Source organism: Nonomuraea sp. NPDC049624, assembly GCF_040675255.1.
In the GTDB taxonomy this organism is placed as follows: Bacteria; Actinomycetota; Actinomycetes; order Streptosporangiales; family Streptosporangiaceae; genus Nonomuraea.
Map to the genome: position 1 here is coordinate 51,524 of NZ_JBFAOR010000011.1, position 112,868 is coordinate 164,391.

The 112,868-nt window shown below is 71.7% G+C and carries 107 protein-coding genes, 1 tRNA gene and 1 pseudogene (1 of these 109 cut by a window edge); 65 read left to right on the plus strand and 44 right to left on the minus strand.

Annotation, left to right across the window (positions count from 1 at the left end; all coding sequences use genetic code 11):
* The 3 genes from AB0J76_RS38455 to AB0J76_RS38465 all read right to left on the minus strand — a co-directional run bounded on the left by AB0J76_RS38455 (nucleotide 1) and on the right by AB0J76_RS38465 (nucleotide 2,918).
* Entirely contained in the window at nucleotides 1–927 is a 927-nt protein-coding gene (locus AB0J76_RS38455) for a sulfite exporter TauE/SafE family protein (protein ID WP_352323576.1), read from the minus strand.
* A complete protein-coding gene (gene cysC, locus AB0J76_RS38460; protein WP_352323575.1) occupies nucleotides 915–2,129 on the minus strand; it encodes an adenylyl-sulfate kinase in 1,215 nt (404 codons plus the stop codon). Before cysC ends, AB0J76_RS38455 begins: the two co-directional genes overlap by 13 nt.
* A 69-nt stretch (nucleotides 2,130–2,198) precedes the next feature.
* Nucleotides 2,199–2,918 carry a methyltransferase domain-containing protein gene (locus AB0J76_RS38465; protein WP_352323574.1) on the minus strand — a complete coding sequence of 240 codons (720 nt, stop codon included), beginning with the start codon at nucleotides 2,916–2,918 and terminating at the stop codon, nucleotides 2,199–2,201.
* A gap of 62 nt (nucleotides 2,919–2,980) precedes the next feature.
* On the opposite strand from AB0J76_RS38465, the gene AB0J76_RS38470 reads away from it, so the two are divergent.
* The 20 genes from AB0J76_RS38470 to AB0J76_RS38565 all read left to right on the plus strand — a co-directional run bounded on the left by AB0J76_RS38470 (nucleotide 2,981) and on the right by AB0J76_RS38565 (nucleotide 22,399).
* Nucleotides 2,981–3,352, plus strand: a complete 372-nt coding sequence (locus AB0J76_RS38470) for a signal peptidase I (protein WP_352323573.1) — start codon at nucleotides 2,981–2,983, stop codon at nucleotides 3,350–3,352.
* Nucleotides 3,353–3,427: 75 nt separating this feature from the next.
* Nucleotides 3,428–6,928, plus strand: coding sequence for a transcription-repair coupling factor (gene mfd / locus AB0J76_RS38475; protein ID WP_352323572.1), 3,501 nt, complete (start codon nucleotides 3,428–3,430; stop codon nucleotides 6,926–6,928).
* Nucleotides 6,925–7,545, plus strand: a complete 621-nt coding sequence (locus tag AB0J76_RS38480) for a SurA N-terminal domain-containing protein (RefSeq protein ID WP_352323577.1) — start codon at nucleotides 6,925–6,927, stop codon at nucleotides 7,543–7,545. Before mfd ends, AB0J76_RS38480 begins: the two co-directional genes overlap by 4 nt.
* Before the next feature lie 4 nt (nucleotides 7,546–7,549).
* Nucleotides 7,550–8,482 carry a MazG family protein gene (locus AB0J76_RS38485; protein ID WP_352323571.1) on the plus strand — a complete coding sequence of 311 codons (933 nt, stop codon included), beginning with the start codon at nucleotides 7,550–7,552 and terminating at the stop codon, nucleotides 8,480–8,482.
* 75 nt (nucleotides 8,483–8,557) lie between these two features.
* Nucleotides 8,558–10,564 carry a protein kinase gene (locus AB0J76_RS38490; protein WP_352323570.1) on the plus strand — a complete coding sequence of 669 codons (2,007 nt, stop codon included), beginning with the start codon at nucleotides 8,558–8,560 and terminating at the stop codon, nucleotides 10,562–10,564.
* Between the two features lie 178 nt (nucleotides 10,565–10,742).
* Nucleotides 10,743–12,020, plus strand: a complete 1,278-nt coding sequence (gene eno, locus AB0J76_RS38495; RefSeq protein WP_352323569.1) for a phosphopyruvate hydratase — start codon at nucleotides 10,743–10,745, stop codon at nucleotides 12,018–12,020.
* A 71-nt stretch (nucleotides 12,021–12,091) separates the two neighbouring features.
* Entirely contained in the window at nucleotides 12,092–12,502 is a 411-nt protein-coding gene (locus AB0J76_RS38500; RefSeq protein WP_352323568.1) for a septum formation initiator family protein, read from the plus strand.
* Nucleotides 12,492–12,980, plus strand: coding sequence for a DUF501 domain-containing protein (locus tag AB0J76_RS38505; RefSeq protein WP_352323567.1), 489 nt, complete (start codon nucleotides 12,492–12,494; stop codon nucleotides 12,978–12,980). Before AB0J76_RS38500 ends, AB0J76_RS38505 begins: the two co-directional genes overlap by 11 nt.
* Nucleotides 12,971–13,918, plus strand: coding sequence for a Ppx/GppA phosphatase family protein (locus AB0J76_RS38510; protein WP_352323566.1), 948 nt, complete (start codon nucleotides 12,971–12,973; stop codon nucleotides 13,916–13,918). The genes AB0J76_RS38505 and AB0J76_RS38510 overlap by 10 nt, the downstream gene beginning before the upstream one ends.
* Nucleotides 13,919–14,106: 188 nt before the next feature.
* Nucleotides 14,107–15,564, plus strand: coding sequence for a hypothetical protein (locus AB0J76_RS38515; RefSeq protein WP_352323565.1), 1,458 nt, complete (start codon nucleotides 14,107–14,109; stop codon nucleotides 15,562–15,564).
* A gap of 88 nt (nucleotides 15,565–15,652) precedes the next feature.
* Entirely contained in the window at nucleotides 15,653–15,979 is a 327-nt protein-coding gene (locus AB0J76_RS38520) for a PadR family transcriptional regulator (RefSeq protein ID WP_352323564.1), read from the plus strand.
* Nucleotides 15,976–16,920, plus strand: coding sequence for a hypothetical protein (locus tag AB0J76_RS38525; RefSeq protein WP_352323563.1), 945 nt, complete (start codon nucleotides 15,976–15,978; stop codon nucleotides 16,918–16,920). Before AB0J76_RS38520 ends, AB0J76_RS38525 begins: the two co-directional genes overlap by 4 nt.
* Before the next feature lie 18 nt (nucleotides 16,921–16,938).
* A complete protein-coding gene (locus tag AB0J76_RS38530) occupies nucleotides 16,939–17,733 on the plus strand; it encodes a uracil-DNA glycosylase (protein ID WP_352323562.1) in 795 nt (264 codons plus the stop codon).
* A gap of 95 nt (nucleotides 17,734–17,828) precedes the next feature.
* Complete coding sequence (locus tag AB0J76_RS38535; protein ID WP_352323561.1) at nucleotides 17,829–19,145, plus strand: NAD(P)/FAD-dependent oxidoreductase; 1,317 nt, start codon at nucleotides 17,829–17,831, stop codon at nucleotides 19,143–19,145.
* Nucleotides 19,146–19,225: 80 nt separating this feature from the next.
* Nucleotides 19,226–19,738 (plus strand): ACT domain-containing protein, encoded by a 513-nt coding sequence (locus AB0J76_RS38540; protein ID WP_352323560.1) that lies wholly within the window; start codon nucleotides 19,226–19,228, stop codon nucleotides 19,736–19,738.
* Nucleotides 19,735–20,259, plus strand: a complete 525-nt coding sequence (locus AB0J76_RS38545; RefSeq protein ID WP_352323559.1) for a peptide deformylase — start codon at nucleotides 19,735–19,737, stop codon at nucleotides 20,257–20,259. The genes AB0J76_RS38540 and AB0J76_RS38545 overlap by 4 nt, the downstream gene beginning before the upstream one ends.
* Nucleotides 20,260–20,308: 49 nt before the next feature.
* A tRNA-Leu gene (locus tag AB0J76_RS38550) sits at nucleotides 20,309–20,381 on the plus strand.
* 369 nt (nucleotides 20,382–20,750) lie between these two features.
* Nucleotides 20,751–21,542, plus strand: a complete 792-nt coding sequence (locus AB0J76_RS38555) for a Bax inhibitor-1/YccA family protein (protein WP_352323557.1) — start codon at nucleotides 20,751–20,753, stop codon at nucleotides 21,540–21,542.
* A 159-nt stretch (nucleotides 21,543–21,701) separates the two neighbouring features.
* The gene (locus AB0J76_RS38560) at nucleotides 21,702–21,935 is read left to right on the plus strand and encodes a DUF4287 domain-containing protein (RefSeq protein ID WP_352323556.1); all 234 of its coding nucleotides are present in this window, start codon (nucleotides 21,702–21,704) and stop codon (nucleotides 21,933–21,935) included.
* A gap of 56 nt (nucleotides 21,936–21,991) precedes the next feature.
* Nucleotides 21,992–22,399 carry a PPOX class F420-dependent oxidoreductase gene (locus AB0J76_RS38565; RefSeq protein ID WP_352323555.1) on the plus strand — a complete coding sequence of 136 codons (408 nt, stop codon included), beginning with the start codon at nucleotides 21,992–21,994 and terminating at the stop codon, nucleotides 22,397–22,399.
* A gap of 63 nt (nucleotides 22,400–22,462) precedes the next feature.
* Here the strand turns inward: AB0J76_RS38565 and AB0J76_RS38570 are convergent, their stop codons facing one another.
* The 3 genes from AB0J76_RS38570 to AB0J76_RS38580 form a co-directional block, all read right to left on the minus strand.
* Nucleotides 22,463–23,680: an acetyl-CoA C-acetyltransferase gene (locus AB0J76_RS38570; RefSeq protein WP_352323554.1), complete on the minus strand. Its 1,218-nt coding sequence runs from the start codon at nucleotides 23,678–23,680 to the stop codon at nucleotides 22,463–22,465.
* A gap of 74 nt (nucleotides 23,681–23,754) precedes the next feature.
* On the minus strand, nucleotides 23,755–25,083 hold the full coding sequence (locus tag AB0J76_RS38575) for a PQQ-binding-like beta-propeller repeat protein (protein WP_352323553.1): 1,329 nt from the start codon (nucleotides 25,081–25,083) through the stop codon (nucleotides 23,755–23,757).
* A gap of 147 nt (nucleotides 25,084–25,230) precedes the next feature.
* Nucleotides 25,231–26,214: an SGNH/GDSL hydrolase family protein gene (locus AB0J76_RS38580; protein WP_352323552.1), complete on the minus strand. Its 984-nt coding sequence runs from the start codon at nucleotides 26,212–26,214 to the stop codon at nucleotides 25,231–25,233.
* Nucleotides 26,215–26,340: 126 nt separating this feature from the next.
* On the opposite strand from AB0J76_RS38580, the gene AB0J76_RS38585 reads away from it, so the two are divergent.
* Nucleotides 26,341–27,711: a cystathionine beta-synthase gene (locus AB0J76_RS38585; protein WP_352323551.1), complete on the plus strand. Its 1,371-nt coding sequence runs from the start codon at nucleotides 26,341–26,343 to the stop codon at nucleotides 27,709–27,711.
* Here the strand turns inward: AB0J76_RS38585 and AB0J76_RS38590 are convergent, their stop codons facing one another.
* Nucleotides 27,712–28,560, minus strand: a complete 849-nt coding sequence (locus AB0J76_RS38590) for an NAD(P)-binding domain-containing protein (RefSeq protein WP_352323550.1) — start codon at nucleotides 28,558–28,560, stop codon at nucleotides 27,712–27,714. It lies immediately after the preceding gene.
* Between the two features lie 72 nt (nucleotides 28,561–28,632).
* Between AB0J76_RS38590 and AB0J76_RS38595 the strand changes: the two genes are divergently transcribed.
* A complete protein-coding gene (locus tag AB0J76_RS38595) occupies nucleotides 28,633–31,824 on the plus strand; it encodes a BTAD domain-containing putative transcriptional regulator (protein ID WP_364392527.1) in 3,192 nt (1,063 codons plus the stop codon).
* Nucleotides 31,825–32,109: 285 nt separating this feature from the next.
* Here the strand turns inward: AB0J76_RS38595 and AB0J76_RS38600 are convergent.
* A pseudogene (locus tag AB0J76_RS38600) lies at nucleotides 32,110–32,772 on the minus strand (histidine kinase dimerization/phosphoacceptor domain-containing protein); the annotation flags it as partial.
* A gap of 192 nt (nucleotides 32,773–32,964) precedes the next feature.
* Here AB0J76_RS38600 and AB0J76_RS38605 point away from each other — a divergent pair.
* A complete protein-coding gene (locus AB0J76_RS38605; protein WP_364392530.1) occupies nucleotides 32,965–33,174 on the plus strand; it encodes a hypothetical protein in 210 nt (69 codons plus the stop codon).
* A gap of 133 nt (nucleotides 33,175–33,307) precedes the next feature.
* Nucleotides 33,308–34,447: a cystathionine gamma-synthase gene (locus AB0J76_RS38610; protein WP_352331437.1), complete on the plus strand. Its 1,140-nt coding sequence runs from the start codon at nucleotides 33,308–33,310 to the stop codon at nucleotides 34,445–34,447.
* On the opposite strand, the gene AB0J76_RS38615 is transcribed toward AB0J76_RS38610, so the two are convergent.
* Together AB0J76_RS38615 and AB0J76_RS38620 are read right to left on the minus strand one after the other, a co-directional pair.
* Nucleotides 34,444–34,875, minus strand: coding sequence for a DUF2269 family protein (locus tag AB0J76_RS38615; protein WP_364392534.1), 432 nt, complete (start codon nucleotides 34,873–34,875; stop codon nucleotides 34,444–34,446). The two genes, AB0J76_RS38610 and AB0J76_RS38615, sit on opposite strands and share 4 nt — an antisense overlap.
* 10 nt (nucleotides 34,876–34,885) lie before the next feature.
* A complete protein-coding gene (locus AB0J76_RS38620) occupies nucleotides 34,886–35,011 on the minus strand; it encodes a hypothetical protein (protein ID WP_352326121.1) in 126 nt (41 codons plus the stop codon).
* Between the two features lie 139 nt (nucleotides 35,012–35,150).
* Between AB0J76_RS38620 and AB0J76_RS38625 the strand changes: the two genes are divergently transcribed.
* The 3 genes from AB0J76_RS38625 to AB0J76_RS38635 all read left to right on the plus strand — a co-directional run bounded on the left by AB0J76_RS38625 (nucleotide 35,151) and on the right by AB0J76_RS38635 (nucleotide 37,485).
* The gene (locus AB0J76_RS38625) at nucleotides 35,151–35,573 is read left to right on the plus strand and encodes a DUF6292 family protein (RefSeq protein ID WP_352326122.1); all 423 of its coding nucleotides are present in this window, start codon (nucleotides 35,151–35,153) and stop codon (nucleotides 35,571–35,573) included.
* Between the two features lie 264 nt (nucleotides 35,574–35,837).
* Complete coding sequence (locus AB0J76_RS38630; RefSeq protein ID WP_352326123.1) at nucleotides 35,838–37,070, plus strand: helix-turn-helix transcriptional regulator; 1,233 nt, start codon at nucleotides 35,838–35,840, stop codon at nucleotides 37,068–37,070.
* A gap of 190 nt (nucleotides 37,071–37,260) precedes the next feature.
* Nucleotides 37,261–37,485 (plus strand): hypothetical protein, encoded by a 225-nt coding sequence (locus tag AB0J76_RS38635; protein WP_352326124.1) that lies wholly within the window; start codon nucleotides 37,261–37,263, stop codon nucleotides 37,483–37,485.
* Between the two features lie 48 nt (nucleotides 37,486–37,533).
* Here the strand turns inward: AB0J76_RS38635 and AB0J76_RS38640 are convergent, their stop codons facing one another.
* The 3 genes from AB0J76_RS38640 to AB0J76_RS38650 form a co-directional block, all read right to left on the minus strand.
* On the minus strand, nucleotides 37,534–39,501 hold the full coding sequence (locus AB0J76_RS38640) for a hypothetical protein (protein WP_352326133.1): 1,968 nt from the start codon (nucleotides 39,499–39,501) through the stop codon (nucleotides 37,534–37,536).
* A 37-nt stretch (nucleotides 39,502–39,538) separates the two neighbouring features.
* Nucleotides 39,539–40,297, minus strand: a complete 759-nt coding sequence (locus AB0J76_RS38645; RefSeq protein WP_352326126.1) for a hypothetical protein — start codon at nucleotides 40,295–40,297, stop codon at nucleotides 39,539–39,541.
* Between the two features lie 62 nt (nucleotides 40,298–40,359).
* Entirely contained in the window at nucleotides 40,360–41,751 is a 1,392-nt protein-coding gene (locus AB0J76_RS38650) for a sigma 54-interacting transcriptional regulator (protein ID WP_352326127.1), read from the minus strand.
* 172 nt (nucleotides 41,752–41,923) lie between these two features.
* Between AB0J76_RS38650 and AB0J76_RS38655 the strand changes: the two genes are divergently transcribed.
* Nucleotides 41,924–43,105 (plus strand): FIST N-terminal domain-containing protein, encoded by a 1,182-nt coding sequence (locus tag AB0J76_RS38655; protein WP_352326134.1) that lies wholly within the window; start codon nucleotides 41,924–41,926, stop codon nucleotides 43,103–43,105.
* Nucleotides 43,102–44,151: an ROK family protein gene (locus AB0J76_RS38660; protein ID WP_352326128.1), complete on the plus strand. Its 1,050-nt coding sequence runs from the start codon at nucleotides 43,102–43,104 to the stop codon at nucleotides 44,149–44,151. Before AB0J76_RS38655 ends, AB0J76_RS38660 begins: the two co-directional genes overlap by 4 nt.
* A 164-nt stretch (nucleotides 44,152–44,315) precedes the next feature.
* Here the strand turns inward: AB0J76_RS38660 and AB0J76_RS38665 are convergent, their stop codons facing one another.
* The 4 genes from AB0J76_RS38665 to hppD all read right to left on the minus strand — a co-directional run bounded on the left by AB0J76_RS38665 (nucleotide 44,316) and on the right by hppD (nucleotide 48,281).
* Nucleotides 44,316–44,963, minus strand: coding sequence for a hypothetical protein (locus AB0J76_RS38665; RefSeq protein WP_352326129.1), 648 nt, complete (start codon nucleotides 44,961–44,963; stop codon nucleotides 44,316–44,318).
* A complete protein-coding gene (locus tag AB0J76_RS38670; protein WP_352326131.1) occupies nucleotides 44,960–45,505 on the minus strand; it encodes an RNA polymerase sigma factor in 546 nt (181 codons plus the stop codon). The genes AB0J76_RS38665 and AB0J76_RS38670 overlap by 4 nt, the downstream gene beginning before the upstream one ends.
* Nucleotides 45,506–45,578: 73 nt before the next feature.
* Entirely contained in the window at nucleotides 45,579–46,985 is a 1,407-nt protein-coding gene (locus tag AB0J76_RS38675) for a M1 family metallopeptidase (RefSeq protein ID WP_352326132.1), read from the minus strand.
* Between the two features lie 186 nt (nucleotides 46,986–47,171).
* Nucleotides 47,172–48,281 carry a 4-hydroxyphenylpyruvate dioxygenase gene (gene hppD, locus AB0J76_RS38680; RefSeq protein WP_352323249.1) on the minus strand — a complete coding sequence of 370 codons (1,110 nt, stop codon included), beginning with the start codon at nucleotides 48,279–48,281 and terminating at the stop codon, nucleotides 47,172–47,174.
* A 103-nt stretch (nucleotides 48,282–48,384) separates the two neighbouring features.
* On the opposite strand from hppD, the gene AB0J76_RS38685 reads away from it, so the two are divergent.
* Both AB0J76_RS38685 and AB0J76_RS38690 read left to right on the plus strand, forming a co-directional pair.
* The gene (locus AB0J76_RS38685) at nucleotides 48,385–48,864 is read left to right on the plus strand and encodes an Lrp/AsnC family transcriptional regulator (RefSeq protein ID WP_352323250.1); all 480 of its coding nucleotides are present in this window, start codon (nucleotides 48,385–48,387) and stop codon (nucleotides 48,862–48,864) included.
* Nucleotides 48,865–49,081: 217 nt separating this feature from the next.
* Nucleotides 49,082–51,160, plus strand: coding sequence for a transglycosylase domain-containing protein (locus tag AB0J76_RS38690; protein ID WP_352323251.1), 2,079 nt, complete (start codon nucleotides 49,082–49,084; stop codon nucleotides 51,158–51,160).
* Here AB0J76_RS38690 and AB0J76_RS38695 read toward each other — a convergent pair.
* On the minus strand, nucleotides 51,146–53,110 hold the full coding sequence (locus AB0J76_RS38695; RefSeq protein WP_352323252.1) for a thioredoxin domain-containing protein: 1,965 nt from the start codon (nucleotides 53,108–53,110) through the stop codon (nucleotides 51,146–51,148). The two genes, AB0J76_RS38690 and AB0J76_RS38695, sit on opposite strands and share 15 nt — an antisense overlap.
* 95 nt (nucleotides 53,111–53,205) lie before the next feature.
* Here AB0J76_RS38695 and AB0J76_RS38700 point away from each other — a divergent pair, with 95 nt between their 5' ends.
* Entirely contained in the window at nucleotides 53,206–54,357 is a 1,152-nt protein-coding gene (locus tag AB0J76_RS38700; protein ID WP_352323253.1) for a hypothetical protein, read from the plus strand.
* Here AB0J76_RS38700 and AB0J76_RS38705 read toward each other — a convergent pair.
* The 3 genes from AB0J76_RS38705 to mca are packed head-to-tail and all read right to left on the minus strand — an operon-like array spanning nucleotide 54,343 to nucleotide 55,717.
* A complete protein-coding gene (locus AB0J76_RS38705; protein WP_352323254.1) occupies nucleotides 54,343–54,636 on the minus strand; it encodes a GNAT family N-acetyltransferase in 294 nt (97 codons plus the stop codon). The two genes, AB0J76_RS38700 and AB0J76_RS38705, sit on opposite strands and share 15 nt — an antisense overlap.
* On the minus strand, nucleotides 54,637–54,798 hold the full coding sequence (locus AB0J76_RS38710; protein ID WP_352323255.1) for a hypothetical protein: 162 nt from the start codon (nucleotides 54,796–54,798) through the stop codon (nucleotides 54,637–54,639).
* 34 nt (nucleotides 54,799–54,832) lie between these two features.
* Complete coding sequence (gene mca, locus AB0J76_RS38715) at nucleotides 54,833–55,717, minus strand: mycothiol conjugate amidase Mca (protein ID WP_352323256.1); 885 nt, start codon at nucleotides 55,715–55,717, stop codon at nucleotides 54,833–54,835.
* Nucleotides 55,718–55,864: 147 nt separating this feature from the next.
* On the opposite strand from mca, the gene AB0J76_RS38720 reads away from it, so the two are divergent.
* The 13 genes from AB0J76_RS38720 (at nucleotide 55,865) to AB0J76_RS38780 (ending at nucleotide 67,774) form a co-directional block, all read left to right on the plus strand.
* Nucleotides 55,865–56,287, plus strand: a complete 423-nt coding sequence (locus AB0J76_RS38720) for a DUF4307 domain-containing protein (protein WP_352323257.1) — start codon at nucleotides 55,865–55,867, stop codon at nucleotides 56,285–56,287.
* Nucleotides 56,288–56,395: 108 nt separating this feature from the next.
* On the plus strand, nucleotides 56,396–56,896 hold the full coding sequence (gene greA, locus AB0J76_RS38725) for a transcription elongation factor GreA (protein WP_352323258.1): 501 nt from the start codon (nucleotides 56,396–56,398) through the stop codon (nucleotides 56,894–56,896).
* A gap of 140 nt (nucleotides 56,897–57,036) precedes the next feature.
* Nucleotides 57,037–58,146: a C40 family peptidase gene (locus AB0J76_RS38730; RefSeq protein ID WP_352323259.1), complete on the plus strand. Its 1,110-nt coding sequence runs from the start codon at nucleotides 57,037–57,039 to the stop codon at nucleotides 58,144–58,146.
* A 66-nt stretch (nucleotides 58,147–58,212) separates the two neighbouring features.
* On the plus strand, nucleotides 58,213–58,734 hold the full coding sequence (locus AB0J76_RS38735; RefSeq protein WP_352323260.1) for a hypothetical protein: 522 nt from the start codon (nucleotides 58,213–58,215) through the stop codon (nucleotides 58,732–58,734).
* A 248-nt stretch (nucleotides 58,735–58,982) separates the two neighbouring features.
* Nucleotides 58,983–60,776 (plus strand): phosphoenolpyruvate carboxykinase (GTP), encoded by a 1,794-nt coding sequence (locus AB0J76_RS38740; RefSeq protein ID WP_352323261.1) that lies wholly within the window; start codon nucleotides 58,983–58,985, stop codon nucleotides 60,774–60,776.
* Between the two features lie 130 nt (nucleotides 60,777–60,906).
* Complete coding sequence (locus tag AB0J76_RS38745) at nucleotides 60,907–61,812, plus strand: TIGR04222 domain-containing membrane protein (protein WP_352323262.1); 906 nt, start codon at nucleotides 60,907–60,909, stop codon at nucleotides 61,810–61,812.
* Between the two features lies 1 nt (nucleotide 61,813).
* Nucleotides 61,814–62,695, plus strand: coding sequence for a DUF692 domain-containing protein (locus AB0J76_RS38750; protein ID WP_352323263.1), 882 nt, complete (start codon nucleotides 61,814–61,816; stop codon nucleotides 62,693–62,695).
* Nucleotides 62,688–63,086 carry a hypothetical protein gene (locus tag AB0J76_RS38755; protein ID WP_352323264.1) on the plus strand — a complete coding sequence of 133 codons (399 nt, stop codon included), beginning with the start codon at nucleotides 62,688–62,690 and terminating at the stop codon, nucleotides 63,084–63,086. The genes AB0J76_RS38750 and AB0J76_RS38755 overlap by 8 nt, the downstream gene beginning before the upstream one ends.
* A 36-nt stretch (nucleotides 63,087–63,122) precedes the next feature.
* Nucleotides 63,123–64,001: a hypothetical protein gene (locus tag AB0J76_RS38760; RefSeq protein ID WP_352323265.1), complete on the plus strand. Its 879-nt coding sequence runs from the start codon at nucleotides 63,123–63,125 to the stop codon at nucleotides 63,999–64,001.
* A 27-nt stretch (nucleotides 64,002–64,028) separates the two neighbouring features.
* Nucleotides 64,029–64,856, plus strand: coding sequence for an amidohydrolase family protein (locus AB0J76_RS38765; RefSeq protein WP_352323266.1), 828 nt, complete (start codon nucleotides 64,029–64,031; stop codon nucleotides 64,854–64,856).
* A gap of 25 nt (nucleotides 64,857–64,881) precedes the next feature.
* Nucleotides 64,882–65,430: a hypothetical protein gene (locus tag AB0J76_RS38770; protein ID WP_352323267.1), complete on the plus strand. Its 549-nt coding sequence runs from the start codon at nucleotides 64,882–64,884 to the stop codon at nucleotides 65,428–65,430.
* A gap of 55 nt (nucleotides 65,431–65,485) precedes the next feature.
* Entirely contained in the window at nucleotides 65,486–66,247 is a 762-nt protein-coding gene (locus tag AB0J76_RS38775; protein WP_352323268.1) for an isoprenyl transferase, read from the plus strand.
* 207 nt (nucleotides 66,248–66,454) lie between these two features.
* Complete coding sequence (locus AB0J76_RS38780; RefSeq protein WP_352323269.1) at nucleotides 66,455–67,774, plus strand: PhoH family protein; 1,320 nt, start codon at nucleotides 66,455–66,457, stop codon at nucleotides 67,772–67,774.
* Between the two features lie 12 nt (nucleotides 67,775–67,786).
* Here AB0J76_RS38780 and AB0J76_RS38785 read toward each other — a convergent pair whose 3' ends face one another.
* From AB0J76_RS38785 to AB0J76_RS38795, 3 genes are read right to left on the minus strand one after another with little or no spacing between them, the layout of a single operon-like run.
* The gene (locus AB0J76_RS38785; RefSeq protein ID WP_352323270.1) at nucleotides 67,787–68,302 is read right to left on the minus strand and encodes a hypothetical protein; all 516 of its coding nucleotides are present in this window, start codon (nucleotides 68,300–68,302) and stop codon (nucleotides 67,787–67,789) included.
* Between the two features lie 8 nt (nucleotides 68,303–68,310).
* Nucleotides 68,311–69,726, minus strand: coding sequence for a HAMP domain-containing sensor histidine kinase (locus AB0J76_RS38790; protein WP_352323271.1), 1,416 nt, complete (start codon nucleotides 69,724–69,726; stop codon nucleotides 68,311–68,313).
* On the minus strand, nucleotides 69,723–70,397 hold the full coding sequence (locus tag AB0J76_RS38795) for a response regulator transcription factor (protein WP_125636689.1): 675 nt from the start codon (nucleotides 70,395–70,397) through the stop codon (nucleotides 69,723–69,725). The genes AB0J76_RS38790 and AB0J76_RS38795 overlap by 4 nt, the downstream gene beginning before the upstream one ends.
* 378 nt (nucleotides 70,398–70,775) lie before the next feature.
* Here AB0J76_RS38795 and AB0J76_RS38800 point away from each other — a divergent pair, with 378 nt between their 5' ends.
* Both AB0J76_RS38800 and AB0J76_RS38805 read left to right on the plus strand, forming a co-directional pair.
* Nucleotides 70,776–71,378 (plus strand): lytic transglycosylase domain-containing protein, encoded by a 603-nt coding sequence (locus AB0J76_RS38800; RefSeq protein ID WP_352323279.1) that lies wholly within the window; start codon nucleotides 70,776–70,778, stop codon nucleotides 71,376–71,378.
* A gap of 72 nt (nucleotides 71,379–71,450) precedes the next feature.
* Nucleotides 71,451–73,451: a glycosyltransferase family 2 protein gene (locus AB0J76_RS38805; protein WP_352323272.1), complete on the plus strand. Its 2,001-nt coding sequence runs from the start codon at nucleotides 71,451–71,453 to the stop codon at nucleotides 73,449–73,451.
* Here the strand turns inward: AB0J76_RS38805 and AB0J76_RS38810 are convergent.
* The 9 genes from AB0J76_RS38810 to AB0J76_RS38850 all read right to left on the minus strand — a co-directional run bounded on the left by AB0J76_RS38810 (nucleotide 73,441) and on the right by AB0J76_RS38850 (nucleotide 84,652).
* On the minus strand, nucleotides 73,441–74,592 hold the full coding sequence (locus AB0J76_RS38810; protein ID WP_352323273.1) for a tannase/feruloyl esterase family alpha/beta hydrolase: 1,152 nt from the start codon (nucleotides 74,590–74,592) through the stop codon (nucleotides 73,441–73,443). The two genes, AB0J76_RS38805 and AB0J76_RS38810, sit on opposite strands and share 11 nt — an antisense overlap.
* On the minus strand, nucleotides 74,592–75,593 hold the full coding sequence (locus AB0J76_RS38815; protein WP_352323274.1) for an alpha/beta hydrolase: 1,002 nt from the start codon (nucleotides 75,591–75,593) through the stop codon (nucleotides 74,592–74,594). Before AB0J76_RS38815 ends, AB0J76_RS38810 begins: the two co-directional genes overlap by 1 nt.
* A complete protein-coding gene (locus AB0J76_RS38820) occupies nucleotides 75,590–76,864 on the minus strand; it encodes an MFS transporter (RefSeq protein ID WP_352323275.1) in 1,275 nt (424 codons plus the stop codon). Before AB0J76_RS38820 ends, AB0J76_RS38815 begins: the two co-directional genes overlap by 4 nt.
* Nucleotides 76,865–76,895: 31 nt before the next feature.
* The gene (locus tag AB0J76_RS38825; protein WP_352323276.1) at nucleotides 76,896–78,866 is read right to left on the minus strand and encodes a helix-turn-helix domain-containing protein; all 1,971 of its coding nucleotides are present in this window, start codon (nucleotides 78,864–78,866) and stop codon (nucleotides 76,896–76,898) included.
* Nucleotides 78,866–79,618: a 3-hydroxybutyrate dehydrogenase gene (locus AB0J76_RS38830; RefSeq protein WP_352323277.1), complete on the minus strand. Its 753-nt coding sequence runs from the start codon at nucleotides 79,616–79,618 to the stop codon at nucleotides 78,866–78,868. Before AB0J76_RS38830 ends, AB0J76_RS38825 begins: the two co-directional genes overlap by 1 nt.
* Before the next feature lie 75 nt (nucleotides 79,619–79,693).
* On the minus strand, nucleotides 79,694–81,091 hold the full coding sequence (locus AB0J76_RS38835) for a class II fumarate hydratase (protein ID WP_352323278.1): 1,398 nt from the start codon (nucleotides 81,089–81,091) through the stop codon (nucleotides 79,694–79,696).
* A gap of 87 nt (nucleotides 81,092–81,178) precedes the next feature.
* Nucleotides 81,179–82,828: a protein kinase gene (locus tag AB0J76_RS38840; RefSeq protein ID WP_364392557.1), complete on the minus strand. Its 1,650-nt coding sequence runs from the start codon at nucleotides 82,826–82,828 to the stop codon at nucleotides 81,179–81,181.
* Between the two features lie 35 nt (nucleotides 82,829–82,863).
* Complete coding sequence (locus tag AB0J76_RS38845; protein WP_352330692.1) at nucleotides 82,864–83,973, minus strand: serine/threonine-protein kinase; 1,110 nt, start codon at nucleotides 83,971–83,973, stop codon at nucleotides 82,864–82,866.
* Between the two features lie 70 nt (nucleotides 83,974–84,043).
* The gene (locus tag AB0J76_RS38850; RefSeq protein WP_352330694.1) at nucleotides 84,044–84,652 is read right to left on the minus strand and encodes a superoxide dismutase; all 609 of its coding nucleotides are present in this window, start codon (nucleotides 84,650–84,652) and stop codon (nucleotides 84,044–84,046) included.
* Nucleotides 84,653–84,992: 340 nt separating this feature from the next.
* On the opposite strand from AB0J76_RS38850, the gene AB0J76_RS38855 reads away from it, so the two are divergent.
* Both AB0J76_RS38855 and AB0J76_RS38860 read left to right on the plus strand, forming a co-directional pair.
* A complete protein-coding gene (locus AB0J76_RS38855; protein WP_364392561.1) occupies nucleotides 84,993–85,664 on the plus strand; it encodes a CHAP domain-containing protein in 672 nt (223 codons plus the stop codon).
* 463 nt (nucleotides 85,665–86,127) lie between these two features.
* Nucleotides 86,128–86,316: a DUF5999 family protein gene (locus AB0J76_RS38860; protein ID WP_352327892.1), complete on the plus strand. Its 189-nt coding sequence runs from the start codon at nucleotides 86,128–86,130 to the stop codon at nucleotides 86,314–86,316.
* A 97-nt stretch (nucleotides 86,317–86,413) separates the two neighbouring features.
* Here the strand turns inward: AB0J76_RS38860 and AB0J76_RS38865 are convergent, their stop codons facing one another.
* Nucleotides 86,414–88,063, minus strand: coding sequence for a fumarate hydratase (locus AB0J76_RS38865; protein WP_352327890.1), 1,650 nt, complete (start codon nucleotides 88,061–88,063; stop codon nucleotides 86,414–86,416).
* 31 nt (nucleotides 88,064–88,094) lie between these two features.
* Complete coding sequence (locus AB0J76_RS38870; protein ID WP_364392565.1) at nucleotides 88,095–88,961, minus strand: DMT family transporter; 867 nt, start codon at nucleotides 88,959–88,961, stop codon at nucleotides 88,095–88,097.
* A 68-nt stretch (nucleotides 88,962–89,029) separates the two neighbouring features.
* Between AB0J76_RS38870 and AB0J76_RS38875 the strand changes: the two genes are divergently transcribed.
* Complete coding sequence (locus tag AB0J76_RS38875; protein WP_352325438.1) at nucleotides 89,030–90,406, plus strand: PLP-dependent aminotransferase family protein; 1,377 nt, start codon at nucleotides 89,030–89,032, stop codon at nucleotides 90,404–90,406.
* A gap of 25 nt (nucleotides 90,407–90,431) precedes the next feature.
* Nucleotides 90,432–91,370, plus strand: coding sequence for a Gfo/Idh/MocA family oxidoreductase (locus tag AB0J76_RS38880; RefSeq protein WP_352325439.1), 939 nt, complete (start codon nucleotides 90,432–90,434; stop codon nucleotides 91,368–91,370).
* A gap of 13 nt (nucleotides 91,371–91,383) precedes the next feature.
* Here AB0J76_RS38880 and AB0J76_RS38885 read toward each other — a convergent pair whose 3' ends face one another.
* Complete coding sequence (locus AB0J76_RS38885; RefSeq protein WP_352325440.1) at nucleotides 91,384–92,547, minus strand: MFS transporter; 1,164 nt, start codon at nucleotides 92,545–92,547, stop codon at nucleotides 91,384–91,386.
* A 105-nt stretch (nucleotides 92,548–92,652) separates the two neighbouring features.
* Between AB0J76_RS38885 and AB0J76_RS38890 the strand changes: the two genes are divergently transcribed.
* Complete coding sequence (locus AB0J76_RS38890; RefSeq protein ID WP_352325441.1) at nucleotides 92,653–93,267, plus strand: TetR/AcrR family transcriptional regulator; 615 nt, start codon at nucleotides 92,653–92,655, stop codon at nucleotides 93,265–93,267.
* Here the strand turns inward: AB0J76_RS38890 and AB0J76_RS38895 are convergent.
* Nucleotides 93,242–93,904: a DUF998 domain-containing protein gene (locus tag AB0J76_RS38895; RefSeq protein WP_352325442.1), complete on the minus strand. Its 663-nt coding sequence runs from the start codon at nucleotides 93,902–93,904 to the stop codon at nucleotides 93,242–93,244. The genes AB0J76_RS38890 and AB0J76_RS38895 overlap by 26 nt on opposite strands.
* Before the next feature lie 214 nt (nucleotides 93,905–94,118).
* Between AB0J76_RS38895 and AB0J76_RS38900 the strand changes: the two genes are divergently transcribed.
* Complete coding sequence (locus tag AB0J76_RS38900; RefSeq protein ID WP_352325443.1) at nucleotides 94,119–94,769, plus strand: DUF1707 domain-containing protein; 651 nt, start codon at nucleotides 94,119–94,121, stop codon at nucleotides 94,767–94,769.
* 6 nt (nucleotides 94,770–94,775) lie between these two features.
* On the opposite strand, the gene glpX is transcribed toward AB0J76_RS38900, so the two are convergent.
* Nucleotides 94,776–95,810, minus strand: coding sequence for a class II fructose-bisphosphatase (gene glpX / locus AB0J76_RS38905; protein WP_352325444.1), 1,035 nt, complete (start codon nucleotides 95,808–95,810; stop codon nucleotides 94,776–94,778).
* Nucleotides 95,811–96,058: 248 nt separating this feature from the next.
* Between glpX and AB0J76_RS38910 the strand changes: the two genes are divergently transcribed.
* The 3 genes from AB0J76_RS38910 to AB0J76_RS38920 are packed head-to-tail and all read left to right on the plus strand — an operon-like array spanning nucleotide 96,059 to nucleotide 97,473.
* Entirely contained in the window at nucleotides 96,059–96,667 is a 609-nt protein-coding gene (locus tag AB0J76_RS38910) for a TetR/AcrR family transcriptional regulator (protein WP_352325445.1), read from the plus strand.
* Nucleotides 96,668–96,678: 11 nt separating this feature from the next.
* Nucleotides 96,679–97,209, plus strand: coding sequence for a DUF4245 domain-containing protein (locus AB0J76_RS38915; RefSeq protein ID WP_352325446.1), 531 nt, complete (start codon nucleotides 96,679–96,681; stop codon nucleotides 97,207–97,209).
* Between the two features lie 36 nt (nucleotides 97,210–97,245).
* A complete protein-coding gene (locus AB0J76_RS38920) occupies nucleotides 97,246–97,473 on the plus strand; it encodes an exodeoxyribonuclease VII small subunit (protein WP_352325447.1) in 228 nt (75 codons plus the stop codon).
* Between the two features lie 4 nt (nucleotides 97,474–97,477).
* Here AB0J76_RS38920 and AB0J76_RS38925 read toward each other — a convergent pair whose 3' ends face one another.
* Entirely contained in the window at nucleotides 97,478–97,891 is a 414-nt protein-coding gene (locus AB0J76_RS38925; protein WP_352325449.1) for a nitroreductase family deazaflavin-dependent oxidoreductase, read from the minus strand.
* Nucleotides 97,892–97,973: 82 nt separating this feature from the next.
* Here AB0J76_RS38925 and AB0J76_RS38930 point away from each other — a divergent pair, with 82 nt between their 5' ends.
* On the plus strand, nucleotides 97,974–98,579 hold the full coding sequence (locus tag AB0J76_RS38930) for a helix-turn-helix domain-containing protein (protein WP_352325450.1): 606 nt from the start codon (nucleotides 97,974–97,976) through the stop codon (nucleotides 98,577–98,579).
* Here AB0J76_RS38930 and xseA read toward each other — a convergent pair.
* Nucleotides 98,576–99,778, minus strand: coding sequence for an exodeoxyribonuclease VII large subunit (gene xseA / locus AB0J76_RS38935; protein ID WP_352325451.1), 1,203 nt, complete (start codon nucleotides 99,776–99,778; stop codon nucleotides 98,576–98,578). The genes AB0J76_RS38930 and xseA overlap by 4 nt on opposite strands.
* A gap of 26 nt (nucleotides 99,779–99,804) precedes the next feature.
* The gene (locus tag AB0J76_RS38940; protein WP_352325452.1) at nucleotides 99,805–100,917 is read right to left on the minus strand and encodes a hypothetical protein; all 1,113 of its coding nucleotides are present in this window, start codon (nucleotides 100,915–100,917) and stop codon (nucleotides 99,805–99,807) included.
* Between the two features lie 100 nt (nucleotides 100,918–101,017).
* On the opposite strand from AB0J76_RS38940, the gene AB0J76_RS38945 reads away from it, so the two are divergent.
* Nucleotides 101,018–101,983: a 4-hydroxy-3-methylbut-2-enyl diphosphate reductase gene (locus tag AB0J76_RS38945; RefSeq protein ID WP_352325453.1), complete on the plus strand. Its 966-nt coding sequence runs from the start codon at nucleotides 101,018–101,020 to the stop codon at nucleotides 101,981–101,983.
* On the opposite strand, the gene AB0J76_RS38950 is transcribed toward AB0J76_RS38945, so the two are convergent.
* Both AB0J76_RS38950 and AB0J76_RS38955 read right to left on the minus strand, forming a co-directional pair.
* The gene (locus AB0J76_RS38950) at nucleotides 101,980–102,489 is read right to left on the minus strand and encodes a DUF6542 domain-containing protein (RefSeq protein ID WP_352325454.1); all 510 of its coding nucleotides are present in this window, start codon (nucleotides 102,487–102,489) and stop codon (nucleotides 101,980–101,982) included. The two genes, AB0J76_RS38945 and AB0J76_RS38950, sit on opposite strands and share 4 nt — an antisense overlap.
* Nucleotides 102,490–102,503: 14 nt before the next feature.
* The gene (locus AB0J76_RS38955; protein WP_352325462.1) at nucleotides 102,504–103,769 is read right to left on the minus strand and encodes a DNA recombination protein RmuC; all 1,266 of its coding nucleotides are present in this window, start codon (nucleotides 103,767–103,769) and stop codon (nucleotides 102,504–102,506) included.
* An 86-nt stretch (nucleotides 103,770–103,855) separates the two neighbouring features.
* On the opposite strand from AB0J76_RS38955, the gene AB0J76_RS38960 reads away from it, so the two are divergent.
* Both AB0J76_RS38960 and ychF read left to right on the plus strand, forming a co-directional pair.
* Nucleotides 103,856–104,581 carry a hypothetical protein gene (locus AB0J76_RS38960; RefSeq protein WP_352325455.1) on the plus strand — a complete coding sequence of 242 codons (726 nt, stop codon included), beginning with the start codon at nucleotides 103,856–103,858 and terminating at the stop codon, nucleotides 104,579–104,581.
* Between the two features lie 11 nt (nucleotides 104,582–104,592).
* Nucleotides 104,593–105,669 (plus strand): redox-regulated ATPase YchF, encoded by a 1,077-nt coding sequence (ychF, locus tag AB0J76_RS38965; protein WP_352325457.1) that lies wholly within the window; start codon nucleotides 104,593–104,595, stop codon nucleotides 105,667–105,669.
* Between the two features lie 14 nt (nucleotides 105,670–105,683).
* Here ychF and AB0J76_RS38970 read toward each other — a convergent pair whose 3' ends face one another.
* Nucleotides 105,684–105,980 (minus strand): hypothetical protein, encoded by a 297-nt coding sequence (locus AB0J76_RS38970; RefSeq protein ID WP_352325458.1) that lies wholly within the window; start codon nucleotides 105,978–105,980, stop codon nucleotides 105,684–105,686.
* 197 nt (nucleotides 105,981–106,177) lie between these two features.
* Between AB0J76_RS38970 and AB0J76_RS38975 the strand changes: the two genes are divergently transcribed.
* From AB0J76_RS38975 to AB0J76_RS38995, 5 genes are all read left to right on the plus strand, one after another.
* Entirely contained in the window at nucleotides 106,178–106,477 is a 300-nt protein-coding gene (locus AB0J76_RS38975) for a hypothetical protein (RefSeq protein WP_352325459.1), read from the plus strand.
* 623 nt (nucleotides 106,478–107,100) lie between these two features.
* The gene (locus tag AB0J76_RS38980; RefSeq protein WP_352325460.1) at nucleotides 107,101–107,853 is read left to right on the plus strand and encodes a conjugal transfer protein; all 753 of its coding nucleotides are present in this window, start codon (nucleotides 107,101–107,103) and stop codon (nucleotides 107,851–107,853) included.
* A gap of 81 nt (nucleotides 107,854–107,934) precedes the next feature.
* Complete coding sequence (locus AB0J76_RS38985; protein ID WP_352325464.1) at nucleotides 107,935–108,180, plus strand: hypothetical protein; 246 nt, start codon at nucleotides 107,935–107,937, stop codon at nucleotides 108,178–108,180.
* Between the two features lie 55 nt (nucleotides 108,181–108,235).
* Nucleotides 108,236–111,148, plus strand: a complete 2,913-nt coding sequence (locus tag AB0J76_RS38990) for a TcpE family conjugal transfer membrane protein (protein ID WP_364392581.1) — start codon at nucleotides 108,236–108,238, stop codon at nucleotides 111,146–111,148.
* Between the two features lie 47 nt (nucleotides 111,149–111,195).
* Nucleotides 111,196–112,868, plus strand: the 5' portion of a protein-coding gene (locus tag AB0J76_RS38995) for an ATP-binding protein (protein ID WP_352327917.1). The gene runs 805 nt beyond the window's last position; 1,673 of the gene's 2,478 nt are visible here — the first part of the coding sequence; it begins with the start codon at nucleotides 111,196–111,198; the stop codon falls past the right edge of the window.

Sequence of the window (112,868 nt, forward strand, 5' to 3'; positions counted from 1 at the left end):
TCACTGCGTGAGGCGGCTCGGTCGCCTTACGCCGCCGCCTTCCCCCGCTCTGGTCGCTGCGCTCCCGCCGCTCCTCCAGGCGACGGCACTCCCTCGCACCCTCCAGCCGACGACGGTGACGGCCGAGGCGAGGGCGAGGAGGGCGACGGTGAGGGTGTTGTTCACGTCCAGGAGCTTGAGCGCCGAGGCGAGCAGGACGATCGCCAGCAGGGCCCTGATCAGCCCGCCCGGGGCGCGTGAGGAGATCCGCGCGCCGAGGTAGACGCCGGGGATCGAGCCGACCAGCAGCGAGAGCGTGAGCTCCAGCTTGAAGTCGCCGAACATCAGGTGGCCGAGCGCGGCCGACGCGACCAGGGGCACGGCCTGCACCAGGTCGGTGCCGACGAGCTGGTTGGCCTTGAGCGCCGGATAGAGCACGAGCAGGGCCACGATGATCAGCGACCCCGATCCCACGGAGGAGACGCCGACCACGAGCCCGCCTACCGTACCGACCAGTAGGGTCGGAATTGGGCGCACGACGATCTCGTGGGCGCTCGACGAGCCGCCCCGCGCGCCGAGCCAGCCCTTGACCGCCATGCCGACGACGGCCAGCAGCAGCGCCACGCCCAGCGCGTACTTGACCGCGTCCGTCACGGCGAACGCGCGGGCCAGGAACACCCCGCAGAACGCGGCCGGCACCGACCCGGCGCACAACCAGCCGACCAGCCGCAGATTCACCGTGCCCCGCCGCAGGTGGACGACGCTGCCGACCGGTTTCATGACCGCCGAGGCGACCAGGTCGCTGGAGACCGCGGCCAGCGGCGGGACGTTGAAGAACAACATCATCATCGGGGTCATCAGGGCCCCGCCGCCCATGCCGGTCAGGCCGACCACGACGGCGACGACGAAGGACCCGGCGACCAGTGCGAAGTCGATCAACGTACCCATCCTCCGGACTGCAGCGCCCCCAGGACCTGGGAGACGGCCGCCTCGATCGAGATGTGCGTGGTGTCGATCACCAGGTCGGCGTCGTCCGGCTCCTCGTAGGGGTCGGAGACGCCGGTGAACTCGGGGATCAGGCCGGCGCGGGCCTTGGCGTACAGGCCCTTGCGGTCGCGCCGCTCGCACTCGGCCAGCGGCGTGGCGACGTGCACGAGCAGGAAGTCGGCCCCGACGGACTCGACCGTCTCGCGCACCTCCTCGCGGGTGGCGGCGTAGGGGGCGATGGGGGCGCAGATCGCCAGGCCGCCGTGGCGGGCCGCCTCGGCCGCGACGAAGCCGATGCGCCGGATGTTCAGGTCGCGGTCGGCCTTGGAGAAGGTCAGGCCCTTGGACAGCAGGTGGCGCACGACGTCGCCGTCGAGGTAGGTGACGGTGCGGGTGCCGAGCTCCAGCAGGGCGTCGCGCAGGCCGCGGGCGATGGTGGACTTGCCCGAGCCGGACAGGCCGGTGAAGAAGACGACCAGGCCGCGGCGATGGGGCGGGCCGGGGAGCGTGACCGGCTCGGGGCCCGCGTAGTGCTCGGTGGCGCCGTAGGCGGTGGCGACGTGCTCGCGCAGTTCGAGGTCGATCTCCGGCTCCGCGCGCGGCGCCAGCGGGACCGGGACGACGAGGGTGCCCTCCGGCAGGTGCGCCTTGGCGCGCAGCGCGGCGCGGACGACGCCGGGGCCCGCCTCGCCGTACGAGAGGGGGAGCAGCACGATCACCGCGTCGAGCTCCTTCGCGGTGGCGGTGATCTCGGTGAGGTCGTCGAGCGGCCCGCGCATCGTGACGGCCAGCGCGGGCCGGCCGCCCAGCTCGGCCCTGACCTCCGCGGGCGTGCGGCGCAGCCGGGCGAACGGGCCGTGCTCGGGCGCGCCGAGCGCCTTGAGCGGCCCCGAGGTCAGGCCGTCGGCCTCGCGCGCGGTCACGGTGAGCACGGCCAGCGGCAGGCCCTCGGGGTCGAGCAGCCGCACCTCGTCGCCGGGCGAGACCTCGGCGGGCAGGTGGAGGGTGACCGGCGCGGGCCAGGGGGTGCCGTCGGCGAGCGTGCCGCGCTCCTGCACGGCGTGCAGGTCGTCGTGGCCGAGGAAGCCGATCAGTGGCTCGAACGCCCCGGACAGCAGCAGCTCAAGGTCGGCCAGCTCGTGCGCGTCCGGGGTCCACTCCACGGTTCCGACATCCCAACTATTCCGATTGAATTGGTAGGAAAGGAGTCTATCGCTCGGACCGCCCTGTCGCTAGAGCAGCCGGGCGAAGTGATGCTGGGGCTTCCTGATCACCATCGTGATCTCGTCGTGGGACGCCGGGTAACGCCCGCCGCTCAGCCGGTCGACCAGCGCGACGGCGGCGGAGCCGAGCCGGCCGGCGCGGGCCGGGCCGCTGACCCGGCGCTCGTCGTCGGTGATCATCAGGCCGCGGCTGAGACAGAAGGCGTGCATGCCGTCGCTGGAGGCCAGCGGCTCGTAGACGACGGGCAGCGGGCCCGGCGTGCCGGGGGTGACCAGCGTGCGCCACAACGCCCGGCGCAGCCACGACGGCGTGAGGCGGTCGAGCAGCCCGTAGGCCGACTTCCTGTCGCGCATGCGCAGCAGCACCAGGCCGCCCGGGCGCAGCGACTGGAGCAGGCGGTCGAACACCAGCTCGGCGTGCTGGACGCGTTCGAGCAGGAACGACAGGTGGATCACGTCGTAGGCGCGGTGCTGGAGCGGCACGCAGCGCAGGTCGCCGAGCGACCAGGCCACCAGGTCGGCGCGCTCCTCCACGACGTCCCTGATGACCGGGTGGTCCACGTCGGCGCCCGTGGCCCTGGCCTCCAGCGGCTCCACGTCGAGCGGCTCGTCGTGGGCGCACCCCGCGACGAGTATGTCGAGCCGCCGGCTGAACCGCCCGGCCCAGTGCTCGCGGATCCGTTGACCGAAGAGGTCGCCTCGCTGGGCGACTGATCGCACCTCAGACATGTCACCTACAGTAATCAATCGAGCCGTCTCGGTTAGGCACTTCCCTGCTAGCGTCCTGCCCCGTGGACGGGCAGGTTTACGTGGGGAACGCCAATATCGACGCGGCCGGCGACCGGGGCTGGCTGCTCGGTCACTTCAAACCCTTCGGCGACCCAAGACACAGTGAGGAAGTCGAGATCAAGTGGGGCGTGCACCCGGCGGGCGACGAGCGCGCGCAGTGGGTGAGGGGCGAGGAGCGCACCGCCCTGCTCGTCCTGATCAGCGGCCGGTTCCGGGTGGAGCTGCCGGGGCGCGGCGTGCTGCTGACCGAGCCCGGCGACTACGTGGTCTGGGGCAAGGGCGTCGACCACTCGTGGGTCGCCGAGGCGGAGTCGGTGGTGCTCACCGTACGCTGGCCGTCGGTCCCCGGTTACCGGGTGCCGCACCCCGAGTAGGCTGGGTGGAGACCCCCGCGACCTGACCCGGCCGGGGGTAGTTGTGTTGCCGTCGTGGGGCTGTGGGCGTATCTGATGAGTCTTTCCGGATTGCTTGACGTTGTGGCCCTGGGGGCCGGGGCCGACCCGAAGCTGACCGCCGCGCTCGAAGAGGGCGGCGACGTCTCACTGATCGCGCCGTCGGCGTTGCGGCCGTTCGGCGTGGCCGCGCTGGCCGCGCACGACCAGCGCACCGTGCTGGCCGTCACCGCCACCGGCCGGGAGGCCGAGGACCTGGCGGCGGCGTTGACGAGCCTTCTCGAGCCGAGCTCGGTCGCGGTGTTCCCGGCCTGGGAGACGCTGCCGCACGAGCGGCTCTCGCCGCGCAGCGACACCGTGGGCCAGCGCCTGGCCGTGCTGCGCAGGCTGGCGCACCCGGTCAAGGGCGACACCGCCGCCGGGCCGCTCGGCGTGGTGGTCGCCCCGGTCAGGGCGCTGCTCCAGCCGATCGTCAAGGGGCTCGGCGACCTGGAGCCGATCAGGCTGCGGGCGGGCGACGACGCCGACCTCGACGAGGTGGTCGAGCGCCTGGTCACCAACGGCTACCACCGGGTCGACATGGTGGAGAAGCGCGGCGAGGTGGCCGTGCGCGGCGGGCTGCTCGACGTGTTCCCGCCCACCGAGGAGCATCCGCTGCGGCTGGAGTTCTGGGGCGACACGGTCGAGGAGATCCGCTGGTTCAAGGTGGCCGACCAGCGCTCGCTGGAGGCGGCCGAGGACGGCCTGTTCGCGCCGCCGTGCCGCGAGCTGCTGCTGACCGGCGAGGTCCGGGCGCGGGCGCGGGAGCTGGCGCAGGAGCATCCGGCGCTCGCCGAGGTGCTCGACCAGCTCGCCGACGGCATTCCGGTCGAGGGCATGGAGGCGTTCGCGCCGGTGCTGGCGGGGGAGATGGACCTGCTGCTCGACCACCTGCCGGTCAGGTCGGCGGTGTTCGTGTGCGACCCCGAGCGCATCAGGGGCCGGGCCGAAGAGCTCGTACGCACCTCGCAGGAGTTCCTGGAGGCGTCCTGGATCAATGCGGCGGCCGGCGGCGAGGCCCCGATCGACCTGGGCGCGGCGGCCTTCCGCACGCTGGAGGAGATCCGCGACCACGCCGGCGCGCTGGGCCAGCCGTGGTGGACGATGGCGCCGTTCGGCAACGGCGTCGAGCTCGACGCCCAGGACTCCGAGGCCTACCGGGGCGACACCGCCAAGGCGCTGGCCGACATCAAGGGCTGGCTGGCCGAGGACAAGGCGGTCGTGCTGCTCAGCGAGGGCCACGGGCCGGCCGAGCGCATGGTCGAGCTGCTCAAGGGCGTCGACGTGCCCGCGCGGTTGCAGAGTTTCCTGGACAAGGCGCCCGAGCCCAAGGTCGTGCACGTCTCGACCGGCCTGATCGAGCACGGGTTCATCACCCCGCGCCTGGCCGTGCTCACCCACCTCGACCTGGTGGGCCAGAAGGCGTCCACCAAGGACATGCGCCGGCTGCCCTCGCGCCGCCGCAACATGGTCGACCCGCTCCAGCTCAAGGTCGGCGACCACGTCGTGCACGAGCAGCACGGCGTCGGCCGCTACGTCGAGATGGTCCAGCGCACGGTCCAGGGCGCGACCCGCGAGTACCTGGTCATCGAGTACGCCAAGGGCGACCGCCTCTACGTGCCCACCGACCAGCTCGACGAGGTCACCCGCTACGTCGGCGGCGAGGCGCCCACGCTCAACCGCATGGGCGGCGCCGACTGGGCCAAGGCCAAGTCCAGGGCCAAGAAGGCGGTCAAGGAGATCGCCGGCGAGCTGATCAGGCTCTACTCGGCCCGCATGGCCTCGCCGGGCCACGCCTTCGGCGCCGACACGCCGTGGCAGCGTGAGATGGAGGACGCCTTCCCCTACGCCGAGACCGGCGACCAGCTCGAAGCCATCGACGAGGTCAAGCGCGACATGGAACGCGGCGTCCCGATGGACCGGCTGATCTGCGGCGACGTCGGCTACGGCAAGACCGAGATCGCGGTGCGGGCGGCGTTCAAGGCCGTCCAGGACGGCAAGCAGGTGGCCGTGCTGGTGCCGACCACGCTGCTGGTGCAGCAGCACATGTCCACCTTCGCCGAGCGGTTCTCCAGCTTCCCCATCGCGATCAGGCCGATCTCGCGCTTCCAGACCGACGGCGAGGTCAAGGGCACGATGGAGGGGCTGCGGTCGGGCGCGGTCGACGTCGTCATCGGCACCCACCGGCTGCTCAGCCCGGAGGTCAGGTTCAAGGACCTCGGGCTGATCATCATCGACGAGGAGCAGCGGTTCGGCGTCGAGCACAAGGAGGCCATGAAGCACCTGCGCACGCAGGTCGACGTGCTGGCCATGTCGGCCACGCCGATCCCGCGCACGCTGGAGATGGGCCTGACCGGCATCCGCGAGATGTCCACAATCCTGACGCCGCCGGAGGAGCGGCACCCGATCCTCACGTTCGTGGGGCCGTACGAGGAGAAGCAGATCGCGGCGGCGATCCGGCGCGAGCTGATGCGCGACGGCCAGATCTTCTTCGTGCACAACCGGGTGGCCTCGATCAACCGGGTGGCGGCGCGGCTGCGCGAGCTGGTCCCCGAGGCGCGCATCGCGGTCGCCCACGGCCAGATGAACGAGCACCAGCTCGAGAAGATCATGGTCGGCTTCTGGGAACGCGAGTACGACCTGCTCGTCTCCACCACGATCGTCGAGTCCGGCCTCGACGTGCCCAACGCCAACACGCTCATCGTCGACCGGGCCGATAACTACGGCCTGTCCCAGCTCCACCAGCTCAGGGGCCGGGTCGGGCGAGGCAGGGAACGCGGTTACGCGTACTTCCTCTACCCGCCGGAGAAGCCGCTGACGGAGACCGCGCACGAGCGCCTGGCCACCATCTCCCAGCACACCGAGATGGGCGCGGGCATGTACGTCGCGATGAAGGACCTGGAGATCCGCGGCGCGGGCAACGTGCTCGGCGCCGAGCAGTCGGGCTTCATCGCGGGCGTCGGCTTCGACCTCTACGTGCGCCTGATGGCCGAGGCCGTGCAGGAGCAGAAGGCCAAGCTGTCCGGGGCCGAGGTCCAGCAGGAGCAGCAGGACGTCAAGGTCGAGCTGCCCATCAACGCCCACATCCCGCACGACTACGTCACCTCCGAGCGGCTGCGGCTGGAGGCGTACAAGCGCATCGCGGCCATCACCGCGCCGATCCACATCGACGAGGTCCGCGACGAGCTCACCGACCGCTACGGCAAGCCGCCGGTGGAGGTGGAGAACCTGCTGGAGGTGGCCCGCTTCCGGATCAAGGCGCGCTCGGCCGGGCTCACCGACGTCACGCTGCAGGGGCAGAACATCAAGTTCGGCCCGGCCCGGCTGCGGGAGTCGCAGCAGGTCAGGCTCGACCGGCTGTACAAGAAGGCGGTCTACAAGCAGGCGGCCGAGACGTTGCTCGTGCCGGTGCCCAAGACCAAGCCGCTGGGCGGGCAGCCGTTGCGCGACCTGGATCTGCTCAAATGGTGCGGCGACCTGGTCGAGGCGATGTTTCTTGAGCCCGCGCGGGTAAGCTGAGCGCGGTTTTTGTTCGGAAAGGGACGCATGTGAAGTCGATTCGAGTGGCTGTGGCCGCCGGTGCGGTCGGACTCGCCGCGCTGACCGCCTGCTCTTCGCCCATGGAGGCCGGAGCAGCGGCCGTGGTCGGGAGCGAGCGCATCTCGGCCCGCGACCTGACCAGGAACGTTCAGGAGTACGAGGCCGCCCTCAAGCGCGCCAACGTCTCGGCCGAGCAGCTCGGGGTGCCCGTCACCCAGTTCGTGCTCTACCGGATGGCGAACGAGAGCGCGTTCAGGCAGCTCGCGGCCAAGCACAACGTGCAGGTCAGCGAGAGCGAGGTGGACAACGCGCTCAAGGACCCGGGCCAGTACCAGTCGCCCGAGATCAACCTGATCGCCAGGGGCGTCAGCCCGGCCGACGCGCGGGGCTACCTGCGCGCGGAGCTGGGCGCGGTCAAGGTGCGCAACCAGCTCGGCGGCGCCCAGGACCAGGCCGCGCAGGAGAAGTTCGTCAAGGAGCTGACGAGCATCAAGCCGGTCTACAGTCCCCGTTACGGCCAGTTCAGCCAGCAGGGCTTCGTCGATCCGGGCCGGTTCGGCAAGTCCTCCCAGCAGGCGCAGCCGCAGCAGGGCTAGCCCGATGCCGCTGATCGTCGTCACCACCTCGCCCCGGGTCGCGCCGGGCCTGCTGAGCGACCAGGCCTGGCAGGCGCTGCGCTCGGGGCCCGTGCTGACCGGCTCGGCCGGCCACCCGCAGCTTCCCTATCTGGCCGCCGCCGGGATCGAGGCGGAGGTCGTCGTGCCCGACGCGGTCGCGCTGTCCAGGCGGGCGGTGCGCGAGCGGGTGGTCTGGCTCGCCGGTGACGACGAGGACTTCATGCGCGCGATCGGGCGCGCGGCCATCGCGCTCGACGAGCCGCCGCTCATCGAGGTCGTGCCCGGTTCGTACGACCTGCCCGGCTCGCGGGTGCTCGACCTGGTCGCGGTGATGGACCGGCTGCGCACCGAATGCCCGTGGGACCGCAAGCAGACGCACGAGTCGCTGGTGCCGTACCTGCTGGAGGAGTCGTACGAGGTCCTGGAGACGATCGAGCAGGGCGACTACCCGGCGCTCCGCGAGGAGCTCGGCGACCTGCTGCTCCAGGTGGTCTTCCACGCCCGCGTGGCCGAGACGTTCGACATGGACGACGTCGCCGCGGGGATCGTCGAGAAGCTCGTCCGGCGGCACCCGCACGTGTTCGGATCGGTGCGGGCCGAGAGCGCGGACGAGGTCAACGACAACTGGGAGGCGATCAAGGCGGCCGAGCGGGCGGCCAAGGGCGGCGAGTCGTCGGTGCTCGACGGCGTCCCCCTGGGCCAGCCCGCGCTCGCGCTGGCCGCCCAGCTGCTGCGCAGGGCCGAACGGGCCGGTGCGCCCGAGGCCCTGGCGGCCGCGATCGGCCAGGGGGTGGCGCGCGAGCTGTTCGACCTCGTACGCCGGGCGCAGGAGGCCGGGCTGGACCCCGAGGCCGAGCTGCGCGCCGCGGCCCGTGCCTACCGCGACCGCGTACGCGCGTGGGAGTCCAACGCCTGACCGTCTCGGTTGTCGGGAGAAGTCACCAAATGCCAGGATCCTCGGGGGCTTGAACCGGCGAGCCGAGGGGGACTGGTGGTGGAGCTGAGACCGCTGCGCTCGGGGGAGCCGCGGGAGGTGGCGGGCTACCGCCTGCTCGGCCGGCTGGGCGACGGCGGCCAGGGGTCGGTGTTCCTCGGCCGCGACGCGCGCGGCGGCCACGCGGCCGTCAAGGTGCTGCATCCGCGCCTGCTGGGCGACGAGCGGGCCACCCGCCGGTTCCTGCGGGAGAGCACGACCGCCGCCAAGGTGGCCGGCGCGCGCACGGCCCGGATCTACGGCAGCGGGCTGGCCGAGGGGCGGCCGTACATCGTCAGCGAGTTCATCGACGGGCCGTCCCTGCACGACCTGGTCCTGGACGGCGGCCCGCTGACCGGCGGCGAGCTGGACCGGCTGGCGGCCGGCACGATCACGGCCCTGACCGCCATCCACGGCGCGGGCATCGTGCACCGCGACTTCAAGCCGAGCAACGTGCTGATGGGCCAGGACGGCCCCCGCGTGATCGACTTCGGCATCGCCAAGGACGTGGACGTCTCCACCACGGCGAGCAGCGTCGTCGGCACGCCGGGGTACATGTCGCCGGAGCAGATCGCGGGGGAGGGCGCGACGGCCGCCTCCGACGTCTTCAGCTGGGCGGCCACCCTCGGGTTCGCCGCCACGGGGGAGCCGCTGTTCGGCAGGGACTCGATCCCGGCCGTGATGAACCGGATCCTGCACGCCGAGCCGGACCTGCGGGAGGTGCCCGAGCCGCTGCGCGCGGTGCTGGCGGCGTGCCTGGCCAAGGAGCCGGGGGCGCGGCCGTCGGCCGAGGAGGTGCTGGCGCGGCTGCTGGGCCGCACGGCGCCGCGCGGGCCCGTCAGCGGGCCCGTCAGCGGGCCTGCCAGCGGGCACGGTCCCGGGCGCGTCCGCGGGCCCGTCCGCGAGCAGGTCCGTGGGCAAGCCCGTGGGCACGGTCGCAGGCGGGCGCGACCCGGCGCTGGTGAGGTGCGGGCGGAGCGGTTCGGCGCGGGTGAGGTGCGGGCGGAGCGGTTCGGCGCGGGTCGGGTGACGCGGCGGGGGTGGGCCGCCGCCGGGGTCGGCGTGCTGGTCGCCGTGGGGGTGGTGGCCGGGGTGTTGTGGCGCAACGCCGGTCTGCCCTCCGGCGGGCAGGACGGCGGGCCGGCGGAGGCGTTCGGCGTCGAGCTCGGCCCCCGGTTCGGGCCCGCGTCGGGAGCCCAGGTCGCGGCGATGGCCATCGGGCACCACAAGGGCGCGCCCGTCGTCGTCTACGCCGAGCGGGCGGGCAACTCGATCGAGGTGTGGGACCCGCGTACCGGCGAGCCGCTCGACCGGCTCGCGAACGCCGGCCCCACGCCGGTGCGCTCGCTGCTGCTGGTCCCGGTGGGCGGCCGGCAGACCGCGGTCTGGACGGGCACGGACGGGGCCGTGCGGCGCTGGCGCATCGGCGACGCCCGCCCTGGCACGTGGCACGCGGTGTGCCCGTCGGAGGCCCGCCTGGCGCCCGGCCAGTGGCGCAAGCAGCCCGCGGTGATGATCGGCTGCCGTGACGGCCGGGTCGTGACGCTCGACCTGGCCGCCAACCGCGTCGTCGCCCGCGCCAGGCCGGCCACCGGCCCGGTCACCGCCCTGGCCTGGGACGAGGCCAGCGGCAAGGCCCTCGTCGGCACCGGCCGGGGCCTGGTGCACGCGGCCGGCGGGCTGCTCGGCGAGGGCAAGGGCGAGGTGCGTTCGGTCGCCGCGTTCGGCGACGGCCGCGCCGCCGTCACCACGGGCCGCTCGACCGCCGTGTACGACCTGGCCAGCGGCGCCTACGTGCGCGGCTTCACCACGGGCGCGGCGGGCGCCGGCGTCACGGCCGCGGGCGGCCGCCGGATGATCGCCGGCGGCGGCGACGGGGTCACCGTGTGGAACGCCGACCGCGGCGAGCGGCTGGGCGGCCTCGTGCCGGGCAGGAAGGTCACCGCCCTGGCGGTGGGCGACGGCCTGCTGGTCGCCGCGACAGGCGGCCGCCTCCAGGCCTGGAGCCTGTCCCCGACCGGCTGACCCCCGACGGGCCCGAAGCCTGTCCCCGACCGGCTGACCCCCGACGGGCCCGAAGCCTGTCCCCGACCGACTGGCCATGACGGGCCCGATGTCCGGCAGTCGGACCGTGCCGTATCGGTGGCCCTGGGTACCGATAGGCTCTGATGGCATATTGCCTTTCGATTTAGGAGCGCAACCCGTGGCTACCATCGAGGTCGTTTACGCTCGCGAGATCCTCGACTCCCGGGGCAACCCCACGGTCGAGGTCGAGGTCGTGCTCGACGACGGCAGCAGCGGCCGCGCCGCCGTGCCGAGCGGGGCGTCCACCGGCCAGTTCGAGGCGGTCGAGCTGCGTGACGGCGGCAAGCGCTATGGCGGCAAGGGCGTGGAGAAGGCCGTGCTGGCGGTGACCGACGAGATCTTCGAGGAGATCAACGGGATCGAGGCCGAGGACCAGCGCATCATCGACCAGATCATGATCGACCTCGACCGCACGCCGAACAAGGCCAAGCTGGGCGCCAACGCCATCCTGGGCGTCTCGCTCGCCGTCGCCAAGGCCGCGGCCGACAGCGCCGACCTGCCCCTGTTCCGCTACGTCGGCGGCCCCAACGCCCACGTGCTGCCCGTGCCGATGATGAACATCCTCAACGGCGGCGCGCACGCCGACACCAACGTCGACATCCAGGAGTTCATGATCGCGCCGATCGGGGCGGAGACGTTCCGCGAGGCCGTGCGCATGGGCACCGAGGTCTACCACGCGCTCAAGGGCGTGCTGAAGGAGAAGGGCTACGCGACGGGCCTGGGCGACGAGGGCGGCTTCGCCCCCAACCTGCCCTCCAACCGCGACGCCCTCGACCTGATCCTGGTCGCGATCGAGCGGGCCGGCTACGTGCCGGGCGAAGACGTGGCGCTGGCCCTCGACGTGGCCGCCTCCGAGTTCCACAAGGACGGCGTCTACACGATCGACGGCAAGGGCGTCTCGGCGCGGGAGCTCATCGCCTTCTACGAAGACCTGGTCGCCAACTACCCGCTCGTCTCCATCGAGGACCCCCTCGACGAGGAGGACTGGGAGGGCTGGAAGGCCATCACCGAGGCCCTCGGCGACAAGGTGCAGCTCGTCGGCGACGACCTGTTCGTCACCAACCCCGAGCGGCTGGAGCGCGGCATCAACGAGGGCACCGCCAACGCCCTGCTGGTCAAGGTCAACCAGATCGGCACGCTGTCGGAGACCCTCGACGCCGTCGACCTGGCCCACCGCAACGGCTACCGGTGCATGATGAGCCACCGTTCCGGCGAGACCGAGGACACGACGATCGCCGACCTGGCGGTGGCGGTCAACTGCGGCCAGATCAAGACCGGCGCCCCGGCGCGGTCCGACCGCGTGGCCAAGTACAACCAGTTGCTGCGCATCGAGGAGCTTCTCGACGATGCCGCCCGCTACGCGGGTCGCGCGGCTTTTCCGCGGTTCCGGCGCTAGTTTCGACTGACGGTCCGCGGCCTGGGAAGGTCTGACGGCCGCGGGCCGTACGTCGAAGGGGGTGTGCAGCATTGGCGAAGAGGCCGCAGCTGACCGGGCGGGCCGCCATCCTCGCGGTCGTGGTGTGCGCGATCGCGATGAGCCTGGCCTACCCTGTGCGCGAGTACATCAGCCTGCGCCGCAGCATCGCCGAGCTGCAGGCGGAGAAGGCCAGGGTCGAGGCCGAGCGGCAGACGCTGCTGGCCCGCGACCGGCAGAGCGACGATCCCAACTGGATCAAGCGCACCGCCAAGGAGCGGCTGCACTTCTGCGGCCCCGGCGAGAAGTGCTATGTGGTGATGGAGCCCGAGCAGGGCAAGGAGCAGACGGCCGTGAAGCAGCCCGTCGAGGTGCCGCCGTGGTACCAGACGCTGTGGGAGTCGGTGGAGGCCGCCGACAAGGGCACGGGCCGCAGAGCGGTGGAGAGCAGCAGTGGAAAGTGACGACGTCGAGGCGGTCCAGCGGCAGCTCGGCCGGCCGCCCAGAGGGCTGCGCGGGGTGGCCCACCGCTGCCCGTGCGGCAATCCCGACGTGGTGGAGACCGCGCCGCGGCTGCCCGACGGGTCGCCGTTCCCGACCCTGTACTACCTGACCTGCCCCAAGGCCGCCTCGGCCATCGGCACGCTCGAAGGCTCCGGCCTGATGCGCGAGATGCAGGCCAGGCTGGCGAGCGACCCCGACCTGGCGGCCGCCTACCAGGCCGCGCACGACGACTACGTCGCCAGGCGCGACAAGGCGGCCCACGACGAGGGCATGGAGCCGCTGCCCCGCGACATGCAGAGCACCGGCGGCATGCCGCTGCGGGTGAAGTGCCTGCACGCCCTGGTGGCGCACGAGCTGGCGGTGCCGGGGAGCAACCCGTTCGGCAGGGAGGCGCTCGACGCGCTCCCCGACTGGTGGAGTGACGGACCATGCGTGTAGCCGCCATCGACTGCGGCACCAACTCGGTGCGCCTGCTCATCGCCGACGTCCGCGACGACACGCTGCACGACGTCGAGCGGCGGATGGAGATCGTCCGGCTGGGGCAGGGGGTCGACCGCACCGGCATGCTGGCGCCCGACGCGCTGGAGCGCACGTTCAAGGCGATGCGTTCCTACCGGGAGCTGATCGACCGGCACGGCGCGGTCGCGACCAGGGTGGTCGCCACGAGCGCCACCCGCGACGCGGGCAACCGGCAGGAGTTCGCCGACGGCGTGCGCGAGATCTTCGGCGTGACGCCCGAGGTCGTGACGGGGGCGGAGGAGGCCGAGCTGTCGTTCACGGGGGCGACCAGGGGCCTGCTGCGCATCTCGCCGGAGACCGAGCTGCCGCAGGGCCCGCTGCCGCCCTACCTGGTGGTGGACATCGGCGGCGGCTCCACGGAGTTCGTGGTCGGCTCCGAGCACGCCGAGGCCGCGCTGTCGGTGGACATCGGCTGCGTACGGCTGACCGAACGCCACCTGAGGGACGCCGGCGACCCGCCCTCGGCCCCCGCGCTGGAGGCGGTCGTCGCCGACATCGAGGCGGCCCTCGACCGGGTCGAGGAGGCGGTGCCCGTCGAGCGGGCGCACACGCTGGTCGGCCTGGCGGGCTCGGTGACCACGATCGCGGGCATCGCGCTCGACCTGCCGGCCTACGACTCCGAGCGCATCCACCACTCCAGGATCACCGCCGAGGAGGTGCACGAGGTGACGCGGCGGCTGCTGGCGATGACCCATGGTGATCGCGCGCAGGTCCCGGTGATGCATCCTGGGCGTGTTGACGTGATTGGTGCCGGTGCGCTAATTCTTGACCGGATCGTGCGTCGTTTTGCGTTTTCCCAGGTCGTCGTCAGCGAACACGACATCTTGGACGGAATCGCCTGGTCCCTCGCCGGCTGAGATAGCCAAATCCGGACATTTCCGATCTATGACCCGTGTTGAGCGTGCAATCACTATTGTGATTAGGTAAAGGCGCAAAACGGGGGCTTTGCCATATTGCTGTGCACGGAAGGTGTCGGCGTGGCGACCGTTCCCGAGCGCGTCTTTTCCCTCACGGAATGGAGCACTCTCACATGATGTCTGTTGGGTTGGCACGTAAGGCGGCGGCGTTCGGCGCCTCCGCCGCCGTGCTGGCCGCCATGGCAGCGGGCCTGGTAGCCAGCCCCGCTCAGGCGGCGACCTCGGCCGCGGCCGGCAAGGCCGGCACGGCCACCGCGGCCAAGTCCTCCAAGTCCGGCAAGGTCTCGGTCACCACGCCGAAGGTCTCGTCGAAGGACTACCAGGGTTCCTGTCCGGTCAACCTCCGCTTCTCGTCCAGGATCTCGGTCCCGGTCAAGGGCAAGACCGAGCTCGCCTACCGTTGGCTCCACGGTGACGGGTCCAAGGGCAAGGTTCAGGTGGTCAAGCTCAAGGGCCACGGCACCAAGACGGTCACCGTCAAGGAGTCGGTGACCTTCAAGGGTGAGGTCAAGGGCTGGGAGGCCGTCCAGGTCCTCGGTCCGAAGAAGGCCACGTCCAAGAAGGGCTACTTCTCGGTCAGCTGTGCCGACCAGGGTGGCAAGAATGACGGAAACGACTTTTCGGGCGTCCGTACGGACAAGGACGTGTCGGTCTCGGCTCGCGCCTGGGCCAACCCGTCGTCCTACGAGGGCGTCTGCACCCCGGGTGACAAGATCGACTTCACCGGTCTGATCAGCGTCAACCACCCGACGTGGGTCCGTTACCGCTGGATCCTGAACGGCGAGGTCGCCGACCACGGCAAGGTCAAGGTCTGGAACAAGCGTAAGGTCGGCTTCGGCATCTCCCCGCGTCACAGCCAGCGTGGCTGGGCGCAGCTCGAGATCGTCGGCCCCGACGACGCCCTGTCCAACCGCGCCTACTACAAGGTGTGGTGCAAGGACTCGACCCCCGCTCCCGCTGTCAAGGTGTCGGCCACCAACCTGGTGACGGCCACCAACCACAACGGTTGCAAGGTCGGCGCGCGCGCCACGGTCAGCGCGACCGGCGCCGCGCGCGTCCAGTACACCTGGGCGGTCAACGGCGAGTCGGTGTCCAAGGGCGAGACCTTCTTCGCCGGCAGCGGCTCCAAGACCGTCGAGCTCTCCGAGCAGGCGCTGATCGGCAACGCCGCCAAGGGTGGCAAGATCACCCTGACGGTCACCGGCCGCAACAACAGTGACTCGATCACGCAGTCGTACGCGGCGTGCGAGGCTCCCAAGCCCACCGCGTCCGTGTCGTCCGTGTCGGTCACCAACACCCGCACCGACATGTGCAAGGACAACCGTGGTCCCGGCGTGGACTTCTCGGCCACCCTGCACAGCACCGGCCCGACCACCGTCAAGTACTACTGGGTGGTCAACGGCGTCAAGGACGTCAACGTCCTTGAGCGTCAGGTCAACGGCGACCTCGCCGTGACCTGGGGCGTCGGTGGCACGCAGAACAGCAAGGAGACGAAGGGCACCATCGAGCTCGTCGTCGTCAGCCCGAACGCCGCCTCCTCGGGCGTCGCCAACTACTCGGCGACCTGCCCCAAGACCGACGCCTAAGCTGACCATGTGACCGGGCGGCACCCTCACGGGAGCCGCCCGGTTCTCTTGTTGCCACTACTGTGCTTTGCACAGTACTCTGCTTCGCGTGGATAGCAGCCAGTTGCTCAAGGGCGTGCTCGACCTGGCCGTCCTGGCCGTGCTCGCCGAGCGCGACGGCTACGGCTACGACGTCGTGCGCCGGCTCAGGGAGGCGGGCCTGGAAGAGGTGGGCGACGCCTCCGTGTACGGCACGCTGCGCCGCCTGTTCAAGGCCGGCGCGCTCAACTCCTACGTCGTCGCCTCCGACGAGGGCCCCCACCGCAAGTACTACGGGCTCAACGAGGTCGGCCGCACCCTGTACGCCACCTCCGCCAAGCGGTGGGCGTCGTTCGCGGCCACCATGGATTCCCTGCTCAAGGAGGGCCACGCATGACCACGCCGGAACAGTACGCGCAGGCCGTCCGCGACGCCCTGGCCGGTCACCCCGACCGCGAGGAGCTGATCGAGGACCTCGACGACCATCTGGCCGAGATCGCGGCCGAGTCCGACCTGCCGCTGGAGGATCGGCTCGGGCCGCCCGCCGCGTACGCGGATGAGCTGGTGGCCGCCTACGGGGGGCGTCCCCAGAGCCGCCGGAGTCGCCGTCCGCGGCCGCGCGCGTGGGCGGCGCGGGCGCATGCCGGGCTGCTGCGGCACAGGCCGTACCGGAGCTTCGTGGCCTTCCTGCCCGAGCTGCGGCCCGGCTGGTGGGTGCTGCGCGGCTACCTGCTGGCCATGCTGCTGCTGGCGATCACGGCGGGCGGCGGCGTCGTCCCGGGGAACCTTGCGGAGTGGGCGCTCGTGGCGGTGGCCGTGTGGATCTCGGTGTGGTTCGGCCGGGCCCGCGGCGGGCGCTTCGCCGCGCTGCTGGCCACGGGCGTCAACGTGCTGGCGGCGCTGGCGCTGCTGGCCGGCATGGCGGCGGTCTCCGACCGCGACGACCAGCCGGTCGCGATGGCGGCGCCGGCCGACGTGATGCTGGTCGGCGGCGGCCTCGACGTCTACAACATCAAGCCGTACGCCAAGGACGGCAGCCCGCTGACCGACGTCTACCTCTACGACCAGGACGGCAAACCGATCACGGTCAGCCCCGAGGAGCACGGGTACATGGTCGACCGGTCCTGCGGCGAGCCGGTGCTCAACCGCTACCCGCTGCCGCTGGTCCAGCAGCAGGAGATGATGGCCGACGACGGCATGCCCACGGCCGCGCCCGCCGCGTGCCCGACGGCCTCCACGGCGCCCCTCGCCCCTTCGGCGACGCCCGCGCCGGCCGCCACCGCCACCCCCACTGCCGCCCCCACCGCCGCCACGCCCGTGCCCGAGAGGACGAGGTGATCGGGCACCATCGGTGTCATGAGCTTCGTACCACCCGGCACCGGCTGGCCCGGCGACCCCGCCACCCCTGACACCCCGGTGGCCCATGACCCCGCGGACGTGCGCCGCCTCGCCTCCGCCAGCGGCACCCTCGCGGAGCTCACGGCCGCGCAGTCCGTCTGCCGTGCCTGCCCGCGTCTGGTGGAGTGGCGCGAGGAGGTGGCGCGCGTGCGGCGGCGCGCGTTCGCGGACGAGACGTACTGGGGCCGTCCCGTCCCCGGGTGGGGGGCCGAGCGGCCGAAGGTGCTGCTGGTCGGCCTGGCGCCGGCGGCCCACGGGGGCAACAGGACGGGCCGCATCTTCACCGGCGACCGCAGCGGCGACTGGCTGTTCGCCTCGCTCCACCGCTGCGGCCTGGCGGCCAAGGAGACCAGCACGTACGCCGGCGACGGCCAGGAGCTCATCGACACCAGGGTGGTGGCGTCGGTGCGCTGCGCGCCTCCGGCCAACAAGCCCACGCCGGAGGAGAAGGCCGCCTGTTTCCCGTGGATGGCGCGCGAGGTGGCGATGGTGGCGCAGAGCGTACGGGCGGTGGTGGCGCTCGGCGGGTTCGCCTGGCAGGCCATGTGGCCCGCGCTCAGGGACGCCGGCTACGACCTGCCGCGCACCCGCCCCCGGTTCGGCCACGGCGTCGAGGTCGAGGTCCGGCACGGCGCCGCCCCCGTCACGTTGATCGGCTGCTACCACCCCAGCCAGCAGAACACCTTCACCGGCCGCGTCACCGCCCAGATGCTGGACGACGTCTTCCTCCGGGCCAGGTCACTGGCGGTGTGACGCGTCCCACCATCCCCGGGTTGGACTCTCCGGAAGTGCCCGACGTAAGCTTGTGAATGCTTTCACAAGCATTCCACGAGGGATGGGGCCTCAGGATGAACAAGCACATCTTGATCGTCGGCGGCGGGTACGTCGGCCTGTACACCGCGCTCAGACTGCAGCGCAAGCTCCACCGCGAGCTGCGCGGCGGCGAGGCGCGCATCACGATCATCGACCCCCAGTCCTACATGACCTACCAGCCGTTCCTGCCGGAGGCGGCGGCGGGCAACCTGTCGCCCAGGCACATGGTGGCCCCGCTGCGCCGGATCCTGCCCAAGGTGCGCATCCTCAACGGCACGGTCACCAAGGTCGACCACGCCGAGCGCGTCGTCACCTTCCAGCCCGCCGAGGGCGAGCCGCGCCAGGTGGCCTACGACGTGATCGTGATGGCCGCCGGGTCGATCTCGCGCACGCTGCCGATCCCCGGGCTGACCGACATCGGCATCGGGTTCAAGACCGTCGGCGAGGCCATCGCGCTGCGCAACCGCGTGCTGCACCTGCTCGACGTGGCCGAGTCGACCGTCGATCCCGAGGTGCGGCGCAGGGCGCTGACGTTCGTCGTGGTCGGGGCCGGCTTCGCGGGCGTGGAGGCGCTGGCCGAGCTGGAGGACATGGCCAAGGACTCCACCCGCTACTACCGCAACATCACCCCGGCCGACCTGCGCTGGGTGCTCGTGGAGGCGACGAACCGGGTGCTGCCCGAGGTCGGCCCCGAGATGGGCAAGTGGACGCTGGAGCAGCTGCGCGAACGCGGCATCGAGGTCAAGCTGGGCACCAGGCTGGAGTCGTGCGAGGGCGGCCACGTCGTGCTCAGCGACGGCACCAAGTTCGACGCCGAGACCCTGGTGTGGACGGCGGGCGTCAAGCCGAGCCCGGTCGTCAACGACAGCGACCTGCCCCTGGACGAGCGGGGCCGCATCAAGACCACCGCCGCCCTGACCGTCGCCGGCACCCGCGACGCCTTCGCCGCCGGCGACGCGGCCGGGGTGCCCGACGTGACGAACCCGGGCCAGTACTGCGCCCCCAACGCCCAGCACGCCGTGCGCCAGGCCAAGGTGCTGGCCGACAACATCGTCCGGCACCTGCGCGGCGAGCAACTGGTCAATTACCGCCACAAGTATGTCGGATCGGTCGCCGGATTGGGCCTGCATCAGGGCGTCGCCAATGTCTACGGCGTGAAGCTGCGCGGTTTCCCTGCGTGGTTCATGCACCGCACCTACCATCTGTCGCGGGTGCCGACGCTGAACCGCAAGGTCCGTGTCGTCGTCGACTGGACCCTGGCCCTGTTCTTCAAGCGAGAGACCATCTCGCTGGGTGAGATGGAGCATCCGCGCGACGGATTCAGGGCCGCGGTGGCGACGACCCGCCGCTAGCCCAGGTACGGCAGCGCCCCGGCGAGCATCGCCGGGGCGTTTTCGGCACCCCTGGACGAAATGCGGAAGGGGTACCACGGGTGGGGCTCTCAGCGGTGACCGTGCTCGGCGTGGACCGGCCCGGCGTGATCGCCGCCGTCACCGGTTCGCTGGCCGACTGCGGCGCGAACATCCAGGACTCGACCATGACGCTGCTCGGCGGGTACGTGGCGATGATGCTCCTGGTCTCCGGCGATCTCGACCCCGCCGAGCTGACCAAGCGGCTCAGCGCGCCCGAGCTGGTGGTCTCCGCCTCGGCGATCGAGGCGCGGCGGCACTTCTGCGACGACGGCGGCGGCCTCGGCTACGTCCTGACCGTGCACGGCCCCGACCGGCCCGGCATCATCTCGGCCGTCAGCGCCGTGCTGGCCGCCGACGGCGGCAACATCACCGGCATGAGCACCCGGCTCACCGGCCGACTGTACGTGCTCATCGCCGACGTCGAGCTGCCCGAGGACGTCGACGTCGCCGCCCTCATGCGCCGGCTGGCGGCGGTCGGGGCCGGGCTCGACTCGGAGATCACCTTCCGTCCCGTCGAGCCGGACCTGCTGTGACGGGCGCCAGAGGCACCCCGCGCCAGGTGCTCGGCGCGCCGCACCCGGCGCTGTCGGCCAAGGCGGAGCCGGTCGATCCGGCGGCCCCCGAGACCGTGCGGGCCGCGGCCGACCTCCTCGCCACCCTGCGCAGCGAGAAGGCCATGACGGGGCTGGCCGCCCCGCAGATCGGCCTGAGGTGGCGGCTGATCGCCTTCAACGCCTGGGCCCACCCCCGGGCCCGGTCGTGGGCCGGGGAGCTCGTCCTGGTCAACCCTCGGCTCACGAGCGCCTCCCACTGGGACGGCGGGCGCGAGGGGTGCGCGTCCATCGCCGGGCTCACGGCGGACGTACGCCGGGCGACGCGTATCACCGTACATGGGCATTTGCCAGGCACAGGGGAGCCGGTCGTCATCGAGGCGGACGCCTTCGAAGCCCGCTGCATTCAGCACCAACTGGACCATCTGGACGGTCTACTCTTCTTGGACAGAGTGCCAGGGGCGCTATCACTTCACCGCAGACTTCACACTTGTGACGCCTGATGCGAAGTTGTGCTCCTCGGAAGCATGGTCCGTTTCGTATGATTGCGGCGCCCCCGTAGCCCAATGGCAGAGGCAAACCCCTTAAAAGGGTTGTAGTGCGGGTTCGAATCCCGCCGGGGGCACCTTTCTTAAGTGTCCCCGACCTGGGGTTTTCTCCGAGTGAAGCGTCTTGTCGCATCCGGTGGTTCACTACTGCTGTCAACCCGTCACACAATGCTTCCAGTCGTTTGCCGGGAAGACCCGGTGTGGTGAGGCATCGGGAAGATTCCGTTTTCATCACGAAACCCAACAGAACCCGGTTTCCATTGGTTGCGACGCAGTTACTCGCCGCCCGGCCGCCGGCCCCCCGGACGGCCCTCCCGGCCACGGGAACTCGTGCGAGGTCACGTTCGTTGTCCTCGCTGCCGAAGTCCCCCGACGAACTTCGATCTGAGCGTGAGTTGACCTAGGTGCCGCCAGGCCCCGTAGGCTCGGCGCCACAGGAGGCAGCGATGGAGAGCAAGAACCCCGTATTCGGCAGGGTGCGCCAGCAGCGCGCGGGATGGGCCGGCCCGGCCCCCTCACCCGACACCCTGCGGAACATGTACGACGCCCCGTCGTACGCACCCCCGGCCCCGCCCGCCTACCGGGCGATGACCCTCGACGACGTCGTCGTCCGGGGTTTCCTCACCCTCGGAGCGCTCGTCGTGGCCGCCGCCGCGACGTGGGTGCTCGACGTCCCCCCGATGGTGGCCGTCGGCGCCGCCGTCGTGGCCCTGATCCTCGGCCTGATCGCCTCGTTCACCCAGAGCACCAACCCGGCGCTCATCCTGGGCTACGCGGTGTTCGAGGGCGTCTTCCTCGGCAAGATCAGCCAGCTGTTCGAGGGCGCCATCAGCGGCATCGTCTTCCAGGCGGTGCTCGGCACGGCCTTCGCCTTCGGCGCGGTGCTGACGGTCTACTCGCTGCGGGTCGTCCGCGTCACACCCAAGCTGGTCAAGTACGGCATGGCGGCCGCCATCGCGGTGGTCGGGCTGGTGCTGGTCAACCTGCTGGTCGGCATCTTCAACGGCGTCGGGCTCGGCCTGCGCACCGACAGCCCGCTCGGCTACGTCTTCAGCATCGTCATGATCCTGATCGGCTGCTTCTTCCTGCTCCTCGACTTCGACTCGATCGAGCAGGGCGTGCGCCAGGGCGTCCCGGAGAAGTTCGCCTGGCAGTGCGCGTTCGGCCTCATGCTGAGCCTGGTGTGGATCTACCTTGAGGTGCTCCGCCTCATCAGCTATTTCACCGGCGACGACTGATCGTTCATCTCCTGGGGGCCTCGCCGTAACCGGCGGGGCCCTCTCTTTGTGCGACCGGAAATCTACCTGCCGTCACACAATGATGCCTGGCCGGGGGGTTGCCATTCGCAGCGCGGTGTTGCAGTGTCGAGCAAAGGACCTTAATCCGCGGAGGTGCCCATGTCCTTGAACCACTCACCGGAGACGCAGACGAAGCTCATCGCAAGGGTCCCCACGATAACGGGACGCGAACTCCCCGAGTGGTTCCAAGCCATCGACAACGGCCCATCCTTCCTGAGGTGCGACGAGCGGGCCAACTGGCTCGCCGACGAGCACGGGCTGACCCACGGCTACGCCGCCGCGATCGTGCTGGAGCACGAGCGGCACCGCCGTACCCGAATGGGCTTGATGTAGAGCCCTTCCCCATCCCCGCGCCCGTGCTCCGAGCACGGGCGCGTCATCATGAAGACATGGATCTGGACAAGGCGCTCGGCTTCATCGAGACCCACCACCACGCAGTCCTGCTCACCAGCCGTCGCGGAGGGCACCCGCAGATGTCGCCGGTGCTGGCGGGCGTGGCGGACGGGCACATCGTCATCAGCACCCGCGAGACGGCGATGAAGGTGCACAACATCCGCCGCGATCCCCGCGTCTCGCTCTGCGTGCTCGCCGACGGCTTCTTCGGCGAGTGGCTCCAGGTCGACGGCACGGCCGAGGTCGTCTCCCTGCCGGAGGCGATGGACCAGCTCGTCGCCTACTACCGTGACATCTCCGGCGAACACCCCGACTGGGACGACTACCGCGCGGCCATGGTCAGGGAGCGGCGCGTCATCGTCCGCGTGACGCCGCTCCAGGCCGGCCCCGACCGTCAGGGCTGACCTCCGGGACGCGAACGGCCCCGCGCGGCCGGGAAGGCCGGGCGCGGGGCCGCAGAGCACGATCTAGGACAGGCGCTCCAGCACCATCGCCATGCCCTGGCCGCCGCCGACGCACATCGTCTCGAGGCCGAGGCTCTTGTCGTGGTGGCGCAGGCTGTTGATCAGCGTCGAGGTGATGCGCGCCCCGGTCATGCCGAACGGGTGCCCGACGGCGATGGCGCCACCGTTGACGTTGAGCCGGTCGAGCTCGATCCCGAGGTCCTGGTACGACGGGATCACCTGCGCCGCGAACGCCTCGTTGATCTCCACGAGGTCGATGTCCTCGATCGCCATCCCGGCCCGCGACAGCGCCTGCTTGGACGCCTCCACCGGCCCGAGGCCCATGATCTCGGGCGAGAGCCCGCTGACGCCGGTGCTGACGATCCGGGCCAGCGGCGTGATGCCCAGCTCGGCCGCCTTGACGTCGCTCATGATGACCAGGGCCGCCGCGCCGTCGTTGAGCGGGCAGCAGTTGCCCGCGGTGACCGTGCCGTCGGGGCGGAAGACCGGCTTGAGCCCGGCCACCCCCTCGTACGTGGTGCCGGCCCGGGGGCCGTCGTCCTTGCTGACCACGGTGCCGTCGGGGAGCGTGACGGGGGTGATGTCCTTCTGCCAGAACCCGTCGGCCAGCGCCTTCTCGGCCAGGTTCTGGGAGCGCACGCCGAACTCGTCCTGCTCGCGGCGGCTGACGCCCTTGAGCTGGGCCAGGTTCTCGGCGGTCTGCCCCATGGCGATGTAGATGTCGGGGACGGCGCCGTCCTGGCGGGGGTCGTGCCAGGTGTGGCCGCCCTCGGCCGCCTTCTTGGTGCGGGCCGTCGCGTCGAGGAAGAGCGGGTTGTGGGTGTCGGGCAGCGAGTCGGAGTTGCCCTTGGCGAAGCGCGAGACGGTCTCCACACCGGCCGAGACGAACACGTCGCCCTCACCCGCCTTGATCGCGTGGAAGGCCATCCGCGTCGTCTGCAGCGACGAGGAGCAGTAGCGCGTGACGGTCGTGCCCGGCACGGTGTCGAGCCCGAGCAGCACCGCCACCACCCGGGCCATGTTGAAGCCCTGCTCACCGCCCGGCAGGCCACAGCCGAGCATGATGTCGTCGATCGTGTTCGGGTCGAGCTGGGGCACCTTGGCCAGCGCCGCCTGGATCATCTGTACGGTCAGATCGTCGGGACGGATGTCCTTGAGCGACCCCTTGAAGGCTCGTCCGATCGGGGAACGCGCGGTTGCGACGATGACTGCCTCGGGCATGGCCCCTCCTTGTGTCCGGCGCTGATATTAGAACTATATTCCAGTCCTCCTCGCAAGCGCCCCGGGGCCCCGCGTCAGCCGTACATGCCGGGGGCGGTGGCGGTGTGGTCGTTGACGGCGTGCACGGCGCCCTTCTCGTCGCGCCACAGGCGCCAGCCGTCCTGGCTGCCGGTGAACCAGGGCGGCGGGGCGTTCATGGGGGAGACGCGGGTACCGGTGCCGAGGTCGTACTCGCAGACGGCGGCCGTGGAGTAGAAGCCGGGGGCCTGGCCGCGCAGCGGCAGCGGCTTGGGGTCGGTGACGCAGAAGGACCAGCCCCGCTCCTCGCCCACCGGCGCGGGCTTGCCCGAGACCAGGTCGAAGGCGCTGCCCTTGGCGTCGTGCTTGAGGAAGCCCAGTTTGTCCATGCGGTCGGGGAAGGCCAGCCACCAGCCCGAGCCGGGGACGTCGGAGGCGGTGATCTGGCCGACCACCCGGCCGGTCTCGGAGTCGAGCCTGGCGAAACCGCCGTAGGCGCCCTGGCGGTCGACCGGACGGACCACGGGCGCGTAGCCGGGGCTGCCGCTGGGATAGACGCGCACGACGGAAGGACGCATCCAGTTGACCGTGCCGTCGCTGATCCTGATGGAGAACAGCCCGAAGGTGGAGACCTTCTTCGTCTGGGGGTTGGTGTAGGGGGCGACGTAGCCGACCAGGTTGTCGCCGGTCGAGCCGAACGCCCACCCGCCCGACAGGTCGATGCCGGGCCCGAGCGCCTGCTCGATCGGCTGCTGCCACTGCAGCTTGCCGGTCTTGACGTCGTAGGACTCGATCATGGGGTTGGCGGCCATCCGCAGCAGCAGGACCCGGGCCGGGTCGGACCACTCGACCTCGGAGATGCCGGGCAGCCGCCACATCACCCGGCCGGTCGCCGGGTCGAGCACGACCATCCGGGCGTGGGTGAGGGCGGTGTGCTCCGACACGCACAGATAGGGGCCGCAGCGCTGCGGCCCGAACGTGGAGTGCATGGGCCTGGCCCACTTCTGCGCCCCGGAGCGGGCGTCGCGGGCGATGAGGGTGGCGTTCCAGCGGCCCTTCTTCGCCGGGTCGAGGGCCACGACCACCCCCTGGCCCTTGGCGGTCTCCACGATCGCGGGGGCGGAGACGCCCATGCCGGGCAGCCGGCCCGCCATAGTGGCCGGGTAGGCCCACAGGCGCCGGCCGTCTTCGAGGCCGAGCGCCACGGTCTCCAGCGTGCCGTCGGGCTTCATGGACGTGGTGGTGACCACACCGGCCGCGGACACGATCCGGCTGACCGCGTTGACCTGGGTGTTCTGCCAGGAGGGGAAGTTCGCCGTGGCGGCGTCGCTGCCGGAGCAGGCGGTCAGGGCGAGGGTCCCCGCGAGGGCCAGGGAAGGTTTCATGAGGGGCCGGAGCACAGGCAATTCACTCCAAAAGAGGACGAGGAGTGACGGCTAAGGCTCGGAGGGTGACCGGGTCAGGCGTCGCGAAGCCCCCCGGCGCGCACGATCACGCGTCGGTGGGATCGTCGAGCCGCCCGCCGGGCGCGCTCACGCGTCGGTAGGCGTCTCGCCGAGCCGCCGGCGGAACAGCGTGGCCCACTTGCCGTGGAGCCCCGTCGCCCGCCCGTCGACCCGGGTCGCGGTGACCTCGGTGCCGGGCTCCTCCGCGGCCGTTGCCGCCGCAAGGTAGATCGGTTGCAGTCCTTCGCCCCGCGCGGGCCGCGGCTCAGGCCACAGCCCCAACGCAGCGCACACCGACGGTAGCACCGCGTAAGCGGCCTGCGCGTAACCTCGGTCAGATGGATGGAAACGATCCGGTCCGAACATTTCTGTCGGATTTGTATCGAATTCCGGCCCCAGGACGTCGGCGAACGCCACCGTGCGGCCGCCCGCGTCGACCACGGCGACGGTCTGGGCCGCCGCGAGCTGACGGCTCCACCGCCGGGTCACCCAGCGCAGCGGCTGGGCGATGGGCCGTACCGTGCCGAGGTCGGGGCAGGTGCCGACGACCACCTCGACGCCCGCCTCGCGCAGCCGCCGCACCGCCTTGGCCAGGTGGCGCACCGCCACGGCCGGCGGCGTCTGGGTGATGATGTCGTTGGCCCCCACGAAGATGACCGCCACGTCCGGGCGCATGGCGAGGGCGGCGTCCACCTGCTCGGGCAGCTCGGCGGACGGGGCGCCCGACTTGCCCGCCACCAGCAGGTGCACCGGCCGCTCGGCCACCGCCGCCACGCCGTTGGCCAGCAGGACGGCGGGGGTGTGGCTGGGGTCGGTCATGCCCAGGCCCACCGAAGTGGAATCGCCGAGCATGGCCATCTTGAGGGGTTTGCCGCGGAAATCGCCGTAGACGCCGTCGGAGGGCGGTCCGTCCAGACCGTGGGGGCGGCCGATGGCCTTGCGCGCGAGCAGCCCCTCGGCGATCAGCAGGCCGTACGCCGTGGCTCCCAGAGCCGTGAGCCCGCCACCTCCGAGCGCCGCCGCCATCGCGATCCGCCTGGCCGCGCGTGCCATGCCTGCTGCCCAGACCACGTAGTGTCCTCCCGGTCGAACTCGGCGGTAGCGTTTGCTTGAAAACTAGCCGAGGGCCTGCCACCCCCACTGGATCTCGGCCTCGGGCAAGCTGATCAAGCTTCGGCAAAGAAGGTGAACACCTCGGTGCGCGTTTACGATTCCCTGGTCGATCTCATGGGGAACACTCCGCTCGTCCGCCTGCACAAGGTCACGGCGGGGATCTCCGCCCAGGTGCTGGCCAAGGTCGAATATTTCAATCCGGGCGGCTCGGTCAAGGACCGCATCGCGCTGCGCATGATCGAGGCCGCCGAGGCCTCCGGCGCGCTGCGGCCGGGCGGCGTCATCGTCGAGCCGACGTCCGGCAACACCGGGGTGGGCCTGGCCATCGTGGCCCAGCAGAAGGGCTACCGGTGCCTGTTCGTGGTGCCCGACAAGGTGGCCCAGGACAAGATCGCGGTGCTGCGCGCGTACGGGGCCGAGGTCGTGGTCTGCCCGACCGCCGTCTCGCCCGACCACCCGGAGTCCTACTACTCGGTCTCCGACCGGCTGGCCCGCGAGATCCCCAACGCCTGGAAGCCCGACCAGTACTCCAACGTCAACAACCCCGACTCCCACTACCACTCCACCGGTCCCGAGCTGTGGGAGCAGACCGACGGCCGCATCACGCACTTCGTGGCGGGCATCGGCACCGGCGGCACGATCAGCGGCACCGGCCGCTACCTCAGGGAGGTCTCCGACGGCCGGGTGAAGATCATCGGGGCCGACCCCGAGGGCTCGGTGTACTCCGGCGGCTCCGGCCGTCCCTACCTTGTGGAGGGCGTGGGCGAGGACATCTGGCCGGCCACGTACGACACCGGGATCTGCGACGAGATCATCGCGGTGTCCGACAAGGACTCCTTCAACATGACCCGCCGCCTGGCCCGCGAGGAGGGGCTGCTGGTCGGCGGCTCGTGCGGCATGGCCGTGGTGGCGGCGCTGCAGGTGGCGGCCAAGGCGGGGCCCGACGACGTGGTGGTCGTGCTGCTGCCCGACGGCGGCCGCGGCTACCTGTCGAAGATCTTCAACGACGACTGGATGGCCGACTACGGCTTCCTGACCACCAGCTCGGACGAGGGCCTGGTCGGCGACGTGCTGGCGCGCAAGGGGCCGGGCCTGCCGGAGTTCGTGCACGCCCATCCGCACGAGTCGGTCGGCACGGCCATCTCGATCATGCGCGAGTACTCGGTGTCCCAGCTTCCGGTCATGAAGGAGGAGCCGCCGGTCATGGCGGCCGAGGTGGTCGGCTCCATCGTCGAGCGCGACCTGCTGGAGGCGCTCTACCACGGCAGGCTCGCCTCCGACGACCCGATCTCCGACCACATGTCGGCGCCGCTACCCACGATCGGCAGCGGCGAACCCGTCGCGCGCGCGGTCGAGGCGCTGGAGAAGGCCGACGCGGCCGTCGTCCTGGAGGACGGCAAGCCCGCCGGGCTGCTCACCCGGCAGGACCTGCTCGCCTTCCTCGCCAACCACTGATCAGGGTTTCCTTATCGATTCGATCACGGTGCCGAGGCCCTCGTGCCCGCGTCCCTCGGCGTCGGCGCGCTCGAACAGCTCCTTCAGCGCGTTCGGCACCGTGGTCTCCACGCCGGCCTCGGCCAGCGCGTGCACGACGTGGCCGAGGCCCACGGCCTGCATGTGCAGCGAGTTCAGCTCGCCGGGGTAGCTGCCGGCGGCGAACTCCTCGGCCAGGGTCTTCGCGAACCCCATCACGCCGTCGCCGCCGAGCTGGGTGAAGGTCTCCCGCACGTACGGCAGGAACTCCAGCGGGGAGACCCCGGCCGTGCTCAGCATCGCCATGGCGTGCATCTGGCTGGTCAGGCTCGACCAGAAGATCAGCAGCAGCGACTGGTAGTACATCATCGCCAGGCCCTCGTCCGCGCCGACGTGGACGACGTCGCCGAGGGCCCCGAGCGTGGCCGTGTGCCGGTCGAGCACGTCCTTGGGGCCGCTGTAGAAGGAGTACGCGCCCGGCTGCCCGATGCCCGGGGGCGGGACCATGATCCCGGCGGTGATGAGCGTGCCGCCGCGTCCGGCCACCCAGCGGGCCGCCGCGCGCAGTTCCTCGGGGGTGCCCGAGCTGAGGTTGACCAGCACCTTCCCGTCGAGCCCCGCCTCGCCGAGGCTGTCGTACATCGCCTGGTAGCCGATCTGGCTGAACACCAGCAGGTCGCCGTCCGCGGCCGAGGCCGCGCGCCGGGCTCCCCGGGCGACCAGCGGTTCTGCCTTGCTCGCCGTACGGTTCCACACGGCCACGTCGAAACCCGCGCCGAGGAACGTCTCGGCCATCTTCGACCCCATCGGGCCGAGTCCTGCAACTGTCACCTGAGTCATGACAGGGAGCCTGCGGCACCGCGCTACGGAAATCCTTCTGACCGGCTACGGGTTAGTCTCTGCATGGTGCGATTCGGGGTGCTCGGCCCGCTGGCCGTCCGGACGGACGGCGGCGAGGAGATCCACGTCGCCGAGCCCAAGGTCCGCGCGCTCCTCGCCGCCCTGCTGGCGGCCGGCGGCGGCCCGGTCTCCGCCGACCGGCTGATCGACGACCTGTGGGGCGACCGGCCCACCCGCAACCCGCTCGGCACCCTCCAGGCCCGCGTCTCCCAGCTCCGCCGCGCGCTCGGCGACCCCGCCATGGTCCTCCACGGCCCGGCCGGCTACCGGCTGGCCGCCCACGACTGCGACGCCGTCCGGTTCCGCGCGCTCGTGGCCCGCCGCGGCGCCGCCCCGCGTGAGCGCGCCCGCGAGCTGGAGCAGGCGCTCGCCCTGTGGCGGGGGGCGGCCTACGCCGACTTCGCCGACGAGGGCTTCGCCCGTTCCGAGATCACCCTGCTGACCGAGCTGCGCCTGTCGGCCCTGGAGGAGCAGGCCGAGGTGCGCCTCGCGCTCGGCCACGACGTCGACCTCGCCGGCCTGGTCGCCCGGCACCCCCTGCGCGAACGGCTGCGCGCCTCCCACATGAAGGCCCTGTACCGGGGCGGCCGGCAGAGCGAGGCGCTGGCCGCCTACGAGGAGCTGCGCGTCAGGCTGGCCGAGGAACTGGGGCTCGACCCCTCGCCCGAACTGGCCGCGCTGCACCGGGCCATCCTGCGCCACGACCCCTCGCTGGCCGCCCCGCCGCCCGCCGCCGACCCCGCACCGGCCGTCAACCTGCCCGCGCCGCTCACCCCGCTGGTCGGCCGGGACGCCGACCTCGCCGAGGTCGCCGCCCTGCTGGCGGACTCGCGGCTGGTCACCCTGACCGGGCCGGGCGGCGTGGGCAAGACCCGCCTCGCCCTCGCCGCCGCCCGCCGCCTGGCCTTCCCCGAGGGGCCCGCGGAGCCGGGGCAGGTTCGGTTCGCCGACGGGGTGTGGCTGGTGGAGCTGGCCGGGGCCGGCGACGCGGACGTGGCCGAGGCGGTGGCGGCGGTGCTTGGCGTGCGCGACGACGACTCCGTGCCGCTGGCGTCCAGGCTGGCCGGGGTGCTGGCGGACAGGAGCGCGCTGCTGGTCCTGGACAACTGCGAGCACCTGGTCGAGCAGGTCGCCGGGCTCGTCTCGGCGCTGCTGCGGGCCGCGCCCGGCCTGCGCGTGCTGGCCACCAGCCAGGAGCCGCTGGGCGTGTCCGGCGAACGGGTCCGGGTCGTCCACCCGCTGGCCGAGGCCGACGCCGTACGGCTCTTCGCGGCCCGCGCGGACGTCGAGCCCGGCCCCACCGTGGCCGTCATCTGCCGGCGGCTCGACGGCATCCCGCTGGCCCTGGAGCTGGCGGCGACGCGGGTGCGCGCACTCGGCGTACAGGAGCTGGCCGCCCGCCTGGACGACCGGTTCAGGCTGCTCAGCGCCGGGATGCGGGACGCCCCGGCCCGGCAGCGCACGCTGCGGGCCACCATCGACTGGAGCTGGGAGCTGCTGTCGGACGAGGAACGCGCGGTGCTGCGGCGGCTGGCCGCGCACGCCGACGGCTGCACCCTGGAGGCCGCCGAGGCGGTCTGCGCCGAGCCCGGCGTGGACGTGCTCGACGTGCTGGCCAGGCTCGTGGACCGGTCGCTGGTCGCCGTGGCGCCCGGCCCCCTCGGACCCCGCTACCGGCTGCTGGAGTCGGTGACCGCCTACTGCCTCGAACGGCTGCGCGAGGCCGGTGAGCACGACCTGCTGCGGGAGCGGCACGCCCGCTACTACACCGACCTGGCCGCCCGCGCCGAGCTGCGCGGCCCGCGCCAGCACGAATGGCTGGACCGGCTGGACGCCGAGAGCGCCAACCTGCGGCTGGCCCTGTCAGGGCCGGAGCCGCTGCGCCTGGCCAACGCGCTCGCCTGGTACTGGATACTGCGCGGCAGGCTGCGCGAGGCCCGCCGGTCGATCGAGGCGGCGCTGGCGGCGGGCGGCGAGGACGGCGCCGCCGCCCTGGCCTCGGTGTGGCTGGCCGGCATCGGGCTGCTGCTCGGCGAGCCCACCCCGCCGGTACGCCGGGCCGCGCTCGACCCTGCGGGGGCCGCGCTGGCCGACTGGTTCCTCAGCTTCGTGCGCTGGGCGTACGGCGACCACGCGGCGCACCGGGACGCGGTGGGCCGGGCGCTGGCGGCGTACGAGGAGCTGGGGGACCGGTGGGGGGTGGCGGCGGCGCTGTGCCTGCGGGCCAAGCTCGCGGTGGGCCGCGGCGACCTCGCGGCGATGGAACGCGACGGCGAGCGCGGCCTGGCCCTCTTCCGCGAGCTGGGGGACGAATGGGGGCAGGTCGAGGCCATGGACGTGCTCGACCGGCTGGCCGAGATCCGCGGCGACTACGAGCGGGCGGCCCGGCTGCGGCAGGAGGCGCTGCGGCTGGCCGAGGGGCTGGGGTTCGACGTGTCGTTCAAGCTGGCCGCGCTCGGCCGGCTCGCGCTGCTCACGGGCGACTACGAGCGGTCCGACGACTACCACGGGCGGGCCAGGCGGCTGGCGGTGGCGCAGTCGTACCGGTCGGCGGAGGAGAACGCGCTGCTCGGCCTGGCCATGAGCGCCCGCAGGCAGGGGCGGTACGAGGAGGCGGAGTCGTACCTGCTGTCCGCGCTCGACTGGCTGCGGCAGGTGCGCGGGACGCCAGGGACGGCGTTCGTCATGGCCGAGTGGGGGTTCGTGGCCGAGCAGCGCGGCGACGCCGAGACGGCGCTGGCGCGCCAGCGCGAGGGCTACGCGAACGCCCGCGCGACGGGCGACCCGCGGGCCGTCGCGCTGGCCCTGGAGGGGCTTGCGGGCGCGTTGTCGATCGCGGGCCCCGGGCGCCTGGCGGAGGCGGCGCGGAAGCTGGGACGGGCCGCGGCGCTCCGGCGGTCCGTCGGCGCGCCCCTTCCCGCCGGCGAACGCCATGACGTGGACCGGATCACCGCCCGCCTGCGCGCCGCCCTGGGCGAGCCGGAGTTCGCCGGGTCCTTCGCGGCGGGAGAGCGGGACCCCGGTGAAGGCCCGGCCGGACAGCCGGCTGGGTCAGGGGAGCGGGAACTCGGCGATCACTTCCCAGGGGCCCTCGGGGGACGGGCCCGCGTAGAGCCTGCCGCCCAGCGCCTCCACCCGCTCGGCCATGCCGACCAGCCCGAACCCGCCGCCCAGCCGGGACACCCGCGGGTCTGAGGCGACCGAGCCGAAGTTCCGCACCCGCAGCACGACCACCCGCTCGTACCGCCGCAGATCGGCCTCCACCCACGCGGCGCGGGTGGCGTGCTTGCGCACGTTGGTGAGCGACTCCAGCAGCACCCGGTGCAGCGTCGTCATCACCTCGGGCGGCAGCGTGCGGTCGTCGATGCCCGACCCGATCTCGAACGCGACCTTCGGCCCCTCGACCGAGAACCGCTCGGTCAGCAGCCGCAGGTCGGCCAGCGTCGTGCCGGGCCTGCGGTCGGCCTCGTCCTCGGTGCGCAGGACGGTGACCATGCGCCGCATCGAGGTCAGCGCCTCCGACCCGGCCGAGGCGATCGCGTCGAGCGCGGGCAGCACGGCCTCGGGCTTGTGCTCGGCGACCGTACGCGCGGCCTGGGCCTGGACGACGATGCCGGTGATGTGGTGGGCGACCAGGTCGTGCAGCTCCCTGGCCAGTTCCAGGCGTTCGGCCCGGCGTACGGAGTGCACCGCCTCGGTCCGGCGTTCCTGCTGGAACCGCAGGTAGCCGCCGATGCCCGCGGCCATCGACCACCCCGCGAACAGCAGGAACGCGAACGCCAGCCCCGCGGTGGGGTAGTCGCGCCTGGCCGACTCGGCCATCAGCACGCCCAGCCCCACGAGCGACAGCACCGCCGCCCGCCGTACCGGCTCGACGTGCCGCAGCACGCCGATGAGGAGGATCAGCAGCGACCCCGTCTCGGCCATGCCGGGCGCGCCCAGCGCGTCGACCGACGCGATGACCAGCGACACGGCGAAGGACAGCCCCAGCAGCGCGCAGAAGCCCTCAAGACGGTGGCGGCGGCGCAGGACGACCGCCGCGATCCCGGCCGCGCCGCAGAACGGCACGAACCACTGCAACCCCCCGGTGCTGACGGCGATGGCCAGGTCGAGCATCAGCATCAGGCCGAGCCAGCCGAGCATCGCGATCTCGCTCAGCCGCCGGACCCAGTACACGATGCCTTTCGAATCCCCCACGCCACGAGAGTAGGCCGGAAGTCGGACAACTCGTATCAACCGATCGGCCGACCCGGCCGCCGCCGGACCAGCCCTTCAGCGGAGGCGGCGGTGACGGCCCCTCGGCGATGCTGGAACACGTCGGAAGGGGGACAGGACATGGTTGTCATCGGGTTCGTTCTGCTGGGGTTGGGACTGGTCGTCACGGCGCTGCTCGCGCTGGCCGACCCCGTGCTGCTCTCGCGCATCAACGGTGAGGAGGCGGAGGGCGCCAGCGGCCGCCACATCGACGTGGAGGTCGTACGGCTCAGCGCCCCGGCCGTCCCGGCCGCGACGGCCGCGACGGCCCGCGAGCCCCGGGCGGCCTGAGCCTTCGAGAACGTGGCCCGCGCGGGCATGGCCGCGCGGGTCCGGGCGGGCGCCGTCGGGGGACGGGCCCCGCCACCGGCCCGCGATCCGCTGGGGAACGGATCGCGGGCCGCTTTCCGTTAACGTGGGGCCTATGACCAACGGTTTTGAGACCCTGGCGATCCACGCAGGTCAGGAGCCCGACCCGCTGACCGGCGCGGTCGTGCCGCCGATCTACGCCACGTCCACCTACAAGCAGGACGGCGTGGGCGGCCTGCGTTCGGGATATGAGTACAGCCGCTCGGCCAACCCCACGAGGACGGCGCTGGAAGAGGCGCTGGCCGCCGTGGAGGGCGGCGCGCGCGGGCTGGCGTTCGCCTCGGGCCTGGCCGCCGAGGACACCCTGCTGCGCACGGTGTGCCGGCCGCAGGATCACGTGATCATCCCCAACGACGCGTACGGGGGCACGTACCGGCTGTTCGCCAAGGTGCACGAGCGCTGGGGCCTGCACTACGACCCGGTCCCGCTGCACGACCTCGACGCGGTGGCGGCGGCCATGACGCAGAAGACGAAGATCGTGTGGGTCGAGACGCCCACCAACCCGCTGCTCGGCATCGCCGACATCGCCGCCCTGGCGCAGCTGGCCCACGAGAACGGCGCGCTGCTGGTCGTGGACAACACCTTCGCCTCGCCGTACCTGCAGCAGCCCCTGGCGCTCGGGGCCGACGTGGTCGTCCACTCCACCACCAAGTACGTCGGCGGCCACTCCGACGTGGTGGGCGGCGCGCTGATCGCGCGGGACAAGGGCCTCGGCGACGAGCTGACCTACCACCAGAACGCGATGGGCGCGGTGGCCGGCCCGTTCGACGCCTGGCTGACGCTGCGCGGGCTCAAGACCCTCGGCGTGCGCATGGACCGCCACTGCGACAACGCCGAGCGCGTCGTCGACCTGCTGCTCGCGCACCCGCGCGTGACCCAGGTGCTCTACCCGGGCCTGGCCGAGCACTCCGGCCACGAGGTCGCCGCCAAGCAGATGCGGCGCTTCGGCGGCATGGTGTCCTTCCGCGTGGCGGGCGGCGAGGCCGAGGCCGTGGAGGTGTGCAACCGGGCCAAGCTGTTCACGCTCGGCGAGTCGCTGGGCGGCGTCGAGTCGCTCATCGAGCACCCGGGCCGGATGACGCACGCCTCCGCGGCGGGCTCGCCCCTGGAGGTGCCGAACGACCTGGTGCGCCTGTCGGTCGGCATCGAGACGGTCGACGACCTGCTCGCCGACCTCACCCAGGCCCTCGGCTAAGGCGTCGGGACGACCATCAGGAAGAGGATCACCAGCCAGATCACGGCCAGCAGGCCGCTGATCGCCGCGACCCGTCCGGTCTGCACCTTCGCGTCGTCCTCCGCGTTCTCGCTCTCGAGCGCGCGGAGGGCGGTGCGCAGGTCGCGGTCGATGATGACCAGCAACACGATCGCCACGATGAACAGCGTCATCGACGCCGTCATGTACCACAGGCCGAGCACGCCGTTCCCGACGACGACGCCCAGGGCCACGCCGAACACCAGCACACCCAGGCTGGCCAGGCTGTAGATCCTCGTGGTGCGCTGGATGTTCCGCAGGACGGGCACGTTGTTGGTGCGGATGGCCCGCGGAGCCGCCATCGTCGCGGCGGTCAGCGGGCCGATCGTGAAGATGGCGAAGCCGATGTGCAGCCAGAGAAGCAGGGACATGCGCCTGAGACTAGTCCCCGACGATCTCGGTCGGCGGCTCGACACTCTCTTTAACCTGCGAGGAGCAACGCATGATGAGCTCCGTGGCCGCCACCGCTACGGCCATCAGGGTGATCAGCAGGATCGTGGCAATCATGGGCTCTCCTCCTTCCCCGTGTCCCACGTAAATATCGTCCGTAATGACTAGACGGACGTGCAACGGAATAAGTTCGCCACGGGTATGGTTGGTCACCGTCGCTTTTTTCTTACCTTCAGGGCACAAGGGGGTGCCGTCCGTGGCCATCAGGCATGTCGAGCCGTACACCGACGAGTGGCTGCAGCAGCCGGTGGGCTATGTGGAGCGCGTCGTCGACCTGCTCGGAGCCGAGGTGGCCGACTGGTGGGAAGGCCCCTGCGATCCGCGTCACGCCACGGTCAGGCTGACCGACGGCCACGCACTGGTGTGGGACGAGGAGAGCGGCTGGCGGCTCGGCCGCTTCGTCTCCGGCGGGGCGGGCACGCACACCGAGCTGACCGGCGTCCGTTACCTGGGCCATGGGCTGCTGCCCCGGCCGGAGCGCGTCCCGTCGGCTCTTGTCGACGCGCGGGCGGGAGTGGGGGCCAGCTCGGCCTGGCGGCCCTGTTACCGGTCGCACCGCAACTGCCGCGACGGGTTCGACGTGGCCCTCGACTTCTACGCCCGCCTGATCGAAGCCTGACAAACCCCAAGGCAAGGGCCTCCGCCCCGGGGGCACTGCGCGCCGAAGGGCTCCGGGCTCTGCTTCCTCGGGGGAGCCGAGCTCCCCCGAACCCCCTCGCCGGTGGCTGCCGCCCGCCGGTACCCCGCCCATCCCGCCGGGCACGAGGTGTGACGGCCCCCGCATGTTCCGGCGCATCGTCCCGCCGAACCGGCTCTCTCCCGAACGGCCACCTCTTACCCTGAGCCAGAAGGCAGCAGCCGGCTTCCCGGGAAGGGGACTCCCATGAGCTCCGCCGGTACGAACATCCTGATCCTGGACGACGGCGGCATCGGCCCCCGCATCGCCGAAGCCAGAAAGCTGGCCGGGTTGACACAGGACGGCCTGGCCCTGCTCGTGCCCTGCTCCAAGAGCCTGGTCTCCCAGGTCGAGCGCGGAAGCAAGCCCGCGACCCCCTGGTTCATCGCCGCCGTGGCCAGGGCGTTGCGCATCGGCGTCACCGAACTCACCGGACAGCCCTACCGGGGCTCCACCGCACCGGCCGACCGGGCGCACGCCGGCATTCCCGCCGTCCGCATCGCGCTCAACCACTGGGACGTCCCGCCTGAGCTCGCGGTGGAGCCCAGAGCGCTCGACGCGATGGCCGATGACGTTCGCCGGGTCGGCGTCCTGCTCGACAGGATCGACTACGCCGAACTCGGCCGGGCGCTGCCGGGCCTGATCGAGGAACTGTCCGCCGTCCTGCACGGCAGCGAGGGCACGACGCGCCGGACCGTGGCCGAGATGATGATGTACGCCTTCGTGGCGGCCAAGTCGGTCGCCTACCGTCTGGGATACGTCGATCTCGTCTCCGTCGCCGTGGATCGTGCGGCGCAGGCCGCGCGCGAGACCGGCAAGCCGGAACTGCTCGCCTATGTCGCCGAGGAGCGGGCCCAGGTGTTCTTCGGCTCGGCGGCCCACCGCGCGGGACTCACCTTCCTCGAACGCGCCCACCAGGAGTTCGACCACCTGGTCTCGGACAGCGAACCGGGGCTGGCCGTCCTGGGCTCGATGCACCTGAGGTCCGCCATCCTGTCCGCCCGGCTGCGCCCACGAGGGACGGACGCGTGGGAACACCTGGCGGCGGCGCGTGAGTACGCCTCGCGCATCGGCCGCGACACCAACCACCACGGCCTCGCCTTCGGGCCCGGCAACGTGCGCATCCACGAGATAGCGGCCGCCATCGAGCTGGAGGACCCCGACGAGGCGCTGCGGCGGAACGAGGGCTTCACGCCGCCCCGATCCCTCCCGCCCGAGAGGTCTTCGCACCACTACATCGATCTCGCCCGGCTCCAGCTCATGGCCGGCCGGCCGGATCGTGCCCTCGACTCGCTCAGGCGCGCGGAGCGGCTGTCCCCGCAGCACACGGCGTACCACCCGATGGCCCGCGAGACGGTCACCGGCCTGCTGCGAGCGCATACGCGCGTTCCGGAGCCCCTGCGTTCGCTGGCGCGACGCATCCGGCGGACCACCCCCTAGAGAAGTCGCACACAGCGTGTGACTTTCCTTCCGGCGACGTCCGTAGTTTCGGTCACGTGCCGCGACATGACGACGTACCGAACCCCGGGCAACCGGGGCGCTTGAGAGCCCGTCCGACGTCCCAGGGCCGCGTGCCGGTGCGGCTGTCCGCCTGGGCCACGGCCCGTTCAGCGGTGGCGGGACCGTGGCCGTGAGCGCGCAGCTGGTGCGGGCCGGCAACCCTGGCTGGCACATCCATGACGTGACCGGAGGCTGGGTGGCCGTCCGCCGGAGCCCGGTTCCCCGCGGAAGCGTGCTGTCCAACGTCCGCTGTGGGGCGACGCTGGACGAGCTGGCCGAGAACCTGGCCGAGGAGACCAGGATCGAGACGACGGCCGCTCGTCGTCACCCGGCGTTCAGCCGTAGGGCGAAGTGAACGTCCCGGCTCCGGAGGAATGCCGATGAGCGAAGGCGCTCCCTCCGGTCAGCGGGAGCGGCGGAGGCGGAGGAAGTCGCTGACGACGTATTCGCCGAGACGGTCGGCGCTCGGTGAGAACACCCGGCCGCCGTTCCTGCGGGCCACCTCGTCCACGAACTCCTTCAGCCGGTCGTCGGCCGCCAGCATGAAGACGTTGATCGTGGCCCGCCGCCGCGTCATCTTGTCCACCTCGGCCAGCGTCAGCTCCAGCGTCTCGTGCGACGGCGGCCACTCGAAGGCCGATCTGCCGTTGCGCATGAGGTGGGCGGTCGGCTCGCCGTCGGTGACCACCAGCACCACCGGCTCGAAGTCGGGGTGGCGGTCGAGGTGGCGGCCGGCGATCAGGAGGGCGTGGTGGAGGTTGGTGCCCTGGACCATGTCCCAGTCGAGGCCGGCCAGCTCGTCGGGCTGCAGGACCCTGGCGTAGTTGGAGAAGCCGATGATCTGCACGGCGTCCTGCGGGAACTTGGAGGCCACCAGCGCCTGGAGGGCCAGTGCCGTCTGCTTGGCCGCGGCCCACGTGCCGCGCAGGGCCATCGAGTAGGACAGGTCGACCAGCAGGCACACCGCCGCCGCGCTGCGGCGTTCGGTCTCGGAGACCTCGAAGTCGTCGACGGACAGCCGCACCCGGGCCCGCCCGTCCTGCGGGGCGGTGGCCACGCCGCCGCTGCGCACGCCGTTGACCAGCGTGCGGACGACGTCGATCGGCTGCTCGTCGCCGAAGCGCCACGGACGGGTGGAGCCGGTCAGCTCGCCGGCCGAGCCCGCGTCGTGCTGGTCGTGGTCGCCGCGCCGGCCCGCGTCGAGGGAGGAGAACACGCGTCGCAGCGCGGTCTCGCCGAGCCGCCGGACCGCCTTCGGGGTCAGCTCCAGCTTGCCGCGGCGGCGCAGCAGATAGCCCTGCTCCTCCAGCTCGCGTTCGATGCGCTTGAGCGCCTCCAGGTCGTCGACCGCCGCCCGGCCCAGGGCGCGGCGCACGGCGGCCTCGTCGATGTCGTCGAGCCGCGCGCCCGGGTAGTCCTGGCGCAGGGCGGTCTCCAGCTGGGTGAGGTCGGCCAGCTCCTCCAGGGCGGTGACGGCGTCGCCCATGGCCAGGGGCTCCTCGCCGGTCAGGCGCTCGGGGGCGTTCCAGGCCAGGTCGGGACGGCGGGCGTGCAGGGCCTCGCCGAGGCGGCGCATCTGGTCGGACAGGCCGGCCTGGTCGAGGGTCTGGTTGATGAGACTGGACAGCTCCTCGCGCTGGCGCGGGGTCATCGAGGCCAGCATGCGCTGGGTGGCGGCGGCCCGCCGGGCCAGGATGTCGACGAGTTCCTCAAGGTTTCGGGGCGTTTCTGGGAACAAATCGCCATATTTCGCCATAAAGGCGTCAAAGTCTTCTGGGGTGTGCTCGCCCCGGGTGTCCCTGTCCAGCATGTCGTTCAGATCGGACATCATCTGCCGGACGCGGGCCATGGCCTCGGGGTCGGGGTTGGCCAGCGCGTCGCGCAGCCCTCTGAACTGGCTGTCGAGCACCTCGCGCCGAAGCAGGTCGCGCAGCTCCTCGAACGTCTGGCGGGCCGCCGCCGAACGCCACTCGTACGAGCTCAGCTCCTGGATGGCGCTCGCGGTGTCCTCGGGCAGCCCGTCGAGCCCGGCCTCGCGCAGCCGCGCGTCGTCGGACGGGTCGGGGAACAGCTCGGCCCGCTCCTGCCCGATCGCCTTGTCCAGCAATGCCCGCGCGCGTTCGAGGGTGCCGTCGAGCCGCCCGCGCTCGCGCAGGTCCCTGCGCCGCCTGCGGACCTCCTTGAGCATGTCGTCGAGCCCCCGCCGGTCCTGGCTGCCGGGCAGCCCGCGCTTGAGCAGGTCGCGCAGCGCGTGGACCGGCGTCGAGCCGGACAGGATCGCGTCGCCCATCTCGTCGAGGGCCGCGCGTACGTCGTAAGGAGGGGCCAGGGGGTCGGGGCCGTCGTGGTATTCGCCGTAGCGGAAGGCCATCACGCTTCCACGCTAACCCCAACCCGCCCCCGCCCGTCTACGGACGCCTGGCCACTTCCCACACCTCGACCGCGCTGTTCGCGTCGGGCGTATAGCTCACCTGCACCTGCACCGCGCGCCCGGCCCCCTTGAGGGCCCTGGTCAGATCGGCCGACTCGCAGGGCAGCGTGCCGAGCCCGCGCTTGTCGACGCCGGCCGGCTTCCCGGACACCCAGCGGTCGCCGCAGCGGGCGGTGGCCCGGTAGAAGGACGTCAGGTACGTGTAACCCAGCTTGAGCTGCTTGCCGCCGGTGCTGAACAGGACCGTCGCGTCGTCGACGCGCTTGACCGTGCCGCGCGCGGTGACCGGCTCCGGCCAGGCGTTCAGCAGGAACTCCTGAGCCTTGACGGCTCTGCCGCCCTCGTACTCCACGCGCAGCGGGACCGCGCCCTCCCGGAGCCCGACGGTCAGCTGGGCGGGCTTGCACGACGTACGGCCCAGGCCGTCGCGGTCCAGCGCGACGCGGCCCTCGGTCTCCTTCAGGTCGCAGGCCGTCGTCACCCGGCTGTAGGCCGCGCGGGTGTAGTCGAGCTTGAGCTCCGCGGCCCCCGGGATCGCGGTCAGCTTGTAGAGCACGTTGCCGCCGCGCCGCACCTTGGCCGGCTTCATGGGCACGATCCGCAGGCTGCCCTTGCCGTCGGCCCAGGCATAGCCGTAGGCGGTCTTGGCGGCTGCCCTCGTGGAGGCCGCCTGCGCGGGCAGCGCGAGGCCGCCCAGGACGAGGCCGACGGCGGTGGCATGGATGAGCAGGCGCATGGGCGGTTCCCCCCGGAGTCGTGATCAACCAAACACTACGACGCGGGAAACCGCCCGTTTGTTCACGTCCTGTAGATCGTGACCCCGTCGAGGTCTTCCTTTGACAGCCGCCGCATCAGGTAGAGACCTTCCAGCGCGAACTCCAGGGCCGCCGCGGCGTGCCCCGGGGACTCCTCGCCGGCGCCCATGCCGAGCCTGGACATGATCTTGGCCAGGCCGCTGACCGGCCCGATCCGGTGCAGCAGCTCGGCCGCGGCCACCATGTCGCCGGACTCCACCTGGTTGCCCTCGGCGAACTTGTCGGTCACCGGGGCCAGGTCCATGCCGCCCAGCCTGTTCCTGAACGTCTCGGCCGTGGCCCGGCGCAGCAGGTGGGCCAGGATCTCGGTCTCCCTGCCCTCCTCGCTGACCTCGAACTCCACCTTGCCGCGCAGGCTGTGGACGACGCAGGCCAGGTCGCAGACGCGCGTGACGGCCTGGTCCTCGCCCTTGATCGCCGACCTGCGCACGGCGGAGGCCGCGGCGGTCTCGGCGGCGGCGATCGAGAAGCGCGCCGAGACGCCGGACCGGGCGTCGACGGCCGTGGACTCGCGGACCAGCCGGGTGAACCTGGCGATCACCTCGATCAGGTGCTCGGGCACGTCGGCCCCGATGTCGGGCACCGACTCCTGGCGGATGAGGGTGAGCTCGTCCTCGACGGTGAGCGGGTAGTGGGTGCGGATCTCGGCGCCGAAGCGGTCCTTCAGCGGCGTGATGATGCGACCCCTGTTGGTGTAGTCCTCGGGGTTGGCGCTGGCGATGAGCAGGATGTCGAGGGGCAGGCGCAGGTTGTAGCCGCGCACCTGGATGTCGCGCTCCTCCAGCACGTTGAGCAGCGAGACCTGGATGCGCTCGGCCAGGTCGGGCAGCTCGTTGACGGAGAACACGCCGCGGTTGGTGCGGGGGACCAGGCCGTAGTGGACGGTCTCGGGGTCGCCGAGGGTGCGCCCCTCTGCGATCTTGATGGGGTCGACGTCGCCGATGAGGTCGCCGACGGAGGTGTCGGGAGTGGCGAGCTTCTCGCCGTAACGCTCGTCGCGGTGCTTCCACGCCACCGGCAGCTCGTCGCCCAGCTCGCGCGCCAGGGTCTTGCAGCGCGTGCAGGCGGGTGCGTACGGATGGTCGTTGATCTCGCAGCCCTCGACCACCGGGGTCCACTCGTCGAGCAGGCCGGTGATCGTGCGGATGAGCCGCGTCTTGCCCTGCCCTCGCTCACCGAGCAGGACCAGGTCGTGCCCGGCGAGCAGCGCCCGCTCCAGGTGTGGCAGGACGGAGTCGTCGAAGCCCACTATGCCGGGGAACCGGGGCTCGCCGGCCCGCAGCCTGGCCAGCAGGTTTTCCCGGACCTCGGCCTTGACGCTGCGATGAACGTGGCCGCTCTCCCGCAACTCGCGGAGAATACGTGGCTGATGCACGGGATCGAGACTACGTCCCCCGCGAGAAATGCGGCAGAGAGTTTCGCATCTGGCGGAGATTTCGGATCTTGACCTATTGCGTGACGGTTCGTACGCGTGCTTGTCCCTTTAGTGGGGAGAATCGGGCCTAGGGAACATACACATGTCGAGGGAGGCGAGACGCGTGGCCTTGATGACAAGCCGCTTCGCCGACGGCCTCGCCGTGGGTTCCGACCTGGTGGAGGCCGCGGAGAGCGCCGTCGGTCAGGCACTGTCGAGGCTCAGCGGCCAAGCCGACCTGGTCTGCTTCTTCATCTGCGGCGAGGACCCCGAGGACGTCGCCAGAGCCGGCCAGGCCGCGATGAAGCTGGCGCCCGAGGCGCACGTGATCGGATGCAGCGCCACCGGGGTGATCGGCGACGGGCAGGGGGTCGAGCTGACGCCCGCGGTGAGCGCGTGGGCGGCCACCCTGGAGGGGGCCGGGCTCACCACGTTCGCCCTGGAGACGCTGGCGGCCGAAGACCGGTTCGTGGTCGTCGGGCTGCCCGAGCGCACCGGCGACGACCACGTGGCGATCCTGCTGGCCGACCCGTACACCTTCCCGACCGACGCGTTCGTGGAGCGTTCGGTCGACGTGCTCGGCGACCTGCCGCTGATCGGCGGCCTGGCCAACGGGCTGCAGGGCAGGGGGTCCGTACGGCTGTTCGCGGACGGCAAGATCTACACCGAGGGCGCGATCGGCGTCCTGCTCAGCGGGCCGGTCAAGATCAGTACGGTGGTCAGCCAGGGCTGCCGCCCGATCGGCCCCAGCATGGTGGTCACGGCCTCGGAGGAGAACCTGCTGCTCGAACTGGCCGGTCAGCCCGCGCTGGCCCGGCTGGAGGACATCGTCAGCGAGCTCGACGAGGACGACCGCGAACTGGTCGCCGCCGGCCTGCAGATCGGCGTGGCCATGGACGAGTACGCCGAACGCCACGAACGCGGCGACTTCCTCATCCGAGGCGTCATCGGCATCGACCCCGAACGCGAGGCCGTGGCCATCGGGGACATCGTGGAGATCGGCCGTACCGTGCGCTTCCAGGTCAGGGACGCGGCCACCGCCGACGAGGACCTGTACGACCTGCTCGACGCCCACCGCGAGGAGCTCGGCAAGGTCGACGGCGCGCTGCTGTTCTCGTGCAACGGCCGGGGCTCGGCGATGTTCGGCACCGCCGACCACGACCCGGTCGCCCTGCGCGACACGCTGGGACCGATCGGCGTCGCGGGCTTCTTCGCCGCGGGCGAGGTCGGGCCGGTCGGCGGCCACAACCACGTGCACGGGCTCACGGCCTCCGTGCTGGTCTTCTCCAGCGCCGCGGAGCCGGAGCTGTCGTGATCCTGGCGATCGACGTCGGCGGCACCAAGATGGCCGCCGGGCTGGTGGCCCCTGACGGCACCGTGATCACCTCCCGCCGCGCCGCCACCCCCCAGAACGCCGACGCCGAGACGCTGTGGCGCACCCTCACCACCCTCATCGACCCCTTGTCGGCCCGCGCCGAAGGGGTGGGCGTGGGCTGCGGCGGGCCGATGACCTGGCCCGACGGCGAGGTCTCGCCGCTCAACATCCCCGGCTGGCGCGACTTCCCGCTGCGCGCCCGGCTGGCCGGCCGGTTCCCCGGCTTACCGGTACGCCTCCACAACGACGCCATCTGCCTGGCCATCGCCGAACACTGGCAGGGCGCCGGCCGGGGCAGCGCCGACATGCTGGGCATGGTGGTCTCCACCGGCGTCGGCGGCGGCCTGATCCTGGGCGGACGCCTGGTCAACGGCGGCACGGGCAACGCCGGCCACATCGGGCACGTCGTTGTCGAACCGGACGGCGGCCCCCGCTGCGGCTGCGGCGGCCACGGCTGCCTGGAAGCGGTCGCCCGCGGCCCCGCCCTCACCACCTGGGCCCTTACCCACGGCTGGACCCCCAGCGTCGGCCCGGAGCCCTTGGCGGCGACCGAGGGTGGGGAGGCCACCGAGGGCGGGGAGGCGTCTGAGGGTGGGGAGGCGTCTGAGGGTGGGGAGGCGTCTGAGGGTGGGGAGGCGTACCGGGAGGATCGGGCGGTCACCGGGCGGGCGCTGGCGGCCGACGCGCGTGCCGGGGACCCCGTGGCGGTGCTGGCGATGCGGCGGGCCGGACGGGCGCTCGGGATCGCGATCGCCTCCGCCACCCACCTGTGCGACCTGGACCTGGTGACGATCGGCGGCGGCCTGTCGCAGGCCGGCGACCCCCTGTTCGACCCCCTGGAGGAGGCGCTGCGGGACCACGCCCGCATGGGCTTCGCCCGCCGCGTCAAGGTCGTGCCCGCCGCCCTCGGCCAGGAGGCCGGCCTGGTGGGCGCCGCCGCCCTCCTCCTGGCCGGCGGCGCCTACTGGCCCTCCACCCGCGACTGACCCCGCGACCGACTGTCGCAACGGCCCTCGCGACCGACTGTCGCGACGGCCCCCGTTGCCGATTGTCGCGACGGACCTCGCGGGAGGGGCGCCGGGCGGGCGCGAGCCGAGGGTGCGCAGGCCGCGACCCGCCCGGGTCCTGTCCGGGCCGCCCCCGCCGGAGGTCAGCCCTGCTGGGTGTGCTCGCTGAAGCCCTCGTCGTCGCCCGTGCCCGTACGGGTGCCGGAACGGTCGTCGTTCCGGTCGCCCGCCGGCGGGACGGGCATCGCGACCGGTTCGCACCGGGCCACCGCGCCCTGGACGATCTGCAACGAGGTGGACACCGGAGGCGCCTCGGGCCCGCTCCTGTCCAGGGTGACCGCCAGCACCAGGGTCTGCCCCGCCGGGACCTGCCCCTTCGCGATCCGGAAGGAGATGCCCTCCCCGCTCCTGCCGATGCTCGCCTCGAAACGCCCCTCGCCGCCCCCGTTCCGGCCGCGCGGCTCCTTGCAGGTCCGGCCGTACGGCAGGTAGTCCACCACCGCCTTGACCCCCGCCGCCGCCAGCTCGTCGGCCAGCCCGCCGGGGTCCCGGAAGGCGTTGATCTCCACGGCCACCCCGCCGTCGGCCGTGCCGGTCACCGCGTACGCGGGGCCGCCGCCGAACAGGCCGGTGGCCGTCACCGCGGCGACCACGGCGACCCCCGCAGCCGCGGCGGCGAGCCCCACGACCCTGCGCCGCGGCCGCCGGACGACCGGAGCCGTGACGGGCTGCGTCCCGGCCGCCATCTCCGCCTTGAGCGCGCCGAGCAACCGCTCCTCGAAAGTGTTCATGCCTGTCCCTCCACGTACCTGGCCGACGGCGAAGCGACGTTCTCCAGGGCGCGTCTGGCCCGGTGCAGGCGGACCCGCGCGGTCACCTGCCTGATGCCGAGGGCGGCGGCCGCCTCGGAGACGGTGAGCTGGTCGATCGCCACGAGCTCCAGCACCGCGCGTTCGCCCTCCGGCAGGCCCGCCATGGCCTCCAGGGCGCCGCGCATGCCGCGCTCGGCGTCGATCCGCTCCTCCATCCGGACGAGGTCGTCGTCGTCCATCAGCCGCCGCCCCGCGATCCGGCCGGCCGCCCGCGCTTCCCTGGCCGACCTGCGGAGCTGGGCCGACACCACGTTGCGGGCCACGCCGTACAACCACGCGGTCTGGCTGCCCCGGCCCGGCACGTAGGTGTGGGCCGAGTCGAGGGCCGCCAGGAAGACGTCGGCGGTCAGGTCGGCGGCCAGGTGGGGATCGCTCACCCGCCGGACCACGAACCGCATGACGACGTCGACATGACGGCGGTAGAAGGCCTCGAAGGCCGCCGGGTCCTCGTTGAGGCGCACTGGCCTCGCTCCCTTCGTCGTTCGCCCTTACACCTGTACTTGGACCGGGCGAAGGAAAGCGTTTCGGCGCAGGTCAGGCGAGGGTGGGGCGGCGCGGCTGGAAGAGCCACGCGTCGAAGAGCGGGTCGAGGTCCTTGCCGGACAGCCGCTCGGACAGGTCGACGAACTGCCGCGTGGTGACGTTGCCGTAGCGGTGTTCGGCGGTCCAGGTCTTGAGCAGCTTGAAGAACGTCGGGTCGCCGACCGCCTTGCGCAGGGCGTGCAGCGCCATGCCGCCGCGGGTGTAGACCGACTCGTTGAACAGGTCAGCGGGCTTGGCCCGGCCCGGCGGGTAGGACCACATCGGGTCTTTGGCGCCGCGGTTGTAGAAGTCCTTGAAGATGGTGTCGGCGGTCTTCTTGCCCCGGTGCTCCGACCACAGCCACTCCGCGTACGTCGCGAAGCCCTCGTTGAGCCACAGGTCCTTCCACCGCTTGATGGTCAGGCTGTCGCCGAACCACTGGTGGGCCAGCTCGTGGGCGATGATGCCCTCGTCGGGGTCGAAGCCGCCGTAGAGGGGCTTGGTCTGGTTCTCCAGGGCGTAGCCGGCCGAGTAGTCGTCGACGATGGCGCCGGTCGAGGAGAACGGGTAGGGGCCGAAGACCGTGCTCCAGTAGTCGGTGATCTCGCCCGAGACGTTGTAGACGCGGTCGAGGCCGGTCTTGAACTTCGGATCGACGGCCGCGTACGTCGGGATGCCGCCCGGCGAACGGCCCTGCCGCACCTCGAACTTGCCGATCGTGGCCGTGGCGAGATAGGTGGCCATCGGGTGCCGCTCGCTCCACCGGTAGGTGGTGCGCCCGCCCGCGGTGGACGGCGACGCGCTCTGCTCGCCGTTGGCCACGACGGTCAGGCCGGCGGGCACGGTGACCGTGAAGTCGAACGTGGCCTTGTCGGCCGGGTGGTCGTTGCTGGGGAACCAGGTCTTGGAGCCGTTGGGCTCGGAGGCCACGAACGCGCCGTCGGCGGTGGGGATGAACCCGTACGTGCCCAGGTTGGCGGTGTCCTTGGCGGGCGTGGGGCTGCCGGAGTAGGAGATCTCGGCGGTGAACGGCGAGCCGGCGGTCAGCCGCGCGGCGGGGGTCACGGTCAGCTCGCCGTCCTTGCGGGAGAAGCGCGCGGGCGAGCCGTCGACGCTGACCTTGGCGACGTCGAGGCCGGTGAGGTCGAGGTTGAAGCTCGACAGGTCTTGGGTGGCCTTGGCGCTGATCTTCGTCAGGCCGGTGAGCCGCTTGGTCGCCGGGGTGTAGTCGACGGTCAGCGAGTAGTGGGCGACGTCGTAGCCGCCGTTGCCGTCCTGGGGGAAGTCGGCGTCGCCGATGCCCGGCGCGCCCGTGTGGCGGCCGGCGGCCGGGCGGGGCGGCGACCCGTCGGTGGGCGCGCACGCGAGCACGCTGACCAGCGCCACCAGCACGGCCGCGCCGCGTCTCCTGATCCGCATAGGTGAACCAGCCCCCTTCAGCCCGTGACCGGAATCTTACGCTGGGTCACGCGCTCCCGACGACCCGTCACGGTGGACAGGGAACAGCCGGAGGCGCCGGCGGCTTCCCGCCGCCGGCGCCTCTTCAGCCCAGAAAGTGGTGGTGGTCCCATAAAATCCAGATCACCACCACTAAGTCGGGACAAACTAAAGGTTGCCCCTTCGTTCCTGCTCGCGCTCGATCGCCTCGAACAGGGCCTTGAAGTTGCCCTTGCCGAACCCGAGCGAGCCGTGCCGCTCGATCAGCTCGAAGAAGACCGTGGGACGGTCCTGGACGGGCTGGGTGAAGATCTGCAGCAGGTAGCCGTCCTCGTCGCGGTCGACCAGGATCTTGCGCTTCTTCAGCTCCTCGATCGGCGCCCTGACCTGCCCGATGCGCTCGCGCAGCTCGGGGTCGTCGTAGTAGGAGTCGGGCGTGTCGAGGAACTGCACGCCCGCCGCGCGCATGTGGTCGACGGTGGTGAGGATGTCGTTGGTGGCCAGGGCGATGTGCTGCACGCCGGGCCCGCCGTAGAACTCCAGGTACTCGTCGATCTGCGACTTCTTGCGGCTGATCGCCGGCTCGTTCAGCGGGAACTTGACCTTCCGCGTGCCGTCGGCCACGACCTTGGACATCAGCGCCGAGTACTCGGTCGCGATGTCGTCGCCGACGAACTCGGCCATGTTCGTGAAGCCCATCACCTTGCGGTAGAACTCCACCCACTCGTCCATCTTGCCGAGCTCGACGTTGCCGACGCAGTGGTCGACCGCCTGGAACAGGCGTCCGGTCTTCGTCGCGGGCGGCGCGACGAGCGGCTCGGCCGGCACGTAACCGGGCAGGTACGCGCCCCCGTAGTTGGACCTGTCCACGAGCGTGTGCCGGGTCTCGCCGTAGGTGGCGATGGCCGCGAGCACCACCTTGCCGTGCTCGTCCTCCAGCGTGTACGGCTCCACCAGGCCCGTGGCGCCGTGGGCGACCGCGTAGGCGTACCCGGCCTCCACGTCGGGCACCTGGATGGCCAGGTCGATCACCCCGTCGCCGTGCTCGGCGACGTGCCTGGCCATGTCCGTGCCGGGCCGGATCGAGGCCCTGAACTCGAAGGTGGCGCTGCCCGAGGTCAGGACGTAGGCGACCTCGTCGCGGCTGCCGTTCTCCGGCCCGCGGTAGGCCACCAGTCGCATGCCGAAAGCGGTCGAGTAGTAGTGGGCGGCCTGCCGGGCGTTGCCCACGGCGAACACCACGGCGTCCATGCCGTTAACCGGAAAGACATCAGTCATACCCCTAACTCTCGATTTAGCTGGACGAGTTGTGCAACAGTTACTTGAACGAGTGCACAATCTGTCCACCCATCTCGGGTCAGAGTCGGAGAACTTGTACAGCATGACGATCGACGAACTGGACGCCCGGCTGATCTCGCTGCTGACCGCCGAGCCCCGGCTGGGCGTGCTGGAGTGCTCCCGCCGCCTCGGCGTCGCCCGCGGCACCGTCCAGGCCAGGCTCGACCGGCTGGTGGCCAGGGGGGTGATCACCGGGTTCGGGCCCGACGTGTCGCCCGTGGCGCTCGGCTACGACGTGACGGCGTTCGTCACCATGGAGATCAGGCAGGTCTCCGGGCACGACCCGGTCGCCCACCGGCTGGCCCACATCCCCGAGGTGCTGGAGGTGCACACCATCACCGGCGGCGCGGACCTGCTGTGCCGGGTGGTCGCGCGGACGAATGCCGATCTGCAAAGGGTCATCGACCAAATCGTGGATGTTCAGGGGGTGCTCAGGACTTCTTCGATCATCGCACTCGACACCCCGGTTCCTTACCGAGTGCTGCCTTTGGTCGCCGATGTTCCGCGCCGCGGCGGGCGCTAGACGTACCATCGCTTAGGGACGAGGCACCGTTATCGATCGTTTACCCTTGACATTCGCCCAGCTTGCGGGGGTTGGGCGAGGGTGTCTCAGAGGGGGGTCTCGGATGCGGGGCGGTGGTGGAAAAGGCATGCGGAAACGGCGCGTACTCCGAATAGTGTTGATCTCTTTCGGCGCCGGAATCGCCGTGCTCGCCGGTCTTTTCGCCATTGCGTGGGCGATGACTCCCATTCCCGACAGCACGCAGAAATCGGCCACCGCCGAAGGCTCGGTGATCTATTACCGCGACGGCAAGACAGTCCTCGCGCGGCAGGGCGTCGACCGCAGGAACGTCGAGCTGGCCAAGGTGCCCAAGCACGTGCGCGACGCGGTCATCGCCGCCGAGAACCGCTCGTTCTACAACGACGGCGGCGTCTCGCTCAAGGGCACCGCGCGGGCCGTCTGGTCCACCGTCACCGGGCAGCAGCTCCAGGGCGGCTCCACGATCACCCAGCAGCTCGTGCGCAACTACTACAGCGGCCTCAGCCAGGAGCGCTCGGTCACCCGCAAGTTCAAAGAGATCCTCATCGCGATGAAGGTCGACCAGTCCAAGTCGAAGGACTGGGTCCTGGAGCAGTACCTCAACACGATCTACTTCGGCCGCGGCGCCAACGGCGTCCAGTCGGCCGCGCGCGCCTACTTCGGCAAGGACGTCGACAAGCTCACCGTCGCCGAGGGCGCGTACCTGGCGGCGGTCATCCAGCAGCCCAGCCGGTTCGCCGACCCCGAGGGCGCCGACCTCGACGCGGCCCGCTCCCGCTGGCAGGCCGTGATCAACGCCATGGGCCAGACGGGCGCGCTGTCGCGCCAGCAGGTCGCCGCCGAGCGTTTCCCGGTGCTGAAGGCGCCCAAGAAGCCGTTCGAGCTCAAGGGCCAGGGCCAGTACATGCTCGACCAGGTCACCGCCGAGCTCAACCGGCGCGGCTACTCCGACGAGACCATCAACAGCGGCGGCCTGAAGATCGTCACGACGTTCGACAAGAAGCTCATGACGGCGGCCGAGCAGGCGGTCAAGGACGTGCTCCCGGACTCGACGCCGAAGAAGGTGCGCACCGGGCTGGCCGCCGTCGATCCGGCCACCGGCGAGGTCGTCGCCTTCTACGGCGGCCGCCACGACCAGGTCGGCGACTACGACAACGCGTTCTCGGCCAAGCGCATGGCGGGGTCGACGTTCAAGCCGTACACGCTGGCCGCCGCGCTCGACAACGGCTTCGACCTGTCCACCAGGGTCGACGGCAACTCGCCGCTGCGCGTGGCCTCGGCCGACAAGCCCATCCCCAACGACAGCGGCCGCTCCTACGGCCAGATCAACCTGGTCAGCGCCACCCAGAACTCCGTCAACACGGCCTTCGTCGACCTCGGCCAGAAGGTCGGCCTGGACAAGGTCGCGGAGGTCGCCGAAGCCGCGGGCATCCCCAAGGAGCAGTTGCAGGGGCAGCAGGCGTACGCCACCTTCCCGCTCGGCGTGTCCTCGGTCAGCGCCGTCCAGAACGCCTCGGGCTTCTCCACCTTCGCCAACAAGGGCGTGCACATGGAGGCCCACGTGGTGAAGTCGGTCACCGACGGCAAGGGCGAGAAGAAGACGGTCAAGCCCGTCGCCACGAAGGTGGTCAGCGAGCAGGCCGCCGCCGACACCGTCTACGCGATGCAGCAGGTCGTCAAGTACGGCACCGGCACCGCCGCCCGCCTCTACGACCGCCCGGTCGCCGGCAAGACCGGCACCACCGACGACTCCAAGAACGTCTGGTTCAACGGGTTCGTCCCGCAGCTCGCCGTCGCCGTGAACATGTTCCGCAGCGACGACCAGACCGTCACCATCCCCGGCTACGGCACGCAGTTCGGCGGCCAGCTCCCGGCGCAGATCTGGCGGGCGTTCATGACCGAGGCCATGGCCGGCGAGCCGGTCGAGGAGTTCCCCGAGCCCTCCCAGTACGGCTACGAGTCCTCCTACTCGCCGCCCGACCGCGGCCGCGACGTCCGCGACCAGCAGTCGACGCCGCCCGCCGACCAGAACGACTGGGGCAATCCCGACTCGGGCCCCACCGACCAGCAGCCGTTCGGCGACCCGGCGGTCACCGAGGCGCCCACCGACGACGGCTCCGGCGACAACGGCAGGACCGGCCGCGACCGCCAGGACGAACGCCCCCAGGACGCGCCCACGGCCCCCTCCGACCAGCCTCAGGGCCCCCCGGACGAGGGCCGCGACACCCAGCGCGACACCCAGCGCGACAACCTGGGCCGGCCGTCAGGCACCGGCTAGCTCGGCCCGCAGCTCCTCCACCGTGGTGACCGGCAGCCGGCAGGCGAACCCCCTGCACACGTAGGCGGCCGGCGCGCCGTCGACGGGCCCGCGCCCCTCCAGCAGCGCGGGGAAGGGCTCGCCGCCGGCCTCGCCGTCGCCGGGCGCGACCACCAGGCCGGGCACGTCGGCCAGCAGCGCCTCCCGGTGCAGGGCGGCCGTACGCGGGTCGGCGGGGTCGCCGACGACCGCCACCTCCACCGGCCCGTCGAGCGCCGCGCGGGCCACGGCCAGCCCCCAGCCGGCGAACCTGGCGTGCCGGTCGGCCAGCACCGACACCGTGGCGAGCGCGGCCGCGGCGGCCTCCCGGTGCCTGGCCGAGCCGGTCAGCGCGCCGTAGGAGAGCAGGGCCCCCGCGGCCGCGTACTGGCCGGAGGGCGTCGCGTTGTCGGTGGGGTCCTGTGGACGCTGGAACAGCCGTTCGGCGTCGTCAGCGGTGTCGTAGAAGCCGCCTGAGCCGTCGGAGAAGCGGTCGAGGACCGTGTCGAGCAGTGTCCCGGCCAGTCGCAGCCATTTCGTCGCGCCCGTCACGCCGTAGAGGGAGATCAGGCCCTCGGCCACGTTCGCGTAGTCCTCCAGCACGCCCGCGTTGGCGCCCGCGCGCCCGTCGCGGGAGGTGCGCAGCAGCCGCCCGCCGGTCGTGTGCACGTCCGCGAGCAGCTCGGCCGCCGCCGTGGCGGCCTCGACCAGGTCGGGACGCTCGAACACCACGCCGGCCTCCGCGAGCGCCGCGACGGCCAGGCCGTTCCAGGACGCCACGACCTTGTCGTCGCGGCCCGGCCGCACCCGCAGCTCCCTGGCCGCCAGCAGCCTGCCGCGCACGCCGGCGTACCGCACCGGGTCCTCGGGGTCGCGCGGGAGCTGGAGCACCGACGTGCCGTGCTCGAACGTGCCGGTGACGTCGAACAGCCCGGCGGCCCAGCGCCCGTCGTCGTCGCCCAGGACCTCGCGCAGTTCCTCGGGCGTCCAGACGTAGAACTTGCCCTCCACGCCCTCGCTGTCGGCGTCGAGGGCCGAGGCGAAGCCGCCCTCGGGCGTGCGCAGCTCGCGCAGCATCCAGCCGGCCGTCTCCAGCGCCACCCGGCGGGCCAGGTCGCCGCCGCCCGCCTTCCACCAGTGGGTGTACACCCGCAGCAGCAGGGCGTTGTCGTAGAGCATCTTCTCGAAGTGCGGGACCACCCACTCGGCGTCGACGCTGTACCGCGCGAAACCGCCGCCGAGCTGGTCGTAGATGCCGCCGCGGGCCATGGCCGCGAGCGTCCGGCCGCTCATCTCGCGCTCGCCGGAGCGCAGCAGGAACTCCAGGACCATCGACGGCGGGAACTTCGGCGCGCCGCCGAACCCGCCGTTGACCGGGTCGAACGACTCCCGCAGGTTGGCGACGGCCCGCTCCAGCGTCTCCGCCTCCGGCGTGCCGCCGCGCGGGAACGCGGTGTTCTGGTTGAGCGCCTCGACCACCTTGGCGCCCTGCGCCAGCACCGACTCCCGGTCGCCGGTCCACACCCGGTGGATCTCGGCCAGCAGGCGCCGGAAGTGGGGCCGCGGGAAGTACGTGCCGCAGTAGAACGGATGGCCGTCGGGCGTGGCGAACACCGTCATCGGCCAGCCGCCCTGCTGGGTCATGGCCTGGGTGGCGGTCATGTAGACGGCGTCGACGTCGGGCCGCTCCTCGCGGTCGACCTTGACGTTGACGAAGTGCTCGTTCATGAGGGCGGCCGTGTCGGCGTCCTCGAAGCTCTCGTGGGCCATCACGTGGCACCAGTGGCACGCCGAGTAGCCCACGCTGATCAGCAGCGGCACGTCCCGGCGCCGGGCCTCGGCGAACGCCTCCTCGCCCCACGGGTGCCAGTCGACGGGATTGCCCGCGTGCTGCAGCAGGTAAGGGCTCGTGGCGTCGTTCAACCGGTTCATCAGGACCTCCCCCGCTCACCCTAAACCGCGCCGCCGGGGCCGGCCCGCCACCCCCACGGCTGACTCGGGCAGGTCGGACGGCGTAGGTTACGGGCGTGGACATCGACTACGTCTGCGCCCACGCCGGCCGCCCGCCCGCCGCCGTCACGCGCAGGGACGTCGCCCGCGCGCTGCTGGCCGTGCCCTCGGGCGTGGCGCTGGTGGCGCTGCCCGATCTGCGGCGGGCCATGGTGGCGGCGGGCAACCCGCTCTCGCAGCCGTTCTGGGACTCCGCCAAGGCCACGCTCAGCTCCATCGAGGCCGGGGTGGCCACCGTCGGCGACGTGCAGCGCTGGGTCGAGTCCACCGGCACCGAGCCGATCCTCATGACGCCCAGCTACTTCGTCTGGCCCGAGGAGGACGAGCGCGGCCCGGTCGCGGCCGAGATGTTCGGGCGCATGGTCTCCTTCCTGGAGGAGCGCGTCGCCTCCGGCGAGATCGACCCGGACGCGCTGGCCCAGGGCGACCACGCCGCCCGCCGGGCGTACGAGGAGCTCCAGGAGCACTGGCTGGCCACGCCGCTGCCCGACGGCCGGGTGCCCGGCTTCGCGGTCAGCGACGAGCAGGACGAGGAGCTGTTCGCCGCCCTCGACGAGGAGGAGGCGTTCGCGCTGTCGGAGCTGCGCCGCATCGTCGGCGAGCTGCCCAAGGCGCCCGAGCTGCCCCTGGTCGAGCTGGAGCTGGCCGCCGCGCGCCTGCGCGTGCTGCTGGACCTGCCCGGCTACCCCGCGAACGTGCTGCGCGCCTGCGCCGGGTTCGAGGACCGGCCGATGCCGGACGACGACCGTGAGTTGTGGCTGGCGGTGGCGGCGGGCGTGGCCGGGCCGATCTCCGACCTGCCGGAGGCCGACGACGTGCCGGAGGAGTTCGCCGACCTGGAGGGGGAGCTCGGCCACGAGGACACCGCCCTGGCCAACCTGTGCGCGATCCAGCACGCCGACTGGCTGGCCGCGGTGGCGGCGCTGGCCCGCATGGGCCCCGGGGTGCTGGCCTCGCCGGAACGCCTGGCCAGGCTCATCGCCGAGTCCGACGACATCGAGTCGGGCGAGCAGGACGACGACAACCTCGACGCCACTGAGGGCCTGTTCGCCTCGGTGGTCAGCCTGTGGACCTACCTGGGCATCGTGGACGCCGACGAGGTGCTGACCCCGCTCGGCTGGTGGGGCCTGCCCAAGGCCCTGGAACGCGCCTGGTCACCCCGCGACTGACGGGTCGCTGTACTCCTTGAACTCGGGGTGACGCTCGATGTAGCGGGCCACGTACGGGCACAGCGGCACGATGCGCAGCCCGGTGTCGACGCTCGTGCGCAGCGCGTACTCCACCAGCCTGCTCGCCAGGCCCTGGCCCTCGTAGGCGGGCAGCACCTCGGTGTGCGTGAAGACGACTTTCGTGGGCAGCAGTCGATAGTCGGCGAACCCGGCGACCTTGCCGTCGACGAGGACCTCGAAGCGGCACTCCGTCGAGTTGTCGACTACTTCGATCGGCATCTATTCGGCTTTCTTGTCCGTGTCGCCCTCGTGCGGAACCTGGATCTTCGACATCTGCTTGTTCATCGACTTGATGAGGATGTAGAGGGCCAGCCCGATGAGGGCGACGACGGTGAAGCCGAGCAGACCCGGACTGACATCACCAGCTGCGAGAACTGTCACACCTTCAGTCTGCCACCCGTATGCCGTGGTCCGGTCAGTGGCAGGCGGGTGAGACGTCCTCGGCGTGGATGCCGGCGAACAGGTCGTCCTCGGGCAGCTCGGTGTCGACGAGCGAGCGCGCCAGGTGGTAGTCCTCGGTCGGCCAGATCTCCTGCTGCAGCTCGCGCGGGCAGACGAACCAGAAGCCGTCGGGGTCGACCTGGGTGGCGTGCGCGAGCAGCGCCTCGTCGCGGATCTGGAAGTACTCGCCGCACGGCACCCGCGTCGTCACCGGCCACTTGGCGGGCCGGTCCTCCCAGCGGGAGATCCAGTCGGAGTACGGGGAGCCGAGGCCGCGCTCGGTCATGGCCTCGTGCAGCGCCTCGAAGCGCTCCTTGGTGAAGCCCATCTGGTAGTAGAGCTTCATCGGCTGCCACGGGTCGCCGGTGCCGGGGTAGCGGTCGGGGTCGCCGGCCGCCTCGAACGCCTCGACGGAGACCTTGTTGGTCATGATGTGGTCGGGGTGCGGGTAGCCGCCGTCGTCGTCGTACGTGATGATCACGTGCGGGCGGAACTCGCGCACGGCGGCCACCAGCGGGGCCGAGGCGTCCTCAAGCTTCTGCAGCGCGAAGCAGCCCTCGGGCAGCTCCTCCTCCTCGCTCTCCGGCAGGCCGGAGTCGACAAAGCCCATGAAACGCTGCTGGACCCCGAGGATCTCGCGGGCCCGCTCCATCTCGGCCCTGCGCACCTCGCCGATGTTGGCCACGATCTCGGGCCGGTCCATCTTCGGGTTGAGCACGGAACCCCGCTCACCGCCCGTGAGGGTACAGACCAGCACTTCCACGCCTTCGCGCACGTAACGCGCCATCGTGGCGGCGCCCTTGCTCGACTCGTCGTCGGGGTGGGCGTGGACTGCCATCAACCTCAGGGGTGCACTCACGGGCGCGTTCTCCTCACAGGGTCTCCTCGGTGGAGGACCGGTCACTCGTCCAGAGAGGTTAGTTTCTGCTGGGCGGTCGCGAGGGCACGCCCCCCGCGGGCGACAATTGTCTCGGATAACGCTCAGGGAGTGCAGGGAGATTCCGCCATGGTCACCGAAGATGTCGGGAACGGACCCGTTCTCGGCACACCCGACGACTTCCCCGACCGTCCCAGGAGAGGCGGCCGGCTGGTCGTGCATGTCGTGATCGGCGTGCTGGTGGCCATCGTCGCGGGTGGCTGGGGATGGGTGATGTGGTCGATGACGGCCGGCGGCGGCTCGGAGGCCCCGGCGCAGGTCGTCTCGTTCAGCGCCGACGCGCCCGGGCGCGCGGAGATCACCTTCGAGGTGTACAAGCCCGACGATAGAGTGGCCGTCTGCCGGATCAGGGCACTGGACGTCTACCACGCGGAAGTCGGTAGCAAGGAAGTAAGAATCCCGGCTGGTGAGGGTAGTAAGCAGCTCAAGGAGAGCCTCGACACCAGTGGTCAGGCCACTTCCGTCCACATCCAGTACTGCAATCTCGTATAGTGAGACATTTGGGGAAGCGTCCGGTCGGTTGAGTTGTTAGCCTGTCGCAATTCAACCGTCCACATCCTCAAGTGATCTCAGGGCCCCCTAGGCAAGCAAGGAGAACCCGTGGCCGACTCTCGCGATGAGAACGTCACATGGCTGACGCAGGAGGCGTACGACCGCCTGAAGGCGGAGTACGAATATCTCTCTGGCCCCGGGCGCGTCGACATCGCCAAGAAGATCGAGGCCGCCCGTGAGGAGGGCGACCTGAAGGAGAACGGCGGCTACCACGCCGCCAAGGACGAGCAGGGCAAGATGGAGGCCCGGATCTTCCACCTCCGCCAGATCCTCGACAACGCCAAGGTGGGAGAGGCCCCCAAGACCGAAGGCGTGGTCGGCCCCGGCATGACCGTGACGATCCGGTTCGTCGGCGACGACGACGAGGTCACCTTCCTGCTCGCCTCCCGCGAGGAGAGCGGAGCGCCGATCGACGTCTACTCGCCCAAGTCGCCGCTCGGCTCGGCGATCAACGGCAAGAAGATCGGTGAGAAGGCGACGTACTCGATGCCCAACGGCCGCCAGAACACCGTCGAGATCCTCGAGGCTGTGCCGTACATCGGCAACTGACCCCCGCAGATCCTGACCGCCGGGCCCCCGTCGGCCCGGCGGCGTTTTCGCGTTCGCCGGGAATCGCGCAGGATCTCAGCTTCCTGGTAAAGACGCGGAAACGGCGAGACTTATCCAGGCTCGTCCCCTTCATCGTGGTCATGCTGGTGGCCGTGCTCACCACCGACGTGCTGGTGCTGGTCCAGACGGGGGAGGAGCAGGCGCCGGTCGAGGTGGTGCGGGCGCGGCCGGTGCCGAAGCAGACGCTCATGGCCCGGTCCCGTGCCGACCAGCCCGTGGCGCCGCTGGGCAAGCTGCGCAAGCCCAACCTCTTCGTGCTCACCCGCAAGCCGTTCACCGACGACCTGCTGCGCAAGGTGGCCGGGCTGCGCGGCGTACGGGCCCTTGAGCTGGCCGACGCGGCCTCCATCTCGCTCGACGGCAAGCGGGTGCAGACGCTCGCGGTGAACCCGTCCACGTTCCGGGCCTACACCCCCAAGGTGACGGCGTCGTCGGACGCCCTGTGGCAGAACGTGGCCTCCGGCGACGTGGCGGTCTCATTCGTGCTGGGCAACGACGGCGGCCTCGCGCTGCACAGCCGCGTGAGCGGGCCGGCCGGGCCGCTGCGCATCGGCGCGTACGCCACCACCGGGTTCGGCGCCGTCGACGCGGTCGTGTCCAAGGAGACCGGGCGCCGGCTGCGCCTCCCGCGCGACAACGCGCTCATCGTCAGCGCCCCCGGCGCGAACTCCGACGCGCTGCGCCGGGCCATCCTCGCCGCGCTGCCCAAGGGCACGCAGGTGGCCACCGTCAACCCCGTCCAGCCGCGGCCCAGGGCCGACACCCCGAAGAACTGGCCGTCCGGGTCGTTCATGACCGTGGAACAGCTCACGACGGCGTTGAAGGCCGCGGTGTCCAAGCTGGGCCGGCCGTACGTGTGGGGGGCCGAGGGGCCCGACACGTTCGACTGCTCGGGGCTGGTGCAGTGGGCGTACGGGCAGGCGGGCGTGCGGATGCCGCGGGTGACCCACCAGCAGTGGGTGGCCGGGCCGCAGGTGCCGCTGGCGCAGGCGCAGCCGGGCGACCTGATCTTCTGGCGCAACGACCCGACGAACCCGGGTTACATCTCGCACGTGGCGATCTACTGGGGCAACGGGAAGGTGCTGCAGGCGCCGCGCACCGGTGACGTCGTCAAGATCTCTCCGCTGAGCACGCGGAACCTGGCCGGCGTCGTCCGGGTCAGCCCCGTCGCGGCCGCCCGCGTCCGCTGAACGAACCTTTGCACGTTCCGGGGTCCGGCTCGTGCATTTCGCGCGCAACTGTGTAATCGTGATTACATGTCAACAGACGATGTGAGCGCGCAGGCCCGCGGCTGGTTCACCGGCCGGCTCCCCGAGGGGTGGTTCACCGGGGCCCCCGAGATCGTCCGTGACCGCGAGGAGATCGCGGTGCTCGGCACGCTGCCCGACCCGCCCGCCGACACCCCCGAGGCCGAGCGGCTCGCCCTCATCGAGGGGCTGGCCCGCCGGTTCCGTGAGGAGACCCGCGAGCGGCGCATCGAGATCGCCCGCGAGGCGGAGCGCCGGTTCCGCCAGAAGGTCTCCTGGGGCGTGCGGTGCGGGGGCGAGACTGTGATGTTCACCACACTCTCCGTGCCCGTGATGACGCGTCTGCGTCAGTCGGAGCGTCAGGTGCTCGACACGCTGGTGGCCGCCGGGGTGGCCAGGAGCCGCAGCGACGCGCTCGCCTGGTGCGTGCGCCTGGTCGGCAAGAACACCGACACCTGGCTGGCCGAGCTGCGCGACGCCCTCCAGCACGTCGACAGGGTGCGCAACGCGGGCCCCGACGTCAATTCCTGAGAACACCGGCGGAAACGGCTCGGGAAATTGGACTAAACCACTGCGGTAATTGGTTTAGACCACGCGAATTGGCCTGGACCACCCCCGCGAATTCCTCTTTTAAATCTCGGAGACCTGGGTAGGCTCCCCGGATCGTCAGGGCCGCTGCCTGCGGCGACGGTCGCGCCAACAGGTCTATGCCAATTGGCTTTCATGCGCCTTCGTCGTTAATGATGACTGGGCCCTGAGAGAGTGGAGGAGTCGCAGTCGTGTCCGTTTCCGTGGAAGTCCCCGCGCCGACGAGCAATCGTGAATTGGTCGCGTGGGTGAACGAGATCGCAGCCCTGACCCAGCCCGACCGGATCGAGTGGTGCGACGGCTCGGAGGAGGAGTGGACCCGCCTGACCAACCTCCTCGTCGAGCAGGGCACGCTCACCCGGCTCGCCGCGCGCCCGAACAGCTTCTACGCCAAGTCCGATCCCAGCGACGTGGCGCGGGTCGAGGACCGTACCTACATCTGCTCGGAACGCGAGGAGGACGCGGGCCCGACCAACAACTGGATCGCTCCGGCGCAGATGCGCCAGACCTTCTCCGAGCTCTTCGCGGGCTGCATGCGCGGCCGCACCATGTACGTCGTCCCGTTCTGCATGGGCCCGCTCGGCGGCGAGATCTCGCAGCTCGGCGTCGAGATCACCGACTCCGCGTACGTGGCCGTGTCGATGCGGATCATGACGCGCATGGGCGACCGGGCCCTGCGCCTGATCGAGCAGCGCGGCGGCTTCGTCAAGGCCGTCCACTCCGTCGGCGCCCCGCTGCGGCCGGGCCAGCCCGACGTGGCCTGGCCGTGCAGCTCCACCAAGTACATCAGCCACTTCCCCGAGACCCGCGAGATCTGGTCCTACGGCTCGGGCTACGGCGGCAACGCGCTGCTCGGCAAGAAGTGCTACGCGCTGCGCATCGCCAGCGTCATGGCCCGCGACGAGGGCTGGCTGGCCGAGCACATGCTCATCCTCAAGCTCACGCCGCCCGACGGCGAGACCCGTTACGTCGCCGCCGCCTTCCCGAGCGCGTGCGGCAAGACGAACCTAGCCATGCTCCAGCCCACGATCCCGGGCTGGAAGGTCGAGACGATCGGCGACGACATCGCCTGGATGCGCTTCGGCGACGACGGCCGTCTGTACGCCATCAACCCGGAGGCCGGCTTCTTCGGCGTCGCGCCCGGCACCGGCCAGGTGACCAACGCCAACGCGATCAAGACCCTCTGGGGCAACAGCATCTTCACCAACGTCGCCCTGACCGACGACGGCGACGTGTGGTGGGAGGGGCTCACCGAGGAGCCCCCGGCGCACCTGACCGACTGGAAGGGCCGCTCCTGGACGCCCGACAGCGACGAGCCCGCCGCCCACCCGAACGCCCGCTTCACCACCCCCGCCTCCCAGTGCCCGACCATCGCACCGGAGTGGCAGGACCCCAAGGGCGTGCCCATCTCGGCGATTCTCTTCGGCGGCCGCCGCGCCACCGCCGTGCCTCTGGTCACGGAGTCGCTGAGCTGGGAGCACGGCGTCTTCCTCGGAGCCAACGTCGCCTCCGAGAAGACCGCCGCGGCCGAGGGCAAGGTGGGCGAGCTGCGCTACGACCCGTTCGCCATGCTGCCGTTCTGCGGCTACAACATGGGCGACTACTTCGGCCACTGGCTCGAGATCGGCCGGGTCAAGGGCGCGAAGCTGCCGCGCATCTACTACGTCAACTGGTTCAGGAAGAACGACGAGGGCAAGTTCATCTGGCCCGGCTTCGGCGAGAACAGCCGCGTGCTCAAGTGGATCGTCGACCGCCTCAACGGCGAGGCCAAGGCGAACCCCACGGCGATCGGCCTGCTGCCCGCCGAGCTCGACACCGACGGCCTCGACCTGTCCGAGGAGGACCTGCGCACGCTGCTGTCGGTCGATCGCGACGTGTGGCGCGAGGAGGCGGCCCTGATCCCGGCCCACTTCGAGAAGTTCGGCGACCACCTGCCGAAGGAACTGTGGGACGAGTACGACGCCCTGCTCGACCGGCTCGGCTGAGCGGGCGCGCGCGGTGCGACGGTGCTGGCCGCCGCACCGCGCGGGGGCGTTCTGATCGCCCGGAACCTTTATGCCGTGCTTATACGTCTTCCCGGTACGCGGCCCGACGGGCCGCACGAGGGGAGGGCGTATGGATCTGTTCCTTCTCATCCTCGCGGTGGCGCTGGCCGTGGCGGCCGGGGTCACCGTTCTCGCGGTCCGGCGTGAGCACGCCGCCATCCGGGCGGCCGCCGTCGAGCTCCGGCCGCACGGTCTCGGCCTCTACGAGCTGGCCTTCCTGGCGGGCGGGTCCAGGCGCGTCGCCGACGCCGCCGTCGGGCTGCTGGCGGCCTCAGGGGCCGTACGCGTGTCCCGCGACGGGCGGGTGCACCAGGTGGCCGGCGCCCGCCGCACCGGCGAGCCGGTCGAGGACGCCGTCCTGGACGAGGTCGAGCGCAACCCCGGCGCGTGGGCGAGCACGATCAGGGAGCGCGTGAGCCAGGGTGAGACCCTGGACGGGCTCAGGCACCGGCTGGGCAGGATCGGCGCCGTCCACCCCACCGGCTCCTTCACCCAGGTGAACCGGCTGATCGTGCGGTTACGGGTGCTGGCGCTGCTGGCGCTCGCCGGGGCGGCCGTGGAGGCGCTGACGGTGGCGGTCGAGGGCACGTCGCCGCTTCCCCTGGCCGCGCTCGGCGTCCTGGCCGGGACGGTCGTGGGCGCGCCGGGCGCCATCGCCGGACACCGGCGTACGTTCCCCACCGATCTCACCGCTTCCGGGCAGGCCGCGCTCGACCGGGCCAAGCTGGACCACCCGCCGGGCACGTCCGCCGGCCCGGTGGCCGTCGCGCTGTACGGCCTCGGCGAGCTGAACGACGCCAACCTGGTCCTCGCCCTCGACGGCTCCCCGGCCCGTACGGTCGCCACCCGGCGGCGGCGCGGCGGCGACCAGTCGCACAGCGCCGCCGCCGGCGGTTGCGGCGCGGCGGGGTGCGGCGGCGGAAGCGGCTGCGGAGGCGGCGGCTGCGGGGGCGGTTGCGGCGGCGGGGGGAGCTGACATGCCGGACATGCCGGACCTGGGAGTGGGCATCGGGTGGCGGCCCGAGCTCGACCTGACGATCGAGCGGATGGCGGGCGTCGGGTTCGTCGAGGTGGTGGCCGAGAACATCGACCCCGGCGACCTGCCCGAGTCGTTGCGCGTGCTGCGGGCCAGGGGCGTGCCGGTGATCCCGCACGGCGTCTCGCTCGGCGTCGGCGGCGCCGAGCCGCCGGACCCGGCCCGGCTCGCCCACCTCGCGGCCTGCGCGCGGGCCCTGGACGCGCCGCTGGTCAGCGAGCACCTGGCGTTCGTCCGCGGCGGCGGCGTGGAGGCGGGGCACCTGCTTCCTGTGCCGCGGACGCGGGAGTCGCTGGAGGTCGTCGTGGAGAACGTGCGGCTGGCCCAGGAGGCGCTGCCCGTGCCGCTGGCCCTGGAGAACGTGGCGGCGATCTTCGGCTGGCCGGACGACGAGCTGACCGAGGCCGGCTTCCTGGCCGAGGTGGTGGAGCGTACCGGGGTGGGGCTGCTGGTGGACGTCGCCAACCTGTACGCCGCCCAGGTCAACCTGGGCCTGTCGGCCGTGGACGCGCTGGACGCGCTGCCGCTGGAGCACCTGGCGTACGTGCACGTGGCCGGCGGGCACGAGCACCACGGGATCTGGCACGACACGCACACCGCCGCCGTGCCGCCGGCCGTCCTCGGCCTGCTGACCGAGCTGTGCGCCCGGACCAGGCCGCCCGGGGTGCTGCTGGAGTGGGACGACGACTACCCGGGCGACGCCGCGCTCGCCGGCGAACTGGCCCGCATCCGGGCCGCCATGTCCCCGGCCGAGCAGACCGTGGGCGGGCGCGGTGAGCCCGTGGGCGCGCCCACGGAGACCGTAGGCGGGCTCGGTGAGTGAGGAGGCGCGGGCGCGGCTCGGGGGCGCGGTGAGTGACGGGGCGCGGGCGCGGCTGGCGGAGGCGCAGGGGCGGGTCGTCGCGTGCCTGGTGGCCGGGGCGGACCCGCCGGCCGGCTTCGACGCCGGACGGCTGCGCGTGCAGGCGTCCGCACTGCTCGCCAAGCGGCGCGGCGTGGTGGCCAGGCTCCGCCCGGACGCCGCGCGGGCCGCCGGGCCCGCCCTGGCCGCGGAGTTCGCCGCCTACGCGGCGGCCCGTGCCGTCCCGCCGCCCGGGTACCGGGCCGACGCCGACGACTTCGCCGCCTGGTTGCGCGCCCGCGGTCTCATGCCGGCTGCCAGGCCGCGCGGGTGGGCTCGGCTGCTCTTCGTGTTCCGCCGCGATCGCCGCTAGGCTTGCCCGTAGCAAGCGCTTGGGAGGCGGTCTGGCATGCGCATCGTCAACATGGGCGACTGGCCCCTCGGCGAGCAGGACGAGCAGCTCCACCCGCCGGGCGACGACCCGCTGTGGAACGAGTCCTACTACCTCGACTTCGTCGCCGACGACGGCGAGCTGGGCGGATACGTCCGCATCGGGCTCTATCCGAACTGGAAGCGCACCTGGTTCTGGGCCCGGCTCGTCCGGCGCGGCGGCGGCCTGGTGGAGATCACCGACCACGAGGCCCCGCCGACCGGCCTGACGATCTCCGCCGACGCCTACGAGGCCGACCTGGCCGCGCCCGGCCCCCTGCGCACCGCGCGGCTGCGCCTGGCCGCCCCCGGCCTGTCGCTCGACCTCGAATGGCACACTCGCGGCGGCGTGTACGGCTACCAGCTCACCCCCCGCTACGAGATCCCCTGCGAGGTGACCGGGACGGTCGACGGCCGGCCCTTCCACGGCCACGGCGAGCGCGACCACAGCTGGGGCGTCAGGGACTGGTGGTCGCTGTCCTGGACGTGGAGCAGCGGCCGGCTCTCCGACGGCACCCACCTGCACGGCACGCAGGTCAACCTGGGCATGCCGCTGCCGTGGCCGGCGTTCACGGTGCCGCCCGGCGGCGGGATCGAGCACGCGGACGGCTTCACGGCCGGCACCCGGTTCGACGGCGACCGCCCGGCGGAGACGCTGCTGAGCTTCCCGGGCCGCGCGGTGACCGTGCGGCCGGTCGCGTTCGCCCCCGTGACGCTGGTCTCGCCCGACGGGGCGGTGGCCGAGTTCCCGAGGGCGCTGTGCGAGCTGGAGTCCGACGACGGCGGCACCGGCTTCGGCTGGACCGAGTGGCACCAGCCGCCGGGCTGGCGCCGGCACGGCTGGCACCCCTTGCTCTGAAATATCGAGACATCCTAGGTTTGTGGGGTGATTGTCGACGCGCACCAGCACTTCTGGGACCTCGAAACCGGCGACTACCCCTGGCTCACCCCCGAGGCGGGCGTGCTCTACCGGACCTACGCGCCGCACGACCTGGCCCCCGAGCTGGCCCGGGCCGGCGTGGACCGGACGGTGCTGGTGCAGGCCGCCGACTCATGCGCCGAGACCGACGCCCTGCTGGCCCTGGCCGACGCCCACGACTTCGTCGGCGCGGTGGTCGGATGGATCCCGCTGCTGCGCCCGGCCGAGGCCGCCGAGGCGATCGCCCGGTACGCGGCCCGTCCGAAGTTCCGCGGCGTCCGGCACCTGATCCATGAGGAGCCCGATCCCGACTGGCTGGTCCGCGACGAGGTGCTGGAGTCGCTGGGCCTGCTCGCGGCGGCCGGGCTGACGTTCGACGTGGTCTCGCTGCTGCCCAGGCACCTCGACCACGTGGTCACGCTGGCCGGGCGGCATCCGTCCCTGAAGATCGTCATCGACCATCTGTCCAAGCCCCGGATCAAGGACCACGAGTGGGAGCCGTGGGCCGGCGGGCTGGCCCGCGCCGCCCGCTTCCCCAACGTGTACGCCAAGGTCTCCGGCCTGGTCACCGAGGCCGACCACCGGAACTGGACGGTAGAGGACCTGCGGCCGTACGTGGAGCACGCCGTCGAGCTGTTCGGCCCGGACCGCCTGATGGCCGGCAGCGACTGGCCGGTGGCCCTGCAGGCGGCCGACTACCGGACGGTCTGGGAGGTCACCGGCGCGCTGCTCGGCGGAACCGACCGGGACCTGGTGCTCGGGGACACAGCCAGGGGTTTCTACGGGTTTAGCTGACTTGGGGCCGGAAACGGGGAAGGGCGTGGGGGGACTACGCTGTGTCGATGGATCGTACCTGACCGTCACGCCCGTCGCGTGCACGGACACCGTCGGCACGCCGTACGAGATCACCCTTGAGCTTCATCGCGACGGCACGCCGTACGGCAGCGTGGGGGAGCGGTGCGGCTGGCTGCTCGCGCGCCTGGCGCGCGGGGTCGACGAGGCGCGGCAGGGAAGGGGGGCGGCCCGGCGGTGGAACGACCCCGACGACCGCTTCCCCGACGAGGAGCCGGAGAGCGAGCTGTTCTCCTTCCGCTACCGCACCCGCTCGGGGCTGGTGGGCGGCGGCGAGCTGCGCTGCCAGCTGCGCACCATCCCCATCTGGCAGCCCGCGCCGGGTCAGTGGCGGCTGACCCGCAGGGCCTACGTCGAGGCGTGGGGGGCCACCGGCGTGGGCATGAGGGCCGTCCTGACGTCCGCGGAGTTGTCCGAGTTCGTCCGCGAACTGGTCCATGAAGCCGAGGGGTGTCTCGGTGGAAGAGATCTCGCCAGGAATCCCATTGGGGGAGCAGGCACGGGCGAAACGCGGTGATAATTGCCTGTTGGGTCATTCGACCAAAGGCACAGCACCGCTGGGGAGGCACTCCGTGGGCCTGCGCGACCTGGTCTACCGGCTGTACGAACACAGGCTGGAGACCAAGCTGTCCAAGGACAGCGTTCCCCGGCATGTCGGGGTCATCATCGACGGCAACCGCCGCTGGGCGCGCGCCATGGGCATGCGCGACGTGGCCACCGGCCACCGCAAGGGCGCGGACAAGATATCGGAGCTGCTCGGCTGGTGCCGGGAGACGGGCGTCGAGGTCGTCACCGTCTGGATGTTGTCCAACGACAACCTCAACCGGCCGCGCGAGGAGCTGGAGCCGCTGCTGCGCATCATCGAGGACGTGGTCCAGGAGCTCGTGGCCGAGGGCTGGCGGATCAGCCCGGTGGGCGCGCTCGACCTCCTCCCCGACCGCACGGCCAATGTCCTGAAAAATGCAAAAGAAGCGTCATCACACCGTCCGGGCCTGATTGTGAACGTTGCAGTTGGGTATGGAGGAAGACGTGAGATTGCCGATGCGGTGCGCTCACTCCTCCAGGAGCATGCGAGTAAGGGCGCCAGCATCGAGGACCTCGTCGAGGTCCTCGATGTCGAACACATCGCGGAGCATCTCTATACTCGCGGCCAACCCGACCCGGACCTCCTCATCCGTACGTCGGGCGAGCAGCGTCTGTCCGGATTCATGTTGTGGCAGAGCGCTCACTCCGAGTTCTACTTCCACGAGGCTTACTGGCCGGACTTCCGCAGGGTCGATTTCCTGCGGGCGCTGCGCGATTACGCTGCGAGACACCGGCGTTACGGTTCTTGATGCGACATTCGGGTATCCAGGACGTAACGTTGAAAGTGTCCGGCCACAGGCCGGGCATCCCGGAGAGGGCCCGCCTTTGCACCGACATCTGCCGAGGGGGGCCGGAGTCCGGCTCCGCCGGCAGGCTGCGGTCGGGGACGCGGGTCCGGTCCGGTTCCCACCTCGTCTGCAGGGTGCCCGCACCTATGGGCGCCCGGGGGAGAACGTGTGGCAGTGTCCTCGAGCAACCCTACTCACCAGCCGGCCAAGCGCACGTACGTGCTCGACACCTCGGTCCTGCTGGCCGACCCGGCGGCATTGACGCGCTTCGCCGAGCACGACGTCGTCCTTCCCATCGTGGTCATCACGGAGCTGGAAGGTAAGCGGCACCATCCCGAGCTCGGCTATTTCGCGAGGAAGGCCCTGCGCTACCTCGACGACCTGCGGGTTCAGCACGGCAGGCTCGACGAGCCGATGCCGACAGGGGATGGAACGATCAGGGTTGAGCTCAACCACAGCGATCCGTCCATCCTGCCCGTCGGGTTCCGCCTGGGCGACAACGACACGCGCATCCTGACCGTCGCGCGCTCGCTCGCGGCCGAGGGCTGCGACGTCGTGCTGGTCTCTAAAGACCTGCCCATGCGGGTCAAGGCGGCCTCGATCGGCCTGGCGGCCGAGGAGTACCGCGCCGAGCTGGTGGTCGAGTCCGGCTGGACCGGGATGGCCGAGCTGCAGGTGACGGCCGAGGACGTCGAGACGCTGTTCGACAAGGGCACGGCCGACCTGGAGGAGGGCAGGCAGCTGCCCGCGCACACCGGCCTGCGGCTGCTGTCGGCCAAGGGATCGGCGCTGGGCAGGGTCGCGCCGGACAAGTCCGTCCGCCTGGTCCGCGGCGACCGCGAGGTCTTCGGCCTGCACGGCCGCTCGGCCGAGCAGCGCATCGCGCTGGACCTGCTGATGGACCCGGAGATCGGCATCGTCTCGCTGGGCGGCCGGGCCGGCACCGGCAAGTCGGCGCTGGCGCTCTGCGCGGGCCTGGAGGCCGTCCTGGAGCGCCGCCAGCACCGCAAGGTGGTCGTCTTCCGCCCCCTGTACGCCGTCGGCGGCCAGGAGCTCGGCTACCTGCCGGGCACCGAGGGCGAGAAGATGGGCCCGTGGGCGCAGGCGGTCTACGACACGCTCGGCGCGATCACCTCGCCCGAGGTGATCGAGGAGGTGCTCGACCGGGGCATGCTGGAGGTGCTCCCGCTGACGCACATCCGCGGCCGGTCGCTGCACGACGCGTTCGTGATCGTGGACGAGGCCCAGTCGCTGGAGCGCGGGGTGCTGCTCACGGTGCTGAGCCGGATCGGCGCCAACTCCCGGGTGGTGCTCACGCACGACGTCGCCCAGCGCGACAACCTGCGGGTCGGCCGGCACGACGGCGTGGTGGCGGTGGTGGAGAAGCTGAAGGGCCACCCGCTCTTCGCGCACGTCACGCTCACCAGGTCCGAGCGTTCCCCGATCGCCGCCCTGGTGACGGAGATGCTGGAGGACATCACGATGTGAGGCTCGGCGGGCCTACTTGAGCTCCGGGCAGGTGTACGGCCGTCCCTCCGCCTTGGGGGGACGGCCGTCGTTCTCCCGGACGATCTTGACCTGCTCGAACGCGGCGTCCTGCTGCGCGGTGCAGACGATCTGGGCCTTGCCGAGCCTGCTCAGCGGCCGGTCGCCCTTGAAGTACACGGTCAGCGTGGAGGTGCGCGGGAGCTGCATCTCGTCGCGCTGCACGGGGTCGAGCGAGTCCTTCATGCCGACGTACTCCAGGCCGTGCAGCTCGGTGGTGCGGTCGCCGAGCGGCTGGTCGGAGGCGGCGAAGAGGGCGCCGAGCAGGCTGCCCACGGTGCCGTTCTCGACGTCGGCGGGTTCGAGCGTGAGCTGCTTGTTCCTGATCAGGTAGATGGTCTTGGAGGGCGGCGGGAGCTTGATGGTGGGGGCGGCGCCCTTGGTCTGGACGTCGGTCGGCGAGATGCCGCAGGCGGCCACGGCCAGCAGGGCCGCGGCGGCGGCGGCCACGAAGGCCCGGCGCGCTGTCATCGGTGCGGTCATTGGTGGGGCAGCCAGACCGTGAACAGGGTGCCCGGCTGCTGGGCGCGTACGGAGATCGTGCCGCCGTGCAGGTGCACGTTGGCGCGGGCGATGGCCAGGCCGAGGCCGCTGCCCTGGCTGCGGGCCCGGCCCGCGCCCGCCTTGAAGAACCGGTCGAAGACGTGCGGCAGCGCCTCGGCCGGGATGCCCTTGCCGTGGTCGCGCACCTTCACCTCCAGGCCGTTCTCGGTGCCGCGCGCGGTGACCTCCACCGGGGGCAGGCCGTGCTTGAGCGCGTTGCCGACCAGGTTGGCCACGATGACGTCGAACCTCCTCGGGTCGAGATTGACGGTCAGGCCCTGGGAGGCGGTCACGTCCACCTTGTCGCTCCAGCCGCGCACCTCCAGGCAGTCCAGGATGGCGTCGGCGACGTTCACGGGCTCCACGTTGAGCGTCGCGGTGCCGGCGTCGAACCTGCTGACCTCGATCAGGTGCTCGACCAGCTCGCGCAGGCGCTCGATCTCGCGCAGCACCAGCCGTACGGCCTCCGCGGGCGCGTCGGGCAGCCGGCCGGCCTCCTCCGAGAGCATGTCGGCCACGGCCGTCATGGCGGTGAGCGGCGTGCGCAGCTCGTGCGAGACGTCGGCCACGAACCTGCGGGACATGGCCTCCAGCGAGCGCAGCTCCGACACGCTGAGCTCCAGCGCCGCGGCCGCGTCGTTGAACCGGGCGGTCAGCTCGGCCAGCTCGTCCTGGCCGTGCACCGGCAGGCGGGTGTCCAGCCGGCCCTGGCCGAGCGCCTGCGCCGCCGCGCTGAGCCGCCGTACGGGCAGCAGCACCTGACGGGCCGACAGCAGCGCCACCACCAGCGCGATCAGCACGATCACCGCGCCGCCCTGGGTGAGCGTGTTGCGCAGCGTCGTGAGCTGGCTCTCCTCGTCGTGCAGCGGGAAGAACACGAACGCGCGCAGCCCGGTGGCCTCGGGGGCGACGCCGGGCTCGTAGCGGTGGACCTCGGCGCCGACGATGAGCCACAGCTCGTTGCCGATCACCTTGCGCTGGGTGACGACGTTCTGCTTGGCCCGGCCGTACAGCTCGTTGGGGACGTCCTTCATGGTCATCGGGCCGTCGGCGGACAGCAGGTTGCCGTACTCGACCAGCACGCTGCGGCCGGGGCTGGACAGCGTGCGGACGACCTGGTCGAGCTCCTTCATGGACGGCGCCGCCTCGCCCGGCCTGAGCTTGCCCACGGGGAAGGTGATCCGGCCGAGCTCGCGGGTCACCAGGTCGAGGGACGTGGTCTCGGCCCTGGTCACGAGCGCGGTCTTGGCCAGCTCGAAGCCGATGGTGGCGACCAGCGTCGACGCGGTGACCGCGACGAGGGTGAAGGTGATGACCAGGCGCGCCCGCAGCCCGGTGGGCAGCGGGATCACGGAGGGCTGAACCGGTAGCCGAACCCGCGCACGGTGTGGATGAAGACGGGCTCGGCCGGCCTCGGCTCGATCTTGGCGCGGACGCGCTGGACGCAGGCGTCCACCAGCCGCGAGTCGGCGACGTGCGTGTGGTCCCAGACGACCCGCAGCAGGTAGCGGCGGTTGAGCACCTGGCCGGGATGCCGGACCAGCTCCAGCAGCAGCCGCAGCTCGGTCGGCGTCAGGTGGATCTCCTTGCTGGCCAGCGTGACCTTGAGCGCCCCCCGGTCGATCACGAGGTCGCCGAAGGTGATGCGGTCGGAGGTCGCGGACTCGGCCCTGCGCAGGATGGCCCGGATGCGGGCGTCGAGCACCCGCGGCTCGACCGGTTTGACCACGTAGTCGTCGGCGCCCGCCTCCAGGCCGACCACCACGTCCAGGTCGTCGCCGCGGGCGGTGAGCAGGATGACGGGGAGCTGGTCGAGCTTGCGGATGCGGCGGCAGACCTCGACGCCGTCGATGCCGGGCAGCATGACGTCGAGGATCGCGATCTCGGGGCGGCGGGCGCGGATGTGGTCCAGAGCCTCCTCGCCCGTCGCGTAGGACGTGACGGAATGTCCCTGCCGCGTCAACGCCAGCTCCAAGGCTGTGCGGACGGAGGGATCGTCTTCTACAAGGAGGATGCCGGCCACGCGCACATTATTATTCCATGTCCCCTATACCCGGGTTGTGTCATCAAACTGTGACCGGGTGCGGATCAGATCCTGAAGATGGGGCGGAAGCCTGAAAGCGGCCTCCCTTCGGTGCGGGCGCTCGAAGGGAGGCGCCAGACAGCCTGTGACGAAATTCACAATTTTTCGTGAAAAAGGTTGTTACCTGCTGGTTGGCCAAGAGAACGTCAACCGAATCCCGCGTTCCGGTTGCGGACCACCCCCCATGACAGGGCAAGCTCATGGATCGTGAGCCCCGGTCCGCAGTTGAGTGAGCGCCCCCCGAAGGATGACCTTCCCTCGGCGCGCCGCCGGCCTTCGCGTTTCACCCCCAAGCGCATCGCCGTCGCCGTCGTGTCCTTGGTGGTGGTCGTGGGCGGCGGGGGTTACGTCGCCTACCGCGCCGTCGACAACGCGAGCAAGCCGCCGGTCGACCCGTTCACGGCCGAGCAGCTCGGCGCGCTCGCCGGAGGCAACCTGTTCGCCCCCGACCCCGAGACCGACGCGCTGAAGAACGCCGCCGAGCAGGCGTACCGGGCCGACCAGCTCAAGAAGGGCCGCGGCGGCGGCGCCAAGAAGCTCGACTGGGTCGTGCCGAAGAAGGCGCCGGGCGGCAGCGGCTTCCCGCCCGCCAACTTCCCGCCGGGCAGCAACCCCTCGCCGGGCAGCAACAAGGCCGTCGCCAAGTCGATGCTCGCCGCCAAGGGCTGGGGCGCCGACCAGTGGGGCTGCCTGGAGCTGCTCTGGCAGAAGGAGAGCGGCTGGAACGAGCGGGCGATGAACCGCTACTCCGGCGCGTACGGCATCCCGCAGGCTCTGCCCGGCAGCAAGATGGCCAGCGCGGGTGGCGACTGGCAGACCAATGCCGCCACCCAGATCGCGTGGGGCCTCGGCTACATCAAGGGCCGCTACGGCACGCCCTGTGGCGCGTGGGGGCACTCGCAGTCCACAGGTTGGTACTGACAGCTCAAACTCTTCTTCCGTAATCGGCAAGCCGTCTCACCCGATCGTGTATGAGCGGCGCACGCTGGCCGCATGGGTGTGAAGGTCAGTGTGATCGTCAATGTCCACAACCCGGGTGACACCGCGGACGCGTGCATCCGCTCCGCGCTGGAGCAGACGCTGCCCGCCGCCGACTACGAAGTGATCTTCGTGGACGACGGCTCCACGGACGGCATCGCGGAACGGCTGGACACCATCGCCGGTCTCCGCGAGAACGTCCGCGTGCTGCACCTGCCGCACACCGGATCGCCCTCTCGCGGCCGCAACATGGGCGTGGCCGCGGCGGAGGGCGATTACGTCTACTTCCTGGACCAGACCGACCGGCTGGCCCGCGACGCGCTGGCCCGCATGCACGAGCGCGCGGTCGAGACCGACGCCGACGTGCTGATCGGGCGGCTGGCCCGCGACTACGGGCCGCCCATGGTGGCGTTCGAGCGCAGCAGCGCCCGCGCCGACATCCTGCGCGAGCGCCTGATGACGCTGCTCGTCCCGCAGCAGCTCTACCGCCGGGCCTTCCTGGAGGAGAACGAGCTGGGCTTCGCGATGCCCGGCGGCAGGCTGGCCGAGCAGGCGTTCGTGATGCGGGCCTACCTGCAGGCCAAGGTGATCGCCGTGCTGGCCGAGGAGGTCTGCTGCAGCCTCGGGCCGCGGCCCGAGGCGCCCGAGGAGGACCCCCGGGTGATCGTGGCCGGGCTGAGGACGCTGCTCACCGACATCGACACCTACGTGGGCGCCGGCCGCCAGCGCGACCGCATGTACGCCTACTGGTTCCGCTCCGCCGTGCTCAGGCCGCTGCTGACCGCCAGGTTCGCCGACTCCTCGGTGGACCGGGGCATGCACTTCCGGGTCGTCCAGGAGCTCATCGGCGAGCGTTTCCCCGAGCGGATCGACCGCTACCTGCCGGTCCAGCTACGGGCGGTGGCCGCGTTCGTCCGGCGCGGACGCCTGGACCAGATCGTCATGTTCGCCAACTCCACCCGGCGCGCGGGCCTGCGCGCCGAGCTCACCGAGATGCGCTGGGACGCCCACATCCTGGTGCTCGGCCTGACCGTGGAGGTCATGTCCGGCGACGGCCTGCCCGACCGGTACCGCGTGGACGGCGAGCGCCTGCACTGGATCCCGCCGCGCTCGGTCGACACCAAGCTGCTGTCCGACGACGTCACCGACATCACGGCCGACGTCGAGCGGGCCCGGGTGGACGTCTACGTCCGGCACAGCGAGACCGGCGTGGTGCACTTCCTGCCGATGACCCAGCACGTCGAGCGCGGGCCCGACGGCCGCCGCCGCATCCGCGTGCAGATCAAGGGCGAGGCCCGCCTGGACGTGACCAGCGCGGCGATGGGCCGGCCGCTCAGCCCCGGGCAGTGGGAGGTGCACGTCCGCATGTTCAGCGGCGCCAACCAGGCCAGGAGCCGGGTCGGGCGGGCCGAGGGGCCGCTCAACTGCCTGGGCGTGCTGGCCCAGCGGCCCAGGATGCGGCTGGTGGTGCCGTGCTGGTCGGACAAGGGGGAGCTGGGCCTGGCCGTCGAGCCGCGCTCGTTCCCGGAGTCGATCGCGCTGGTGTCGCCGGGGGTGACCGTCCGCCAGGCCGACGGCCACGTGTACGTCGTGCTGCCGGTCCCGTACGTGCCGCCGAGCGGCGGGCCGCCCCTGGAGCTGGTGCTGCGCAGCACCGGCCGCAGGGAACGCGAGGTGTGCGCGCCCGCGCTGGTCGAGGCCGGCGTGCCGGGCAAGCTCGCCGGCCAGCTCGTGGCGAAGATCCCGGTCAAGCGGCACATGCCGAGCGAGGAGCAGCTCGGGCCGGGCGCCTGGCTGTCGTCGCTGCGCTCGGCCGACGAGGAGATCGGGCTGCGGTTCGGCCTCCAGGTGCGCCGCGGCCGGGTCGAGACGCGCCCGGCCGTCGCGGTGAACCCCCAGCGGCGCTCGCCCATGGGCCGGGACACCGCGCTCCACCGCCTCGGCAGGCGCCTGCCCGGGGCGCGGCACATCGTGCGCTGGGCGCGCGCGGGCAGGCATCGCTACCTCAAGGAGTGACCCAGCCCTCCAGCTCCTGGAAGGCGTCCCTGAAGGCCGGGAGCATGGGCCGCAGGCGGTCGGGATAGACGTCCACGAGGCTGTCGAGGTGGTTGCCGCCCTCGATCCGGTGGTAGCGGAACGGGCGGTGCGGGCCGACCATCCTGGCGTAGACGTCGGAGTCGCGGGAGATCGGCAGCAGCGAGTCGAGCGTCCCGTGGATCGTGATCAGCGGCTTGGTGATCCGGCCGGTCAGCCCGATCCTGGCCATCGCGGCGTACGGCCGGCGCGCGTCGTAGTCGTAGTCGGCCGCCGCGCCCTGGTACGACGGGTCCAGCTCCTTCTGGTAGAGCTGCTGGGTGAGCTCCCAGTAGTACTGCCGGTGGAAGGGCCACAGGAACTCCGACCCCGGCGCGAACCCGGCCGCCCGCACGCCCGCCTCGTCCGGGTACGCCTTCAGCGCGGGCGGCAGGAAGGTCAGCAGGTTGTCGCCCTTGACCCGGAACAGGGTGCCCTCCCAGTCCACGCCGCCGTCGTAGAGCCAGCCGCGGTTCTCCAGCTGCCACCTGACCAGGTAGCCGCCGTTGGACAGGCCGGCCATGAACGTACGGGCCGGCGGGCGGCCGTACCGCTGCCTGACCACGGACTTGGCGGCCACGGCGAGCTGGGTGACGCGGTCGTTCCACTCGGCGATGGCGTCGCCGGGGCGGCGGCCGTCCTCGTGGAAGGTCACGCCGACGTTGCCCTTGTCGGTGGCGGCGAACGCGTAGCCCTTGGACAGCACCCAGTCGGAGATCGTGTAGTCGTTGGCGTACTGCTCCCGGTTGCCCGGGGTGCCGCTGACCACCAGGCCGCCGTTCCACCGGTCGGGCAGCCTGATCACGAACTGGGAGTCGTGGTTCCAGCCGTGCGTGGCGTTGCCGGTGGAGGTGTCGGGGAAGTAGCCGTCGAGCTGGGTGCCGGGCACGCCGGTCGGGTTGACGGTGGCCTTGGAGTGCAGGCCGGCCCAGTCGGCCGGGTCGGTGTGGCCGGTCAGGGTGGTGCCGGCCGTGGTCAGGTCGTCGAGGGTGGCGCTGATCAGCTTCTCCGCGCCGGGCACGGTAAGCTCGCCCGCGGCGGGGGCGGTGAGCAGGCTCGCGACCAGGGTCAGGGCGACGAGCATCAGACCTCCTCCAGATGCTCGGCCAGCAGGCGGCCGAACTCGGCGGGCCGCTCCAGGTGCGGGCTGTGTCCGCAGTCGTCCAGCACGACCTCGCGGTAGCGGCCGTAGCGGTCGAGGACCGCCCTGGTCTGGGTCACCATCGGCTGGGCCGGGGTGCCGGGGGAGCCGGGCACGACGCCGATCGCGCCCAGGTGGGCCAGGTCGAACAGCGAGGTGTCGGAGACGATCACGTCGTCGGCGCCCCTGATCCAGAGCACGGGCGGCCTGGGGCCGATCTCGTGCAGGTCGTCCAGGCGGAAGTGGGTGGGGGCGCACGCGTTGAGCACGCCGTGCTTGCCCGGGGCCACGCCGGGCCAGGCGGGGGAGCCGGCGGCGTCGCCCGGGTAGTTGGCCTCGCCCACGCGGGTGGTGAGCATGGACCGCAGGTAGAAGTCCTCGTCGGGGATCCGCGGGTGCTTGACGTAGCCGGTGCGGAGCACGTTGCGGGGGGACGTGGGGGATTCGTCGGACATGTCGCCCGCCTTGAGCCGGGCCACGAAGTCCGGGTTCGCCGCCCCGGCGCCCGATCCCGCGCCGTCGGGGTGGGTGAGCGTGCCGTCCGGGCCCTCGGTGCCGCCGAAGCCGTACGGGGAGATCGGGTTGACCAGCGTGACGCTCCTGACCAGCTCAGGACGGTCGCGCAGCAGCTGCAGGACGACGCCGCCGCCCAGGCTCCAGCCGACCAGGTGCACGCCGTCGAGCCCGAGCGCCTCGACCAGCTCGGCCAGGTCGTCGGACCAGTCGCGCAGGCCCCTGGTGGCGTCCACCGGCTCGGGGTCGGTGTCGCCGAAGCCGCGCAGGTCAGGGGCGAGCGGGCGGTAGCCGGCGGGCAGCGCGGCCATGGTGTCGCGCCAGAAGGCGCCGGAGGAGACGTTGCCGTGCACGAACAGCACGGGCTCGCCGGACGTCCGGTCCTCGACGGTCAGGACGTGCTGCGTGAGGCGGGGGGTGGTGACCTTCATCGCGCGTGGATCCTCTCGGCCAGGTCGCGTCCCTGGGTCTCGCGGGCGGTGTAGACGGCGACCAGCGTGAGCACCGCCGCCAGGCCAAGGTAGACCGAGATGGGCACGCTGCTGGAGTAGCTCTTGAGCAGCGCCACCGCGATCAGCGGGGCCAGCGCGCCGGCCACGATCGCCGAGAGCTGGGCGCCGATCGACACGCCGGTGTAGCGCGTCCTGGTGCCGAACAGCTCGGAGAAGAAGGCCGCCTGCGGGCCGTACATCATGCCGTGGAAGAGCAGGCCGACGGTGACCGCGAGGGTGATCGCCAGGAAGTTGCCGGTGTCCACCAGCGGGAAGAAGGCGAAGATCCACACGCCGATCCCGGCGGCCCCGGCCAGGTAGATCGGACGGCGGCCGACCCGGTCCGACAACGCGCCCCACATCGGGATCGTGACGAAGTGGATCGCCGAGGCGAGCAGCACCGCGGTCAGCACCGTCGAGTTGTCGATCTTGGCGTTCTTCGCGTACGTGATGACGAACACCGTCAGCAGGTAGAACGAGATGTTCTCGGCCAGCCGGGCGCCGATGGCGGTGAGCACGTCCTTCCAGTGGTTCCGCAGCACGCCCACGATCGGCGCGGTCGGCTCCGGCTCGGCCTGCTGGAACACCGGCGACTCGCTGATCGTCAGCCGGATCCACAGCCCGACCAGCACCAGCACCCCCGACAGCAGGAACGGGATGCGCCAGCCCCACGACAGGAACGCCTCGTCGGACTGCCAGGCGGCCAGCGCCGCCAGCACGCCGGTGGCCAGCAGGTTCCCGCCGGGCGCGCCCGCCTGCGGCCAGGAGGCCCAGAACCCGCGGCGCTTCGTGTCGCCGTGCTCGGACACGATCAGCACCGCGCCGCCCCACTCGCCGCCGAGCGCGAAGCCCTGCACGAGCCGCAGCGCGGTCAGCAGCAGCGCCGCCGACGAGCCGAGCGTGGCGTACGTCGGCAGGCAGCCGATCAGGAACGTGGCGGCGCCCATCATCAGCAGGCTGACCACCAGCAGGGTCTTGCGGCCCACCCGGTCGCCGAAGTGGCCGAAGATCAGGCCGCCGAGCGGGCGGGCGACGAATCCGACGGCGTAGGTGAGGAACGACAGCAGCGTGCCGGTCAGCGGATCGGACTCGGGGAAGAAGAGTTTGTTGAACACGAGAGCGGCTGCCGAGCCGTACAGGAAGAAGTCGTACCACTCGATGGTGGTGCCGATCAGGCTCGCGGCGACGATCCTCTTGATGGAAGTGGCCATGCCGGTCACGGTAAAGAGTGACCGGCGTCACTTATATGGGGCCGGGACCCACAGTCTGCGGGGAGGATGTGTGGCCGAGCCGGTGCAGGCGGAGGGCGAGCTGGATCTCCAGCGCGCGCTCGGGCTCCAGCCAGCCGTCGCCCAGCAGCTTGCCGATCCGGTCGAGGCGCTGGGTGACGGTGTTGACGTGGATGTGCATGGCCTCGGCCGTACGGGAGGGTGAGCCGCCCGTGCCGAAGTAGGCCGACAGGGTGTCGGTCAGCGCGGTGCCGCGGCGGGCGTCGTAGTCGATCACCGCGCCGACCACGCGGCCGACGAAACCGCGCACGTCGCGGCCGTCGCCCACGAGCAGCCCGACGAAGCCCAGCTCGGCGGGGCTCGCGCCGTCACCGGCCCGGCCGAGCGCGAGCAGCGCCTCGGCGCACCGCCGCGCCTCCTGGTACGCCTCCGCGACGTCCCGCGCGCCCGCCGATCCGCCTCCCGGTCCAGCTCCCGGTCCGCTTGTCGCGCCCCCTCCTGAGCCGCCTGCCGGCGCGCCCGGCGGGCCGCCGGGCGCGGCTTCGGGGAGGCGGGCCGGGGAGGCGCCCGCCGTCGCCGGGCTGTGCAGGGACGCGCTCAGCTCGGCCGCCACCCGCTGGGCCAGACCGCCCGCGTCCACGCCCGGCAGCAGCAGCACCACCTCGTCGCCGCGCCCCGCCGCCAGCCCGTGCCGGACCGTGGCGTGCGAGGAGGCCCAGAACGCCGCCCGCTCCCGCTGGCCGCCGTGCCTGGCCACCACCACGACGTGCGGCGCGCGCAGGTCCACGCCCAGCCGCCGGGCCCGGTCGGCCAGGCCGGGCGAGTCCGGCCGCGAGATCAGGTCCTCCAGCAGCTCGCCCCTGACCCGGCCCTCGGCCTCGGCCACGCTCCGCCTGAACAGCAGCAGCAGCGCGCACACCAGCGCCGCCCGTTCCAGGATGCGCTCGTCGGCGTCGTCGCTGCGCAGGACGAGCGTGCACAACGGCTCGCCGCCGACGTCCACCGACGCGATCAGCTGGTCGCCCCTGCGCACGGTACGCCCCAGCGCCCTGGACGCCTGCGCCGCCTCGAACACCCCCGCGTCCAGCTCGCCCACGTCGCCCGTGATCGGGCGGCCCAGGTCGTCGAGCACGGCCAGCGACCCGCCGAGCACCTCGGTCACCACGGCGGCGACATCCTCGATGCCGCCGCCGCGCAGCACCAGCGAGGTCATCCGGTCGTGGGCCAGCGCGGCCCGCTCGACGGCCTCGCCGTGCGCCCGGGCGGTGCGGTGGGCCTGGGACAGCTCCTCCAGGGCGTTCCTGGTCTCCTGCAGCAGCCGGGCGTTGTCGATCGCGACGGCGGCGTGCGCGGCCAGGCTCGCCAGCAGCGAGACCTCCTCCTGGTGGAAGGGCCTGGCGCTGCGGTTGGCCGCCATCAGCACGCCGATCACCCGCTGGCCCAGCCGCAGCGGCACCCCCAGGATCGCGACCAGGCCCTCCTCCTTGACGGCCTCGTCGATGTGGCCCTTGTGCCGGAACCTGGCGTCGGCGAAGTAGTCGGCGGTCGCGTACGGGGTGGCCGTCTGCGCCACCAGCCCGCCCAGCCCGGCGCCCATGGCCAGCCTGAGCGCCCGGAACTTGGCCGAGATCGACCCGTCGGTGACCCGCATGTACGTGTCGCCCTGCTCGGGGTCGTGCAACGTCATGTACGCGATGTCGGTCGCCAGCAACTGCCTGGCCCGGTGAACGATGGCTTCGAGCACGGCGTCGAGGTCGCGCAGCGCGGCCAGGTCGCCGGCGGTGTCGTAGAGCGCCGACAGCTCGGCCTCGCGCCTGGCCCGCCGCCTGAGCAGCGCCCTGACCTTCAGCGCCTGGATCTTGGCCTGCTCCAGCTCCTCGATCGTGGCCGGATCGGCGCCCTGCGCCCTGGCCTCCACGATCGGCCCCTCGAACTCGACCGCCGACGCCTCCCGCGCCAAAAGCTCCAGAAAGTGGGTGCTCACTAATGGGCCGTCCAGCCGCCGTCTACGGGGAGGGAGGTGCCGGTGATGAAGGAGCCGTGGGGGCCGCAGAGGTAGGCGACCAGTTCGGCGACCTCCTCCGGCTCGATCAGCCGCTTGATGGCGGCCGGCTGGAGCATGATGTTCTCGACGACCTCGTCGCTGCCGATGCCGTGCACCCGGGCCTGGTCCTCGATCTGCGCCTCGACCAGCGCCGTGCGCACGTACGCGGGGCACACGCAGTTGGACGTCACCCCGTGGGCCGCCCCCTCCAGCGCGACCACCTTGGAGAACCCCTCCAGCGCGTGCTTGGCCGTCGTGTACGCCGACTTGTACGGCGAGGCCCGCAACCCGTGCACCGACGACATGTTCACGAACCGCCCCCACCCCCGGGCGTACATGCCGGGCAGCACCCGCCGCGCGATCAGGAACGGCGCCTCCACCATCACCCGCATCATGGTGGAGAACACCTCCGGCGGGAAGTCCTCGACCGGCGCCACGTGCTGGAACCCGGCGTTGTTCACCACGATGTCCACCGGCTCGTCGGGCAGCGACGCCGCGAAGGCCGGATCGCTCAGATCGGCCACCACCGCGACCCCGCCGACCTCCGCGGCCACCTTCCCGGCCGCCTCGCCCTGCCTGTCGACCACCAGGACCTTGGCCCCCGCGGCGGCCAGTCGCCGGGCGCAGGCGGCGCCGATGCCGCCCCCAGCCCCCGTCACCAGCGCGGTCCGCCCAGTCAGCTCCTTCGCCATACCCGAAACCCTAGGCGCTCGCCGCGCCGGGACGCATGGGTGCGGCCGACATAGATCCGAGCCCGCCTATGTGGATCACCCCTCCGCCGGCGGCCGGGTCATGGACAGCACGTCGAGGGCGGCGTCGAGCTGTTCCTCGGTCAGCGTGCCGTCGGCGACGTGGCCGCGTTCGACGACGACCTCCCGAATGGTCCTGCGCTCGGCCAGCGCCTGCTTGGCTATCTTGGCCGCCTCCTCGTAGCCGACGTGCCTGTTGAGCGGGGTGACGATCGAGGGGGAGGACTCGGCGTACTCGCGCAGGCGCTCGACGTTGGCCGTGATGCCGGCCACGCAGCGGTCGGCCAGCAACCTGGACACGTTCGCCAGCAGCCTGATCGACTCCAGGATGTTGCGGGCGATGACCGGCAGCTGCACGTTCAGCTCGAAGCTGCCCGAGGCCCCGGCGAAGGTGATCGCCGCGTCGTTGCCGATGACCTGGGCCGCGACCATGGCCGTGGCCTCCGGGATCACCGGGTTGACCTTGCCCGGCATGATGGACGAGCCCGGCTGCAGGTCCGGCAGGTTGATCTCGCCGAGCCCGGCGCGCGGGCCCGAGCCCATCCAGCGCAGGTCGTTCGCGATCTTGTTGAGCGACACGGCCACCACCTTGAGCTGCCCGGACAGCTCCACGATGGAGTCCTGGGCGCTCTGGGCCTCGAAGTGGTCGGCGGCCTCGCGGAAGGGGATGCCGGTCGCCTCGGCCAGCTTCGCGATCGCCCGCTGCGCGAAGCCGGGCGGGGTGTTGATGCCCGTGCCGACCGCCGTCCCGCCCAGGGGCAGTTCCAGTACGTGGTTCAGCGCCGTGCGCACGCGGGTGCCGCCGTGGTCGATCTGGGCGGCGTACCCGCCGAACTCCTGCCCGAGGGTCACCGGCGTGGCGTCCATCAGGTGGGTCCGGCCCGACTTGACCACCTGCGCGAACTCGGCCTCCTTGGCGTGCAGCGTGTCGGCCAGGTGGGTGAGCGAGGGCAGCAGGTGGAAGGTCACCTCGATCGCGGCGGCCACGTGGATCGAGGTCGGGAAGACGTCGTTGGAGGACTGGGAGGCGTTCACGTGGTCGTTGGGGTGCACGGGCCGTCCCAGCCGCTCCTCGGCCAGCGTCGCGATCACCTCGTTGGCGTTCATGTTGGACGAGGTGCCGGAGCCGGTCTGGAAGACGTCGATGGGGAAGTGGGCGTCGTGCTCGTTGTCGGCGACGTCCGCGGCGGCCTGCGCGACCGCCTCGGCCAGATCCTTGTCGATCACGCCCAGCTCGCCGTTGACCTCGGCGGCGACCGCCTTGATCAGGCCGAGCGCGGCGATGTGGGACGGTTCGAGCGGCCGCCCCGAGACCGGGAAGTTCTCCACCGCCCGCTGGGTCTGGGCCCGCCACCGCGCTCCCGCCGGCACCCGGACCTCGCCCATCGAGTCATGTTCGATTCTGAACTCGCTCATGACTCCAGTCTGTCCCACGGCCGGGCGTTCAGTCCGGGGCCGGCCCGCCCCGGGCGGGGACGGGCCGTCGTACCGGGAAAGGCTCGCTCAGCTGGAGATGAGCGCCACGATGAGGACGGCGATCACGACCGCGGCCGCCGCCGCCACGGCCATCAGCACGAGCATGCCGTTGCGGTTGCCCGCCTGCGGCTTCTCGGGCGGCCCCGCGATGGCGAACAGGTCGGTCCCGAGGCCCTGGCCCTGGTGCGGGCCACCGGCGGGCGGCACCGGCCGGCCCTGTCCAGGCCCGCCCTGCTGCGGGCCGCCCTGTCCCGGCCCCTGCTGTCCTGCGCCCTGCTGTCCTGCGCCCTGCGGTCCCGGGCCCTGCTGCCGCGCGGCGTGCGGCGGTTGCTGCGCCGGCGGGTAGACCTGCTGGCCGGGGGAACCGCTCCGCGGCGCGGCGATGTGCCTGGTCGTGACGGTCCCCTCGTCGTCGGGGCGCTGCGGCGGACGGCCGCCGCCCGGCTCGGGCGCCGGAGGGAACGGCCCCTTGGGGCGCATGACGCTGACGGTCTGGTCGGGGTCGAAGCCGCTCTCGTCGCCGGCGTCAGCCGCCTGCGGCGGCTGCGCGGGACGCGGGGCCTGCGGCGGCCGGCCCGGTGCGGTGCTCTGAGGCATCGTCGGCGCCCCCAGCGGGCTCCGCGCGGCCTCCTGCGGCCCGGAAGGCCCCTGCGGCCCTGAGGGCCGCGCCCCGGCGGGACGCGTCGGCTGCGGGCCCGGGACGGGCGGCGCACCGGCCCCGTACGCCTCCTGAGGCCCTGAAGGGCGCCCCTGAGAGCCGGCGGGACGCCGTGGGCCGGAGTCGGTGAAGGGGTCGGGCAACGCGGCCTCCTGGGCCATCAGGGCTTCCGCCGTGAGCGCCGGCATCTCGCTCGTGGGCGTGTCGGCGACCATCCGCATGAGGGTCTCCGCCTTGGCGGCGCTGAGCCGCTGCCGGTAGTCCTTGTTGAGCAGCCCGTTCAGCACCGGCCGCAGCCGCCCGGCCTGCGTGGGCGGGTCGGCGCTCTCGCTGAGCAGCGCCGCCAGCGTCTCGGCGATCGTGGCCCGCTCGTACGCCGGCCGCCCCTCGACCGCGAAGTACAGCGTCGCGCCCAGCGACCAGATGTCGGACTCGGGCCCGGTGTACTCGCCCCTGGCGCGTTCCGGGGCCGTGTACCCGGGCGAGCCGATCACCATGCCCGTCTTGGTGAGCCGTGAGTCGCCCTCGGCCTTGGCGATGCCGAAGTCCGTCAGGACCACCCGGCCGCTCTCGGTGATGAGCACGTTGCCCGGCTTGACGTCGCGGTGCGTGATGCCCTGGGAGTGCGCGGCGCGCAGCGCGCCGAGCAGGTCGACGCCGATCTCGGCCACGAGCCGGGGCGGCAGCGGGCCCTCCTCCTCGATCACCTGCTCCAGGGAGCGCGCCTCGATGAGCTCCATGATGATCCAGGGGCTGTCGTCCTGGATGAGCACGTCGTGGATGGCGGCGACGGACGGGTGGTTGATCCGCGAGGCGAGGCGGCCCTCGCGGACCATGCGCTCGCGCAGCTCGGCCCGCTGGTCCTCGGTGAGCCCCTGGTCCTGGCGGATCTCTTTGACCGCCACCTCGCGCCCGAGCGCGCGGTCGCGGGCGCGCCACACGGTCCCCATCGTGCCCCGGCCGAGCGGGGCGATGAGCTCGTAGCGCTCCGCGAGCAGGCGTGTCTGCTGTTCCGGCATGAGAAGAAGATATCGATTCTCGCTTGGGAAGTGCTTTACCCTCGCTTGCGAAGTTCTCTTGGCCAGAACCGCCGAGGAAGGAACAACTTTATCACCGCCGCCTTGAAACGGACATAAGTAGACGGGCTCGGACGTGGGTCGACCCGCTTGCGGTGGACGCCCTCACCCGGCCTGCGCTCCTGGCGCGGCGGCGGGACCGACAGCGCGGCGGCGGCGGCCTCCGCCCTGTGCAGCCCGCGGTGCGCGGACCTGCGCGCGAAGGGTGGCGAGGTGACCACGGGAACCGGGCGTACGGGCCGGCGCGGGGCCAGCGGCTCCTCCGCCGAGCCGCCCGCGGCCACCCGGGCCAGCATGAGCGAGGCCCGTACGGAGTCGAGCCGGGTCTGTGGATCGATCCTGAGCAGCGCGTCGAGCACGGGCGCCAGCGGGCCCGCCTTGCTCATCGGGATCGGCTCGCCGCTGGTCAGCGCGGCCAGCGCGGCGGCGGCCGTACGGCGGCCGTGCAGCCCCCGGCCCTCGACGGCGGTGTAGAGGGTCGCGCCGAGCGACCACAGATCGCCCGCGGGGCTGGCCTTGGAGCCGAGAACCCGTTCGGGGGCGATGTAACCGGCCGAGCCGAGCACGATGCCGGCCTGGGTGATGGAGACGTCGCCTTCGAGCGCGGCCAGGCCGAAGTCGGTGAGCACCGCGCGGTCCTCGGTCACCAGGACGTTGCTGGGCTTCACGTCGCGGTGGAGGATGCCCTTGGCGTGGACGGCCCGCAGCGCGCCGAGGATCTGCCGGCCGATCTCGGCGGCCCGGCGCGGAGGGAGCGGTCCGTGCTCCTGGATGAGCTGCTCCAGGGACTTGGCCCGGAGCAGCTCCATCACGATCCAGGGACGGTCGTCCTCGGTCACGACGTCGAACACGGTGATGACCGACGGATGGGCCACCATCGCGGTCGCCCTGCCCTCGCGCTCGGTGCGGGCGCACAACTCCGCGCGCAGCTCCTCGTCGAGGACGGTGGGCAGCCGTACTTCCTTCACCGCCACGTCGCGGTCGAGCAACTCGTCATGCGCCCGCCAAACGGTGCCCATGCCGCCGCGACCAACCGGCTCCACAAGCCGATAGCGCGCGGCGAGAAGGTAACCGGAGGGCGCACGCATGCCAGGCAGCTTACCTATTTGTGTAAACCGACCAGTAGAGGCGGGGCCGATAAATTGTTGCGAACTTAAGTCAACCCGCCTGACTCGTTACGTCAGCGAACCTCCGGGCCACATCTGCCCAGTTGACGAGGCCCCACAGTTTCTCGACGTAGTCCGGACGCACGTTGCGGTACTGCAGATAGTAAGCGTGCTCCCACGCGTCGAACACGAGAAGCGGCGTGGTGTTCATTCCGACGTTGCCGTGGTGGTCGTAGATCTGCTCGACCACCAGCCTGCGGCTCAGCGGCTCCCAGGCCAGCACGCCCCACCCCGAGCCCTGGACCGACGCCGTGGCCGTGGTGAGCTGCTTCTGGAACGCCTCGAACGTGCCGAAATGCTCGTCGATGGCGGCCCTGAGCGCGCCGTCGGGGCGGTCGCCGCCGTCGGGGGAGAGGTTCTCCCAGAAGATCGAGTGCAGGACGTGGCCGGACAGGTTGAAGGCGAAGGTCTTCTCCAGGCCCACCAGGCCGGCGAAGTCGCCGCCGTCGCGGGCCTCGGCCAGACGGTCGAGCGTGTCGTTGGCGCCCTTGACGTAGGCCGCGTGGTGCTTGGCGTGGTGCAGCTCCAGGATCTCGCCGGTGATGGCGGGCTCCAGCGCGCCGTAGTCGTACGGCATGTCGGGAAGGGTGTAGTCGCCCATGGGGCCGTCCTCTCGAAGTAGATCTCTGGAGGACACTATTGCAACTAGTTCGCAAGTGCATCAGACTTGCGACCTAGGTCTCGCCTTGGCATCGTGGCGGGAGTCAGTTAGGTCCAGTTTGTGCGCGGACGGCATGAGCCGTCCGCGCACAGGCGTCCTGTGGGGATTTCTTGGGGTGGGAATTACCCAGGTCAGGGCGCTGTTGTACCTGTTCGTACGCGACGGCAGGGCAGCCGTGTCGAGGCGCCCCCGCAGATCTGTCGTCATCACCCATCGCAGGATTCACACCTGTGACCCGCCGTGCCTCATGCGCGGACGGTGAGCAAAGGAGCACCCCCCGATGGCCAAGCACGCCATGATGACCACGTCCCATATCGCCAAGCTCGCCCTCGGCGCGACCATCGCCGCGAGCGCGCTGGGCGCCACTGCCGCCGTCAGCGCCGCGACCGCGCACCGGACCGACGCCCAGGCCGCCGCACAGCAGTCGGCCGCGCAGGGTTCGGCCCAGGGCCGGGTGAACGTCACCGCCGCCCAGGTGCTGGCCACGGCCCGCGCCCAGGTCGGCACCTCCGAGGACGCCAACGGCGGCGGCACCAAGTTCCAGAAGTGGTACGCCGACTCCCAGCGCGCCGCCGAGACCGTCGCGCGTGACGGCGGCAGCCGCCAGGACTACCTGAACGCCGCCTGGTGCTCGATGTTCGTCTCCTGGGTCGGCGAGCAGACCGGCGCCCGCCCGCAGGTCGGCTGGGACGCCTACACCGTGACGCACGCCAAGTGGTTCGCCGCCAACGACCGCTGGGGCACCGAGGCCAGGCCGGGCGCCGTCGTCTTCTTCTCCTGGAGCGGCAGCAAGAGCCTGAACGACATCCAGCACGTCGGCTTCGTCGTCAAGGACAACGGCGACGGCACGATCTCCACGATCGAGGGCAACACCGGCAACGGCAAGGTCGAGGAGCGCGTCCGGCCGACCTCGCAGGTCGTCGGCTACGGTTACCCGTCCTACGCCGCCTGACACATCGACACAGCGCGCATTCCTGTCCGGGATGCGCGCTTTGTTGTATTACCGCACGTCAGAGCAAGTGTGACGCTCGGCACACCTCTCTCCCCGATAAATGTGCATGATGCCTAGTAGGGCACTTTCCCGCGTACGGCAGGCTGATTGACAGGAACCATGGCACGCCGTCAGCAAGATGTAAGGGTGCCGAAAGGGGACGGGGGCATGGTTAGGACATGAGACCAGGCGAGAACCCGCGAGCAGCTGAAACTGTCGGTGCCGGCCCCGAGACTGGGTAGGACGCCGACGTTCCACCACTGACGACAGAAGTTGAAGGACGTGATGGAGATGCGCCAGACACAGGTTCGCCGCCGGCCGAGGAAGCCGGTCGGCGCCACCCTGGACCTTCGCACGCCGTCGGGGCGACAGTTGCCCTTTTGACCATCAGGAAGCAGGAGCGCCATCTGAGAGGTGCGCGATGATGTGCAGTCACTTTCCCGTATGCCCCAGTGCGGACTCGCCCGACCGTGAGCGTTCGCACGTGATCTCGGCCCATCCTGACCAGGGCTGGAGCCTCCTCTGCAACGGCGTGGTGCTGTTCGAGGACACGGGTCTGCTCCTGCCTGACGGCAGCGTCGTCGCCCCCCACCGAGCCCCCGTCGCCGCCTGAGACACCCGAGACGCCCGAGACGCCCGAGGGCGACCCCCCGTCGTCCGGTGCCGAGGGGCTTCGACCGCCGCCCGGCACCCTTCGACGCGCTCGGGCCCTACCTGCGCCCGATGCTCAGCACCGGCCCGGTGCGGTCGGTGAAGAAGTCGTCACCCTTGTCGTCGACGACGATGAAGGCGGGGAAGTCCTCGACCTCGATCTTCCACACCGCCTCCATGCCCAGCTCGGGGTATTCGAGCACCTCCACCTTCCTGATGCAGTCCTGGGCCAGCCGGGCGGCCGGGCCGCCGATGGAGCCCAGGTAGAAGCCGCCGTACTTCTGGCACGCCTCGGTGACCTGCCTGGACCTGTTGCCCTTGGCCAGCATGACCATCGAGCCGCCCGCCGCCTGGAAGCGCTCGACGTAGGAGTCCATGCGGCCGGCCGTGGTGGGGCCGAACGAGCCGGAGGCGTAACCCTCGGGGGTCTTGGCCGGGCCGGCGTAGTAGACCGCGTGGTCCTTGAGGTACTGGGGCATCTCGCCGCCGTCGTCGAGCAGCTCGGCGATCTTGGCGTGCGCGATGTCTCGGGCGACGACGAGCGGGCCGCTGAGGGAGAGCCGCGTCTTGACGGGGTACTTCGTCAGCTCGGCCAGGATCTCCGGCATCGGCCTGTTGAGGTCGATGCGGACGACGTCGTCGGACAGGTGCTCGTCGGTGGTCTCCGGCAGGAAGCGGGCCGGGTCGGTCTCCAGCTTCTCCAGGAACACGCCCTCGGCCGTGATCTTGGCCAGCGCCTGGCGGTCGGCCGAGCACGACACCGCGATGGCCACCGGGCAGGACGCGCCGTGCCGGGGCAGGCGGATCACGCGCACGTCGTGGCAGAAGTACTTGCCGCCGAACTGGGCGCCGATGCCGAGCTTCTGCGTCAGCTCGAATACCTTGGCCTCCAGCTCCAGGTCGCGGAAGCCGTGCCCGGAGGGCGAGCCCTCGGTGGGGATGGAGTCGAGGTAGCGGGCGCTGGCGTACTTGGCGGTCTTGAGCGCGAACTCGGCGGAGGTGCCGCCCACCACCACGGCCAGGTGGTACGGCGGGCAGGCCGCGGTGCCCAGCGAGCGGATCTTCTCCTCCAGGAAGGCCAGCATGCGCTTCTCGTTGAGCACCGCCTTGGTCTCCTGGTAGAGGAACGACTTGTTGGCCGAGCCGCCGCCCTTGGCCATGAACAGCAGCTTGTACTCGTCGGCGTGGCCGTGGGGGTCCTCGGCGTAGAGCTCGATCTGGGCGGGCAGGTTGTTGCCGGTGTTCTTCTCCTCCCACATGGTCAGCGGGGCCATCTGGGAGTAGCGCAGGTTGAGCTTGGTGTAGGCGTCGTAGACGCCCTTCGAGATGTGCTCGGCGTCGCGGCCGTCGGTCAGCACGTGGCGGCCGCGCTTGCCCATGACGATGGCGGTGCCGGTGTCCTGGCACATCGGCAGCACGCCGCCGGCCGAGATGGAGGCGTTCTTCAGCAGGTCGAGGGCGACGAACCGGTCGTTCCCGCTGGACTCGGGGTCGTCGACGATCTTGCGCAGCTGCGCCAGGTGCGACGTGCGCAGGAAGTGGGAGATGTCGTGGACCGCGGTCTCGGTGAGCAGCCGCAGGGCCTCGGGGTCGACCTCAAGGAACGTACGCCCGGCCGCTTCGACCTTCCGCACCCCCTCCGACGTGATCAGCCGATACTCGGTCTCATCGGCGCCCAGGGGAAGCAGATCGGTGTAGTCGAAGTCCATGTCCATAGAGGGTACGCCCCCCGTCAGGTGGTCATCCCGGGGCCGGCACGGGCTCCGGCGAGCGCCGCGCGGTGAGCCCCACCAGGATGCCGACGATCACCAGCCCGGCCCCCGCCAGGTCGTAGACGCTCGGCGTCGCGATGCCGAGCACGAGCCCCGTCACGATCGCGCCGACCGGGATGAGCCCGGCGAACAGCCCGGCCGTCCCTGGGCCGAGCTTGGGCAGCGAGGTGTACCAGAGGAAGAAGGCCATGACCGTGACCACGACCGCCAGGTACGCGAAGCCCAGCGTCTCGGCCGCGGTCGGCGTCCTGAACATGGCCGAGCCCTCCTGGACCAGGCCGACCACGGCCAGCATGGGCACGGCCAGCGCCGTCGAGTACGCCGACACCCGGATCGCCCCCAGCTTGGGCAGCAGGGGGATGGCCAGCATGGAGAAGCTCACCTCGCCTGCCAGCGCCCCGAGCGCCCACAGCAGGCCGGTCGGGTTCCCGCTGCCCAGGCCGGTCGCCAGTGTCGCGCCGGCCACCACCACCGACGCCCCCATCAGCAGGCGCGGCGCCGGACGCCCGCCGGCCAGCGCCAGCGCCAGCGGCACGGTGCCGAGGACGGTGCCCACCAGCGCCGGCCCCGAGGCCCGGGTGGACTCGACGACGCAGACGTTGAAGACCACCAGCCCGAGCAGGGTGAGCCCGCCCAGGTACAGGGTCTCGCGCCCGGTGAGCCGGACGAACCGCAGGCCGAGCGCCCTGGTGACGACCAGCAGGATGACCGCGGCGGCGAGGTAGCGCACGGCCTGGCCGCCGTACACGGGATAGGAGCCGATCAGGCCGGACACTCCGGCCAGGGTGCCCACCAGGAACATGGCGGTGGCGGCTCCGGCGATTCCGTTTCTCATGGGCAGGATCGTAGGGAGACAATGGTTCGCATAAACAGACCAATGGGCCGCTATATGACAGGACCAATATGGCTGACCTGCACATCCAGATCAATCGGGATGCGGGAGGGATCGCTGGGCAGATCGCGGCCGAGCTGCGCGAGGGCGTGCGTCTCGGGCGGCTGGCGCCCGGCACGCGCCTGCCCGCCACCCGCGACCTCGCCGCCGACCTCCAGGTCTCCAGGGGCGTGGTGGTGGAGGCGTACGAGCAGCTCGTGGCCGAGGGGTTCCTGGTCTCGCGGGTGGGGGCCGGGACCGAGGTGGCCCCGCTGGGCGCCGTCCGGTCCGCGCGTCCCTGGCCGGTGGCCGACGGCGGCGTCTGCGGGCCGTACCACGGGCATCGGGCCACGTCCCCCGACCTGGGGCACTTCCCCCGGGAGCGGTGGTCGTCGGCCGTCCGGCACGTGCTGGCCACCGTGCCGTCCGACGCGCTCGACTACGGCGATCCCGGCGGCGTCCCGGAGCTGCGCGAGGAGCTGGCCGGTTACCTGCGGCGGGTCAGGGCGGCCGACGTCCATCCCGACAACCTGGTCGTGGTGGGCGGCGTGGCGCAGGGGCTGAGCCTGGCGCTGCACGTCCTGGCCCGGCGCGGCGGCCTGCGCCTGATCGTCGAGGACCCCACCAGCCGCCGCCAGGTCCCGCTGCTGGAACGGGCCGGGGCCCGCCTGGTGCCGGTGCCCGTGGGCTGCGAGGGCCTGATCGCCGGGGCCATGGACGGCGACGCGGCGCTGGTCACGCCCGCACACCAGTACCCGACGGGCGTCGTGCTCTCCCCGGCCAGGCGGGCCGCGCTCATGGAGTGGGCCTGCGCGGGCGACCGGACGGTCCTGGAGGACGACTACGACGCCGAGTTCCGCTACGACCGCGACCCGGTCGGCTGCCTCCAGGGGCTGGCCCCCGATCGGGTGATCCTGACCGGCAGCGTCAGCAAGTCGCTCGCCCCCGGCCTCCGGCTCGGCTGGGTCGCCGCGCCCGCCCACCTGGCCGAGGCGATCCGCCGCGCCCGGAGCGAGCTCGACCTGGGCTCCCCGGTCATCGAGCAGTACGCGCTGGCCCACTTCCTGCGCACCGGCGGCTACGACAAACACCTGCGGCGCATGCGCAGGGAGTACCGCCGCCGCCGGGACGCCCTGGTCAGGGCGCTGGCCGAGGAGCTGCCGGAGATCCGCGTCCGGGGCATCCAGGCCGGGCTGCACGTCTACCTCGACCTGCCGGACGGCTGGGACGAGCTCCGGGTCGTCCGCGCGGCCGAGGGCGTCGGCCTGGCCGCCGAGCCGGTCGCGCCGATGCGGTTCTCGCCCGGCCCGCCGGCGGTCGTGGTGGGGTTCGCCCGGCTGCCGGTGCATCAGGCGGCGGAGGCCGTCCAGGGCTTAAAAGTCCGTATGTCTGGACATATCATGGACTGAGGCGGAAAGCGGCACTGGAGGCGGCATGCGGGCGGGACTGCTGGGCCTGGGCCGGATCGGCGCGTTCCACGCGGCGAACCTGGCCGCGCATCCCCTGGTCGACGAGCTGATCGTGGCCGACCCGGTCAGGACCTCGCCGTACGGCAGGCCGGGGGATCCGTTCGAGGCCGACGTCGTGGTCATCGCCACGCCGACGAGCACGCACGCCGAGCTGCTGATCAGGGCGTGCGAGCGGGGCGTCCCCGTCCTGTGCGAGAAGCCGGTGGCGGGCACGGTCGCCGAGACGCTCAAGGTGCTGGAGGCGAGCGCGGGCCGGCGGGTGTTCGTCGGGTTCCAGCGCAGGTTCGACCCCGGCTACCGGGCCGCCCGCGCCGCGCTGCGGGCCGGCGAGCTGGGCGAGCTGCACCGCGTCCACCTGGTGACGGCCGATCCCGCGCCGCCGCCGGCCGAGTACGTCCCGCTGTCCGGCGGCCTGTTCCGCGACTGCCACGTCCACGACTTCGACGTCCTGCGGTGGGTGACCGGGCGCGAGGTCGTGTCCGTCCACGCCGTCGGCGCGAACCGGGGGGCGGCGTTCTTCGGGGAGGCCGGCGACGTGGACAACAGCGCCGCGCTGCTCACCCTCGACGACGGCACGCTGGCCACGCTCCAGGGCTCCCGCTACAACGGCGCCGGCTACGACGTGCGCATGGAGCTGGCCGGCACGAAGGGCACCCAGGTGGCCGGGCTCGGCCCGCGCGCCCCGCTGCGCAGCGCCGAGGGCCTGCAGCCGCCCGGACCGCCCTGGCCCGACTTCGTCGCCAGGTTCGGCCCGGCCTACGCGGCCGAGCTCGACGCCTTCCTGCGCGGCGGCGAGGGCCTGTGCTCGGTCGAGGACGCCCTGGCCGCCCTGTACGTCGCCGAGGCCGCCGACCTGTCGCTGCGCGAGTCGCGTCCCGTCCAGGTCGCCGAGGTACGCGGCTGAGGAGGCTTGCTGATCACGCCTGCGCGGCGGCCCGCCTGGGCGCGAAGCCCGGCGCGAGCGCGATGATCACGCCCGCCAGCAGCAGCGGCGCGACGAACGCCACCCGCCAGTCCGTGGCGTCGGCGATGCCGCCGATCAGCGCGGCCCCCACGATGAAGCCCACGTAGTTGAAGAGGTTCACCCGGGCGATGGCCACCCCGGTGCCCGCCGGGTCCAGCTTGCCCGCCGCCGAGAACGACTGCGGCGCGACCACCGACAACCCCAGCCCGGTCAGCCCGAACGCGACGATCGCCAGCGGCTGGTTCGGGGCCACCACGACGCCGAGGAAGCCCAGCGTGGCCAGCGCGCCGCCGAGCCGGACGATGGCGGCCGGGCCGTACCGGCGGACCGCGACGTCGCCGCCGAGCCGCACGGCCAGCGTCGCGCCCTGGTAGACGCTGTAGGCCAGCTTCGCCACGCTGTCCTGGGCCAGCAGGGCCTTGCCCATGAAGACGGTCGCGAAGTTCGACACCGCCGCGTCGCCGATGTAGAGGAAGCCCATCGCCAGGCAGAGCGGGATGATCGGCCGCCAGGGGAACTTGCCGGTCGCGGCCTCGACGACGTTCTCGACCTTCTCCTCGGTGATCGTGCACAGCTTCGGCCCGGCGTAGAGCGAGCCGGCCACCGCCAGGACCATGGGGATCGCCATCGTGACCGCCAGCGAGACCCGGCCGGCCGCGAACACCGCCCACAGGGCCCCCGCCAGGCTGAGGACGCTCCACACGCTGTGGAAGCCATTCAGCACGGCGGTGCCGTACCGGCGTTCGACGGCCACGCCCTGCATGTTCATGCCCGCGTCCACCGCGCCGACCGCGAGGCCGAACAGCAGCAGCGCGGGCACGGCCAGCGGCACCGAGGGCGCGAGGCCGGTGAGCACCACGGCGAGCGCCACCGCGGGCTGCGCGACCCGCAGGAGCAGCTTGCTGCCGTACCGGGCGGCGAACGTGCCCGCGCCGACGCTGCCCACGCCGGCGAAGACGGGCACGATCAGCAGCAGGAGCGTGAGCGCCCCGTCGGTGAGCTCCAGCTCGGTCTGGAGGCTGGCCACCTGGACGAGCAGGGTGGCGAAGGAGAGGCCCTGCACGCCGTACACGACGTACGTGGCGGTACGGGCCTGGCGATCACGCGGGGACGGCACGACGGCCTCCTGATCGGGGGGGAATCAAACGTGAGGCGGAGTCAGGTTAGCGGCTGGTCAGGGCCGTACGCCAGCGTCAGATCCGGCGCCGGATAGGGTGCCTGGGTGAAACGGGGCTACGCGACCGGCGAGGCGCGCAAGGAGCGCATCCTGGCGGTCGCGCTGCTGGAGTTCGCCGAGCACGGCTACCGCGGCGCCTCGCTGGCCCGCATCGCCGAGCGGGTCGAGCTCTCCCAGGCCGGGCTGCTCCACCACTTCCGGAGTAAGGAACGTCTGCTCCTCGCGGTGCTCGACCACCGCGACGAGCTCGACCGCCGCAGGTTCGGGCCGAGGCGCGACGGCCACGACGGCCACGACGGCGGCGGCGTCGCCGCGCTGCGTGCCCTGGCCGACGTCGTCGACCACAACGCGCGGGTGCCGGGCCTCGTCCAGCTCTTCTCGGTGATCAGCGGCGAGGCGGTGACCCCGGGCCACCCCGGCCACGAGTGGGCCAGGCGGCGCTACCGGCGGCTGCGCGCCGACGTGGCCGCCGCGCTGCGCGCGGGCGCCGAGCGCGGCGAGTTCCGGGCCGGTCTCGACGCCGAGGCCCACGCCGACCGCCTGATCGCGATGATGGACGGTCTGCAGACCCAGTGGCTGATCGACCCCGGCCAGGTGGACATGGCGGCCGTCTTCCGCGGTTACGTGGAGGACCTCATCGCCGCTCTACGGCCCGGCTGACCGCCCGCACGGGCGCGGCGTCCGCCAGCCGCCCGGCCGCCCACACCCCGAGGGCCAGCAACGCGGCCACCTCGGTCACCGCCAGCCCCCGTTCGACCAGGCCGAGGGGCACGACCCGGTACCACGGCAGCCCGTGGCCGGCGCCGATCAGCACCGCCGCGCCGATGCCCGCGACCCACAGCGCCGAGCACACCCCCAGCCCGAACGCCACCGTCGCCGGCCTGCTGCGCTCCCGCCGTCGCCAGGGCCGGGCGATGACCAGCGCGGCGAGCGGCAGGCTGAGGAAGGCCACGAAGCTGCCGACCCGGTGGATGCTGCCGCTCGTGCTGGGCCCGACCGCCCAGTCGTGCTTCTGGAACGAGGCCGTCAGCAGCAGCCCCACGCTCCAGGCCATGAGCGCGACCGTGCCGACCGCCCCGGCCAGCCGCTTGCGCGCCAGCGAGACGCCGATGGCCGCCGACCCGGCCGCGAGCAGCCCCACGGCGAGCCCGAAGATCCACCCGCCGGGGCCGAGACCGTGTTCGCTGATCGTGCGCCTGAACGGGGTCGTCTCGTCGAGACTGGTCAGCTCCAGGCCCACGATCACGGCGATGCCCACCCCCGCCGCCCCGAGCCCCCATCGCGCCGGTTGATGCACGCCCGCCTCCCGAGGATCAGCCGTCAGAAGCCTGTCGCGTGGATCAACGGCGGGAAACGCCGGACGATTCCGGCGTACCGCCACCGGCACGCCGAGGCGAACGGAGAGCCAGGCCGGGAGATCGGCGCGTTGCTCGGGCGGATTCGCCGATGTGCGCCCTGTTGGTCCGTTCTTGGGCGAGCGAATACCCGGGCCGCCGGATATCGTCAGAAGTGTGAACGAACGCGCGGGATCGTGGTTGCCGAAGCTGCAGGAAGTCGGAGAGCGGCTTGCTGAGGAGTTCGTGACGTCCCGGCGCGCACCGGCCGCGTCCGGCCTGCCGCAGCCGCACGAGCTGCGCGCCTCCGACGCCGACCGCGAACGCATCGCGCAGGTGCTCCAGGACGCCCACGCCGACGGCCGGCTCGACCTCGTCGAGCTGGAGGAGCGGCTCGGCGTCGTCTACTCCGCGCGCACGCTCGGCGACCTCGCCGGGCTCACCGCCGACCTGCTCCCGGCCGAGGAGCAGCCGCTGAACCTCGACGGCCGGCCGGTGTCGGCCATCTTCAAGAAGGAGCAGCGCGGCGGGCGCTGGGTGGTGCCCGCCGAGCTCGACGTCACGGCCATGTTCGGCACAACCAAGCTGGACTTCCGCGACGCGATCCTGCAGAACAGCCGGATCGTCATCAACGCCACCCTGGTCTTCGGCGGCCTGGAGATCCACGTGCCGGAGGACCTTGAGGTGATCAGGGTCGCCAAGGGCGAGACCGTCCGCCTGACCAGGCAGCCGGTCGAGCCCGGCGGGCCCGTGGTCGAGGTGCGCACCACGAACTTCGCCGGCGACATCAAGGTCAAGGAACCGCCCAGACGCCGACGCCGCCGCTGAGGCGGGTCAGCCGGCCGTGTCGAAGTTGATCGCGCTGTAGGCGCGCAGCTTCCAGAGCTGGTGCTCGCTCTCGATCTTCCTGATGGTCCCCGACCGGCCGCGCATCACCAGCGAGCTGGTCACCGCCGCGCCCGACCTGAACCGCACGCCCTGCATCAGCTCGCCCTGGGTGATGCCGGTCGCGGCGAAGAACACGTCGTCCGACCTGACCAGGTCGTTCGTGGTGAGCACCTGGCTGAGGTCGTGCCCGGCGTCGACGGCCTTGGCGCGCTCGGCGTCGTCGCGCGGCCACAGCCGGCCCTGGATCACGCCGCCCAGGCACTTGAGCGCGCACGCGGCCACGATGCCCTCGGGCGTGCCGCCGATGCCCAGCATCAGGTCGATGCCGGTGCCCGCGCGGGCCGCCATGATCGCGCCGGCCACGTCGCCGTCGACGATGAACTTGATCCGCGCGCCCGTCTCCCTGATCTCCTTGACCAGCTTCTCGTGCCGCGGCCGGTCCAGCACGACCACCGTGACGTCGGACGGCGAGCAGTGCTTGGCCCTGGCCACGGCGTTGATGTTGTCGGCCACCGACGCCTCGATGTTCACCACGTCGGCCGCCTCCGGTCCGGTGACCAGCTTCTCCATGTAGAACACCGCGGACGGGTCGTACATCGAGCCGCGCTCGCTCACCGCGATCACCGACACCGCGTCCGGCATGCCGAGCGCCGTCAGCCTGGTCCCGTCGATCGGGTCCACCGCCACGTCGCAGTCGGGGCCGCTGCCGTCGCCGACGCGCTCGCCGTTGTACAACATCGGGGCGTGGTCCTTCTCGCCCTCCCCGATGACCACCACGCCGTTCATCGACACCGTGTTGATCAGCTGGCGCATGGCGTTGACCGCCGCGCCGTCGGCGCCGTTCTTGTCGCCGCGGCCCACCCAGCGGGCCGCGGCCATGGCGGCCGCCTCCGTCACGCGTACCAGCTCCATCGCCAGGTTGCGGTCGGGGGCGTGCTCGCCCGTCGCGAGCGCTGCCGGTACCGACGTCTGATCGGACATGATGAGCCTCCTCGTTGAGAACTCTCTCGATCGTAGTTGCCGGTCTATTCCCGGTCAGAGGGGGATAATCTGCCCAGTCCGGCTCAGCCCTCTGCGCAAGGGCCGCCACGCGATGGTCAGGGACCGGCGAAAAGGGATATCTATATGGGTGCCCCGCATGACGGAGACCGGATTTTGCGCCATATCGCGTGCGCGTAGGAGATCTCGCCTCCACCATGGACATGCGCCCCCGCCGTGGAGGAGATCGAATGAGCGAAGTGGAACACGCGGTGACCCAGCCTCGCACGTCCGAGCGGGGGGCTGCGACGCGGAGCTCGCTGCTGGCCGCCGCGCGGGAGGTCTTCGTCTCCAAGGGGTTCGCCGAGGCCGGCGTGACGGACGTCGTGGCCAGGGCCGACGCCAGCGTGGGCAGCCTCTACCACCATTTCTCCGGCAAGGCCGACCTCTACCTCACGTTGTGGGAGGAATGGCAGGCCCGCCAGGCCCAGCGCACCAAGCAGGCCGCCCGTACGGCCCGCGCCGCCGCCGAGGGCGACCCCATGCGGGTGTTCATCGACGCCGCCCGCGCCTACCTCGAAGGCTGCCTGGAGGAACGCGAGCTGGCCGCCCTGTTCCTGCGCGGCGACGGCCCGCCCGGCTTCGAGGTGGTCATGCGCGACCGGCTGCGCACCTGGGCCCAGCGCAACGCCGCCCTGTTCGAGGACGAGCCCGCGCTCGTCGTCGTGGTCACCGGCGCCCTGGCCGCGGCCGTCAGCGAGATCGTCTTCTCCGGCGACCGCGCGATGGTCGACGACGTGCTGGCGATCATCGGCCAGATCAGGCCCGCCGCTTCGGCGACCGCGCCCGCCAGCGGGTAACCTCGCCAAGTGTGCGACGGTTCAGCCAAAGTTTCTACGGCTACGCGGTAGCCCTCTTCGTGTGCCTGGCGGGCGTGGGGCTCTTCATGCTCGTCGCCCCGCAGAGCCGCGAGGAGCACATCCCGCGGCTCGACTACTCCATCACCGTCGCCAACTTCGGGCACGGCGTGCCCTATCAGGTGTGGTCCCCGCAGCAGGACCCGGCGGGCTGGGTGCCCAACAGCAACAGGATCGCCAAGGGCGAGAACGGCGCGCAGGTGCTCTACCTGGGCTACGCCACCGCCAAGCGGCAGCACGCCATGTTCGCCCAGAGCGACGAGAAGCCGGCCGCCGAGTTCGCCAACCGCATGACCGGCATCGCGAAGCCGTCCGGCAGCCAGCAGGTGGGCGGGGTGACGTGGGAGAAGCGGTTCCGCGAGGACAAGAACCAGCGCTCGCTCGTGCGGGTGCTGCCCGACGTCACCCTCGTGATCACCGGCACGGCCGACTGGCCCGAGCTGACCGAGCTGGCCGGGCTCCTGCAGCAGCGCGCCAAGGGATGACCCTGGGCGGGCGCGGCGGCGTCTAGGGTGGTGGCCGTGGCAGACGAGAAGACACCTTCGTACGAGCAGGCCCGCGAGGAGCTGACCGAGGTGGTGCGCCGCCTGGAGACGGGCGGGCTCACGCTGGAGCAGTCGATCGAGCTCTGGGAGCGCGGCGAGCGGCTCGCGGCCGTCTGCGAGGAGTGGCTGCAGGGCGCCCGGGTCAAGCTCGCCGCCGCCATGGCGAGGCGCTCGGAGCCGGGCGCCGACGACGCCCCCTTCTGATCCGTCAGGAGGCGGTGCGGTTGAGCGCCACCACCGGGATGCGGCGGCTGGTCTTGGCCTCGTACTCCGCGAAGCCGGGGGCGATCTCGACCATGCGGGCGTAGAGCCGGTCGCGCTCGTCGCCCTCGATGAAGTCCGCCTTCACCTCGAACGTCTCGGTGCCGATCTCGGCGGTCGCCGTGGGGTTGGCGCGCAGGTTGTGGTACCAGGCCGGGTGGTTGTCGGCGCCCGCGTTGGAGGCGATGATCACGTAGCGGTCGCCGTCGGCCAGGTACATCACCGGCGTGGTCGTCGGCCGGCCGCTCTTGGCGCCCGTCGTCGTGAGCAGCACCAGCGACGCGCCCTCGAACGGGCCGCCCACCCGGCCCTCGTTGGCCCGGAATTCGTCAATGACCTGCTGGTTGAACGAGTTGGTCATCCTCAGCTCCTCATAATCGGAGAGTTCTCCGATTCGGAGAATACCGGAGAGCTCTCCGTTCCCGCGGAGTTATGCTCCAGGCGTGTGCGCACGTCCATCGCTCCCCGTCGTCGGGCAGCCCCAGCCCGAGCGGGCCGACGCCGCGCGCAACCGCCGGAAGATCATCGAGGTGGCCGCCACGATGATCGCCGAGCGCGGCGCCGAGGAGCTCTCGCTCGACGAGGTGGCCAAGGCCGCCTGCGTCGGGGTGGGCACCGTCTACCGGCGCTTCGGCGACCGCGCGGGGCTCGTCCTCGCGCTGATCGACGAGCGGGAACGGCGCTTCCAGGCGGCGTTCCTGAGCGGTCCGCCGCCGCTCGGGCCCGGCGCGCCGCCGGCCGAGCGGATCACGGCGTTCCTGCACGCGCTGGTCGATCGCATCGTCGAGCAGCAGGACCTGTTCCTGCTGCTGGAGAACGGGCCGGGCAAGGCGCGCTACAGCGGGCCGTACAAGGTGCACCAGGTGCATCTGGCGAGCCTGCTCGCCGCGGCCCGGCCGGGGGCCGACGCCGCCTACCTGGCCGACGCGCTGCTCGCACCGGCCACCGCCTGGCTGATCAAGTTCCAGCGGGAGGAGCGCGGCCTGACGGTGGAGGACGTCAAGGCCGGCCTCGCCGACCTGGCCGCCGCCGTCGTGCGGGGGCCCTAGTCCTCCGTACGGACCGTGAGCCGGTCGTCGCTCAGCCTGATCGTCAGCGGGGTGCCCGGCCGCACATCCTTGGCCAGGCGCACGACCTCGCCCGACGGATGTTGCACGATCGCGTAGCCGCGCTCCAGCGTGGCCGCGGGCGACAACGCCACCAGGCGGGCCCGCAGGTGCGTGAGGTCGTCGGCGGCCCGGTCGAGCGAGCCGGTCAGCGACCGCCTGGCCCGCTCCCGCAGCGCGTCGACCTGCTCGGCCCGGCGTTCGAGCTCGCGCACCGGATCGGCCAGCGACGGCCGCGAGCGCACCGACGTCAGCCAGGACATCTCGCGGTCGAGCCAGCCGTTGAGCACCCGCCGCCCGCGGTCGCGCAGCTGGCGGATCAGCGCGAGCTGCTCGCCCACGTCGGGGACGACCTTCTTGGCGGCGTCGGTGGGCGTGGAGGCGCGTACGTCGGCCACCAGGTCGAGCAGCGGGCTGTCCTGCTCGTGGCCGATCGCGCTGACCACGGGGGTGCGGCAGGCGGCCACGGCGCGCACGAGCGTCTCGTCGGAGAAGGGCAGCAGGTCCTCCAGCGAACCCCCGCCGCGGGCCACCACGATCACCTCGACCTCGGGATCGGCGTCGAGCTTGCGCAGCGCCTCGGTGACCTCCCCGACCGCGTACGGCCCCTGGACGGCCACCTCCTCCACCTTGAACCGCACGGCCGGCCAGCGGCGGCGGGCGTTCTCCAGCACGTCGCGCTCGGCGGCCGAGTCGCGCCCGCAGACGAGCCCGATCGTGCCCGGCAGGAACGGCAGCCGCCGCTTCCTGTCGGCGTTGAACAGCCCCTCGGTGGCCAGCAGCCGGCGCAGCCGCTCCAGCCTGGCCAGCAGCTCGCCCACGCCGACCGGCCGGATCTCCATCGCCGTGAAGGCGAACGAGCCCTTGTTGACCCAGAAGTCCGGCTTGACGTGCACCACGACCCGCGCGCCGTCGGAGGGACGCGGCTCGGCGGCCTCGTAGACGCCGCGCGGAGCCGTGACCCGGGCCGAGACGTTGGCCACCGGGTCACGCAGGGTCAGGAACACCGTGCCGCCGCGCGCGCTCAGATCGGTGATCTGGCCCTCGACCCACACCGTGCCGAGTCTGCCGATCCAGCCGCCCACCATCTGCAGGACCGTGCGGATCGGCAAGGGAGACTCGGGTGTGGTCTTCGAGGTCATGGCGGAAGACTACGGGTTCCCTGCGACTACTCCCCGGTCTGCAGCTTGGCCAGCCGGTTCTCGAACATGCGCACGACCTCGTCGCGGGCCTGGGTGGCGCGCTCGTAGGCGAGGTAGTCGCCGATCTGCTCGGCGGACTTGCCGCGCATCCTGGCCCGCAGCGAGGCCACGGTCAGCTCGGAATAGCCGGGCAGCGGCTCGGCCAGGTCGTCCGGGACGGCCTTGGGCTCGGCCACCGGGGCGGCCGGCTCGGTGACGGCCTCCGCGGCGGCCTTGAGCACGCCGTCCTGGGGCGCGGCGGCGGCCGCGGGCTCCTCGGTGACCTCGGTGACGGCGGCGGGCTCGGCGGCGGCCTTGGCGGCCTTCGTCGCCTTCGCGGGCTTGGCAGCCGTGGTGGTCGCGGCGGCCTTCGCACTCTTGGCGGTCTTCGTGGCCTTCGCGGACTTGGCGGTCTTCGCGGCGGCCTTGGTCTCGGCGGCGGGCTCGGCCGCGGGCGCGACCTCAGCCACGGCAGGTTCGACCTCTGCGGCCGGCTTGGTCTCGACGGCCTTGGACTTGGCGGGCTGGGGCTCGGCGGCGGGCTCGGCCTCCGTCGGCGCCTCGGTCTTGACCTCGGCCTTGGCGGGTGCGTCGGCCTGCGCCGGGGCCTCCGTCTTGGCGGTGGCTTCCGGCTCGGGCTCGGCCGTCGCCTTGGCGCCGGTCGACGGCTCGGGCGCGGTCGTCGCCTTCGGCTCGGGCTTGGGCTCGGTCTCCGGCTCGGTCTCCGGCTTGGCGGCGGTCTTGCCCGCGGGGGCGAAGATGACCGGGTCCGGCTTGCTCTTGGCCGATCCGTTGGGCGCGGCCTCCGGACGCGGCGTGAAGATCACCGGCTCCTTGCGCGCCGGCTTCTCCTCCTCGGCCGGGGGAGCGGCCACCTGCGCGGCGGCGGAGGGACGGGACTCCTGCTCCTCCTCCTGCTCCTCCTTCGTGCCGAGCCCCTTGATGGAGTTCTTCACCCGGTCCACCACCAGCAGCGCCTGCCCGGCCGCGCTGAGCGTGGTCTGGACGACGAGCAGCGGCAGATCCTTGGCCTTCTCCTTGAGTTCGTCCTTGTTGGTAACGGTTCTGGCGATGTTGCGTATCACGTCGCTGAGGGACATGACGTCTCCCTGGGAGGTCTGTATTGGACGGCCAGTCTGGCAAACGGCGGGCGACCACGCACGCGCAGCCCTGATGGCCGCTCCACGTAGCATAAGAAGTATGGAGCCCCAGACCCCCACTTCCCGCCGAGTACTCGTAGCCAAGCCGCGCGGCTACTGTGCCGGAGTCGATCGAGCCGTGGTAGCGGTCGAGAAGGCTTTGGAGCAGTACGGCGCGCCGGTCTACGTCCGCAAGCAGATCGTGCACAACACCCACGTCGTCAGGACGCTGGAGGCCAGGGGCGCCATCTTCGTCGAGGAGACCGAGGAGGTGCCCGAGGGCGAGATCGTGGTGTTCTCGGCCCACGGCGTCTCGCCGGCCGTGCACGAGGAGGCCAGGCAGCGGGGCCTGCGCACCATCGACGCCACCTGCCCGCTGGTCACCAAGGTGCACAACGAGGCCAAGCGGTTCGCCGCCCAGGACTACGACATCCTGCTCATCGGGCACGAAGGCCACGAAGAGGTCGAGGGCACCTCGGGCGAGGCCCCCGACCACATCCAGCTCGTCGACGGCCTCGACTCGGTGGAGAAGGTCCAGGTGAAGGACCCCGACAAGCTCGTGTGGCTGTCGCAGACCACCCTGTCGGTCGACGAGACCACCGAGACGGTCGCCCGCCTCAAGGAGCGCTTCCCCACCCTGCTCGACCCGCCGAGCGACGACATCTGCTACGCCACCCAGAACCGGCAGGTCGCGGTGAAGGAGATCGCTGCCGAGGCCCAGCTCGTGATCGTGGTGGGGTCGGAGAACTCGTCCAACTCCAAGCGCCTGGTCGAGGTGGCCAAGGACTACGGCGCCGAGGCCGCGTACCTGGTGGACAACGCCGGCTTCATCCAGGACGAATGGCTCGACGGCGTCACCACGGTCGGCGTGACCAGCGGCGCGTCGGTGCCGGAGGAACTGGTCGACGAGGTGCTCGCGCGGCTGGCCGGCCACGGCTTCGGCGACGTGCGCGAGGTCGAGTCGGTGCAGGAGAGCATGCGCTTCGCGCTCCCGCACGAGCTGCGCAAGGACCTTCGCGTCGGCTAGTCGTCGCCGCGCGGGGTGCCGTAGACCTTGGGCTCGAAGTAGCCCTCCGGCTCGGGCACGAACGGCTGGCGCGGGCGCGGCATCTCCGCGCCCGCCTTCAGCTCCTCGCGCAGCTCCCGCACGTTGTCGCGCAGGCCGCGCCGCCAGGCGACGGCCAGCACGACCGCCGAGCCGGCGAACAGCCAGGGGGCGCCGCGGGTCAGCGAGCCGTACAGGCCGAGGGCCAGCGACTGCATGATCGACACCGAGCCGAACGCGCGGCCGAGCTCGACGAAGAGCGTCGCGCAGAAGAACACCAGCGGCGGCGTGACCACCAGCGACAGCAGCTCGCGCTTGTTGACCAGCAGCACGCCGAGCAGGCTCGACGCCACGAACGCGGCCCCCACCAGGTAGGACAGGCCGAGCACCGCGGTCAGGACATAGCCCGCCAGGGTGGCGACCAAGGTGAGCGCGATGGCGCCGCGAGCGGTCAGCCTGACGCCAGAACGCCTGCCCTTCTCTGCCACTGTCCCACCCCCGTTTACGGCGACCCGCCTGCCAACTTACCGTTCGAGTGCGAAATCAGAGACGTGGTTTCGAGCAGTTCGGGCGAGGCCAGGGGTCTCGGCAGCCCTTCGAGCATGTCCGGGGCGTCCAGGTCGCCGTCCACGACGCCCAGATCGTTAAGTTTGCGTGCGGTGACCAGGACGCGGCTTTCGAGCGAACCGACCGACTTGTTGTACGCCTCCACCGCCCGCGTCAGCGCCTTGCCCAGCGACTCCACGTTCCTGCCGAGGGACGACAGCCGCTCGTACAGCTCCTTGCCCAGCTCGAACACCGCCCGCGCGTTCTCGCTCAGCGCGGCCTGCTGCCAGGCGTAGTGGGCGGTGCGCAGCATCGTGATCAGCGTCGTCGGGGTGGCGATGTGCACCCGCCGCGCCATGGCGTACTCCAGCAGCGAGGGGTCGCGTTCGAGCGCGGGCGCGAGGAACGCCTCGCCCGGGATGAACAGCACCACGAACTCCGGCGAGGGGTTGAACCCCTGCCAGTACGCCTTGGCCGCCAGCCGGTCGACGTGCTCGCGCACGTGCCTGGCGTGCGCGTCGAGCCGGACGGTGGCCAGCGACTCGTCGCCCGCCTCGGCCGCCTCCAGGTAGGCCGCGAGCGACACCTTGGAGTCGACCACGATGTTCTTGCCGCCGGCCAGCCTGATCACCATGTCGGGACGCATCGCGCCCTCGACGACCTGCTCCTCGAAGTCGCAGTGGCGCTGCATCCCGGCGATCTCGGCCACCCGGCGCAGCTGCAGCTCGCCCCACCGTCCGCGCGCCTCGGGCCGTTGCAGGGCCCTGACCAGCGCGGTCGTCTGCGAGCGCAGCTGCTCGTTGCTCTGCTGCACGAACTCCATCTGCTTGGCCAGCTCCGCCCGCGCCGCCCGCTGCCCGGCCTCGGTGTCGCGAAGTTGCGACTCGACCCGCGCGAGCGCGTCCTTCAGCGGCTCGACCAGGTGCTCGACGGCCTGCCTGCGCTGGTCGAGATCGCCGGCGGCCTCGGCGCGGCTGGCCGACAGCCGGGTCTCGGCCAGTTCGAGGAAACGCACGTTGTTGACGTCGAGGGCGCGCGTGGACAGGGCCTGGAACCGTTCGGCGAGCTGTTCCTCGACGTAGACCAGCTTCTCGGCGGCCGACCTGGCCCGCGCGTCGGCCTCGGCCACCCGCACCGCCGCGCGGGTCCTGGCGACCAGGAAACCGACGAGGAGTCCGAGGGCGAGTCCGATGAGCAGCGAGACGACATCCACTCCAACGATGATTGCAGCACATCGCGTCTGGATCTTCCCGACACGCTTGCGGAATCCGCTTGTGCGCCGACTGATCCGTCACGCACAGTATTGGGATGGCTACCGGTACGAGGCTCGCCGTCGCCGTGTCCGCGGTGTCGGTCGCCCTGATCGCCCTGGCCGGAGCCGTGATCGCCGGTCCCGGGGCCGAGGTGCCGGCGGCCACCCGCCCGACCCTGCGCTGGACGCCCGGCGCCTGCGTCACCGACCGCTACGCGCTGATCCCCTGCAACGGCGGCGACTTCGAGGTGCTGGCCATCGCCCACGACCCGCCGAGGCCCGCCGACTGCCCCGACGACACCGACGACGTGCTGCGCATCGGCCTGGGCCGCACCGCCTGCGTACGGACCTTCCTGGGACCGCACGCCGGCGTGCCCGGCGGTGGCGGCGGCGTGCTCAGGCCCGGCGACTGCGTGGCCCTCGACGGCCGGGAACGCCCGTGCACGGGCACCGGCTGGTACGGCAGATCCATCGCGATCGCCTCGACCGCCGGCGAATGCCCCTCGGCCACCCTCGACACGCTCGAAAGCGGAGCGGAGGTCGTCTGCCTCGGGCCCGGCGGTCAGGTGCTCGCCGCGGGCGCGTGCGTGGCCAGACCGGCCGCCGACGTCGTCGCCAGATCGGCCGTGACCAGGGCCGCCTGCGACTCGTCCGCGGCCTGGGCCCGCGTCGTCTCCTTCGAGACCACGCCCGCGGCCTGCCCGGCCGGCGTCCAGCGATACCTGCGCGCGGCGCCCGGGACCTACCGTCCGGTGACCTGCCTGCACCTGCTCAGCAAGTAAACTCGCTGTCCGTGAGCCTTTCCATCGGCATCGTCGGCCTGCCCAACGTCGGTAAGTCCACGCTCTTCAACGCGCTGACCAAGACCGGCAACGCACTCGCCGCGAACTACCCGTTCGCCACCATCGAGCCCAACGTGGGGATCGTGGGCGTGCCCGACGACCGCCTGCCCAAGCTGGCCGAGATCTTCGGCTCGGCCCGCATCCTGCCCGCCAAGGTGGAGTTCGTCGACATCGCGGGCCTGGTCAAGGGCGCCTCGGAGGGGCAGGGCAGGGGCAACCAGTTCCTCGCCAACATCCGCGACACCGACGCGATCTGCCAGGTCATCCGCGTCTTCGGCGACCCCGACGTCACGCACGTCGACGGTGAGATCTCCCCCAAGCGGGACATCGAGACCATCAACACCGAGCTGATCATGGCCGACCTGCAGACGGTCGAGAAGGCCGTGCCGCGCCTGCAGAAGGAGGCGCGCAACAACAAGGACAAGAAGGCCGCGCTGGAGGCCGCCGAGGCCGCGCTGGCCGTCCTGGAGACCGGCAAGACCATCTTCGAGAGCGGCCTCGACCGGGAGGAACTGCGCGAGCTCCACCTGCTCACCGCCAAGCCCTTCCTCTACGTCTTCAACCTCGACGCCGACGAGCTGACCGACACCGCGCTCAAGGAGCAGCTGTCGGCCCTCGTCGCGCCCGCCGAGGCCGTCTTCCTCGACGCCAAGATCGAGTCCGAGCTGGTCGAGCTCGACGAGGAGGAGGCCCTGGAGCTGCTCCAGTCGGTCGGCCAGGAGGAGTCGGGCCTGCGTCAGCTCGCCCGGGTCGGCTTCGAGACGCTGGGCCTGCAGACCTACCTGACCGCCGGTCCGAAGGAGACCAGGGCCTGGACGATCCGCAAGGGCGCCACGGCGCCCGAGGCGGCCGGCGTGATCCACACCGACTTCCAGCGCGGCTTCATCAAGGCCGAGGTGGTCTCCTTCGACGACCTGGTCGAAGTGGGCTCCATCGCCAGCGCCCGGTCCGCGGGCAAGGCCCGCATCGAGGGCAAGGACTACGTCATGCGCGACGGCGACGTGGTGGAGTTCCGCTTCAACGTCTGATCCGCCGGCCCGCGCTATCCGAGCAGCCCGCCGAGCAGGGCCGCGGGGCCGCCGCTGAGCGGGCCGCCACCGCTGAGCGGGCCCCCGCCGCCCTTGACGGCGGGCTTCTTGTCGAAGTGGATCATCTCGTTCGCGTACGTGCCGCCCTGGCACACGGCCTTGCCGCGGCCGACGGGGGCGACCTTGCCGCCCGCCTCGGTGCACTCGCTGTCGGTGACCCAGGAGGGCGCGGCGGTGGCCGGGGAGGGCGCGCAGAGGGCGAACGCGGCGAGCGCGGCGGCGGGCAGGAGGGCGGCGGCGAGGCGACGCATCACATCAGTCCAATCACGGTGGGCTAACTTTCGCTACGCTAGGTTACCGGCGGATCGCCGTCGAAAGCCCATCGTCCGGATGACGAACGCGCAGGCCGTTCCGGGATTATGTGATTCCGGGACAACTGACGCGTCAACCACTTTGGGTCCCTACGCGTCGAATCGTCACGGCGTTCACGCTGACTCGGGAGGCCCTCATGATCCGACGCATCATCCGGAAACGACGTCCGGCGCCCACCCTCGCGGGCATCAGCCTGGAGGAGGAGCTGGCCCTGATCAGGGTCGAGCTCATGTACGGGCTGCGCGTCAACCGTGAGGCGTACCTGCGCAGGAAGGTCGACGAGCGCAACGAGCTGGCCAGCCGCATGCGTGAGCGGGACGCCGCCTCGATGCTCGCCGACCTGCGGGGGTCGCTGGAGCGCGCGGTGTCGCCCACGGTCGTCGACCTGCACAGCCGCCGCCGGGCACGCGCGAGCCAGGACCCCGAGCCCGCCTGAGCCGAGGCTGTCCTACCCCCAGAAGTGGTGCGTAACACCCTCTGTCCTCCTCTCATGCCAAATGCGCAGGTCGTGAGCATCTATGCCTGTTTTGGACAGGAATCCATGTCTGCCGCGCTAGGCGGAAATGGGCGTCTGGCCTGGTCAAATGGTGATTCCGCCAGTAAGTGACGGGAAGCGGCGCTGACGTCTGCCATACGGATCCGGTTTGCCGTCAGGGCCGTCATGCCTGCAGCATGGGCGTGGCTTTCCTGGAAGAATGGCGGGACCGGATAGGGTGACTACTTCACCGCGGATGATGGGGATCGGCAACGGACGACACCGCGCCAACCGGGGGGATCGGCGCGAGCGGAGGCGTGATGGCTCGTAGGTCTACCGTCCAGCACGATCCTCGGATCGCTGGCGAGCCCGAGCTTTCCGCGCGCCCAGACATGGCTGACTTCGACGCGCCGCCCTCGCGCAGGCCGCGTCGCGGCGGCTGGTCCGGTGGCGGCGGACGGTGGCTGGTCTGGGCCGGCCGCATCATTCTCTGGGCGCTTATTGTGGTTATCGTGGTGAATGGGATTCGTGCCCCATTTGAGCGGTTTACCCAGCAAGAGCCCACGACGACGAATGGCGCCGCCGTGGCGCACAAGGGATTCCCCGCCGACCAGGGCATGGCTTTCGCCGCCCAGTTCGCGGGGGTCTATCTGAATTTCAGCCCGGAAGACGCGGCCAGCCGGACCAGGAAGCTCGCCGCGTTCCTGGCCGAGGGCATGGACGCGCAGATGTGGTGGGACGGCTTCGGCAAGATGGCCGCCGTCGCGATCCAGCCGTACGACATCGAGGCGACCGACGCCCAGAACGCCGTGGTGAGCGTGGCCTTCCAGTCCGGGCCGCGCCGGCTCATGCTGTCGGTCCCGATCTACTACTCCGGCGACGACAACGGCAGGCGGTTCGTCGTCGCGGGCCGTCCGGCGATCCTTCCCGCGCCGGCCCCCGCCGACCTGCCGCAGCTGGCCAAGCCGGAGACCGACGACGCGGCGGCGGCCGAGCTCAAGCCGCAACTGGAGGGCTTCTTCAAGGACTACGCCTCCGGCGACACCGCCGGGTTGCAGCGCTACGTGGCCGCCGGGAAGAACCTGCCGAGCTTCGGCAGCGCCTTCACCTTCGCGGAGCTGAAGGACATCGTGGTGCCTGTGGGGGGTGCCACCCGAGAGATCCAGGCGGTCGTGGTGTGGATCGTGCCCAACGGCGACGCTCCGGCCACGCCGAGCGCCACCGACCCGGCCGCCGTCGGCGGGCGGCTGGAGCAGGCCTACCGCCTCACCGTGGAGAAGCAGGGCGACAAGTGGTACGTCGCCGACATCCGCGGCGCTGGTCGGGCCGTTGGATAGACGCACGACCGCGCTGTTGTTCGGTACCCCCCGGGAGGACAAGAAGTGACGTTGAAGACCGTAGTGCTCACCTTGATCGAAATGTCGCCGTCGCCGTCGCCGACCGGCATTGACACCGGAGGGCTCGCCAACTTCCTGCGTGCCTTCTTTGCCCCGTTGTTCCTGGTAGTCGTCTCCGTGGTCGCGCTCTTCTTCCTCTTCACCCGCGAGATCACGCGTTTCGTCCAGTTCCTCATCCTGGCTGTGGCCATCGGAGTGATCTTCTACGTTCCCAACATCATCGAGGTGACGGCGAAGGCGATCGCGGGCGCTCTCGGCATCAAGTAAAGGGTTGAGACCGCTCCAGGGCGGTCATGTACGAGCGGGTGGAGAGGAGGACTGCGTGGACCTGCCCACGTATACGAACATCTGGCGCATCGAGAAGCGGCTCTACAAGCTCTACGACCTTCGCCTCCCGATGCCGCTCCCCATCGTCTGGATCGGCGTGTTCGTCGGGGTGTTCGTGCCGTGGTCGCTCCTGCTGATCCTGGTGGGCGTGCCGGTGGCCATGCCGTGGCACGTGTTGTTCCTGGTCCCGCCGGGGATCGTGACGTGGTTGTCCACGCGTCCCGTCATCGAGGGGAAGCGGCTCACCGAGCTTCTGGAGTCCCAGCTGCGCTACCTGGGCCAGCCCAAGGCCTGGTACCGGCTCGCCCCCACCTCCGAGCCCGAGGCGGTCACGTTCTCGGGGCGCATCTGGCGTACCACTCCGGTCCGGGTCAAGGCCAAGGCGGCGCGCAAGTCCCGCCAGCCGCAGCGCAAGCGTGAGGGGCAGCGGATCACCGGTCCGCGCCAGGTCCGTCCGGCCGTGGCCGCCGCGGCGGCGGCCGCCCAGCAGGCGCCGGTGGCGGAGGCGCGTACCGGGTGGGGGTCGCGGACCAGGCGGGGCACGGCGCCCGCGCTGGCGCCGCAGGCCCGCCGTACCGCCCCCGCGTTCGGCCGGGACGTGCCGATGGTCCTGGTCCCGGGAGATGAGAACGGACCGGCGCTGCCGCCGGTCGAGCACGACGTCGCCGCCGGAGAGCTGGCCAGCCGCGAGCTCACCGGCGGCGCCCTTCCGGCCCGTCCCCGCCGCGCCGCCCCCGACCACCGCCCCGAACGCGACGCCGCGGCCCAGCCAGGGGACGCGCCCGGCCCCGAGGCCGCCGTTCCCCGGGCCGCCGTTCCCGAGGAGCGAGCCGCCTCGGAGGCGGCGCACCCGAGCGAGCGCCGTAGCTCCACGAGCAGGGCGTCGGGAGAGCGTACGGACTCCGGCGGGGTGTCGGGTGGGCGTGCGGACTCCGGCACGGTGTCGGGTGGGCGTGCGGACGTCGATGCGGGCGAGGTGCAGAGTGGCCGTGGGGCGGTCGTGCCGAGCCGGTCGGCGGAGGGGCTCAAGCCCGTGGCCGGCAAGCCGATCGACACCGAGGCGCTGCGCCGGCTGCGCCGGCTCGCCGCCACCGCCGACGCGCCCGGTGAGGCGGCGCGCGTGGAAGGCGAGCGCGGCGCCACAGAGCGCCGCGACGACGTCACCGGACGTCGTGAGAGCACCGGCGAGCGTCGCCAGGGCGTCACCGGACGTCCCGAAGGCGCGGGCCGCGAGGACGACACCACGATCGCCCGCGACCAGCACAGGAAGGGGCAGCCGCCGCGGGTCGCGCCCGGGACGGTGATCCTGGGCGCGCAGCGTTCCTGGCCCCCGGTCGACCCCGACGCCAAGCCCTTCTCCGGCCCGTCCCTCCGCCTTGAGGACCAGATCCCCACCTCCCAGCCCCCCACCGACACCTCACCCCCGGCCGAACCCGGCCACGGGGGCGAAGCCGGGCATGCGGGCGAGGGCGCGCACGCGGGAGAAAGCGTGCATCTGGAAGAAAGCGCGCACGTAGGAGAAAGCGTGCATCCGGCCGCGGGGAGGCCGACCGGGGCAGGTGTCCCGACGGCCGAGGCCGAGGCCGAGCCGGCAGGCGAAGGCGTTCCCGTCGAGGAGACCGCTCCTGCCGCCGGCACGGACGCTCCGGCGCCCGCCGCTCCCGACGCCGAACGGCCCTTCGAAACCGCACATGAGGCCACCACCGCAGCCTCCACCGCAGCCTCCACCGCAGCCTCCGCCGAAGTCACCGCCGAAGTCACCGCCGAAGTCCCCGCCGAGGATGAGGATGCCGCCACCGAGCAGAGGGCGGCTGCCGTGGAGGTTTCCGGTGACGCGCGGCGGCGGCCCGCCGGCGGCAGGCCAGGGGACAGGGGCGGTGGGTTCGTGGCGCCCGTGCCGGTGCCCAGGCCCGGTGAAGGCGGCAGGCCCGCCGAAGGGCGGGTGCGCAGGGTCGAGTCCGTGGTGGGCCGGGACTCCGGCGGATGGCGCCGGATCGCCCAGGTCGTGGTGGGCGGCGGCGGCGTACGCACCGACGGGTCCGAGATAGACGAGGCCAGGGCCAGGGCCGTGTTCGGCGGCAGCCGGCGCATCGTGGTGCTCGGCTGCACCGGCGGCGCGGGCCAGTCCACGACGGCGCTCATGCTCGGCCACACCTTCGCCACCTACCGCGACGACCGGATCGTCGCCGTCGACGCCAACACCGGCGGCACCACGCTGACCAGCAGGATCGAGCCCGAGACGCCGGAGACCCTCACGTCGCTGCTGTCCGGCCTCGACCAGGTCAGCGGCTACCTGACGATGCGGGGCTTCACCACCCGCACCTCCTCCGGCCTTGAGGTGATCTCGGCCGACACCGACGCGGGCGCCGAGCAGCGGCTCGCCGACCGCAGCTTCTTCTCCGACCACCGCCTGGGCGAGTCGATGCGCCTGCTCGACCGCCACTACAAGCTGTCGGTCATCGACCCGGCCGCCGCGCTCGCGGCCCGCATCCTGCCGTACGCCGACCAGCTCGTGCTGGTGGTGCCGGCGAGCGAGGAGGCGGCCGAGGCGGTGGCGATGACGTACGAATGGCTCGACGGGCACGGCTGCGGCGAGCTGCGCAGGCGCGCGGTGATGGTCGTCAACGGCGTGAGCAGGCGGTCGATGGCCGACGTCGAGCAGGCGGAGGCGGTGGCCAGAGGCAGATGCCGGGCCATCGTCAGGGTCCCGTGGGAGGACGGACTGGCGCCCGGCGGCGCGGAGATCGTCGACCCCGGTCAGTTGCGCGCGGCCGGACGGCGGGCCTACCTCGCCCTCGCCGGCGTCGTGGTTGCAGGCTTCGCGGTACAGGCACACGGACAGGCCGTCCGACCGAGCGAAGAGGAGTTGGCGAGTGACCCCCCGGGCACGAGAATCGGTGAGCGTTAAGTGAACATGCGAGCAGGTCTGGCCCGTTCATGCGCCGAGGGGGCGGCATGAGCAGGGCGTCCCGAGCGCACCAGCGTCTCGCGGTCCGCTACTTCGACGACCGCATCCTGCTCACGGACACCTGCGCGTGGGCGTACTTCCGGCTTCCGACGGTCAGCTACGAGTTCGTCACGCCGGAGGAGCGCGAGGCGCTGGCCACCAACGTCACGATCGCGCTGGCCGCGATCAGGATGCCCGACGCCGAGGTGCACCTGCGGGTCGCGCACCGCACCTACCCGGCGGCCGAGTGGGCGATGGCGCTCAACGCCACCTCCGACGAGGGGCCGGGCTGGCGCGACTACCTGGAGGAGATGTACCGGCACGTCTGGGCGAAGGACTTCTGGTCGAAGGAGGTCTACCTGGGCGTCCGGCTCGGGCCGCGCGGCAAGCAGCTCGGCAGCGGCGTGCTCGCCCAGCTCCTCGGCTTCTACCAGAAGACCGAGAAGGCGCTCGGCATGGAGGACGACCACGTCCCGGACAGCGAGATCAGCCGCTGGACGGAGTCGGCCGAACGGCTGGGCCGGGCCCTGGCCTCCAGTGCCCTGTACGCCAGGCACGCCACGTCCGTCGAGGTGGCCTGGCTGTTCCAGCACTCCGCCGCCGGAGCGGTCGGCGACCCGCCGCCCTCGGCCAGCCCGAAACGGCGCTGGGGCAAGGGCGAGATCGAGTCGCTGGTCGAGGGTGAGATCCACAACGGCAGGTCGCTGCTGCGGATCGTGCAGCCGCAGGGCGACTCGTACGTGGCCCACCTGTCGTTCGCCCGCTTCCCCGACCTCATGCCGTTCCCCGACGGCGAGCCGTGGATGCACTTCGCCGACCAGCTGCCCTTCCCGGTGGAGATCTCTTCCAGGATGCGGCTGATCCCGCCGGTCAAGGCGTCGAAGGACGTCGCGCGCAAGCTGGCCCACGCCCGCGACATGGACCACCACATCCGCGAGGCGGGCGCCGAGGCGCCGATCGCGCTGGCCGAGCAGATCGACGCGGCCCGCATGCTCGAACACGGCATCACCAAGGAACGGCTGCCCTTCGTCTACGGCTGGCACCGTCTGATCGTCTCGGCCCCCACGGAGGACATCTGCGTGCAGCGGGTCGAGGCGGTCGTCGAGCACTACCGCGACATGGGCATCGACGTGGTGAACTCGACCGGCGACCAGTTCTCGCTGTTCTGCGAGGCGCTGCCGGGCGAGAAGGTGCGCGTCAACGCCTACGCCCAGCGCCAGCCGCTGCGGACGATCGCGGGCGGCATGGCCACGGCCACCGTCGACCTCGGCGACCGGCTCGACGACGGCAGCGAGGGCTGGCTCGGGCCCTACATCGGGGAGACGGTCGGCAGGGCGCGCAGCATCGTGCACTTCGACCCGCTGCTGGCCGCGAGCCGCAACCGGCCGACCGCCATCGCGATCACCGGCGAGCCGGGCGGCGGCAAGACCACGCTCGCGCTGCTGATGATCTACCAGATGGCGTTGCGCGGGGTCACGGTCGCGGTGATCGACCCGAAGGGCGACGCCGAGTCGCTGGTCCAGCTCCTGGAGAAGCGCGGGCGCAAGGCCCGGGTGATCCCGCTGGGTTCGGCGGCGCCGGGGCTGCTCGACCCGTTCTCCTTCGGCGACGACATCGCGGCGAAGAAGACCATGGCGACCGAGACGCTGCGGCTGCTGCTGCCCCGCATGTCGGAGGAGCG

Coding starts and splice junctions, on each gene's coding strand:
- AB0J76_RS38455 (WP_352323576.1), bottom strand. CDS start 927: ATGGGTACGTTGATCGACTTCGCACTGGTCGCCGGGTCCTTCGTCGTC.
- AB0J76_RS38465 (WP_352323574.1), bottom strand. CDS start 2,918: ATGTCTGAGGTGCGATCAGTCGCCCAGCGAGGCGACCTCTTCGGTCAA.
- mfd (WP_352323572.1), top strand. CDS start 3,428: ATGAGTCTTTCCGGATTGCTTGACGTTGTGGCCCTGGGGGCCGGGGCC.
- AB0J76_RS38485 (WP_352323571.1), top strand. CDS start 7,550: ATGCCGCTGATCGTCGTCACCACCTCGCCCCGGGTCGCGCCGGGCCTG.
- AB0J76_RS38510 (WP_352323566.1), top strand. CDS start 12,971: ATGCGTGTAGCCGCCATCGACTGCGGCACCAACTCGGTGCGCCTGCTC.
- AB0J76_RS38525 (WP_352323563.1), top strand. CDS start 15,976: ATGACCACGCCGGAACAGTACGCGCAGGCCGTCCGCGACGCCCTGGCC.
- AB0J76_RS38530 (WP_352323562.1), top strand. CDS start 16,939: ATGAGCTTCGTACCACCCGGCACCGGCTGGCCCGGCGACCCCGCCACC.
- AB0J76_RS38535 (WP_352323561.1), top strand. CDS start 17,829: ATGAACAAGCACATCTTGATCGTCGGCGGCGGGTACGTCGGCCTGTAC.
- AB0J76_RS38555 (WP_352323557.1), top strand. CDS start 20,751: ATGGAGAGCAAGAACCCCGTATTCGGCAGGGTGCGCCAGCAGCGCGCG.
- AB0J76_RS38560 (WP_352323556.1), top strand. CDS start 21,702: ATGTCCTTGAACCACTCACCGGAGACGCAGACGAAGCTCATCGCAAGG.
- AB0J76_RS38565 (WP_352323555.1), top strand. CDS start 21,992: ATGGATCTGGACAAGGCGCTCGGCTTCATCGAGACCCACCACCACGCA.
- AB0J76_RS38570 (WP_352323554.1), bottom strand. CDS start 23,680: ATGCCCGAGGCAGTCATCGTCGCAACCGCGCGTTCCCCGATCGGACGA.
- AB0J76_RS38575 (WP_352323553.1), bottom strand. CDS start 25,083: ATGAAACCTTCCCTGGCCCTCGCGGGGACCCTCGCCCTGACCGCCTGC.
- AB0J76_RS38595 (WP_364392527.1), top strand. CDS start 28,633: ATGGTGCGATTCGGGGTGCTCGGCCCGCTGGCCGTCCGGACGGACGGC.
- AB0J76_RS38605 (WP_364392530.1), top strand. CDS start 32,965: ATGGTTGTCATCGGGTTCGTTCTGCTGGGGTTGGGACTGGTCGTCACG.
- AB0J76_RS38610 (WP_352331437.1), top strand. CDS start 33,308: ATGACCAACGGTTTTGAGACCCTGGCGATCCACGCAGGTCAGGAGCCC.
- AB0J76_RS38615 (WP_364392534.1), bottom strand. CDS start 34,875: ATGTCCCTGCTTCTCTGGCTGCACATCGGCTTCGCCATCTTCACGATC.
- AB0J76_RS38620 (WP_352326121.1), bottom strand. CDS start 35,011: ATGATTGCCACGATCCTGCTGATCACCCTGATGGCCGTAGCGGTGGCG.
- AB0J76_RS38630 (WP_352326123.1), top strand. CDS start 35,838: ATGAGCTCCGCCGGTACGAACATCCTGATCCTGGACGACGGCGGCATC.
- AB0J76_RS38640 (WP_352326133.1), bottom strand. CDS start 39,501: ATGGCCTTCCGCTACGGCGAATACCACGACGGCCCCGACCCCCTGGCC.
- AB0J76_RS38645 (WP_352326126.1), bottom strand. CDS start 40,297: ATGCGCCTGCTCATCCATGCCACCGCCGTCGGCCTCGTCCTGGGCGGC.
- AB0J76_RS38655 (WP_352326134.1), top strand. CDS start 41,924: ATGACAAGCCGCTTCGCCGACGGCCTCGCCGTGGGTTCCGACCTGGTG.
- AB0J76_RS38665 (WP_352326129.1), bottom strand. CDS start 44,963: ATGAACACTTTCGAGGAGCGGTTGCTCGGCGCGCTCAAGGCGGAGATG.
- AB0J76_RS38675 (WP_352326132.1), bottom strand. CDS start 46,985: ATGCGGATCAGGAGACGCGGCGCGGCCGTGCTGGTGGCGCTGGTCAGC.
- hppD (WP_352323249.1), bottom strand. CDS start 48,281: ATGACTGATGTCTTTCCGGTTAACGGCATGGACGCCGTGGTGTTCGCC.
- AB0J76_RS38685 (WP_352323250.1), top strand. CDS start 48,385: ATGACGATCGACGAACTGGACGCCCGGCTGATCTCGCTGCTGACCGCC.
- AB0J76_RS38690 (WP_352323251.1), top strand. CDS start 49,082: ATGACTCCCATTCCCGACAGCACGCAGAAATCGGCCACCGCCGAAGGC.
- AB0J76_RS38695 (WP_352323252.1), bottom strand. CDS start 53,110: ATGAACCGGTTGAACGACGCCACGAGCCCTTACCTGCTGCAGCACGCG.
- AB0J76_RS38705 (WP_352323254.1), bottom strand. CDS start 54,636: ATGCCGATCGAAGTAGTCGACAACTCGACGGAGTGCCGCTTCGAGGTC.
- AB0J76_RS38720 (WP_352323257.1), top strand. CDS start 55,865: ATGGTCACCGAAGATGTCGGGAACGGACCCGTTCTCGGCACACCCGAC.
- AB0J76_RS38730 (WP_352323259.1), top strand. CDS start 57,037: ATGCTGGTGGCCGTGCTCACCACCGACGTGCTGGTGCTGGTCCAGACG.
- AB0J76_RS38735 (WP_352323260.1), top strand. CDS start 58,213: ATGTCAACAGACGATGTGAGCGCGCAGGCCCGCGGCTGGTTCACCGGC.
- AB0J76_RS38745 (WP_352323262.1), top strand. CDS start 60,907: ATGGATCTGTTCCTTCTCATCCTCGCGGTGGCGCTGGCCGTGGCGGCC.
- AB0J76_RS38750 (WP_352323263.1), top strand. CDS start 61,814: ATGCCGGACATGCCGGACCTGGGAGTGGGCATCGGGTGGCGGCCCGAG.
- AB0J76_RS38760 (WP_352323265.1), top strand. CDS start 63,123: ATGCGCATCGTCAACATGGGCGACTGGCCCCTCGGCGAGCAGGACGAG.
- AB0J76_RS38785 (WP_352323270.1), bottom strand. CDS start 68,302: ATGACAGCGCGCCGGGCCTTCGTGGCCGCCGCCGCCGCGGCCCTGCTG.
- AB0J76_RS38805 (WP_352323272.1), top strand. CDS start 71,451: ATGGGTGTGAAGGTCAGTGTGATCGTCAATGTCCACAACCCGGGTGAC.
- AB0J76_RS38810 (WP_352323273.1), bottom strand. CDS start 74,592: ATGCTCGTCGCCCTGACCCTGGTCGCGAGCCTGCTCACCGCCCCCGCC.
- AB0J76_RS38815 (WP_352323274.1), bottom strand. CDS start 75,593: ATGAAGGTCACCACCCCCCGCCTCACGCAGCACGTCCTGACCGTCGAG.
- AB0J76_RS38820 (WP_352323275.1), bottom strand. CDS start 76,864: ATGGCCACTTCCATCAAGAGGATCGTCGCCGCGAGCCTGATCGGCACC.
- AB0J76_RS38830 (WP_352323277.1), bottom strand. CDS start 79,618: ATGGCGAAGGAGCTGACTGGGCGGACCGCGCTGGTGACGGGGGCTGGG.
- AB0J76_RS38835 (WP_352323278.1), bottom strand. CDS start 81,091: ATGAGCGAGTTCAGAATCGAACATGACTCGATGGGCGAGGTCCGGGTG.
- AB0J76_RS38840 (WP_364392557.1), bottom strand. CDS start 82,828: ATGCCGGAACAGCAGACACGCCTGCTCGCGGAGCGCTACGAGCTCATC.
- AB0J76_RS38845 (WP_352330692.1), bottom strand. CDS start 83,973: ATGCGTGCGCCCTCCGGTTACCTTCTCGCCGCGCGCTATCGGCTTGTG.
- AB0J76_RS38850 (WP_352330694.1), bottom strand. CDS start 84,652: ATGGGCGACTACACCCTTCCCGACATGCCGTACGACTACGGCGCGCTG.
- AB0J76_RS38855 (WP_364392561.1), top strand. CDS start 84,993: ATGGCCAAGCACGCCATGATGACCACGTCCCATATCGCCAAGCTCGCC.
- AB0J76_RS38860 (WP_352327892.1), top strand. CDS start 86,128: ATGTGCAGTCACTTTCCCGTATGCCCCAGTGCGGACTCGCCCGACCGT.
- AB0J76_RS38865 (WP_352327890.1), bottom strand. CDS start 88,063: ATGGACTTCGACTACACCGATCTGCTTCCCCTGGGCGCCGATGAGACC.
- AB0J76_RS38870 (WP_364392565.1), bottom strand. CDS start 88,961: ATGAGAAACGGAATCGCCGGAGCCGCCACCGCCATGTTCCTGGTGGGC.
- AB0J76_RS38875 (WP_352325438.1), top strand. CDS start 89,030: ATGGCTGACCTGCACATCCAGATCAATCGGGATGCGGGAGGGATCGCT.
- AB0J76_RS38880 (WP_352325439.1), top strand. CDS start 90,432: ATGCGGGCGGGACTGCTGGGCCTGGGCCGGATCGGCGCGTTCCACGCG.
- glpX (WP_352325444.1), bottom strand. CDS start 95,810: ATGTCCGATCAGACGTCGGTACCGGCAGCGCTCGCGACGGGCGAGCAC.
- AB0J76_RS38910 (WP_352325445.1), top strand. CDS start 96,059: ATGAGCGAAGTGGAACACGCGGTGACCCAGCCTCGCACGTCCGAGCGG.
- AB0J76_RS38925 (WP_352325449.1), bottom strand. CDS start 97,891: ATGACCAACTCGTTCAACCAGCAGGTCATTGACGAATTCCGGGCCAAC.
- xseA (WP_352325451.1), bottom strand. CDS start 99,778: ATGACCTCGAAGACCACACCCGAGTCTCCCTTGCCGATCCGCACGGTC.
- AB0J76_RS38940 (WP_352325452.1), bottom strand. CDS start 100,917: ATGTCCCTCAGCGACGTGATACGCAACATCGCCAGAACCGTTACCAAC.
- AB0J76_RS38945 (WP_352325453.1), top strand. CDS start 101,018: ATGGAGCCCCAGACCCCCACTTCCCGCCGAGTACTCGTAGCCAAGCCG.
- AB0J76_RS38960 (WP_352325455.1), top strand. CDS start 103,856: ATGGCTACCGGTACGAGGCTCGCCGTCGCCGTGTCCGCGGTGTCGGTC.
- AB0J76_RS38970 (WP_352325458.1), bottom strand. CDS start 105,980: ATGCGTCGCCTCGCCGCCGCCCTCCTGCCCGCCGCCGCGCTCGCCGCG.
- AB0J76_RS38975 (WP_352325459.1), top strand. CDS start 106,178: ATGATCCGACGCATCATCCGGAAACGACGTCCGGCGCCCACCCTCGCG.
- AB0J76_RS38985 (WP_352325464.1), top strand. CDS start 107,935: ATGTCGCCGTCGCCGTCGCCGACCGGCATTGACACCGGAGGGCTCGCC.